At 63.6% G+C, this 115,343-nt stretch carries 107 protein-coding genes and 1 tRNA gene (2 of these 108 running past the window's edge); 38 read left to right on the top strand and 70 right to left on the bottom strand.

All coding sequences use genetic code 11. The annotated features are described in order from the left end of the window. The 5 genes from CFR80_RS01290 to CFR80_RS01270 form a co-directional block, all read left to right on the top strand. Positions 1-189, top strand: partial view of an L-dopachrome tautomerase-related protein gene (locus CFR80_RS01290; protein ID WP_110507029.1) — the 3' end only. It extends 963 nt beyond the left edge of the window; only the last 189 of its 1,152 coding nucleotides appear in the window; the start codon falls outside the window, past its left edge; its stop codon occupies positions 187-189. 77 nt (positions 190-266) lie between these two features. After that, entirely contained in the window at positions 267-1,670 is a 1,404-nt protein-coding gene (thrC, locus tag CFR80_RS01285; protein ID WP_010513774.1) for a threonine synthase, read from the top strand. Positions 1,671-1,753: 83 nt separating this feature from the next. Next, positions 1,754-3,019, top strand: a complete 1,266-nt coding sequence (locus CFR80_RS01280; protein WP_110507054.1) for a M16 family metallopeptidase — start codon at positions 1,754-1,756, stop codon at positions 3,017-3,019. Continuing rightward, entirely contained in the window at positions 3,016-4,356 is a 1,341-nt protein-coding gene (locus CFR80_RS01275; RefSeq protein ID WP_010513777.1) for a TldD/PmbA family protein, read from the top strand. The genes CFR80_RS01280 and CFR80_RS01275 overlap by 4 nt, the downstream gene beginning before the upstream one ends. 246 nt (positions 4,357-4,602) lie before the next feature. Continuing rightward, positions 4,603-5,574, top strand: a complete 972-nt coding sequence (locus CFR80_RS01270) for a Tim44 domain-containing protein (RefSeq protein WP_029329358.1) — start codon at positions 4,603-4,605, stop codon at positions 5,572-5,574. A gap of 670 nt (positions 5,575-6,244) precedes the next feature. On the opposite strand, the gene CFR80_RS19180 is transcribed toward CFR80_RS01270, so the two are convergent. The 14 genes from CFR80_RS19180 to CFR80_RS01205 all read right to left on the bottom strand — a co-directional run bounded on the left by CFR80_RS19180 (position 6,245) and on the right by CFR80_RS01205 (position 25,248). Beyond that, positions 6,245-6,391: a hypothetical protein gene (locus tag CFR80_RS19180; protein WP_010513779.1), complete on the bottom strand. Its 147-nt coding sequence runs from the start codon at positions 6,389-6,391 to the stop codon at positions 6,245-6,247. A gap of 34 nt (positions 6,392-6,425) precedes the next feature. Next, positions 6,426-7,385 carry a heme o synthase gene (gene cyoE / locus CFR80_RS01265; RefSeq protein ID WP_010513780.1) on the bottom strand — a complete coding sequence of 320 codons (960 nt, stop codon included), beginning with the start codon at positions 7,383-7,385 and terminating at the stop codon, positions 6,426-6,428. A gap of 3 nt (positions 7,386-7,388) precedes the next feature. Then, a complete protein-coding gene (locus tag CFR80_RS01260; protein WP_258367711.1) occupies positions 7,389-8,753 on the bottom strand; it encodes a cbb3-type cytochrome c oxidase subunit I in 1,365 nt (454 codons plus the stop codon). Positions 8,754-8,926: 173 nt separating this feature from the next. Continuing rightward, the gene (locus CFR80_RS01255) at positions 8,927-9,640 is read right to left on the bottom strand and encodes a class I SAM-dependent methyltransferase (RefSeq protein ID WP_010513782.1); all 714 of its coding nucleotides are present in this window, start codon (positions 9,638-9,640) and stop codon (positions 8,927-8,929) included. Then, positions 9,640-9,861: a hypothetical protein gene (locus CFR80_RS01250; protein ID WP_010513783.1), complete on the bottom strand. Its 222-nt coding sequence runs from the start codon at positions 9,859-9,861 to the stop codon at positions 9,640-9,642. The genes CFR80_RS01255 and CFR80_RS01250 overlap by 1 nt, the downstream gene beginning before the upstream one ends. Positions 9,862-9,865: 4 nt before the next feature. Beyond that, entirely contained in the window at positions 9,866-10,876 is a 1,011-nt protein-coding gene (gene gshB, locus CFR80_RS01245) for a glutathione synthase (RefSeq protein WP_010513784.1), read from the bottom strand. A 111-nt stretch (positions 10,877-10,987) separates the two neighbouring features. Beyond that, positions 10,988-11,524: a transcription elongation factor GreB gene (gene greB / locus CFR80_RS01240; RefSeq protein WP_010513785.1), complete on the bottom strand. Its 537-nt coding sequence runs from the start codon at positions 11,522-11,524 to the stop codon at positions 10,988-10,990. Continuing rightward, complete coding sequence (locus CFR80_RS01235) at positions 11,518-12,414, bottom strand: aldose 1-epimerase (RefSeq protein WP_010513786.1); 897 nt, start codon at positions 12,412-12,414, stop codon at positions 11,518-11,520. The genes greB and CFR80_RS01235 overlap by 7 nt, the downstream gene beginning before the upstream one ends. A gap of 46 nt (positions 12,415-12,460) precedes the next feature. Further along, entirely contained in the window at positions 12,461-14,707 is a 2,247-nt protein-coding gene (uvrB, locus tag CFR80_RS01230) for an excinuclease ABC subunit UvrB (RefSeq protein WP_010513787.1), read from the bottom strand. A gap of 70 nt (positions 14,708-14,777) precedes the next feature. After that, on the bottom strand, positions 14,778-16,169 hold the full coding sequence (locus CFR80_RS01225; RefSeq protein WP_029329359.1) for an ABC1 kinase family protein: 1,392 nt from the start codon (positions 16,167-16,169) through the stop codon (positions 14,778-14,780). Next, positions 16,150-18,003: a M3 family oligoendopeptidase gene (locus CFR80_RS01220; protein ID WP_110507028.1), complete on the bottom strand. Its 1,854-nt coding sequence runs from the start codon at positions 18,001-18,003 to the stop codon at positions 16,150-16,152. The genes CFR80_RS01225 and CFR80_RS01220 overlap by 20 nt, the downstream gene beginning before the upstream one ends. Before the next feature lie 196 nt (positions 18,004-18,199). Further along, complete coding sequence (gene gltB, locus CFR80_RS01215) at positions 18,200-22,729, bottom strand: glutamate synthase large subunit (protein ID WP_373636450.1); 4,530 nt, start codon at positions 22,727-22,729, stop codon at positions 18,200-18,202. 5 nt (positions 22,730-22,734) lie between these two features. Further along, positions 22,735-24,189, bottom strand: a complete 1,455-nt coding sequence (locus CFR80_RS01210; RefSeq protein ID WP_010513792.1) for an NAD(P)-dependent oxidoreductase — start codon at positions 24,187-24,189, stop codon at positions 22,735-22,737. 165 nt (positions 24,190-24,354) lie between these two features. Continuing rightward, on the bottom strand, positions 24,355-25,248 hold the full coding sequence (locus CFR80_RS01205) for a complex I NDUFA9 subunit family protein (protein ID WP_010513793.1): 894 nt from the start codon (positions 25,246-25,248) through the stop codon (positions 24,355-24,357). Between the two features lie 225 nt (positions 25,249-25,473). Between CFR80_RS01205 and CFR80_RS01200 the strand changes: the two genes are divergently transcribed. The 7 genes from CFR80_RS01200 to hpf all read left to right on the top strand — a co-directional run bounded on the left by CFR80_RS01200 (position 25,474) and on the right by hpf (position 31,277). Beyond that, positions 25,474-25,560: transfer RNA gene (locus CFR80_RS01200), tRNA-Leu, on the top strand. A 250-nt stretch (positions 25,561-25,810) separates the two neighbouring features. After that, entirely contained in the window at positions 25,811-26,458 is a 648-nt protein-coding gene (locus CFR80_RS01195; protein WP_010513795.1) for a ribonuclease D, read from the top strand. 52 nt (positions 26,459-26,510) lie between these two features. Continuing rightward, positions 26,511-27,563 carry a KpsF/GutQ family sugar-phosphate isomerase gene (locus CFR80_RS01190; RefSeq protein WP_010513796.1) on the top strand — a complete coding sequence of 351 codons (1,053 nt, stop codon included), beginning with the start codon at positions 26,511-26,513 and terminating at the stop codon, positions 27,561-27,563. After that, entirely contained in the window at positions 27,560-28,300 is a 741-nt protein-coding gene (gene lptC / locus CFR80_RS01185) for an LPS export ABC transporter periplasmic protein LptC (RefSeq protein WP_010513797.1), read from the top strand. Before CFR80_RS01190 ends, lptC begins: the two co-directional genes overlap by 4 nt. After that, positions 28,300-29,592: an LptA/OstA family protein gene (locus CFR80_RS01180; RefSeq protein WP_010513798.1), complete on the top strand. Its 1,293-nt coding sequence runs from the start codon at positions 28,300-28,302 to the stop codon at positions 29,590-29,592. Before lptC ends, CFR80_RS01180 begins: the two co-directional genes overlap by 1 nt. Then, on the top strand, positions 29,589-30,368 hold the full coding sequence (gene lptB, locus CFR80_RS01175) for an LPS export ABC transporter ATP-binding protein (protein WP_010513800.1): 780 nt from the start codon (positions 29,589-29,591) through the stop codon (positions 30,366-30,368). The genes CFR80_RS01180 and lptB overlap by 4 nt, the downstream gene beginning before the upstream one ends. A gap of 282 nt (positions 30,369-30,650) precedes the next feature. After that, the gene (hpf, locus tag CFR80_RS01170) at positions 30,651-31,277 is read left to right on the top strand and encodes a ribosome hibernation-promoting factor, HPF/YfiA family (RefSeq protein WP_010513801.1); all 627 of its coding nucleotides are present in this window, start codon (positions 30,651-30,653) and stop codon (positions 31,275-31,277) included. A 114-nt stretch (positions 31,278-31,391) separates the two neighbouring features. Here the strand turns inward: hpf and CFR80_RS01165 are convergent, their stop codons facing one another. Both CFR80_RS01165 and CFR80_RS01160 read right to left on the bottom strand, forming a co-directional pair. Continuing rightward, positions 31,392-31,646 (bottom strand): DUF1150 family protein, encoded by a 255-nt coding sequence (locus CFR80_RS01165; RefSeq protein ID WP_029329361.1) that lies wholly within the window; start codon positions 31,644-31,646, stop codon positions 31,392-31,394. A gap of 84 nt (positions 31,647-31,730) precedes the next feature. Next, positions 31,731-32,204, bottom strand: a complete 474-nt coding sequence (locus tag CFR80_RS01160) for an Hsp20 family protein (protein ID WP_010513805.1) — start codon at positions 32,202-32,204, stop codon at positions 31,731-31,733. Between the two features lie 215 nt (positions 32,205-32,419). Between CFR80_RS01160 and def the strand changes: the two genes are divergently transcribed. From def to truA, 3 genes are all read left to right on the top strand, one after another. Next, a complete protein-coding gene (gene def / locus CFR80_RS01155; protein WP_010513806.1) occupies positions 32,420-32,962 on the top strand; it encodes a peptide deformylase in 543 nt (180 codons plus the stop codon). A gap of 72 nt (positions 32,963-33,034) precedes the next feature. Next, positions 33,035-33,970, top strand: coding sequence for a methionyl-tRNA formyltransferase (gene fmt, locus CFR80_RS01150; RefSeq protein ID WP_010513807.1), 936 nt, complete (start codon positions 33,035-33,037; stop codon positions 33,968-33,970). A gap of 61 nt (positions 33,971-34,031) precedes the next feature. Then, complete coding sequence (gene truA, locus CFR80_RS01145) at positions 34,032-34,784, top strand: tRNA pseudouridine(38-40) synthase TruA (protein ID WP_181418151.1); 753 nt, start codon at positions 34,032-34,034, stop codon at positions 34,782-34,784. A 117-nt stretch (positions 34,785-34,901) separates the two neighbouring features. Here the strand turns inward: truA and CFR80_RS01140 are convergent, their stop codons facing one another. From CFR80_RS01140 to rpmH, 9 genes are all read right to left on the bottom strand, one after another. Further along, positions 34,902-35,549, bottom strand: a complete 648-nt coding sequence (locus CFR80_RS01140; protein WP_010513810.1) for a hypothetical protein — start codon at positions 35,547-35,549, stop codon at positions 34,902-34,904. Then, positions 35,549-36,706, bottom strand: coding sequence for a succinyl-diaminopimelate desuccinylase (dapE, locus tag CFR80_RS01135; RefSeq protein ID WP_010513811.1), 1,158 nt, complete (start codon positions 36,704-36,706; stop codon positions 35,549-35,551). The genes CFR80_RS01140 and dapE overlap by 1 nt, the downstream gene beginning before the upstream one ends. Before the next feature lie 23 nt (positions 36,707-36,729). Then, positions 36,730-37,578, bottom strand: a complete 849-nt coding sequence (dapD, locus tag CFR80_RS01130; RefSeq protein ID WP_010513812.1) for a 2,3,4,5-tetrahydropyridine-2,6-dicarboxylate N-succinyltransferase — start codon at positions 37,576-37,578, stop codon at positions 36,730-36,732. A 142-nt stretch (positions 37,579-37,720) separates the two neighbouring features. Continuing rightward, positions 37,721-38,626, bottom strand: coding sequence for an acetylglutamate kinase (argB, locus tag CFR80_RS01125; RefSeq protein WP_010513813.1), 906 nt, complete (start codon positions 38,624-38,626; stop codon positions 37,721-37,723). 69 nt (positions 38,627-38,695) lie between these two features. After that, the gene (gene yihA / locus CFR80_RS01120; RefSeq protein WP_010513814.1) at positions 38,696-39,364 is read right to left on the bottom strand and encodes a ribosome biogenesis GTP-binding protein YihA/YsxC; all 669 of its coding nucleotides are present in this window, start codon (positions 39,362-39,364) and stop codon (positions 38,696-38,698) included. 12 nt (positions 39,365-39,376) lie between these two features. Continuing rightward, complete coding sequence (yidC, locus tag CFR80_RS01115) at positions 39,377-41,134, bottom strand: membrane protein insertase YidC (protein WP_010513815.1); 1,758 nt, start codon at positions 41,132-41,134, stop codon at positions 39,377-39,379. After that, positions 41,134-41,430, bottom strand: a complete 297-nt coding sequence (yidD, locus tag CFR80_RS01110; RefSeq protein WP_010513816.1) for a membrane protein insertion efficiency factor YidD — start codon at positions 41,428-41,430, stop codon at positions 41,134-41,136. The genes yidC and yidD overlap by 1 nt, the downstream gene beginning before the upstream one ends. Then, positions 41,427-41,777 (bottom strand): ribonuclease P protein component, encoded by a 351-nt coding sequence (gene rnpA / locus CFR80_RS01105; protein ID WP_029329363.1) that lies wholly within the window; start codon positions 41,775-41,777, stop codon positions 41,427-41,429. The genes yidD and rnpA overlap by 4 nt, the downstream gene beginning before the upstream one ends. Positions 41,778-41,853: 76 nt before the next feature. Beyond that, complete coding sequence (rpmH, locus tag CFR80_RS01100) at positions 41,854-41,988, bottom strand: 50S ribosomal protein L34 (RefSeq protein WP_010507731.1); 135 nt, start codon at positions 41,986-41,988, stop codon at positions 41,854-41,856. A gap of 152 nt (positions 41,989-42,140) precedes the next feature. Between rpmH and CFR80_RS01095 the strand changes: the two genes are divergently transcribed. After that, entirely contained in the window at positions 42,141-42,368 is a 228-nt protein-coding gene (locus CFR80_RS01095) for a hypothetical protein (RefSeq protein ID WP_167513887.1), read from the top strand. Between the two features lie 19 nt (positions 42,369-42,387). On the opposite strand, the gene gloA is transcribed toward CFR80_RS01095, so the two are convergent. The 20 genes from gloA to folK form a co-directional block, all read right to left on the bottom strand. Continuing rightward, complete coding sequence (gloA, locus tag CFR80_RS01090) at positions 42,388-42,777, bottom strand: lactoylglutathione lyase (RefSeq protein ID WP_010513819.1); 390 nt, start codon at positions 42,775-42,777, stop codon at positions 42,388-42,390. A gap of 13 nt (positions 42,778-42,790) precedes the next feature. Next, entirely contained in the window at positions 42,791-43,657 is an 867-nt protein-coding gene (locus CFR80_RS01085) for an LpxI family protein (RefSeq protein WP_010513820.1), read from the bottom strand. Continuing rightward, positions 43,647-44,498: an acyl-ACP--UDP-N-acetylglucosamine O-acyltransferase gene (lpxA, locus tag CFR80_RS01080; protein WP_010513821.1), complete on the bottom strand. Its 852-nt coding sequence runs from the start codon at positions 44,496-44,498 to the stop codon at positions 43,647-43,649. Before lpxA ends, CFR80_RS01085 begins: the two co-directional genes overlap by 11 nt. Positions 44,499-44,631: 133 nt before the next feature. After that, positions 44,632-45,117 carry a 3-hydroxyacyl-ACP dehydratase FabZ gene (gene fabZ / locus CFR80_RS01075; RefSeq protein WP_029329365.1) on the bottom strand — a complete coding sequence of 162 codons (486 nt, stop codon included), beginning with the start codon at positions 45,115-45,117 and terminating at the stop codon, positions 44,632-44,634. Positions 45,118-45,207: 90 nt separating this feature from the next. Further along, the gene (lpxD, locus tag CFR80_RS01070; protein ID WP_110507026.1) at positions 45,208-46,344 is read right to left on the bottom strand and encodes a UDP-3-O-(3-hydroxymyristoyl)glucosamine N-acyltransferase; all 1,137 of its coding nucleotides are present in this window, start codon (positions 46,342-46,344) and stop codon (positions 45,208-45,210) included. Next, a complete protein-coding gene (locus tag CFR80_RS01065) occupies positions 46,304-47,146 on the bottom strand; it encodes an OmpH family outer membrane protein (protein ID WP_010513825.1) in 843 nt (280 codons plus the stop codon). Before CFR80_RS01065 ends, lpxD begins: the two co-directional genes overlap by 41 nt. A gap of 7 nt (positions 47,147-47,153) precedes the next feature. Next, the gene (bamA, locus tag CFR80_RS01060; protein WP_039732741.1) at positions 47,154-49,577 is read right to left on the bottom strand and encodes an outer membrane protein assembly factor BamA; all 2,424 of its coding nucleotides are present in this window, start codon (positions 49,575-49,577) and stop codon (positions 47,154-47,156) included. A gap of 192 nt (positions 49,578-49,769) precedes the next feature. Continuing rightward, complete coding sequence (rseP, locus tag CFR80_RS01055; RefSeq protein ID WP_110507025.1) at positions 49,770-50,879, bottom strand: RIP metalloprotease RseP; 1,110 nt, start codon at positions 50,877-50,879, stop codon at positions 49,770-49,772. Positions 50,880-50,927: 48 nt separating this feature from the next. Further along, entirely contained in the window at positions 50,928-52,085 is a 1,158-nt protein-coding gene (gene dxr / locus CFR80_RS01050) for a 1-deoxy-D-xylulose-5-phosphate reductoisomerase (RefSeq protein WP_010513829.1), read from the bottom strand. A gap of 44 nt (positions 52,086-52,129) precedes the next feature. Then, on the bottom strand, positions 52,130-53,002 hold the full coding sequence (locus tag CFR80_RS01045) for a phosphatidate cytidylyltransferase (protein WP_373636443.1): 873 nt from the start codon (positions 53,000-53,002) through the stop codon (positions 52,130-52,132). Next, a complete protein-coding gene (gene uppS, locus CFR80_RS01040; RefSeq protein ID WP_010513832.1) occupies positions 52,971-53,645 on the bottom strand; it encodes a polyprenyl diphosphate synthase in 675 nt (224 codons plus the stop codon). Before uppS ends, CFR80_RS01045 begins: the two co-directional genes overlap by 32 nt. Positions 53,646-53,771: 126 nt before the next feature. Then, the gene (frr, locus tag CFR80_RS01035; RefSeq protein WP_010513833.1) at positions 53,772-54,338 is read right to left on the bottom strand and encodes a ribosome recycling factor; all 567 of its coding nucleotides are present in this window, start codon (positions 54,336-54,338) and stop codon (positions 53,772-53,774) included. 76 nt (positions 54,339-54,414) lie between these two features. After that, positions 54,415-55,158, bottom strand: coding sequence for a UMP kinase (gene pyrH, locus CFR80_RS01030; RefSeq protein ID WP_010513834.1), 744 nt, complete (start codon positions 55,156-55,158; stop codon positions 54,415-54,417). Positions 55,159-55,274: 116 nt separating this feature from the next. Further along, complete coding sequence (gene era, locus CFR80_RS01025) at positions 55,275-56,189, bottom strand: GTPase Era (RefSeq protein ID WP_010513835.1); 915 nt, start codon at positions 56,187-56,189, stop codon at positions 55,275-55,277. Then, positions 56,186-56,956, bottom strand: a complete 771-nt coding sequence (gene rnc, locus CFR80_RS01020) for a ribonuclease III (protein WP_010513837.1) — start codon at positions 56,954-56,956, stop codon at positions 56,186-56,188. The genes era and rnc overlap by 4 nt, the downstream gene beginning before the upstream one ends. Before the next feature lie 2 nt (positions 56,957-56,958). Beyond that, a complete protein-coding gene (gene lepB, locus CFR80_RS01015; RefSeq protein WP_010513838.1) occupies positions 56,959-57,765 on the bottom strand; it encodes a signal peptidase I in 807 nt (268 codons plus the stop codon). A 126-nt stretch (positions 57,766-57,891) separates the two neighbouring features. Then, the gene (gene acpS / locus CFR80_RS01010) at positions 57,892-58,305 is read right to left on the bottom strand and encodes a holo-ACP synthase (RefSeq protein WP_010513839.1); all 414 of its coding nucleotides are present in this window, start codon (positions 58,303-58,305) and stop codon (positions 57,892-57,894) included. A gap of 3 nt (positions 58,306-58,308) precedes the next feature. Next, on the bottom strand, positions 58,309-60,594 hold the full coding sequence (locus CFR80_RS01005) for a RelA/SpoT family protein (protein WP_010513840.1): 2,286 nt from the start codon (positions 60,592-60,594) through the stop codon (positions 58,309-58,311). A 63-nt stretch (positions 60,595-60,657) separates the two neighbouring features. Beyond that, positions 60,658-61,053 (bottom strand): DNA-directed RNA polymerase subunit omega, encoded by a 396-nt coding sequence (gene rpoZ / locus CFR80_RS01000; RefSeq protein WP_010513841.1) that lies wholly within the window; start codon positions 61,051-61,053, stop codon positions 60,658-60,660. Positions 61,054-61,134: 81 nt separating this feature from the next. Continuing rightward, positions 61,135-61,671, bottom strand: coding sequence for a 2-amino-4-hydroxy-6-hydroxymethyldihydropteridine diphosphokinase (gene folK, locus CFR80_RS00995; RefSeq protein WP_010513843.1), 537 nt, complete (start codon positions 61,669-61,671; stop codon positions 61,135-61,137). Between the two features lie 194 nt (positions 61,672-61,865). Between folK and CFR80_RS00990 the strand changes: the two genes are divergently transcribed. After that, the gene (locus tag CFR80_RS00990; RefSeq protein WP_010513844.1) at positions 61,866-62,474 is read left to right on the top strand and encodes a LabA-like NYN domain-containing protein; all 609 of its coding nucleotides are present in this window, start codon (positions 61,866-61,868) and stop codon (positions 62,472-62,474) included. 54 nt (positions 62,475-62,528) lie between these two features. Here CFR80_RS00990 and CFR80_RS00985 read toward each other — a convergent pair whose 3' ends face one another. Together CFR80_RS00985 and CFR80_RS00975 are read right to left on the bottom strand one after the other, a co-directional pair. After that, positions 62,529-64,025 carry a malate:quinone oxidoreductase gene (locus tag CFR80_RS00985; RefSeq protein WP_010513845.1) on the bottom strand — a complete coding sequence of 499 codons (1,497 nt, stop codon included), beginning with the start codon at positions 64,023-64,025 and terminating at the stop codon, positions 62,529-62,531. Between the two features lie 364 nt (positions 64,026-64,389). Next, complete coding sequence (locus CFR80_RS00975; RefSeq protein ID WP_010513847.1) at positions 64,390-65,343, bottom strand: bifunctional enoyl-CoA hydratase/phosphate acetyltransferase; 954 nt, start codon at positions 65,341-65,343, stop codon at positions 64,390-64,392. A gap of 185 nt (positions 65,344-65,528) precedes the next feature. Between CFR80_RS00975 and CFR80_RS00970 the strand changes: the two genes are divergently transcribed. Continuing rightward, the gene (locus CFR80_RS00970; RefSeq protein ID WP_010513848.1) at positions 65,529-66,404 is read left to right on the top strand and encodes an NAD(P)-dependent oxidoreductase; all 876 of its coding nucleotides are present in this window, start codon (positions 65,529-65,531) and stop codon (positions 66,402-66,404) included. 93 nt (positions 66,405-66,497) lie between these two features. On the opposite strand, the gene CFR80_RS00965 is transcribed toward CFR80_RS00970, so the two are convergent. Beyond that, the gene (locus tag CFR80_RS00965) at positions 66,498-67,352 is read right to left on the bottom strand and encodes a squalene/phytoene synthase family protein (protein ID WP_010513849.1); all 855 of its coding nucleotides are present in this window, start codon (positions 67,350-67,352) and stop codon (positions 66,498-66,500) included. Between the two features lie 129 nt (positions 67,353-67,481). Between CFR80_RS00965 and CFR80_RS00960 the strand changes: the two genes are divergently transcribed. Further along, complete coding sequence (locus tag CFR80_RS00960) at positions 67,482-68,090, top strand: superoxide dismutase (RefSeq protein WP_010513850.1); 609 nt, start codon at positions 67,482-67,484, stop codon at positions 68,088-68,090. Between the two features lie 191 nt (positions 68,091-68,281). Here CFR80_RS00960 and CFR80_RS00955 read toward each other — a convergent pair whose 3' ends face one another. After that, positions 68,282-69,715: a sugar porter family MFS transporter gene (locus CFR80_RS00955; RefSeq protein ID WP_010513851.1), complete on the bottom strand. Its 1,434-nt coding sequence runs from the start codon at positions 69,713-69,715 to the stop codon at positions 68,282-68,284. Positions 69,716-69,807: 92 nt separating this feature from the next. Then, a complete protein-coding gene (gene yajC / locus CFR80_RS00950; RefSeq protein WP_010513852.1) occupies positions 69,808-70,191 on the bottom strand; it encodes a preprotein translocase subunit YajC in 384 nt (127 codons plus the stop codon). A 172-nt stretch (positions 70,192-70,363) separates the two neighbouring features. On the opposite strand from yajC, the gene CFR80_RS00945 reads away from it, so the two are divergent. The 3 genes from CFR80_RS00945 (at position 70,364) to mutT (ending at position 73,638) form a co-directional block, all read left to right on the top strand. Beyond that, on the top strand, positions 70,364-71,230 hold the full coding sequence (locus CFR80_RS00945) for an ATP-binding protein (protein WP_010513853.1): 867 nt from the start codon (positions 70,364-70,366) through the stop codon (positions 71,228-71,230). A gap of 285 nt (positions 71,231-71,515) precedes the next feature. Beyond that, complete coding sequence (locus CFR80_RS00940; protein WP_167513886.1) at positions 71,516-72,631, top strand: aromatic ring-hydroxylating oxygenase subunit alpha; 1,116 nt, start codon at positions 71,516-71,518, stop codon at positions 72,629-72,631. Continuing rightward, entirely contained in the window at positions 72,628-73,638 is a 1,011-nt protein-coding gene (gene mutT / locus CFR80_RS00935; protein ID WP_010513856.1) for an 8-oxo-dGTP diphosphatase MutT, read from the top strand. Before CFR80_RS00940 ends, mutT begins: the two co-directional genes overlap by 4 nt. Here mutT and CFR80_RS00930 read toward each other — a convergent pair. Continuing rightward, on the bottom strand, positions 73,635-74,561 hold the full coding sequence (locus CFR80_RS00930; RefSeq protein WP_010513858.1) for an SMP-30/gluconolactonase/LRE family protein: 927 nt from the start codon (positions 74,559-74,561) through the stop codon (positions 73,635-73,637). The genes mutT and CFR80_RS00930 overlap by 4 nt on opposite strands. Positions 74,562-74,642: 81 nt before the next feature. Between CFR80_RS00930 and CFR80_RS00925 the strand changes: the two genes are divergently transcribed. Beyond that, complete coding sequence (locus tag CFR80_RS00925) at positions 74,643-75,401, top strand: competence/damage-inducible protein A (protein WP_029329371.1); 759 nt, start codon at positions 74,643-74,645, stop codon at positions 75,399-75,401. Positions 75,402-75,529: 128 nt separating this feature from the next. On the opposite strand, the gene CFR80_RS00920 is transcribed toward CFR80_RS00925, so the two are convergent. The 3 genes from CFR80_RS00920 to CFR80_RS00910 form a co-directional block, all read right to left on the bottom strand. Then, positions 75,530-76,486: an acetyl-CoA carboxylase carboxyltransferase subunit alpha gene (locus tag CFR80_RS00920; protein WP_029329372.1), complete on the bottom strand. Its 957-nt coding sequence runs from the start codon at positions 76,484-76,486 to the stop codon at positions 75,530-75,532. Between the two features lie 71 nt (positions 76,487-76,557). Beyond that, on the bottom strand, positions 76,558-77,475 hold the full coding sequence (locus tag CFR80_RS00915) for a tyrosine recombinase (protein ID WP_048857064.1): 918 nt from the start codon (positions 77,473-77,475) through the stop codon (positions 76,558-76,560). Positions 77,476-77,487: 12 nt separating this feature from the next. Continuing rightward, on the bottom strand, positions 77,488-77,709 hold the full coding sequence (locus CFR80_RS00910) for a hypothetical protein (RefSeq protein WP_029329373.1): 222 nt from the start codon (positions 77,707-77,709) through the stop codon (positions 77,488-77,490). 130 nt (positions 77,710-77,839) lie between these two features. Between CFR80_RS00910 and aroB the strand changes: the two genes are divergently transcribed. The 8 genes from aroB (at position 77,840) to CFR80_RS00865 (ending at position 89,943) form a co-directional block, all read left to right on the top strand. Further along, entirely contained in the window at positions 77,840-79,573 is a 1,734-nt protein-coding gene (aroB, locus tag CFR80_RS00905) for a 3-dehydroquinate synthase (RefSeq protein ID WP_010513864.1), read from the top strand. A 277-nt stretch (positions 79,574-79,850) separates the two neighbouring features. Beyond that, positions 79,851-81,074 (top strand): OmpA family protein, encoded by a 1,224-nt coding sequence (locus CFR80_RS00900; protein WP_110507024.1) that lies wholly within the window; start codon positions 79,851-79,853, stop codon positions 81,072-81,074. A 408-nt stretch (positions 81,075-81,482) separates the two neighbouring features. After that, complete coding sequence (locus tag CFR80_RS00895) at positions 81,483-82,589, top strand: OmpA family protein (protein ID WP_010513866.1); 1,107 nt, start codon at positions 81,483-81,485, stop codon at positions 82,587-82,589. Positions 82,590-82,970: 381 nt separating this feature from the next. Next, the gene (locus CFR80_RS00890; RefSeq protein ID WP_110507023.1) at positions 82,971-84,065 is read left to right on the top strand and encodes an OmpA family protein; all 1,095 of its coding nucleotides are present in this window, start codon (positions 82,971-82,973) and stop codon (positions 84,063-84,065) included. A gap of 155 nt (positions 84,066-84,220) precedes the next feature. Next, on the top strand, positions 84,221-84,754 hold the full coding sequence (locus CFR80_RS00885) for a GtrA family protein (protein ID WP_110507022.1): 534 nt from the start codon (positions 84,221-84,223) through the stop codon (positions 84,752-84,754). Positions 84,755-85,404: 650 nt separating this feature from the next. After that, complete coding sequence (alaS, locus tag CFR80_RS00875) at positions 85,405-88,056, top strand: alanine--tRNA ligase (protein ID WP_010515632.1); 2,652 nt, start codon at positions 85,405-85,407, stop codon at positions 88,054-88,056. Positions 88,057-88,349: 293 nt separating this feature from the next. Beyond that, positions 88,350-89,042, top strand: coding sequence for a carbonic anhydrase (locus tag CFR80_RS00870; RefSeq protein WP_010515630.1), 693 nt, complete (start codon positions 88,350-88,352; stop codon positions 89,040-89,042). A gap of 52 nt (positions 89,043-89,094) precedes the next feature. Then, positions 89,095-89,943 (top strand): endonuclease/exonuclease/phosphatase family protein, encoded by an 849-nt coding sequence (locus CFR80_RS00865; protein ID WP_010515629.1) that lies wholly within the window; start codon positions 89,095-89,097, stop codon positions 89,941-89,943. 13 nt (positions 89,944-89,956) lie between these two features. On the opposite strand, the gene CFR80_RS00860 is transcribed toward CFR80_RS00865, so the two are convergent. Continuing rightward, positions 89,957-90,304 carry a hypothetical protein gene (locus tag CFR80_RS00860; protein ID WP_010515628.1) on the bottom strand — a complete coding sequence of 116 codons (348 nt, stop codon included), beginning with the start codon at positions 90,302-90,304 and terminating at the stop codon, positions 89,957-89,959. Positions 90,305-90,426: 122 nt separating this feature from the next. Here CFR80_RS00860 and CFR80_RS00855 point away from each other — a divergent pair, with 122 nt between their 5' ends. Further along, positions 90,427-91,200, top strand: coding sequence for an NADPH-dependent F420 reductase (locus CFR80_RS00855; RefSeq protein ID WP_010515627.1), 774 nt, complete (start codon positions 90,427-90,429; stop codon positions 91,198-91,200). On the opposite strand, the gene CFR80_RS00850 is transcribed toward CFR80_RS00855, so the two are convergent. Then, on the bottom strand, positions 91,179-91,727 hold the full coding sequence (locus CFR80_RS00850; RefSeq protein ID WP_110507020.1) for an HdeD family acid-resistance protein: 549 nt from the start codon (positions 91,725-91,727) through the stop codon (positions 91,179-91,181). The two genes, CFR80_RS00855 and CFR80_RS00850, sit on opposite strands and share 22 nt — an antisense overlap. A 315-nt stretch (positions 91,728-92,042) precedes the next feature. On the opposite strand from CFR80_RS00850, the gene rpsD reads away from it, so the two are divergent. From rpsD to CFR80_RS00830, 4 genes are all read left to right on the top strand, one after another. Next, positions 92,043-92,660 (top strand): 30S ribosomal protein S4, encoded by a 618-nt coding sequence (gene rpsD, locus CFR80_RS00845; RefSeq protein WP_010506989.1) that lies wholly within the window; start codon positions 92,043-92,045, stop codon positions 92,658-92,660. A gap of 118 nt (positions 92,661-92,778) precedes the next feature. Then, entirely contained in the window at positions 92,779-94,341 is a 1,563-nt protein-coding gene (gene prfC, locus CFR80_RS00840) for a peptide chain release factor 3 (protein ID WP_010515625.1), read from the top strand. A gap of 86 nt (positions 94,342-94,427) precedes the next feature. Further along, the gene (gene cysS / locus CFR80_RS00835; RefSeq protein WP_010515624.1) at positions 94,428-95,792 is read left to right on the top strand and encodes a cysteine--tRNA ligase; all 1,365 of its coding nucleotides are present in this window, start codon (positions 94,428-94,430) and stop codon (positions 95,790-95,792) included. Continuing rightward, positions 95,789-96,574 carry an RNA methyltransferase gene (locus CFR80_RS00830; RefSeq protein ID WP_029329642.1) on the top strand — a complete coding sequence of 262 codons (786 nt, stop codon included), beginning with the start codon at positions 95,789-95,791 and terminating at the stop codon, positions 96,572-96,574. Before cysS ends, CFR80_RS00830 begins: the two co-directional genes overlap by 4 nt. A 109-nt stretch (positions 96,575-96,683) precedes the next feature. On the opposite strand, the gene gltX is transcribed toward CFR80_RS00830, so the two are convergent. From gltX to CFR80_RS00810, 4 genes are all read right to left on the bottom strand, one after another. Continuing rightward, the gene (gene gltX, locus CFR80_RS00825) at positions 96,684-98,021 is read right to left on the bottom strand and encodes a glutamate--tRNA ligase (protein ID WP_010515622.1); all 1,338 of its coding nucleotides are present in this window, start codon (positions 98,019-98,021) and stop codon (positions 96,684-96,686) included. Between the two features lie 269 nt (positions 98,022-98,290). Beyond that, positions 98,291-98,659: a hypothetical protein gene (locus CFR80_RS00820; RefSeq protein WP_010515621.1), complete on the bottom strand. Its 369-nt coding sequence runs from the start codon at positions 98,657-98,659 to the stop codon at positions 98,291-98,293. 51 nt (positions 98,660-98,710) lie between these two features. Then, positions 98,711-99,877: a beta/alpha barrel domain-containing protein gene (locus CFR80_RS00815; RefSeq protein ID WP_010515620.1), complete on the bottom strand. Its 1,167-nt coding sequence runs from the start codon at positions 99,875-99,877 to the stop codon at positions 98,711-98,713. 31 nt (positions 99,878-99,908) lie between these two features. Further along, a complete protein-coding gene (locus CFR80_RS00810; RefSeq protein WP_010515619.1) occupies positions 99,909-101,312 on the bottom strand; it encodes a class II 3-deoxy-7-phosphoheptulonate synthase in 1,404 nt (467 codons plus the stop codon). 308 nt (positions 101,313-101,620) lie between these two features. Between CFR80_RS00810 and CFR80_RS00805 the strand changes: the two genes are divergently transcribed. Next, complete coding sequence (locus CFR80_RS00805; protein WP_010515617.1) at positions 101,621-101,965, top strand: hypothetical protein; 345 nt, start codon at positions 101,621-101,623, stop codon at positions 101,963-101,965. A 114-nt stretch (positions 101,966-102,079) separates the two neighbouring features. Here CFR80_RS00805 and gorA read toward each other — a convergent pair whose 3' ends face one another. Both gorA and CFR80_RS00795 read right to left on the bottom strand, forming a co-directional pair. After that, the gene (gene gorA / locus CFR80_RS00800; RefSeq protein ID WP_029329641.1) at positions 102,080-103,480 is read right to left on the bottom strand and encodes a glutathione-disulfide reductase; all 1,401 of its coding nucleotides are present in this window, start codon (positions 103,478-103,480) and stop codon (positions 102,080-102,082) included. Positions 103,481-103,615: 135 nt separating this feature from the next. After that, positions 103,616-104,494, bottom strand: coding sequence for a ferredoxin--NADP reductase (locus CFR80_RS00795; RefSeq protein ID WP_010515614.1), 879 nt, complete (start codon positions 104,492-104,494; stop codon positions 103,616-103,618). A gap of 298 nt (positions 104,495-104,792) precedes the next feature. Here CFR80_RS00795 and CFR80_RS00790 point away from each other — a divergent pair, with 298 nt between their 5' ends. Continuing rightward, a complete protein-coding gene (locus CFR80_RS00790) occupies positions 104,793-107,240 on the top strand; it encodes a helicase-related protein (protein WP_110507019.1) in 2,448 nt (815 codons plus the stop codon). A 256-nt stretch (positions 107,241-107,496) separates the two neighbouring features. On the opposite strand, the gene serS is transcribed toward CFR80_RS00790, so the two are convergent. The 8 genes from serS to CFR80_RS00750 all read right to left on the bottom strand — a co-directional run. Next, positions 107,497-108,768 (bottom strand): serine--tRNA ligase, encoded by a 1,272-nt coding sequence (serS, locus tag CFR80_RS00785; protein ID WP_010515610.1) that lies wholly within the window; start codon positions 108,766-108,768, stop codon positions 107,497-107,499. Continuing rightward, the gene (gene tatC / locus CFR80_RS00780) at positions 108,768-109,580 is read right to left on the bottom strand and encodes a twin-arginine translocase subunit TatC (protein WP_010515609.1); all 813 of its coding nucleotides are present in this window, start codon (positions 109,578-109,580) and stop codon (positions 108,768-108,770) included. The genes serS and tatC overlap by 1 nt, the downstream gene beginning before the upstream one ends. Before the next feature lie 7 nt (positions 109,581-109,587). Further along, entirely contained in the window at positions 109,588-110,160 is a 573-nt protein-coding gene (gene tatB / locus CFR80_RS00775) for a Sec-independent protein translocase protein TatB (protein WP_010515608.1), read from the bottom strand. A gap of 90 nt (positions 110,161-110,250) precedes the next feature. Next, positions 110,251-110,925, bottom strand: a complete 675-nt coding sequence (gene scpB, locus CFR80_RS00770; protein ID WP_010515607.1) for an SMC-Scp complex subunit ScpB — start codon at positions 110,923-110,925, stop codon at positions 110,251-110,253. Beyond that, on the bottom strand, positions 110,925-111,761 hold the full coding sequence (locus CFR80_RS00765) for a segregation and condensation protein A (protein WP_010515606.1): 837 nt from the start codon (positions 111,759-111,761) through the stop codon (positions 110,925-110,927). The genes scpB and CFR80_RS00765 overlap by 1 nt, the downstream gene beginning before the upstream one ends. A gap of 39 nt (positions 111,762-111,800) precedes the next feature. Next, complete coding sequence (locus CFR80_RS00760) at positions 111,801-112,778, bottom strand: SPOR domain-containing protein (RefSeq protein ID WP_010515605.1); 978 nt, start codon at positions 112,776-112,778, stop codon at positions 111,801-111,803. Next, positions 112,775-114,580 carry an arginine--tRNA ligase gene (gene argS / locus CFR80_RS00755; protein ID WP_010515604.1) on the bottom strand — a complete coding sequence of 602 codons (1,806 nt, stop codon included), beginning with the start codon at positions 114,578-114,580 and terminating at the stop codon, positions 112,775-112,777. Before argS ends, CFR80_RS00760 begins: the two co-directional genes overlap by 4 nt. Before the next feature lie 108 nt (positions 114,581-114,688). Further along, positions 114,689-115,343 carry the 3' portion of a deoxyguanosinetriphosphate triphosphohydrolase gene (locus CFR80_RS00750; protein ID WP_010515603.1) on the bottom strand. It continues 524 nt past the right edge of the window, so 655 of the gene's 1,179 nt are visible here — the last part of the coding sequence; its start codon lies beyond the right edge, outside the window — the gene reads right to left on this strand; the stop codon is at positions 114,689-114,691.

Here is a 115,343-nt window from a genome sequence, read left to right as displayed (position 1 = left end):
CAGAAAATCGTGACCGACCCCCGCCTGCACTGGCCCGGCGGATCGTTTGCGACAAAAGACGGGCAGCTTTATGTGCCGGCAGCCCAGCTTGACCGGACCGCGCCGCTGAATGGCGGGCACAACGCCATTGAATGGCCGGTGCATATCTACCGCATCAATATCGGCAGCCTGCCGCCACCGAAATTCTGACACACCACGCGCGGAATTGCGCCCTGCGCCGCATGCGCCCCCTTCGCGCGGGGGGCGGTTGGGATTATGGTGGCGCCATGCGCTATATTTCTACCCGGGGGAACGCCCCCGTCCGCGATTTTTCGTCCGTTCTGCTGGCGGGGCTGGCAGAGGACGGTGGCCTGTACCTGCCCGAAAGCTGGCCCGAACTGTCGGTGGCCCAGTGGCGTGACCTGCGGGGCCTGCCCTACCCCGAGCTTGCGGCCCGCATCATCGCCCCCTTTGCCGAAGGGTCGATCACGCATGATGTGCTGCTGACGCTGTGCCGCGATGCCTACAGCCGATTCGACCATCCGGCCATCGTGCCGCTGACGCAGGTGGAAGACGGGCTGTTCGTGCAGGAACTGTTCCACGGCCCGACGCTGGCGTTCAAGGACATGGCCATGCAGCTGCTTGGCCGCCTGTTCGACCATGTGCTGAACGAACGTGACGAGAAGGTCACAATCGTGGGCGCCACATCGGGGGATACCGGGTCGGCGGCGATCGAGGCATGCCGGGGCCGCAAGCGCCTGAACGTGGTGATCCTGCACCCCGAGGGGCGCACGTCGGAAGTGCAGCGCAGGCAGATGACAACCGTGCTGGAACCCAACGTGACCAACCTTGCGGTGCAGGGCACGTTTGACGACTGTCAGGATCTGGTCAAGGCGATGTTTGCCGACCAGCCCTTCCGTACCGACATGCACCTGTCGGCGGTCAATTCCATCAACTGGGCACGTATCGCCGCCCAGGTGCCGTATTATGTCTACGCCGCACTGGCGCTGGGCGCGCCGGACCGTGAGGTCTCGTTCGCCGTGCCCACGGGCAATTTCGGCAATGTGCTGGCGGCATGGGTCGCCCGCCGCATGGGCCTGCCCATCCGCGCACTGTGCGTGGGGTCCAACCGCAATGACATCCTCTCTCGCTTCCTGAACGAAAACGACATGAGCATCCACGGTGTGGTGCCCAGCCTGTCGCCGTCGATGGATATTCAGGTATCGTCCAACTTCGAACGCCTGCTGTTCGAACTGCTGGACCGCAACGCCGCCGAATGCGCGCGCATCATGACCGATTTCCGCAAGACCGGCGTGATGAAGGTGTCCACCCCGGTGTGGGACCGCGCCAATGCGCTGTTCCACGGCATTTCGCTGGATGATGCCGCGACGGAGGAGGAAATCCGTACGCTGAACACCCGCAGCCACTACCTTGCCGACCCGCATACCGCGATCGGGATTGCCGCTGGCCGCACATTCCGCGAGGCCGGTATCCCCATGGTGGCCATGGCCACCGCACACCCCGCCAAGTTCCCCGATGCAATGGCGCAGGCAACCGGCATCCGCCCCGCCCTGCCCGTGTCGCTGGCCGACCTGTATGACCGGCCGGAGCGGTACAGCGTGGTGCCAGCCGACCTGACCGTGATCGAGGACAGGGTGCGCGCGGCGGTCCTGTCCAACTCGGCAGCCTGATCGTCTTCCCTTCCCCTTTTCCATCTTACGCAAGCAAGGGGCGGCATGGGGCCATGATGCACCATGCCGCCCGCAGGACCAGCATGACCGACCTGATCAATGTGACCCGACTGGATTCCGGCCTGACCATCGTGACCGAACGGATGGACCGGGTGGAGACCGTGTCCCTCGGGGCGTATGTCGCCGCGGGCACCTGCAATGAGACCGCGCCCGAAAACGGGGTATCCCATTTCCTGGAGCACATGGCGTTCAAGGGCACCGGCACCCGCACCGCCGTGGGCATTGCCGAGGAAATCGAAAACGTGGGCGGCCATATCAACGCCTATACCGCGCGTGAACACACTGCGTATTACGTCAAGCTGCTGAAGGAAAACCTGTCGCTGGGTGCTGACATCATCGGTGACATCCTGACCCACAGCAGCCTTGCGCCGGATGAGCTGGAGCGTGAACGCGGCGTGATCCTGCAGGAAATCGGTCAGGCGAACGACACGCCCGATGACATCGTGTTCGACCATTTTCAGGAAACCGCCTTTCCCGACCAGCCGATGGGCCGCCCCACGCTGGGCACGGAATCCGGTATCCAGACCATGTCGCGCGCAACCCTGGTCAATTACATGGATACCCATTACCGGGCGGGCAATACCATCATCGCGGCGGCGGGCAACCTGGAACACGCCCGCGTGGTGGACCTTGTGCAGCAGCATTTTGCCGACCTGCCTACCGGCACCGTCCCGCCGCAGCCTGCCGTGAATTACGTAGGCGGCGCCTTCACGCGCGAACGCGACCTGGATCAGGCCCATATCGTGCTGGGCTTTCCGTCCATGCCCTATGGCGACCCGGACTATTACCCGGCCCTGCTGCTGTCCACGCTGCTGGGCGGGGGCATGTCGTCACGGCTGTTCCAGGAAATCCGTGAAAAGCGGGGGCTGGTCTATTCCGTCTATTCCTTCAACGCACCCTTCCGGCAGGGCGGGCTGTTCGGCATCTATGCCGGCACGGGTGAAGCACAGGTGGCTGACCTTGTTCCCGTAACGCTGGAAGAACTGCGCAAGGTGCGTCATACGGTGACGGACACGGAACTGGCGCGGGCACGGGCGCAGCTCAAATCCTCGCTGCTCATGTCTCTGGAAAGCACGGGCAGCCAGTGCGAGCAGCTGGCCCGGCAGCTTCAGGTCTTTGGTCGCCTGATCCCCACTGCCGAGACCGTGCGCCGGATCGACGCCGTCACCATTGCGGACGTGCAGCGCGTCGCGACCCGCATATTCAGCGGCAGGCCGACCCTCGCCTCCCTCGGGCCGGTCAGCCATATTCCTTCCCTCGACAGCATCACGGGGGCGCTGGCAGCATGAATACCGATCCGCTTGACCTGATCTCCACCCTCCTTACCCGTGCCCGTGCGGCAGGGGCGGATGCGGCGGATGCGATCTACGCCACCCGCGTCGCCCATGGCGCGCAGGTGCGTAATGGACAGACCGAGGACCTTGAACGCTCCGAAACCTGTGACCTCGGACTGCGGGTGTTCGTCGGGCAGCGTTCGGCCATTGTTTCGGCCACGGCGCTGGACCCCGAACGCTTCGACGCGCTGGCCGAACGTGCCGTCGCCATGGCGCGCGTCGTGCCCGAGGACCGCTTTGCCGGACTGTGCGCCGAGGCCGCGACCACCTTTACAGACGCGACGGGGCTGGACCTGTCCGACCCGACCGAAGTGACCACTACCGACCTTGTGGCCCGCGCGCGCGCGGCGGAAGACGCGGCACTTGCGGTAACGGGCATTACCAACAGCAATGGCGCATCGGCCAGTTTCGGCCTGTCGGACATCATTCTCATGACATCCGCCGGGTTTTCGGGGCGGTATGCCCGGACCAGCCATTCCGTGTCCGCCAGCGCAGTAGCAGGCAGCGGCACGAAGATGGAGCGTGATTACGACTATCACGCCGCCGTCCACCTGTCGGACCTTGAGGATGCGGGCCTGATCGGTCGTCGCGCGGGGGAACGCACGGTTGCGCGCCTGAACCCGGTGCGTCCGCGCACCGGGCGCATGCCGATCGTGCTGGACCCGCGCGTATCCACCAGCCTGCTGGGTCACCTGTCGGGGGCGATCAACGGCATTGCCATCGCACGCGGCACGTCCTTCCTCAAGGAAAAGATGGATTGCCGCATCATGCCCGCGGGCATCACCATCATTGACGACCCACGCCGCGTACGTGGTCCCGGCGCGCGTCCCTTCGATGGCGAGGGCATGCTGACATCCACCCGCACGCTGGTGGAAGATGGCGTGCTGAAGACATGGGCGCTCGACTCCCGCTCCGCCCGCCAGCTGGAGCTCAGGCCCAATGGCTGCGCCAGCCGGGGCACGTCGGGACCGCCTGCGCCCTCACTTGGCAACATGTTCATGCAGCCCGGTGATCTGACACCTGCGGCCCTGATGGCAGACATAAAGGAAGGGATTTACATTACCGAACTGATGGGGTCCGCCATCAACGGCATTACCGGCGATTACAGCCGGGGGGCGGCGGGCTTCATGATCCGCGACGGCGTACTGGCGGAACCGGTGTCCGAACTGACGGTCGCGGGCAACCTGAATGACATGTTCGCCCGTCTGGTGCCGGCCAGTGACCTGGTTTTCCGCCAGTCAACCAATGCGCCGACCATCCGTATCGACGATATGGTTATTGCGGGTTCGTAAGCTGAAAATTACCTGGACGCTTTTTGAAAAGAGCCTCACGAAAAACTTTCTTATGATTGCAGGGTGCTTTACGGGACTGACTGTCCCAGCAGTCTCCCACCCTTTCCGTGATTTCATGTGTCTGTAAGCCCGTTGCCCCTGTTACCGGGGCGCGGACTTACCTATATCTGTAACAAGTGGCCCGGAATAATGCAGGCCGCATGATAAAGATGGTTCCGACACAGGATTGCAGATACCCTGACCCAGATGAAAAAGAATTCTTCGCGCCAGATGCCGCGTAAAAGCATCGTCCTTGCTGCTAGCGCGGCCCTGACCATGCTGCCGCTGCTGGCCCATCCCGATGTGGCTGACGCCCGCGCGGGTGGTGGCTTCTCCATGGGGAGCAGGGGGTCACGTACCTACAGCGCACCCGCACCATCGCAGACCGCGCCCTTTGGCGCGACCCCTTTCCAGCGCACCATGACGCCACGCCCGCAGCCGACGCCCGGCTACGGCGCACGTGCGCCGTTTGGTGGGAGCGCGATGGCCATGGCCCAGCCGCGCCATCCGTTCATGAGCGGCTTCATGGGCGGCCTGATCGGTGCCGGCCTGTTCGGCATGATGTTCGGACATGGCATGTTCGGCTCCGGCATGGGGGGCAGCGGCTTTCTGGGCCTGCTGATCCAGCTGGCGCTGGTCTTCTTTATCGTGCGCTGGGCCATCCGCCGTTTTGCCGGAAGCCGCGCCAATGGTGGCAATGCCGTGCCTTTTGGCATGCAGGGACCGGCGGGCGGGTCCGTGCCGCAGGGTGGCCAGCAGCCGGTTGGCGTCGCCATTACCGCAGCTGATTACCAGGCCTTCCAGCAGGCGCTGATCAATATCCAGACGGCATGGAGCCAGCAGAATGTTGGGGCCATGCAGCACATGGCCACACCGGAAATGGTGTCCTACTTCAGCAGCCAGCTGAACGATCTGGCCAGCCGTGGCGCGCGCAACGTGGTATCGGATATCCGGTTTGAACGTGGCGACCTGGTGGAAAGCTGGCGCGAAAACAGGTTCGATTACGCCACTGTCGCCATGCAGTATTCCATGATCGACATCACCACTGACATGACAGGCCGCGTGATTGAGGGTGATCCCGCCAACCGCACCACCGTGACCGAGCTGTGGACCTTCGTCCGTTCAGCCGGGACCGGCACTTGGCTGCTGTCAGCCATCCAGCAGACACCGCGCCGCTGACCATCGGTTTCAATCTGGAACACGAAAGGCCCGCATCGCCTGATGCGGGCTTTTTTCATGATCGCGCCATGGGTACGCCCCCGCAATCGTCACTGATTGGCGTTCCATCCTCCTGCACGGTACCCATCCGGGCGTTTACGCTTATTCTATCGGCATCATTATCATCAGGAGCATGCCAGTAGCGTCGGCCCATCCGGCAATGATCGAGTGGCCGTTACGTATGGTCAGATGCCAGGTTTCGTTCCAGCGCCACTGCCATAATTCCCCACCACGACAGAACCATGGTGAAGGGCAAAGGCCCTGAAACGGATTTCCCATAATGCTCCATCGGATGGTTCCATTACAATGGAGCATCACTGGAGACGATCTGCCTGCCCCCGGAAATACGCAGGCGGCGCGGCCCATCGCGCAATGCGCCCATGCAGGCCAATACGGAGCCCCAAGGATACCAATCAGGCCCGCATGCTGTCGTCGGGTCTGTATCCGGCTTCACCCTGCCGCACGCAGCTTCTGTCCCAACATTACCGGCCGTCTGTACCGGAACGGAAAAGGCAGAGAGCAGGCCTATAAAGAGCCTGGGCGGGTATCCGCCTGGATGATGGAAAAACCGGAACCATGACCGGGCAGAACGCCCGATCGTTCTGCAGGTCCGGACCGGGGAATGTCCCGCCTAAATATGCGTAAGGCTGAGCGCGTACAGGATGACCGCCAGCGCCGAAAGCGTAATCGCCACGGCGCGGATGCGGCCCCTGTGTCGGCGCGCCGCCTCCTGCGCTTCCATCTGCGGTGTCACCTGAACTGTTATTGCCTGATCCATCTGCCCGAACTCCCTTATGGATGACACTGCCCGATCAGTGGGCAATAAAGGCATGGTCGGCCAGCAGACCAAGGAACAGGAAAAACAGGTAAGCCAGCGAATAGCGGAAGGACCGGCGTGCCGGACCGTCACCCGTCAGGCTGACACCACTGGCATCCTGCCGGTCACGCAGCACCCCGATGGCACAGTAAATGAACCCTGCTCCCAGAACAGTGGCCACCACGGTGTATAGCCAGCCCGCCAGATGCATGAAGGATGGCACCAGCGATACAGCGGTCAGGATGATCGTGTACCACAGTATCTGCCACCGCGTGTGCCGTGCCCCGCGCACCACCGGCAGCATGGGAATACCCGCCCGCCCGTAATCCTTGCACGCATACAGCGACAGCGACCAGAAATGCGGTGGTGTCCACAGGAAGATGATGCCGAACATCACCACCGGCATCACCGCCATGGACCCTGTTGCCGCCGCCCACCCGATCATGGGCGGGAACGCACCCGCCGCGCCGCCGATCACGATGTTCTGCGGTGTCGAACGCTTGAGCCACATGGTGTAGATGACGGCATAAAAGAAAATGGAAAACGCAAGAATGCCTGCCGCAAGGGCATTGGTGGCCAGCCACATCAGGATGACGGACGCAACCGACAGGCCAATGCCATACCCCAGCGCCGCATCCGGGCTGACACGCCCGTTGGGAATGGGCCGTGTTACCGTGCGCTTCATCACCGCGTCGATATCGCGGTCATACCACATGTTGATCGCACCCGCCGCACCAGATGCCATGCACACGCACAGGATGCTGACAGCCGCCACCAGCGGGTTCAGCGGCCCCGGCGCCATATACAGGCCAGCAGCCCCGGTGAACACCACCAGCGAAATGACGCGCGGCTTGAGCAGCAGCAGCCAGTCCCGCGCTTCCGTCCCGACGCGGGCGGCATCATAGGTAATGGGGGTAGGTTGCGCCGCGTCGGGCGTTGTGACTGCGCCGCTCATGCTTCATGCCTCTCCACGCGTGGGGGATGCAGACTGCCATTCAGGTGTCCGCGCCCCCGGTCCCCAGTAATTGGCAGGCAGCGACGTGCGGGGCTGCATGCCGACACGCACGACGATCCCGGCAAACACGACCAAGGACAGTCCCATCAGCACCGCGCCCATAACGCCCGGCAGGCCATGGAACGCCATAAGCGACAGGACCGTTCCCCCGACCGTCAGCCCGAAATGGACGCGGCTGGCGCCAACCGGGGCCACATGGCCCATCATCTTGCCAATCCAGTAATAGAAACCGGCAAACAGCGCGAACATGGCGGCATACAGCGTGGCCGCATGTACGTCGGCCATACCGCCGGGCAGCAGCGACATACCGGATCCCACCAGCAGCAGCGCCACGAACCCGGCCGCCCATTCCATGGGGACCGAGGCACGGACATGCCCCACCCGCACCGTACGCGCCCAGGCCACAAGAACCGCCAGCACCGGCAGGACGATCAGCCCGAGCTGGACAATGGCCGCAGGTGCCGCCATGCGGGCCAGACCGCCATGCAGCAGGTCATGTACCCACACTGAACCACCACCGATCGACATGACGACCAGCGCACCCAGCACCAGACGCGGCATCTGCAATGGCGCACCGGAAAATGTCTCGATAATCTGGGAAACGATCCCGATGGACGGCAGCAGCAGCAGCGCGATCTCGGGCCCGGCGAAAACATGCAGCAGACCATCGACCTGCCCGGACATGTCGTCCCCCGCCAGTATGATCCGCGTCAGGCCACCCGCCAGAACGGGCATGACCATGACAACCATCATGGCCGTCAGCGCCTGCGCCCAGACGAATACGGGCATGTCACGCAGGCGCTGGCCCATCGGCCCCATGTTCAGGACGGTGGCGACCATGTTGATGGCCTGCAGCAGCATGCCAAGGCTCCACCCCATCAGGGCGAACAGGGAAACCTGCGCGGGAACGGTGGGGGACAGCCCCACCAGCACGGCCACGAAACTGGCGGCAACCAGTCCCCACCCCATCAGCGCCATGCGCGGGAACGCCAGCGCGCGCGCGCGCAGCAGCAGCGGTACGAACCAGTTGCCAAATCCGCCAAACAGGGCAGGCAGAGCACAGAAGAACACCATCATCATGCCATGACGGCGGCCGATGCGTCCGGCGGCACCGGCGATGTCGCCCCCGGCCCATGCATCGGTCAGCGTCTGGGGCAGCAGGCCGACCTGAAGGCCCACGGCCAGCAGGCCACCAACCATTCCCGCCACAATCGCCATGACAAGGTACAGCATGCCGACCGTCCTGTAGCCACAGGCCCCATCAGCATTGCGCGCCTCACCTGCCCCGAACCGTGTGCCTGTGGGCATACGATGTACTCCCTGCTGCCATGCGCCGGTGTCTGGCATGGCCAATCGTTACCATGATTTCATCATATACCGCGCCTTATACACAAAAACGACCCTGTGGGCCGCTCCTGTGGTCGCGCAATCGTCATTTCAGCCCTGCCACAGGGACAGGGCTGGGCCACGTCCGCGCTGGCTTACGCCACCATGGGGCTGGCGGAACTGTCGGCCTCACGCGGCAGCGTAACCAGCGTGAACAGCCCGGCAGGGGGTACCGACTGCAGTGTCGCGCGCCGCAGGTCGGCAGGCGGCAGCAGGGATTCAATGGCGAAATCCGGGTGCCAGCCCAGCGAATGCGACGCCCGCGCCATACCGCGTTCAACCGCCAGCCGCACGCCACCCTGCGCCAGGAAGTGATTGACGAACAGGATATGCCCGCCCGGCCTGACCACGCGCTTGAGTTCCGCCAGCAGCGCACGCGGATGCGGCACAACGGAGGCAACGAACATCGCCACCGCTATGTCGAACGTGCCATCGTCAAACTTCGTTGCCTCGGCATCCATTTCCAGCAGGTCGTCCACATTGGACAGGTGCAGCCGCCTTACGCGCTGACGCGCGCGTTCCAGCATGTCGCCCGACAGGTCGATGCCGGTAATATGCTTGTCCTTGCGGTAATAAGGCAGCGCAAGGCCCGTGCCCACGCCCACTTCCAGCACCCGCGTGCCCGGCAGGCCGTTGACGGCTTCGACCGCCCGCTTGCGCCCGAAGGCGGAAATGCTGCCGAATACGGCGTCATACACGCTGGCCCAGCGGCGATACGCCGCCTTGACCGCCGCCGCATCCAGCGCGGATTTGGGAGAAGGTATTTCCACGACTTTTTCAGCGGCCTCATCGTGCAGAACGTCACTCATCAGGCTGCTCCCATGCCAAGGCCAAGGAAGACGGCGCATCCGGCCCGCTTCCGTGCTGCATCCGCCATGATCAAATCCGTCCCGTTCTGCTGCATTACAATTCCACCTGACCTGCCCACGCGCCATCCGGCCCGTGCAACCGTCTGCCATCCCTGTCCCATGCCATGCCACATGGCATGACAGCCACGACCATCGTGCCCGCCATGGACATCGTCTGCCAATTCCCTATGCGCCCGCGCCGCCTGTAGCCAGGCGGGACACGATCGCATCCCATATCAGGCCTGCGGTATTGATACCGTCAAAACGGTCGATTTCCTGCAGGCCGGTGGGGGACGTGACATTGATTTCGGTCAACCATTCACCAATCACGTCGATTCCCACGAAAATAAGTCCCTGTTCACGCAGCATCGGCCCGATCGTGTCACAGATCTCCCGGTCCCGCGCCGTCAGTTCCGCGCGGACCGGTCGGCCACCCACATGCATGTTGGACCGTGTCTCCCCTTCCGCCGGGATGCGGTCGATCGCTCCTACCGGCACGCCATCGACCAGGATGATGCGCTTGTCCCCCCTGCGCACGGCGGGTTCATAACGCTGGATCATCAGCGGTTCGCGCGAACGGGCGAAATGCATTTCCAGCAGGGCGTTCAGATTGGGATCATCCTCGCGGATGCGGAACACGCCCGCCCCCCCGTTGCCAAACAGCGGCTTGACGATGATGTCGCGCCATTTCGCGCGGAATTCCAGTATCGTCCTGATATCCCATGTCACCAGCGTGGGGGGCATGAGGTCGGGATAATGCGTGACCAGTATCTTTTCGGGCGCATTGCGTACTGCAGCGGGGTTGTTGACCACCAGTGCGCGGCCCGGGCCAACGCCATGAATATGTTCAAGAATATGGGTCGCGGTGATATAGGCCATGTCAAATGGCGGATCCTGGCGCATCAGCACCACATCCATGTCCGCAAGGTTGATGACCTGTTCCGGCCCGAACGTGGCGTGGTCACCCGCCTGGCGCCGCACCGTGACCGGACGGGCGCGGGCGGTTACGCGGTCGGTGCGCTGGCCGCCCTGTGGCGTGGTCCGTCCCTCGTTCAGGCTCAGGGCCTCGACCTGATAGACAAACAGTTCGTATCCCCGGGCCTGTGCCTCCAGCATCATGGCGAAGGTGGAATCACCATTGATGTCGATACCGCCAAGCGGGTCCATCTGGACAGCAACCTTCAGGGGGCGTGACATAGGCGGGCTTTCTCCACGCGGAACGGGACCGGTTCATGCCGGTGGCCATGGAACGGGGCCACCTGGGAACAAACGTCTTAATATGCCTTTGCGCCCACGGCCAGCCCCTTGTTACGGCGCGGATGGATAGGAAATGGCAAGGACCTCGATCATTTCCTCGCCACGCGGGGTCAGCAGACGCACCTCATCGCCCACGCCGGCGCGCATGAGCGCCCTTGCAACAGGGGAAACAAGGCTGATCTGCCCTGCCGCCATGTCCGCTTCATCCACGCCAAGGATGGTAACGGTCCGTTCCTCGTCGCGTTCATTTACATAGGTGACCGTCGCACCAAAAAATACCCGGTCGCGCTGCGGCTGGGCCGCCGGGTCGACAATGACCGCGTTATCAATACGTTTCGTCAGGAACCGGATGCGGCGATCAATTTCGCGCAGGCGGCGCTTGCCATACTGGTAATCGCCATTTTCCGAACGGTCGCCATTGCCGGCCGCCCATGACACGATTTCCACGATTTTCGGGCGTTCGTCACGCAGCAGGGCGGTCAGTTCGGTACGCATCGCCCCGATCCCGCCGGGTGTGATATAATGTGACAGCCCGCCCTTCACCGGCGTGCCGCCCCCTGTTGCGGCGTGCGGTCGGGCCTTCAGCATCGTGCCACCGTCATGCGGATATGTCCCTCCATCACCTGTCCCGGCGCAAGCACACGCACGCCACTATCGGCAATGGTGGTCCGGTTGAAGCCATCATTCATGTTACTGACCGGTTCAAGCCCGATATAGGGCTGTGCCGGGGGCGTAAACAGCACGAGGTGGGACAGGTCGGGGCTCCCCTCCATCGTCAGGGCATAACCCTCGCGCGGCCAGCGCAGGAAGGCGCTGCCCGACCATCCGGCGTAACAGTTGTCGATGGCGGCGTCCCCCGCGTCGCGCATACGGGCGAAGGACCACTCCCCCTCCGCCGGGATACGCAGCAGCGGCAGGTGGTCCGGACCGTTGGTCCATACGCTGCTGGCCACGAACCCCAGCTTCAGGCCCGAATGACGGGGGAAATAGGGGTGGAAACCCATGCCCACCGGCTGGTCGCGCGTATCGGTGTTTTCCAGCAGGATTCCGATCGACAGTCCCGCTTCATGCAGGTCATAGCGCAGCTGGGCACGATAGCTGAACGGCCATTGCCCGGCATGGGCCCCGGCCGGGGTGTGATCGAGGGCAAGCGTCGCGCTGCTATCGGACAGCAGCGCGATTCGCCACCGCCGCTGCCACCCGTTGCCATGAATGGCGCAGTCTTCCCCCGCAAAGCTGGGGGCAAGGTGATAGTCCACGCCTTCGAAACGGAAATGGTCACCCGCGATCCGGTTGGAAAACGGCACCAGCGGATACCCCGCCACCGCGCGCCCGTGCTGGGCCACAAGGTGCGGGTCACTGACGGGGCGGAGGAATTCCATGCCTGCCGCATTCCGCCAGAATGCGATACTGCCGCCAAGGTCGGGCAACAGGCCAAGGCTTGCGCCACCCGCACGCAGTTCCAGCGTGGCGGACATGCTCCGTTCCCGTTGTCCGGCGCAGGGCTGGGGCTGTCCGCCCGTCCTATCGTCCACGCCGCTTTCCCCTTCCCTTCACCTGATCGGGATCATAGCCGCCGCCACCCGGCCCCAGCGGCACCGGGCCACGGTTGCGCCGTGCAATGGCCTTCGGGCTGGTACCGGGGCGCCCCGCGCTTGATTGCGGCAGGGGCGGTGGCTCCATGCCCAGTTCCAGCGCTTCCAGCCTGCGGATTTCATCACGCAGGCGGGCCGCGGTCTCGAATTCCAGATCGGCCGAGGCCGCGCGCATCTTCTTTTCCAGATCGGCAATGGCGGCCTTGTAATCCTTGCCCACCATTTCCTGCACGCTGCCATCCGCGGTGGGGGTGACGGTAACGTAATCCTGCTCGAACACCGAGGATATGGCCTCCCCGATATGCTTGCGCACGGACTGCGGGGTAATGCCATGTTCCTCGTTCCACAGGCTCTGCTTTTCACGCCTGCGGGCGGTTTCCTCGATGGCGTAGCGCAGGCTGTCGGTCATCTTGTCGGCATACAGCAGCACGCGGCCATCCACGTTACGCGCGGCGCGGCCGATTGTCTGGATCAGCGACGTACGTGAACGCAGGAAGCCTTCCTTGTCCGCATCCAGAATGGCGACGAGCGAGCATTCGGGAATATCCAGCCCCTCACGCAGCAGGTTGATGCCGATCAGCACATCGAACGCACCCAGGCGCAGGTCGCGGATGATTTCGATACGTTCCAGCGTGTCCACGTCCGAATGCAGATAGCGCACGCGGATACCCGCCTCGTTCATGTATTCAGTCAGGTCTTCGGCCATGCGCTTGGTCAGCGTCGTGACCAGCACGCGTCCACCATCGGCAATGGTCTGGCGGCATTCAGCCAGCAGGTCATCCACCTGATGTTCGACGGGACGCACGATGGTGATGGGGTCGATCAGGCCGGTCGGGCGGATGACCTGTTCGGCGAACACGCCGTCCACACGCCGCATTTCCCACGGGCCGGGGGTTGCGCTGACAAATACCGTCTGCGGGCGGTAGGAATCCCATTCAGCAAAGGTCAGCGGACGGTTGTCGAGACAGGACGGCAGGCGGAAGCCGAATTCCGCCAGCACGGACTTCCGTGCATGGTCACCCCGCTCCATCCCGCCAATCTGCGGCACGGTCACGTGGCTTTCATCCACGATCAGCAGCGCATCCTCGGGCAGGTATTCAAACAGGGTTGGCGGCGGCTCGCCCGGCGCACGACCGGACAGGTAGCGCGAATAGTTCTCGATCCCCTTGCATACGCCCGTGGTCTCGATCATCTCCAGATCAAAGGTGGTGCGCTGCTGCAGGCGTTCGGCTTCCAGCAGCTTGCCTTCCTCGGTAAAGCGGGCCAGCGTTTCACGCAGTTCCTGCTTGATGCCGGTCATTGCCTGCGTCAGCGTCGGGCGCGGGGTGACATAATGGCTGTTGGCGTAAATGCTGATGGATTCAAGGTCGCCGGTCTTTTCACCCGTCAGGGGATCGAATTCCGTAATTTCGTCGATCTCGTCGCCAAACAGGCTGATCCGCCATGCACGGTCCTCGTTCTGAACGGGAAAGACGTCGATCGTCTCGCCACGCACGCGAAAGGTGCCGCGCTGGAACGCCGCGTCATTGCGGCGGTACTGCAGTTCCACCAATCCCCTGATCAGCCGGTCGCGGTCGATCTCGCCGCCGACCTCCAGCTTGACCACCATGCGCGAATAGGTCTCGACCGAACCGATACCGTAAATGCACGACACCGAGGCGACGATAATGACATCGTTGCGCTCCAGCAGCGCCTGTGTCGCGGCATGGCGCATGCGGTCAATCTGTTCGTTAATCTGGCTGTCTTTTTCGATATACGTATCCGACCGGGGCACGTAGGCCTCCGGCTGGTAGTAATCATAGTAGCTGACAAAATATTCGACCGCATTATCGGGAAAGAACTGCTTCATTTCCGCATAAAGCTGGGCGGCGAGTGTCTTGTTGGGGGCCAGCACCAAGGTGGGCTTCTGCGTCGCCTCGATGATCTTGGCCATGGTGAATGTCTTGCCCGACCCGGTCACACCCAGCAGGACCTGATCGCGCTCCCCCCCTTCCACGCCGCTGACCAGTTCGGCAATGGCCGTAGGCTGGTCACCTGCGGGTTCATAAGGGGAGTGGACCGTGAATTTATTGGTCTTGGGTTTTGCGGGCTGACGTTCGGGCTGGAACAGGACAGGCATGTCCGCCGGATCAATGTCAGTCGTCTTTTTCTTCTTGCTGCGCGATGCTGTTGCCATGGCTACAGACAGTGGGGACGCAACCGCCGTGGCGCAAGAGGCCGGTGCGGCCGGATCATCCCCATTTCCTTCAGTTCCGTGACCCGAGCGGCGCCGGCACCCGCGCGGCGCGCAGGGCTTCGGCCTGCCTGCGGGCCAGTGCGGCTTCGTTGAAGTCGCCCGCCAGTTCCTGAAACAGTTCGTGCCAGTTCACCCTGGCCTTCAGCCGCAGGAACACGCTGCCCAGCCCCACGGCGGAGCGGTCCACCAGCACGAATTCACGCGGGGGCTGCACGCCACCCGTGCGTTTCAGGCCGTTATAGACGCGTTCGGCCACGGCGCGGCCATATTGCGGGTCGTTGTCTTCCTGAATGAAGCGCTCACGGTCATCCAGCAGCGGACCATAGATGAAGCGCGCCCATTCGTTGAGCACCCGCATCGTATCGCGCGACAGGTTGGCGAAGCCCCATGCTTCATACGCATGCATCGCCAGATCCTCGTCATCCGTCTCGATCGCCTTATGCAGGTCGATGATGCCCTGCACGAAGCGCGAGGGGAAAATCCGGATGGCACCAAAATCCAGCAGGTTGATGCCGTAATCGTCGCGCACGGTGAAGTTGCCCATGTGCGGGTCGCCATGAATGACACCATACCGGTACAGCGGCGCGTACCACGCACGGAACAATGCGCGCGCCATGCTGTTTCGCTCCTCCTGCGTGGGATTGGCGTCCAGCACTTTCTGGATGCCCTGCCCATTGACCCATTCCATGGTCAGCAGGCGCTGGGTGCACAGCGCGTCTACCGGCCGGGGAATGGTGACATCCCCGAATTCCGCCAGCATCAGGTGGTACAGCCGCATGTTCGCGGCTTCCCGCAGGTAGTCCAGTTCCTCATACAGCCGGTCCTGCAGTTCTTCCAGCACGTCATCCTGACAGATGGTGCTGTCGAGTCTGTAGAACAGGTTGACCGCCATGCGGAACTGCTTGAGGTCGGATTCGACCGTCGATTTCATGTCCGGGTACTGCAGCTTGCACGCGACCTGCTGCCCGTCGGGCAGCACCGCGCGATGCACCTGCCCCAGACTTGCGGCCGCCGAGGCCTCGCGGCTGAAGGAGCGGAAATTGCGTTCCCAGTTCGGGCCAAGTTCGGCCGACATGCGGCGACGGACGAAGTTCCAGCCCATGGGGGGCGCATTGGCCTGAAGCTGCGCCAGTTCCTTGGCATATTCCTCGGGCAGAGCGCCGGGAATCGTGGACAGAAGCTGCGCGCCCTTCATGAGCGGCCCCTTCAGCCCGCCAAGGACGCTTTTCAGGTCCTCGGCATGGATGGTCTGGTTGGAGCGGAAGCCCATCTTGTGCCCGGCGATACGCGCGGCAATGCCGCCGACCGTGCCGGACGTGCGCACCATGCGGCGGAATTCACCAAACAGGCCGGTATTATCGATATTCCGTTCATCCGCCACGTCAGACACGCTCCAGTTCATCAATAAATCCGGCGATCACATCCAGCCCCTTCTGCCAGAAGCCGGGGTCCGCCGCATCCAGCCCGAAGGGGGCCAGCAGTTCACGATGCCGCAGGGTCCCGCCAGCCTTCAGCATGTCGAGGTACTTGTCCTGAAACCCCGGATGACCGGACCGGAACACCCCGTATAGCGCGTTTACCAGACAATCGCCAAAGGCATAGGCATACACGTAGAACGGTGAATGGATGAAATGGGGAATGTAGGTCCAGTACACATCATAATCTGGCGTGAAATTGAAGGCCGGCCCAAGGCTTTCGACCTGTGTCTGGCGCCAGATTTCCCCAATGCGCGCAGGCAGCAGTTCGCCCTTTCGACGTTCCTCATGCACCAGCATCTCGAAACGGTAGAAGGCGATCTGCCGCACGACCGTGTTGAGCATGTCCTCCACCTTTGCCGCCAGCATGAGCCTGCGACGCGCGGGGTCGCTCTGGGCATCCAGCAGGGCACGGAAGGTCAGCATTTCGCCAAACACGCTGGCAGTTTCCGCCAGTGTCAGCGGCGTGCTGGACATAAGGTAGCCCTGCTTTCCCGCCAGTACCTGGTGCACGCCATGGCCCAGTTCATGCGCCAGCGTCATCACGTCGCGCGTGCGCCCACGGTAATTGAGCAGCAGGTAAGGATGCACCGACGGCACGGTGGGATGTGCGAACGCCCCCGACGCCTTGCCCGGCACGGGGGGCGCATCAATCCATGCATGATCAAAAAACTGCTTCGCCACCGTGCCCATGCGCGGGTCGAAACCTTCATAGGCGGCCATGACCTGCTTCGTCGCCTCTGCCCACGGGATCAGCGGTTCATCCTGCGTGGTCAGCGGTGCGTTGCGGTCCCAGTATTCCAGTTTTTCCAGCCCCAGCCACCTGGCCTTCAGCGCATAATAGCGGTGGGACAGGCGGGGATAGGCCTCGGTCACGGCCTGCACCAGTGCGTCGACCACTTCATCCTCGACCATGTTGGCGCAGTTGCGCGCCGTCGTCGGACGCGGGTAATGGCGCAGACCGTCCACAATGGCCTTGTCCTTGGCCAGCGTGTTCGTGATCAGCGAAAACAGCTTCACGTTGCGACCCAGTTCATCACCAATGGCGTGGGCGGCATGTTCGCGCACCGTGCGATCGGGGCTGGACATGGTGTCCAGCGCGTTGCCCAGCGTGGTATCCGCACCGCCCACACGCACCCGCAGGCCGGCCATCGTCTCGTCAAACAGGCGGTTCCATGCAGCCGCCCCCGTGACGGACTTTTCATGCAGGACCGCCTCGACCTCATCGGACAGTTGATACGGACGGAACACCCGCAGGTCGCGCAGGAAAGGCGCCCAGTGCGCAAGGGCCGGGTCACTCATCTGCGCCGCCAGCGCATCATCGGAAATCCGGTTGAGCTCCAGCGTGAAGAACAGAAGATGCGTGGAAATGGCAGTCAGGCGTTCATTGATCGACTGCGCGAACCGCGCCACGTCGGAATCCGACGTATTGGCCGCGAACAGAAGCTGGGCATAGGAACCCGCGCGGCCCAGCACTTCATCAATCCGCTGGTATTCGGCAATAGCCTGCGCCAGTTCGCACCCCGGCACGGCCGCCAGCCGCCCCTGCCATATGCGTGAAAAGGCCTGCGCGTCCTCATCCGCCTGATCAAGGTCGGTTGCCAGCCGCACCGAATCCGGCCCGTCATACAGGTCCGACAGATCCCAGCGCGGCAGACCGGCCAGTGCGGGTGCGCCGCCTGAGGGCTGGCCTGCATCCCCATGCACGGGGGAAATGCCGGCAGCACCGGCCTGGGGGGCGGAAAAATACGCTTTGGACATAGATCGAGCACCAACCATCAGATCGGGCGAAGCCTGCGCACCTGCGCCTGCCCCGCGATTCCCAATGTGATGAATCTAGTGCGTCCCGACGCGCTGCGCGACCCCGCCCATCGATATTCTGCCCTGAATACAGATGGAGCCGGACAGTCCTGCCCGGCTCCATCACGCACATGCAATAGTGAAATCAGCCCTGCATTCAGGCACCACGCGCCATGGCCGGGGCTTCGAACCCGATCACGCGCGCATACTCCCTGGGCACGACATGCCAGAAGCGCGGCAGGGTCTTGTCCCAGTTATGCAGCAGCAGTTCGGCATAACGGCTGCCGGTTTCGCGGGCATGGGTTTCCACCTGTTCACGCAGCATGGCCTCCCATTTCGGGTCCTGCACCCGGCACCACATGACCGTATCGGGGTTGACCCGTTCGGCAAACGTGCCGCTGGCGTCATAGACAAAGGCCATGCCGCCGGTGAAGCCCGCGCCGAAATTGTCGCCAATTTCACCCAGGATCACCACCGTGCCGCCGGTCATGTATTCACACCCGTTCGAACCACAGCCCTCGACCACGGCCGTCGCCCCCGAATTGCGCACCGCGAAGCGTTCGCCCGCCTGCCCTGCCGCATACAGCGCGCCTGCGGTCGCACCATACAGGACGGTGTTGCCGACAATCGCATTCTCGTTCGATACAAGGCTGGAAGACGGCGAGGTACGGACCACGATGGTCGCTCCCGACAGCCCCTTGCCAACGTAGTCGTTCGCGTCACCCAGCACCTCAAGCTTGAGGCCCTGCACAGCGAATGCGCCCAGCGACTGCCCGGCCGATCCACGCAGCCGCACCGTCAGGTGGCCCGGCGCCAGCGTGGCCATGCCGAACTGCCGCACGATCAGCGAGGAAATGCGCGTGCCGATGGCACGATGCGTGTTCTGCACGTTGTACTGCAGCTGCATCTTCTCGCCATGGTCGAACAGCGGGCGCGCATCGGCGATCATCTGCGCATCCAGCGTCTCGGGCACCTCGTTGCGGCCCTCACGCGTGCAATAGCGGCCATAGGGGCCGGGATCGGCCTGCGCCAGCAGCGAGTTGAGGTCGAGGTCATCCAGATAATCCGCGCCACGCAGCACCTGATGCAGCAGGTCGGTGCGGCCGATGATCTCGTTCAGCGAGGTGAAGCCCAGCGAGGCCAGGATATTGCGCACGTCCTCGGCAATGAAGGAGAACAGGTTGATCACCTTCTCCGGCGTGCCTTCGAACTTGCGACGCAGTTCGTCATCCTGCGTGCACACGCCAACGGGGCAGGTGTTAGAATGGCACTGACGGACCATGATGCAGCCCATGGCGACAAGGCTGGCCGTGCCGATGCCGAACTCCTCCGCACCCAGCATGGCGGCAATCACCACGTCACGCCCGGTTTTCAGCCCGCCATCGGTGCGCAGCTTCACCCGGTGGCGCAGGCGGTTGAGCATCAGCACCTGATGCGCTTCCGCCAGCCCCAGCTCCCACGGCATGCCCGCGTATTTGACCGAGGACTGCGGGCTGGCACCCGTGCCGCCGGAATGGCCCGAAATCAGGATTGCATCGGCCTTGGCCTTCGCAACGCCTGCCGCGATCGTGCCGATGCCCGAACGCGCGACCAGCTTCACGGTCACGGTGGCTTCGGGGTTGATCTGCTTGAGATCGTAGATGAGCTGGGCCAGATCCTCGATCGAGTAGATGTCATGATGCGGCGGGGGCGAGATCAGGGTCACGCCTTCCGTCGCATGCCGCAGCTTCGCGATCAGGCCGGTGACCTTGAAGCCGGGAAGCTGCCCGCCCTCACCCGGTTTCGCACCCTGCGCCATCTTGATCTCGATCTCGCGGCAGTCATTAAGGTACTGCGCGGTCACGCCAAACCGGCCCGACGCGATCTGCTTGATGGCGGATGACGCGTTATCGCCATTGGGGCGCGGCTTCGCACGCGCCGGGTCTTCCCCACCCTCACCCGAATCGGACTTGGCACCGATGCGGTTCATGGCGATCGACAGTGTCTCGTGCGCTTCGGGGCTGAGCGCACCCAGCGAAATGCCGGGCGCGATCAGGCGTTTGCGCAGTTCGGTAATGCTTTCGACCGATTCCACGGGAATGGGCGTGCGCCCGCCACGGAAGTCCAGCAGATCACGCAGGGCAACCGGCGGCTGGCGGCGTACGGCGTCCGCATACCGCTGGTAGACCGAGAAGCTGCCGGTCGAGACCGCCGTCTGCAGCATATGGATCAGATTGCCGTCAAACGCATGCACCTCGCCACTGCGGCGCAGCTTGTAGCGGCCACCGACGGACAGGGTTTCAACGTGTTTGTTCCACGCCTTGTGGTGGAAGCTCAGTACATTGCGCGCGATGCCGGTCAGGCCGATGCCGGAAATGCGCGAGGGCATGCCGGGGAAGAATTCCGCCGTCAGCGCGCGCGACAGCCCGATGGCCTCGAAATTGTAGCCGCCACGATACGACGCCACGATGGAAATGCCCATCTTGGACATGATCTTCAGCAGGCCCTTGTTGACCGCCTTGCGGTACCGCTCCACCGCCTCGCTCAGCGTCAGCTTGCCGAACAGGCCACGACGGTGGCGGTCGGCAATGCTTTCCTGCGCAAGGTACGGGTTGACCGTGGTTGCCCCCACCCCGATCGTCACCGCGATCGCATGCACATCCAGCGCACCCGCCGAACGGACGTTCAGCGAGGTGAACGTGCGCAGCGACTGGCGCACAAGGTGCGTATGCACCGCCGCCGTCGCAAGGATCATGGGAATGTAGGCGCGGTCACCCGACTGGTGTTCATCCGTCAGGAACACATGGGTACAGCCTTGGCGTACGCGGTCCTCGGCTTCGGCGCGAATGCGCGCGATGGCGGCACGCAGGCCCGCTTCCCCATCCGCCGCAGGGAAGGTGCAGTCGATGGTGCAGGCATTCTTGCCACAGAAATCGGCCAGCGCCTGGAATTCACCCGTGGTCAGCACTGGGGAGGGAAGCTGCAGCAGGTCACACTGGCTTTCACTTTCCTCCAGGATGTTGCCAAGGTTACCAAGGCGCGTCACCAGGCTCATCACCCGCGTTTCGCGCAGGCTGTCGATGGGCGGGTTGGTCACCTGGCTGAAGGCCTGACGGAAGTAGTGCGCAAGCCCGCGATAACGGCTGGACAGCACGGCAAGCGGCGTATCATCGCCCATCGACCCGATGGCTTCGGACGCATTTTCCACCATCGGCTGCAGGATGGTTTCAAGGTCTTCCAGCGTCAGGCCAACAGCAAGCTGGCGGCGACGCAGGGTTTCGGCGTCATACAGCACGGGTTCGCTGCCATCGGGGCGGACAATGCTGGAGATTTCCTGCGTCCGCTTCACCCAGGCCGAGAAATCCTGCCGGCCCGACAGTTCATCAAGCAGTTCCTCGTTGCTGTAGAGCTTCGCGGTTTTCAGGTCGAGCGCCAGCGACTGCCCCGGCCCGAGGCGGCCACGGCTGACGATTTCGGCCTCGGGCACTTTCACCATGCCGGTTTCGGAACCCACGATCAGCAGGCCGCCATTCGTGATGGTGTAGCGCAGCGGACGCAGGCCACTGCGGTCGAGTCCTGCAACCATCCACCGCCCGTCGGTAGCGCACAGGGCGGCCGGGCCGTCCCACGGTTCCATCACGGCGTTGCAGTAGGAATACATGTCCTTGTGGCGCTGCGGCATGGCCGAATTGCCGCCGACACTGGCCGGAATCATAAGGCAGCGCGCCATGGGTGCGTCACGACCGGCGAAGGTCAGCAGTTCGAACACGTTGTCAAAGCACGCGGTGTCCGACCCCTGTGCCTGCACCACGGGCTTCAGGTCATCCATGTACGGGTCAAGGATGGGATCGGCCAGACGGGTCTCGTGGCTTTTCATCCAGTTGACGTTGCCCGAAATGGTGTTGATCTCACCATTATGGGCCAGCCTGCGGAACGGCTGGGCCAGCTTCCATGTCGGGAAGGTGTTGGTCGAGTACCGCTGGTGATAGATGGCGAAACGGCTGACGAAACGCGGGTCGAGCAGGTCGGGATAGAATTCCGTCAGGTGTTCGGCCAGGAACATGCCCTTGTAGATCAGCGACCGGCACGACAGCGAACACACATACAGGTCGACCTGATTGGCGATCGCGCTTTTTTCGATCCTGCGACGGATCACATACAGGTCGCGCTCGAATTCGTCTTCCGTGCTGCCGGGCAGGTTGCGGATCAGGATCTGCTCGATCTCGGGACGGGTGGCGTTGGCCTTTTCACCGATGCAGTCGGTGTTGATGGGCACCTGACGCCAGCCATAGATGCTGTAGCCGAAGGCGAGGATCTCGCTTTCAATGATCTGGCGGCAGCGTTCCTGTGCCGCGATATCGGTCTTGGGCAGGAAGATCATCCCCACCGCGATCTGGCTGTCCACGCCGCTTTCCGCACCACCGGCATGGATCGCATCGGCAAAGAAGTCCTGCGGGATCTCGACATGGATGCCCGCGCCATCGCCGGTCTTGCCATCGGCATCGACGGCGCCACGGTGCCACACGGCCTTGAGCGCCGCGATACCCGCTTCCACCACGTCGCGGCGCGGCTTGCCATCCAGTGCCGCAACCATGCCCACGCCGCAGGCGTCATGTTCATCGGCGGGGTTGTACAGACCGGAAATGGCCTGTGCGTTGTCTTCCCATTCCTGCACGAAATCGGTCGGCTGGTGTTCAAACTGGTCCATCATGCTTACTCCGCCACCTCGGCCCGTGCGGCCGTCATTTCCTCAAGCCACGCGTGCATCTGGGCTGCCGCGTCGCGCCCGTCGCGGATGGCCCACACCACCAGGCTGGCCCCGCGCACGATGTCACCTGCGGCGAAGACGCCAGGCAGGCTGGTCATGAACGTTTTCCGATCCACCATGAGCGTGCCCCAGCGCGAGACTTCCAGCTCCGGCTGGCCCCACAGCGTGGGCAGCGGTTCGGGATCGAAACCCAGCGCCTTGACCACCAGGTCAGCTTCCAGCGTGAACGCGCTGTTTTCCACCGGTTCGACCGACTGGCGGCCGCTGGCGTCGGGCAGGCCCAGCTTCATGCGGCTGGCGCGCACGCCGGTCACGCTGCCTTCGCCCTCGAACGCCTGGGGCGCGGCAAGCCAGACGAACTCGACACCTTCTTCCTCGGCGTTTTTCACCTCACGCACCGAGCCGGGCATGTTGGCACGGTCACGGCGGTACAGGCATTTAACCGACTTCGCACCCTGCCGGATGGCGGTGCGCACGCAGTCCATGGCCGTGTCGCCACCGCCGATGACCACGACCGAGCGCCCCGCCGCGTTCAGCTCACCACTGTCATATTCCGCAACCGTATCACCCAGCGAGACGCGGTTGGACGCCGTCAGGTAATCCAGCGCACGCACGATGCCACCCAGCCCCGCACCGGGACCGCCGATATCGCGTGACTTGTACACACCCGTTGCGATCAGCACGCCGTCATGGCGCGCGCGCAGGGTGGAAAACGCAATGCTGTCCGCGCCGTCCGTGTCGCCAATGCCCTTGCCCAGATGGAACTGGATGCCCGAGTCCACCAGCAGCCGGTGACGGCGCAGGACAATGTCCTTTTCCAGCTTGAAGCCGGGGATGCCATACATAAGCAGGCCGCCGATCCGGTCGTAACGGTCATAGACATGGACCTGATAGCCCTGCTCACGCAGCTGGACCGCGGCGGCAAGGCCACCGGGACCGGCACCGATGATGGCAACGCTCTCATCGCGCTCGACCACCGGCTTCACCGACTTCACCCAGCCATTATCGAAGGCGGTATCGGTAATGTAGCGTTCGACCGCGCCGATGGTGACGCTTTCGAATCCTTCCTCGATCACGCAGTTGCCTTCACACAGACGGTCCTGCGGGCAGATGCGGCCACAGATTTCGGGGAAGGTATTGGTGGCGGACGACAGTTCGTACGCCTCCTCCATCCGTCCCGCCGCCGTCATCATCAGCCAGTCGGGGATGTTGTTGCCCAGCGGGCAGTGCACCGAACAGAACGGCACCCCGCACTGTGAACAGCGCGAGGCCTGCGTTTCGGCCTTTGCAGGCACGAATTCGTCATAAATCTCGTTGAAGTCCTTGCGGCGCGCCTCGGCAGGCCGTTTGTCCGGCTGCTCCTGCGCCACAGAGACGAATTTCAGCATGCGCTCGGCCATCGGTCTGCCCCTGGTCTGCATAATGGAAGGACGCCATGGGCACGCGACACGTACCCGAAGCGAGGGACAGACCTACGCAACCCCCCGCACGAATAAAAGACAGCAGTACTGACCTTATTTAAAGAAAACGCCAGAAATTCCCGAAAATCCGAAGTTTCAGGACCATCATCCCATAACCAGCCCCATGGGAGATGGGGTAATGCCCAGCATATCCAGCGTGCGCGCGCCGGGGGCCACGATGTTGTCGATATACAGCAGCCGGACCTGGTCGCGCGTCAGCACGTGGCCGGGCAGGTGCTCCAGCACTGCCCCCTGAAGGGTGGCAAGCCAGCGCGGCACCGCGAATAGCGGGCGCGGGTGCCCGCCCCACCGCGCGGCCCACGCCACGATGTCGCGCATGGTCAGAACCTTCGGGCCACCAAATTCAAAAATGGCTCCCGCCATGTCCGCGCCTGTTGCAATGCGGGCCAGACCTTCGGCCACGTCCCCCACCCAGACCGGCTGGAACCGTGTCGCCGCCCCGAAGACCGGCACGATGGGCATGAACCGCGCCATGCGCGCGAACATGGCCGGAATGGGTCCGTCCACGCCAAAGATCAGCGATGGCCGCACGATCACGGCTTCGGGCATGGCGCGGCTGACCGCGCATTCCCCCTCCGCCTTGCTGCGGGCGTAGGCGGAGGCACTGCTGACCTGCGCCCCCAGCGCCGAGACATGGATCAGGCGCCTCACCCCTGATGCCGCAGCCAGTCGCGCCACACGCCCGGCTCCTTCCACATGGATAGCCTCGAACGTCTCGGCGCCATGGGGGGAGAGGATTCCCACAAGGTTGATGACCACCTCGCTTCCCTCGATCGCGGCGACGCAGGCCGCCTCGTCCATGATGGAGGCAACGACAGGCACCACCTGCCCCACATCACCCAGCATCCGCAGCGTCGCTGCCTTCGCCGCCGTGCGCCCGACCACGCGCACCACGTAGCCCGCACGCGCCAGACGTCCCACCACGGACCGCCCCACGAACCCGGCCCCGCCAAAAACCGTCGCCACCTTACGCGTCATAGCCTGCTCCCATCTGTGGCGCATGATTTGCGCTGCCTGCCATTTTCCCATTTTCCAGCCGCGCCAGACAGTCAATTCTTCCGCTGCTGCCAGGACATGCCGGGCGGGAAAAAGAAAAAAATGCGCCTGATTTCAAAAAAATGCATTTCCCCTGTTGACCGTACCGCCGGGCCGGACTAAACACCCCTCACACCACCCCGGCGGCCTCCGCTGGGGAGCCTCTGAGCCCAGATGGCGGAATTGGTAGACGCGCAGGTTTCAGGTACCTGTGGCCGCAAGGTCGTGGAAGTTCGAGTCTTCTTCTGGGCACCATCTCTCTGAAAAATAATGATACTCCCCTCCGGGGACGGACAGGACAGCCCATTCGGGACTGTCCCGTTATCTTTTTGTCTGTCTCCCCGCGCAAATTGGTGTAAACCGCCCACGACGACCTGACTTCACGGGCAGGCCCGCACCCCGCGGCCGGAACGGATGGGACTGCGACACAACGGATCGCCTTCCTTGCGGTTGCGTTCCAGACCTGCCACCGTGAAGCCGACCATCGTGACGGAGCATTTTTTATATGGCTGCAAGCCCGGCCCCCGACGCCATCCATTTCCATCGCGGCGACCTGCCGGCCGGGGTCACGTTTCCCGGCGCCGTGGCCGTTGATACGGAAACAATGGGCCTGAACCCGCACCGGGACCGGCTGTGCCTGGTGCAACTTTCCGCGGGGGACGGTCATGCCCACCTGGTACAGATGCCGCGCGGCGCCACGGCGGCAGACTGCCCCAACCTCGTGCGCGTGCTGACTGATCCCCAGCGGCCCAAGCTCATGCATTTCGCCCGTTTCGACGTTGCGATCCTGCAGCATACCCTTGGCATTACGGTTGCGCCGAACATCTGCACCAAGATCGCCTCCAAGCTGGTGCGGACCTATACCGACCGTCACGGACTGGCCCATCTGTGCCGCGAACTGCTGGGTGTGGAGCTGAGCAAGCAGCAGCAGACATCTGACTGGGGGGCACCTGACCTGACACCCGAACAGCTGGCCTATGCCGCGTCCGACGTGCTGTACCTGCATGCGCTGTGGGAAAAGCTTGAGGCCCTGCTGCACCGTGAAAACCGCCGTGAACTGGCGCAGGCCTGTTACGATTTCCTTCCAACCCGCGCGCGTCTGGATATCCTGGGATACGAAGAACCGGATATTTTCGCGCATCGCGCAGCCTGATAATGGTTCCCGCGTTTGACCGGGACCCATTTCACGACAATACAGACCCGGCATGAACAGCAGCCTTTCCCCCTCCCTCCCCGCCATTGCAGAAAGCATGTCGCAGGCCCATGCCCGCATGTTGAGCGAGGCATGCAGCGTGCTGCGCACCGAATCCGCCGGCCTGCAGGCCATGATCGCGGCGATGGAAGACTCCGGCCCCGATGGGCGGACGGGGCTGGGTACGGCTTTTGTCCAGGTGGTGGACCGCATCCTGGCGGACAACATGCGCGTGGTGGTGACGGGCATTGGCAAATCGGGGCATATCGGGCGCAAGATCCAGGCGACCCTTGCCTCCACCGGTACGCCCGCCATTTTCGTGCATCCGGCCGAAGCATCGCACGGGGACCTGGGCATGCTGCAGCGCGGGGATGCGGTGCTTGCCATTTCCAATTCCGGCGAAACGAAGGAAATGGCCGACATCATTTCCCATACCCGCCGGTTTGGCATGCTGCTGATCGCCATGACGTCGGTCCCGGGGTCCACGCTGGCGCGCACGGCCGATATCGTGCTGCCGCTGCCGCATACGCCTGAAGCCTGCCCCAACGGACTGGCCCCCACCACCAGTTCCACCATGCAGCTGGCGCTGGGCGATGCGCTGGCCATCGTACTGCTGCAGCGCCGCAGGTTCAGCGCCAGTGATTTCGGCATCTTCCACCCCGGCGGCCGGCTGGGGCCACAGCTGCGCCGGGTCAGCGAACTGATGCATACCGGCGACGCCATGCCGTTGGGCCCGGCTGGCATGCCGCTGCGGCAGGTCATCATGGAAATCACCCGCAAGGCCTTTGGCTGCATGGGGGTGGTGGACGCGAACAACCGCCTGACCGGCCTGATTACGGACCGCGACCTGCGTCTGGCGCTGGAACAGGACCTGGACCACACCTGTGCCGTCGACATCATGAATGCCAAGCCACAGACCATCGGCCCCGACGTGCTGGCGGCGGAGGCACTGCGCATCATGAACGACCGGCCCCGTCCCATCTCCAGCATTTTCGTGCTGGACGGCAACGACCATCCCGTTGGCATCCTCCACCTTCATGACCTGCTTCGTGCTGGCGTTGCATGACCGATCAGCCGGACGACAACAGGGACGACGGGACCGATCCCAACCAGATCCAGCGTGAGGACTACGCCCGCAGCGCGGCCGACATCGAACGCCAGCGCAGCATATTCGACCAGTCAACCCGCACGCGCCTGCTGCCCAATGCCGCCGACCTCGCACGGCGGCAGGCGATCATGCGGTCCGCCAAATGGATGCTGCCGCTTCTGGCGCTTATCCTGCTGGGGTCCATTGCTGCATGGCCTGCAGTGCAGCGCGCGGTCATCATGCATACCGGCACCATGGCACAGATGAGCCATGTGCGCGTGAAAAGCGGCAGCATGCTCAACCCCACCTATCGCGGGCTGGACGATCATGGCCGTCCCTACATGGTCACGGCGGACGAGGCGCGCCAGATTTCAGCCGAACGGATTGACCTGAGCAACCCCGCCGCCGATACATTGATGGATAATGGAAACTGGATGTATGTCACCGCGCGCGACGGCGTCTATATCCAGCATGCGCAGCTTCTGGACCTGACGCATGATGTCACGGTTTACCGCAATGACGGGACCCTCATGCTCAGCCCCTCGGCCGACGTGGACATGCGCCACAACATCATCGTCACCGATAGCTGGATCCATGGTGAAGGCCCGATTGGCGAAATTGACGTACAGGGCGGCATGCTGGACACACGCGGCGGCATCATGCTGTTTCGCGGGCCGGGCCGCATGATCCTCAACGCAGCGGAAAGATCGAACTGATGGCGCGCGTAACATTCCGCCTGTCGCTTGGCGGCGTCCTTGTGGGGCTGGTGGCGGCACATCCCGTCATGGCGCAGGGGCTGGACATGTCCCATGGGCAGCAGATCAATGTCACCGCCGCCGGTGGCTTCGACTGGGACCAGAACGCGCAGACCGTCACGGCCTATGACCGCGCGCAGGCCATCCGTGGCGACATGACCGTGCGTGCGGACCGGCTGATCGCCTTCTACCGCAAGAAGGCCGCGACCGCCCCGACCGGACAGGCCACACCCGCCACACCGCAGGCTACGGACGCCAGGCCACCGGGGGCCGATGCACCGCTGGCGGCCCATCTGGGTGTCGCCCCGCCGCCGGAAACCCGCCGCCCCCACATAACGGATGACGGATCGCAGGCCCCGGATGGCGCGACCGCGACAACCAGACCGCCTGCGCCACCAGCCACACCTGCCGCCCCTACCGGCGCTGACCCTGATGTGGATACCAGCCTGACCACCACATCCGACACGCTGCCACAGGACATGCCCACGCCGGACGCACCGGCACCCGCGGGCGCGCCCGGCGGGCCGGCGGCCACCGGAACGGGCACCGCCGCAGGTGGTGGGGATGGCAACGGCCCCGGTGGCGGCGCGAGCGAGGTCTACCGCCTGGAAGCCGTCGGCCATGTCCATGCCTTCAACATGAATGACCAGGCATGGGGTGACCATGCGGTGTATGACGTGGACCAGGCCATTCTGGTCATGACCGGCCAGCACCTGAAGATGACGACGCCACAGGACATCCTGACCGCGCGCGACGTACTGGAATACCATTCGCACGACCACATGTCGGTCGCCCGCGGCAACGCCACCATGACCACGAATGACGGACGCCAGCTGCGCGCGGACGTACTGGTCGGATATGACAGGCCAAAGGCGCAGCGCAGCCATCCGCGCCGCGAATGGGATGCAACCCATCCCGATGGAAAGAACCCGTCGGAAAACGCTGATGTTGATGACCGTCCCGCCCCCGGCGCGGGCACGATCGACCATGTCGATGCCTTCGGCCATATCGTGATCCGCACCCGCACCGAAACCATAACCGGCGACCGGGGCGTGTACGTGCCCGATACAGGCATTGCCCGGCTGGTTGGCAACGTGCATATCACCCGTGGGGAAAATCAGGTCAGCGGCACGTCCGCCATCGTGAACATGCACACCGATATCGCGACACTGACCGACAACCCCGGATCACGGGTGAGCGGCCTGGTCATTCCGAACCAGGCGGGCAAAGGTGACAAGGGATCTGCACGATGAACACGACATCCCCGGTGGAACAGTCCACCACCGAACAGCCGGTTGCCCCACCGGAAACGGGGCTGATCGCCAGTGGCATCGGCAAGAGCTACAAGAAACGACAGGTCGTGCGCGATGTCTCGCTGCAGGTGCAGCGTGGCGAAGCCGTGGCCCTGCTGGGCCCGAACGGCGCGGGCAAGACCACCAGCTTCTACATGATCGTGGGGCTGGTGCGCCCGGACATGGGCACCATCACGCTGGATGGCGCGGACATCACGCAGTTGCCGATGTACCGCCGCGCCCGGATGGGCATTGGCTACCTGCCGCAGGAATCAAGTATTTTCCGTGGCCTGAATGTTGAACAGAACATCATGGCCGCGCTGGAGATCGTTGAACCCGACCGTGACCGGCGGCAGACGATGCTCGATGGCCTGCTGGGGGAATTCGGCATTACGCGGCTGCGGCATTCCTCATCCCTCGCCCTGTCGGGGGGGGAGCGGCGGCGGCTGGAAATCGCCCGCGCGCTGGCCAGCCAGCCGCATTACATCCTGCTTGATGAACCGCTGGCCGGGATCGACCCCATCGCGGTGGGCGAAATCCGTGACCTTGTGGCACATCTGAAGGATCGTGGCATCGGCGTGCTGATTACCGACCATAACGTGCGTGAAACGCTGGAAGTGATCGACCGGGCCTACATCATGCACAGCGGGCAGGTGCTGACAGAAGGCCGGCCCGAGGAAATCGTGGCGAACGAGGACGTGCGCCGCGTCTATCTGGGTGAAAAATTCACGCTATAGACCCTTATGCGCCCACCCTGTGCGCCGGGGCGTGCATGCAAGGGGCCGATCATCGGAAAAGCTGTGGGCTTTCATGCAACGAAGGCATGGACAGCAGCACTGCAACCATGCCCAAATACACCCGTTCGGGATCATGTGCCCGACTGGTACAACGCAACCGCCACCAGCACGCAGCCCGCATGGGAGCAGGATCGTCCCCCAGGATTCATGACAACTGACTGAACGACGGTATCCCGTCTCCCGCATGCGACTGCGTTGTGATCATGTAAGGAGTTACCCCTTATGCACATCAGTGTTGCCGGAAAGCAGATCGACCTGTCCGATGCCCTGAAACACCGGGTAAGCGCCCATCTGGACCGCATTTCGGAAAAATATTTCGGGCAGGCCATGGAAGCCCGCGTTACCTTCAGCCGCGCGCGTTCGTTCTTTACCTGTGACATCAACCTGCATGCCACGCGTGGCCTGACCCTGCGCGGCGAAGGCGAGGCGGCAGACGCCCATTCCGCCTTCGACGACGCAGCCGAACACATTGCCCGCCGCCTGCGGCGCTATCACCGCAAGGCCACCAATCATGGCCACCTCAAGGTCCGCCAGCAGGTGCCCGAAATGGGCCGCGGTTACGTCCTGCGCCCCGGCATGGCCGAACCCCTTGCTGCAGACAGCGAAGACAGCGCCGCCGAAGATGAAGATGCATCGCTGCCGCCCGCAGGCCCCTACGCCACCATCATCGCCGAACACCCGACCGAAATCCCGGCCCTGAGCGTGAGCGAGGCCGTCATGCGCCTTGACCTTGCAGACAGCCAGATCCAGCTTTTCCGCAACACCAAGACCGATACCATCAACGTGCTGTACCGCCGCCCCGACGGCAATATCGGCTGGCTTGACCCCTCCATGCGTCAGGCGGGCTGACACGACAGGCCGGTTCGCGCCCCGCCGCGCGGACTGGCGACACCCGTCAACGCAAATGGCCCTGCCCCGCGAACCGGGACAGGGCCATTGCCTTATGGAATGTAATGAAAGGCGCTAGTGCAGGGGCACCGGCATCATTTCGTGCTGGAGGATGGCGTTGATGGCGGTTTCCCGGTCTTCCGTCACCGCCATGGGGGTTCCGTCGGCCGCGTGGATGGCGAATGCATCCTCGCCCTCGACCTCCACCTCACGGATGTAGGCTACCGATTCCATGCCCAGACCGCGCAGTTCCGACGTGCTGATGACAGGGGCCGCATTCACCGCATCATTCTGCAGCAGCACCCGACCATTCTGTGTTGTGACTCTCATCGCGTTATCTCCTGCATCATGAAGGGACGACCGTCCCTTTCCATCTGCATCGCAATACAGGCCGTTCCATTACGGCGTACGCTGTTATTCCTCGTCAATAACCCTCACCATACGTTGCTTGCGGCCGGCGGGTACGTCCACCACGGGCGCGACACGATCGCGCGATGGGGACGACGGTGCACGTCCGATCTCGATCTTGCGCACGCGCACTTCAGGCTGCGGGCGGGCCAGTTCGATATGCAGCAGGCCGTTATCCATCCACGCGCCGCCGACCTCGATTCCCTCGGCCAGGACAAACGCCTTCTGGAACTGGCGGGCGGCAATGCCACGGTGCAGGAAAATCCGTCCCTGACCGTCGTCACTCTGCCGACCGCGAATGACAAGCTGGTTGTCTTCCTGCGTAATGTGCAGGTCTTCCATGACAAACCCCGCCACCGCCAGCGTAATGCGCAGGGTCGTGGGGCTGACCTGTTCTATATTATAGGGCGGATACCCGTCCGACGCATTTTTCGATGCGCGTTCAAGCATCTGCTCCAGATGGTCAAACCCGAGGAACATGGGTGACCCGAAAACTCTTCCCGACAAATCGGCCTCCTCTGCTGCGAGCGAGACAAGAAACGGAAAAACGGACCCGAAACAGCATCCGCATCCCGTCCCTTCACGATATGGGAGAATAATAGCCATGCGCAAGGGGAGGACTTCGTGCCCGCGCCACGGCATTTTGGCCGCCTCCCCTCTGGCATCGCGTGTGGGGACACGCTAAATGGCAGTCTATGATTGATCATGATGTCATCGCTCAGGCGACCCCCATGCCGATCCTGGTCGCACCCCAGGCGGTCCTGCGCCAGAAAACCCGCCTTGTCCGCCCCGAGGACATGGACGAACTGCGCACCATCATTCCCCGCATGTTCGCCGCCATGTACCAGGCGCCCGGCATTGGCCTTGCCGCCCCTCAGGTAGGCCTTGGCATGCGGTTCGCCATTGTGGACGTGGCCGACAAGGATGAGGCGCGCAACCCGCTGGTACTGATCAACCCCGAAGTGATCGCCGAGACGGACAGCATGGCCGTGCGCGAGGAAGGCTGCCTGTCGCTGCCCAACCAGTATGCCGAGGTCATCCGCCCCGAAGCCGTGCGCGTGCGCTATCAGGACATGGACGGCAAGGCGCAGGAAATCGAAGCCGATGACCTGCTGGCCACCTGCCTGCAGCACGAGATCGACCATCTGGAAGGCATCCTGTTCGTCGATCATCTGTCCGCGCTCAAGCGCAACATGATCATGCGTCGCCTGGCGAAGGAACAGCGCCAGAAGCACTGATCGCCTGCCGCGATCACCCAGCCAGTCCCCGCGCCAGACGGGGGCCGGCCCAGCCTGAACGGACCCCCCGACATGCGACTGGCCTTCATGGGCACGCCCGATTTCGCGGTGCCCGCCCTGCGTGCCCTGCATCAGGCCGGGCATGACATCGTAACCGTCTACAGCCAGCCGCCCCGCCCTGCCGGACGCGGGAAGAAGCTGCGCCCTTCCCCCGTGCAGGTCGCGGCGGAAGAGCTGGGCATACCCGTGCGCACGCCCCGATCGCTGCGACGCGATACGGCGGAACACGCGTATTTCCGGGACCTGAAGCTGGATGTGGCCGTAGTGGCCGCCTACGGGCTGCTCCTGCCGGTGGCGATGCTTGACGCCCCCACCCGTGGCTGCCTGAATATCCATGCCAGCCTGCTGCCGCGCTGGCGGGGTGCCGCCCCCATACAGGCCGCCATCCTGGCCGGTGACAGGGAAAGTGGCGTCACCATCATGCAGATGGATGCGGGGCTGGATACCGGGCCCATGCTGCTGCGTGACCATGTGGCGCTGACCGATCATACCACCGCCACCACCCTGCATGACGACCTTGCCGCCATGGGCGGGCGGCTGATTGTCGATGTCCTGAACCGCCCTGCCTGTCCCGGCACACCGCAGCCTGATACCGGCGTGACCCATGTCCAGAGACTGAGCCGTGAAGACGGGCGTATCGACTGGACCCGCCCCGCCACCGACATTGACCGGCAGGTTCGCGCCCTGACACCTTGGCCAGGCACGTTCACCACACTGGAAGGACAGGTGATCAAGATCGGGGCCGTCAGCCCTGCGCCGGGCACGGTACACGCCGCAGCGGGCACGGTGGTTGATGACCACCTGCTGGTGGCCTGTGGCGGGGGCACGACACTGCGTATCACCCGCCTGCAGCGTCCCGGACGCGGCATGATGGACGCTGCCGATTTCCTGCGTGGGCAGGCCATAGCCCCCGGCACCCGCTTTGGGGTGGAGACGCCCGGTGACTGAAATCCCGCCCGCGCGTCCCGATGATGCTGCCCCGCCATCGGTCTGCCGGTGGGCGGTGCTGATGGAATATGACGGGCGCGGCTTTGTCGGCTGGCAGCGCCAGCAGGGGGATCACCTGATCTCGATACAGGGCCTGCTGGAAGATGCCGCAAGCAACCTGACAGCCGGGCGCACCGTTCGCAGCATCACCGCGGGCCGCACGGATGCGGGCGTGCATGCCAGTGGGCAGGTCGCACATCTGGATTTCCCCGCCGATGTCACGCTGTCCAGCGCCACGGTGCGGGATGGGCTGAATTTCTACATGAAGCCGCATCCGGTTGTCGTACTTATGGCGCGCCCGGTCCTGCCACACTGGAATGCGCGTTTTTCAGCCTGCTCACGCGCGTATCGCTACCGTATTCTCAACCGCCCGGCCCGTCCGGCGCTGGAAGAAGGCCATGTATGGCATGTCCGCACGCCGCTGGATGCGGATGTGATGCACAGTGCCGCCCAGTCATTGGTGGGACGGCATGACTTCACGTCCTTCCGTGCCTCGGCCTGTCAGGCCCGCAGTCCGGTGCGCTCGCTCGACCGTCTGGATGTCCGGCGCGAGGGCGCATATGTCGTGATCGAAGCCGAAGCCAGATCCTTCCTGCACCATCAGGTGCGCAACATGGCCGGGACACTGAAACTGGTCGGGGAAGGTCGCTGGGCACCCGAACGCGTCGAACAGGCCCTTGCGGCCCGCGACCGCCGCGCGGGCGGCCCGACCGCACCGCCTGAAGGGCTGTGCCTGACCGGCGTAGGCTATGGGGAAAATCCCTTCAGCCGCTGACCAGTGCAGTTGCCAGGGAAACAGCAATAAACGTTTCTGGTGCTGCCTTTTTCAGGAAGCTGCCGGGAGCGTCACCTTTTTATAAAAAAGGCAGCACCAGAAAACTTTTACATTTTATCAGTGGCCAGCGCCCTGTCCCTGCTGCATCAGAAGAGGATAGAGGAATTCATGCCACGCGCGCTGGTTGGGGGACAACACCCCGACCACTGCCGACAGCAGCCCAAGGCTGCCCAGCACGGCCAGTACCAGCACCACGGCCTGCCCCCGCCGCAGCAGCAGCCCGACGCGGGCGACATACCATGTCAGCCACAGGCTGTAACCGAACTCCACTCCGTTCAGGATCATTGCCCCCGTGCTGGATTCCAGCAGCTTGGGCGACGCCAGCGCCATAAGCAGCGCCACCACCAGCCCCACGAACAGTGTGACCCAGTCCGTCCACCATGCGGCCGTGATGTAGCGCAGCCACAACCCTTCGCGCTTCCACCGCCGCGCCAGCGCATGGGTAACAATGGCGGGCAGCAGGATCAGGCACAGCGCAAACAGTACCTTCACGCCGCTGATCGCCTGCGGCGCGGTGCCAATGGTCAGTCCGCCACCCACCAGCCACAGCGCAAGGCGGGGCGCCAGCGCCGACAGCACCGAATCACGCGTATTGCCAAAATAGGCAATACCTTCCGGGCGGCCCCGTCCCAGCAGCAGCATCCCCTTGAGGATCATGCCCAGTCCGGGTGCATTCGGCTCGGGCGATGTGCTGCGATCAGACATTAACGCATTACCTTTTCAAGAAAGCCGGTATAGATCGCCGTCAGCTGCTTCAGGTCAGACAGGCTGACATGCTCGTCCGTCTTGTGCATGCTTGCCCCCACCAGCCCGAATTCCGCCACCGGGCAGTACCGGCTGATGAAGCGGGCATCCGACGTGCCACCACCGGTATCCAGCCTGGGCACGTGCCCAGTCACCGCCCGCACGCTTGCACGCAGGGCTTCCACCGGAGCGCGGGGTTCGGTCAGGAAGGATTCGCCGCTGATGGATATGCCAATTTCAGCCTTGGGCGCATGTCGCACGGCCACGGTCCGTATCCAGCCGGCAAGGTCGGCACCGCTATGCAGGTCATTGAAGCGGATGTTCAGCCGGGCCGCGGCCTGTGCCGGTATGACATTGGTGGCCGTATTGCCCACGTCAAGACTGGTGACCTGCAGGCTTGATGCCTCGAACCATTCGCTACCGGCATCCAGCGGGGCTGCCGTCAGTTCGCCCAGCAGCGCCAGCAGGCGGTGGACCGGATTATCCGCCCGGTGGGGATAGGCCACATGTCCCTGCGTGCCATGCACGACAATGTGGGCGTTCAGGCTGCCACGACGGCCGATCTTGATGACTTCACCCATCTCACCGGGATTGGTGGGTTCACCCACAAGACAGAAGTCGGGAATCTGACCTTCGGCTTCCATCCATTCCAGCACGCGCACCGTTCCGTTGGTGGCGGGGCCTTCCTCATCGCCCGTAATCAGCAGGCTGATCGATCCCTGTGGATGCGGCGTCCTGTCCAGATACAGCCGGACGGCGGCGACAAAGGCGGCGATACCCCCCTTCATGTCGCACGCACCACGACCGAACAGGATGCCGTCATGGATATCCCCGCCAAAGGGATCATGCGCCCATGACGCCACATCCCCCACCGGCACGACGTCCGTATGCCCGGCAAAACACAGGTGCGGGCGCCCGGTGCCAAGGCGGGCAAACAGATTGGGGGTCCGCGCCGCCCCGTCACCAAACGGCAGCAGCTTTACGCTGAAACCGATCTGTTCCAGCACGCGGGCCAGCGCGGTAATGCCGCAGCCATCATCAGGTGTAACGGAAGGGCAGCGGATCAGGTCACGCGCAAGGGCGACAACGCCGCCGGGGTCCTGTTCCGTATCCGCCATTCCGCCATTCCCCATGATGCTGCTCAGCCGCGCAGCAGGTCGTTGATCGAAGTCTTGGAGCGCGTGCGTTCATCCACGCGCTTGACGATCACCGCGCAGTCCAGCGACGGCAGCGGCTTGCCATCGGTGCTGGTGGCCTGACGCGGCGGCAGCGTGCCGGGCACGACAACGGAATAGGCCGGAACGCGGCCCATGAAGACCTCACCCGTGTTGCGGTCGACAATCTTGGTGGATGCGCCAAGGAACACGCCCATGGACAGCACGCTGCCGCGTTCGACCACGACACCTTCGGCCACTTCCGAACGCGCGCCGATGAAGCAGCCGTCCTCGATGATGACAGGGGCCGCCTGCAGCGGCTCCAGCACACCACCAATGCCCACGCCGCCGCTGATGTGGCAGTTCTTGCCGATCTGCGCGCAGCTGCCGATCGTGACCCACGTATCGACCATCGTGCCGCTATCGACATACGCACCGGCATTGACGAAGCTGGGCATCAGCACGACACCCGGCGCGATGAACGCGGAACGGCGCACGATGGAACCCGGCACCGCGCGGAAGCCCGCGGCGGCGAACGCGGCCTGATCCCAGCCCGCGAATTTCAGCGGCACCTTGTCATAGCTGGACGCGCCCGCGCCGCCGCCTTCGACAATCCGGTTGTCATTGAGGCGAAAGGACAGAAGCACGGCCTTCTTCAGCCATTCATTGACAACCCAGCCACCCGCGCCCGGGGTCGCGACGCGCAGCTTGCCTGAATCCAGCGCCAGCAGCGCCGCCTCTACGGCATCACGATCCGCGCCGGTTGTCGCGGTGGACAGCGTCTCGCGACGCTCCCACAGGGCCTCGATCTGGCTCTGGAGGGATGTATCGGTCATATTTGCAAAATCCTGTCTTGGGCCGGCTGCCCCGGCGGGTCATGCCGGGGGCCTTCGGTATTGAATCGCCTGCGGACCATGCGGAGGATCAGGGGCAATGTCAACGCAACGCCCCTGCCCACATTACCCGATCCAGCGCGGTTTACCCACCCCGGATCAGTGTGCCCGGCCCGGCTTCCGTAAACAGTTCCAGCAGGCAGGAATGCCTCACGCGGCCATCAAGGATGACGGCGGCCTTCGCACCGGCGCGCACGGCCTCGAGGCAGGTTTCGACCTTGGGGATCATGCCGCCCGAAATCATGCCACTGGCAATACCGCGACGGGCATCTTCCGCCGTCAGTTCCGGGATCAGCCTGCCATCGCCATCCAGCACGCCGGGCACATCCGTCAGCATGAGCAGCCGGCTGGCATTGACCGCGCCCGCAATGGCGCCAGCCGCCGTATCGGCATTGATGTTGTAGGTTTCGCCCTGCTCGCCCGCGCCAATGGGGGCGATCACCGGGATCAGTCCCGAACCGGACAGCGCATAGATCACGCGCGGATCGATACGGGTGGGTTCCCCCACGAAACCAAGGTCCAGCAGGCGGTCGGTCTCGACACCGGCCTCACGCGCGCGGCGCTGGAGCCTGCGGGCGGAAATCAGGCCGCCATCCAGCCCCGAAATGCCGACCGCCAGCGCACCGGCCCGGTTGATCAGGCCCGCGACCTGCTTGTTCACCTTGCCACCCAGCACCATCTCGATCACGTCGATCATGGCGGCATCGGTGACGCGCAGGCCGTCGATGAAGGTCGACTCAATCTGCAGCCGCTTGAGCATCGCGCTGATCTGCGGACCGCCGCCATGCACCACGACCGGGTTGACGCCCACCTGCTTGAGCAGCGCGATATCATGGCCAAACGCAGTGGACAGCGATGTATCGACCATCGCGCTGCCGCCATATTTGACGACAACCGTATCCCCGGCATACCGGCGCAGGTAAGGCAGCGCCCTGGCCAGAACCTCGGCCCGTACCTGTGCTTCCTGGTCGCCCGATTGCGTTCCTGTCATCCGAACGTTCCCTTCGCTCCTGACTGCTGAATACCATGGCCCACGGGTGGGACCAGACGTATGGCCGCCTTATACCGGATTGGCCAGCCGTGCGAGTTCCGCTCGCAGGTCCTCGATCCCCATTCCGGTTTCACTGCTGGTTGCCAGTACGTGCGGATATGCCGCCGCATGCGTGGCCACGATGCCCGTGACTTCACGCAGCTTGGCCTCCAGCACGGCAGGCTTGGGCACGTCGCACTTGGTCAGTACGACCTGAAAGGTCACGGCAGCCCGGTCCAGCATCTTCATGATTTCCTGGTCGGTCGCCTTGACCTCTACCCGGCTATCCAGCAGCAGCACCACGCGGCGCAGCGTCGGCCTGCCGCGCAGGTAGGAAAACATCATGCCCTGCCAGTCTTCCTTGACCGCCTTGGCTGCCTTGGCAAAACCATAGCCGGGCATGTCCACCAGCGTCAGCCGATCAGCCAGTTCAAAGAAATTGAGCTGCTTGGTCCGTCCCGGCTCGGACGATGCCCGCGCCAGTGCCCGCCGCCCGGTCAGGGCGTTGATCAGGCTGGACTTGCCGACATTGGACCGCCCGGCGAATGCGATTTCCGGCAGCACGGGATCGGGTAGCTGACCAAGCTTCTGCGCGCCGAACACGAAATTGAATTCACCAGCGAACAGCACGCGACCGATTTCACGGTCGCGTTCCATTTCTTCCGGTGTCGGCGCGGAGGAGGCAAATTCCACCATCATGGTCCCCGTAAGTTATTTCTTCCCGGCCGGAAGCTTCGGCTTCGCGGGTGCCTTGGCGGCGGGCGTGCCCCTGTTCATCCGGCGCTGGATCAGCGTCTGCTGCGCCATGGTCAGCAGGTTGTTCCAGCAATAGTAGATCACCAGTCCCGATGGCTGGCGCGCCATGAAGAACGTGAAGATGATCGGCATGAACTGGAACATCTTCTGCTGCGCGGGATCAGCCGCCGGCGCCGGGTTCAGCCGCATCTGGGCAAACATGGTCAGTCCGAATGCGATCGGCCACAGGCCAAGCTGGAGCATGGGGGAGATGACCGACGGATTCCATGGGATCAGCCCGAACAGGGTGAACAGGTTTGTCGGGTCAAAGGACGACAGGTCATGGATCCAGCCGAAGAAAGGCGCGTGCCGCATCTCGATGGTGACATACAGATCCTTGTACAGGCACCAGAACACCGGGATCTGCAGCAGCATGGGCAGGCAGCCGCTGGCCGGATTCACGCCTTCCTGCTTGTACAGCGCGATCATCTGCTGGTTCAGCGCCATCTGGTCGTCTTTGTAACGCTCACGCAGGGCTTTGATCTTGGGCTGGAGCTGTCGCATCTTGCCCATGGAATGGAACTGCTTGGTCGCCAGCGGGAAGAACAGCGCCTTGACCAGCAGGGTGAACGCCATCAGGGCCAGACCAAAATTGCCCAGCATGGTGTTCAGCCAGTCCAGCACCGTAAAGATCGGACGGGTCAGGAAGGCAAACCAGCCGAAATCGACGGCTTTCCAGAAATCGGGGATATGCAGGCTGGATTCATATTTTTCCAGCAGTGGCACTTCCTTCGCCCCGGCAAAGACGTGGCTGGCGGTTGTCGCATCGCCCCCGGCCGCAACAACCAGCGGCGCGCGCGCGGTAAAGCCGACATCATAAATGCCCCTGTCCCCGCCCGTAGGCTGGTAGGCATAGGTGCCCGCTACATCGCTATCCTGCTGCGGAATGACGGCAGACAGCCAGTATTTGTCAGTAATACCGGCCCAGCCGCCCTGACCTGCCTTGGTCCAAGCAATATTGCCCGGCGGCACTGCGCCCTTGCGCAGGGATTTGTACGAACTTTCATCCAGTTTGTGGTCAATGACGGAAATCGGCCCTTCATGCACAAGGTAGCCGCCGGTCTCGACCGGGGTATAGGCCCGCTCCACACGGGAGAACGGATACAGCGAGACCGCTTCCCCCCCATGGTTGATCACCTTCTGCGTGACCGAGAACATGTAGTTCTGGTCAATCGCGATGCTGATCTGGAATACCTGCCCCTGTCCATTATCCCACGACAGGGTAACGGGCTGCGTCCGGGTCAGGGTATCGTGGTCGGCAGTCCAGACGGTGTTGGCATCCGGCACGCTGACATGGCCGCCACTGACATTGGTCCAGCCCACCTCGACCAGGTTGGGTTCCGCCTGCCCGCGCGGTTCCAGCACGCGCACCAGCGGGCTGCCGTCCTTTACGGTCTCATGATAGTTCTTGAGCACAAGGTCATCGAGGCGCGCACCACGCAGGTCAAGCGAACCATGCACGCGGTCGGCATCGATCGTGACGCGCGGGTCGGGCTGCCCCGTATCCACCGGGGCTGCCGCCGTGCCATCCCCCGCCGCTGAGGCGGGGGCCGGTGCGGGCGTGGGGGCCTGCTGCTCGACCGTTTTATGGTTCTGCTGTGGCAGGAAATACTCAAAACCAACCAGCACCACGGCAGACAGTGCTGTTGCCACCATAAAACGCTTGATATCCATCAGCGACCCGCCAGACTTTTCGTGTTTTTCATGGAGTCATGCATGTCACAGCCGCAGGCCGTGGCAGGAACGGGGTCATGGCCACCCGCATTCCAGGGGTTGCAGCGCAGGATGCGCCAACCCGCCAGCACACTGCCGCGCAGGGCCCCATGGTGGGCGATCGCGTCACGTGCGTAATGACTGCATGAAGGAGTGAAACGGCAATGCGCGCCCCATACGGGACGGACCACCAGCTGATACGCGCGAATGACCGCGCGCAGCATATGGGCAGGCAGGCTGATGGAAGACGTACTCACGATTCTTCCTTCACTCCCGCCTTGCGCAGGGCCTTGCGGTAATCGCCCATCAGGGCATCAAACCGCCGCCTGCATGTACCAGACCGGCCAATCACCACGATATCGACGCCCGTAAGCGCCTGTTCGCGGTCCAGCAGCCGGACCACCTCACGCAGGCGCCGCCGCGCCCTGTTGCGCACGACGGAATTGCCTACTTTCTTGGTTACGGTAAAACCGTACCGGGCAGCCTGCGTGTCACCGCGTTCAAGCGCCTGCAGCACCAGTCCCGGAACGGGGGCCTTGCGGCCCTTGGCCGCAACCCGCAGGAACTCAGCGCGTTTCTTAAGGCGCGTGGACTTATCGGCCACTTTCAGCCGCCCCTTGTGTAGAGACATTCATGGTTCCGGACACACAGGTACCCGGAACGTACAGACGTCACCTGCCTCAGGCAGAAAGACGCTTGCGGCCCTTGGTGCGACGGTTTGCAACAACCTTGCGGCCACCAACGGTTTCCATACGCGAACGGAAGCCGTGGCGACGCTTGCGGACCAGCTTCGAGGGTTGATACGTGCGCTTCACAACGGCACTCCCAGATTGACAATGACAGACAGGTTACGGAATAAATTCCAACAGGCCCCGTACGCTACGGAAACCCTGAGCCGCGCCTTATACTGATGCTTTCGGGCAACGTCAATGCTGCTCCCCTCCCGCACCATAACCGGATGATTTTCATGACCAGCCCTGCACGCGACTCTGCCGCCACGACCGATGAAATGCTGCGACAGCACATTCACGACATCCGTGGCCACCTGTCCCCCGCCATGCTACGGGCGGATTCGCTGGCCCTCAGCAAAGATGCGCATACGCGACAGGCGGCACAGGACATCCTGGCGGCGCTGGACGCGGCGACCAGGGAACTCAGCGCCATGCGCCGCCTGCTTTCCACGCGCACGCCATAGGGAGACGTCGCGCCCGGCCTTACGGTTTCTGGATCAGTTCGATCTTGTAGCCGTCCGGATCTTCGACAAAGGCGATGAAGGTGGTACCGAACTTGACCGGCCCCGGTTCGCGCGTGACCTTGCCGCCACCCGCGCGTACCTTTTCCACCAGGGCGGTCACATCGGGCACACCAAGGGCGAAGTGACCGAATCCGGTGCCGACATCATATCCATCATCCTGACCCCAGTTATAGGTCAGTTCGATTTCCGCCTGCCCTGCCGCATTATCGGCATACCCGATGAAGACAAGGGTGTATTTCCCTTCCGGCACGTCCCTGCGACGCAGTTCACGCATGCCCAGCAACTGGTAGAAATCAAGGCTGGCTTCCAGATTGCGCACGCGCACCATTGTATGCAGGTAGGTTCCCATCTGACATTTCCCTTCAGTCCGTTTTTTTATCTTCGCCACCAATCCCGGTCAGGAACAGCCCGGCCTCATCCGCCATGGCAATGCAGGCCGCGGGATCGGTTATCAGCGTCGCGCCCGCTTCAATCGCGATTCCACGCAGGCCCGCGGCCAGGGCGCCCGCAACCGTCCGCGGGCCGATTGTTGGCAGGTCAGCACGGCGTTCCTGTTCCGGCTTGGCCATTTTGACCAGAACGCCCCCGGGACGGTCGGGTTGCCGCAACCCACCCACGCGTTCCAGCATGCGGTCCGTGCCCTCAAGCGCCTCGACCGCCAGCACGAGCCCGCCCTGCACCACGCATCCCTGCCCGATATCCAGCCGGCCCAGTTCGCGCACCACGCGACGGCCGAGCACGATATCGGTCCGCGCCGCGTCATCCGGACCGACCGCCCCCATCACGCCCCGGCGCGCCAGCGAACCGGACAGGTATTCATGGGCGCCACGGATAGTGAAGCCCTCTTCGCCCAGTACGCGCACGATCGCGCCAAGCAGGCCGTCATCACCAGCAAACAGCGCCTTGCCGATACGGGCCAGAATCCGCGCGCCCGTCGCATCGGGCCGCAGGTTGACAAGGGAGGGCCGCCGCACCGGGCCAATCAGCACAAGGTCACGACAGTGATGTTCATGTAACGCGGACAGGATTTCACCCGCCGCCGCCAGCCGGATCATGCGGTGCGGCCAGTGGTCGATCACCTCGGGCTGGGCAAACCCCTGAAAGCCGACAATGAAGACCCGACCACCCGCCTGCTCCACCGCACGGGCTACCTGACCGGGCAGCGGGCCACCACCGGCAAGGATACCGACGCACGGCCCCTGCCGGTTGGGTGCCTGTTCAGGCGCCATCGCTCTCGATCATGTCCCCGCTCTGGACACGCACAAGGCCACGATGGCTGGGGGCAGCAATGAAATCGAGAATTTCAACCACCCGGGCATCATCGGCATAGGTCTGGCGCACATGTTCCAGCCGGTCCTGGAATACCGCGCTGGTCGCGTGGGCGGCCTTGGGGTACAGCGCACGGAACGCCTGACGCATGCGCCGGATCTCGTCTGGCTGCACGCCATTGCGGCGGAGCCAGATCCAGTGCAGCCCCACCAGCCGCGCCCGGTTACCCAGAACGCTGCCATACGGGATCACATCCGCTTCCACGCCACACACACCACCGACCAGTGCCGCATGGCCAATGCGCACGAACTGATGCAGCGCAGCCGCCCCCATAATGCGGGCATCATCGCCAATCACCACATGGCCACCCATGACCACGTTATTGACGATAATGACCCCACGTCCCAGCGTGCAGTCATGCGCCACATGTGAATTGGCCATGATCAGGCAGTCCGGACCGATACGGGTCACACCTGTCCCGGTGGCGGTGCCCCGGTGGATGGTCACGTTTTCACGGATAATGGTGCGGGCACCCACAATGCAGGAGGTGGGTTCACCCCTGTATTTCAGGTCCTGTGGCGCCATGCCGACAGTAGTGAATGGATAGCACACCACCCCTTCGCCCAGAGTGGTGCGTCCATCAACCACCACATGGGAAATCAGTTCGGCATTATCCCCGATTTCGACATCCGGTCCGATCGAACACCAGGGCCCGATACGCACGCCGCTCCCGATACGCGCACGGCTGGATACAATGGATGACGGATGGATTTCAGGCGCTTTTCCACGCCGTTCATCCATTTGGGTACCGTTAGATGAACTTCCTGCCAGAATAGCCTCCATCCCCGCAAGTAACTGTGGCCAAAAGACCCGGAAGCGGATGCCGGCCGTCCCACCGGAACAGGACCAGTGCCGCCACCCGTTTCCCGCGGGATTACCCCATTATCATGGCGCTGAACGTTGCTTCCGCAACGGAAACACCATCAACCCGCGCAATGCCCTTGAACTTCCAGACATTCGCACGGCTACGTTCTTTTTCGACATGAATGCGCAGCTGGTCACCGGGACCGACGGGACGGCGGAATTTCGCACCATCGATCGTCATGAAGTAAACCAGCTTGCCCTCGAATGCCGGGCCAAGCGTCATGACCACCAGGGTCGCGGCCGTCTGGGCCATCGCCTCGATGATCAGCACGCCGGGCATAACGGGGCGTGCAGGGAAATGCCCCTGGAAATGCGGCTCGTTGACCGTGACATTCTTGATGCCGACCGCCGACTGCCCCAGCACGATATCAACCATGCGATCAATCAGCAGGAAGGGATAGCGATGGGGAATCGCTTCCATGATCCGCATGATGTCTATCGATTCCAGCGTTGCGGGTGCCGCGTCTGCCGGGAGTGCCTCTACTTCTTTATCCACGTCGTCCAACCACTTGTTCGGCCCGGAAAGCCCCCGCACCAGACGGAACAGCGGCCTCCTGCCGGTTGAATATGCTATGGCACCGGGCGATCAGGCCTTATCCGCCTTTTCCCCGCCTCCATCCTGCGTCGTTTTTTTGGCCATCCGACGCAGAAAGGCCACGTTCCGGAAAAACTCCCGGAATGGCATGGCCGGACTGCCGATCACATCGGCCCCGGCCTCCACATCGGACATGACACCACACTGCGCGCCGATCCGGGCTTTGGTCCCGATCTTGATATGCCCGATCAGCCCTGCCTGGGCCGCAACCGTCACGAAATCACCAAGTTCGGTCGAACCCGAAATGCCAGCCTGCGAGACGACGATACAGCACCGTCCCAGCCGTGCATTATGGCCAATCTGCACCAGATTGTCGAGGCGTGAGCCAGCCCCGATCACCGTATCACGAATGGACCCGCGATCCACGGTGGAATTGGCCCCGATCTCCACCCCGTCTTCCAGAATGACCCGGCCAAGCTGGGGCACGCTTTCGAATCCTTCAGGTGTCACGGCAAAGCCGAACCCGTCCTGCCCGATGCGCGCGCCGGGCAGCAGCGTGACACGTTCGCCCAGCAGGGCATGGGAAATGGCGACATGCGCGCCAATCCGGCAGCGCGCGCCGATTTCCACCCCACTGCCGATACTGACATGGCTGCCGATATCGGCACCCGCGCCAATCCGCGCCCCGTCCCCCACCACGGTGAAGGCACCGATCGCGGCGCTCGGGTCGATTTCGCATCCGACCCCGATGATGGCGGACGGGTGAATGCCCGGAAGGACCGGCGGCGGTGGGTAGAACAGGGACGCAATGCGCGCCCATGCCTGATACGGTGCCTTGGATACCAGCACTGCCGCATGGGGGGGCACCTTGTCAGCGAAGGCCGGGGCGACGATCACGGCACCCGCGCCCGTTCCCTCAAGCAGGGGCAGGTAGCGCCGGTTATCCAGAAAGCTGACCTGATCGCGGGTTGCGGACTGCAACGGCGCGATGCCGGTGAACGCATGCCCGTCCCCCGCGCCATCGGCCGCGCCGCGCAGCTCGGCGCCACTGCACTGCGCCAGCTGGTCCAGCCCGAACGGCCCCTGCGTTACGAAAAACCGCGGGTCGCCCGGCACGTTATCCGGCGTCACTGTCATGAAACCGGCCTTAATGCTTGGCAGGCGGGGTGGACGCCGCGCGGTCGGCATCCGCCGTGGTCGGCATCGTGCCCGACTTGGCCAGTACTTCGGGGTCCACATCCGCCGCAGGGATAAAGACCGTCGGCAGCACGCCATTCAGCTGTGTCGCCACCTGCTGGGTGATATCAAGACCTTCCTGACTGAGGGCGACCTGTTCACGATGCAGCACCAGATTCATGCCGCGGCTGCTGGCAACCGCACGGATGATCTGGACCAGTTCGCGTTCGATCTGCCCCAGCGCCACCTGGGCGGCTTCCTGGATCACGCGGTTGCGGTTGCGGAAATTCTTCTGCGCCGCCAGCACGCGTTCCTGCAGCTTGCGCTCGCTGCTCTGGATCTGGTCGGATGACATGGTCTTGGCCTGCCCCTGCAGCTTCTGCTGCTCGTCACGCCAGCTGGCCTGTTCCTTCTGGGCATCGCGGGCCAGATCATCACGGCGCGCGCCCAGCACACGTTCGGCCTGCTGTGCCGCCGATGACATGCGCATGACATCCGGCACGCTGATCACGCCAATGACGGGAGCGGGCGGCGGTGCACTCTTGGGCACGTCCGGCGCCTTGGGCACGGGCGGCTGCGGCAGGATGGGCGGGGTCTGTGACTGCGCTTCCTCGCTGTCGGATGACGGCGCGGGCAGCTGCACGGGGGCGGGCGCCTCATGTTGTGCGGGACGGGCCGCAGGCTGGGCCGCCTTGGGCACAAACCAGCCCGCATTCCCGCCAGAGCCCTGCGCATGCGCGCCCGATACGGCCTGATATCCCCACCCGAGCAGAGCGGTTGCGGCAAGCAGACGAATGCCGGATTTACGCAACATTATCACCTCAGAATTGTTGGCCGAAGCCGAAGCGGAGCAGCTGGGTCCTGTCGTTTGTTCCCTTGTGCAGGGGAACACCCAGATCAATATTCACAAGCCCGAACGGACTCTTCCACGCAATACCCACACCCGTCGAGACAACGGGTGTCAGCGTATCATCATAGACCGGCGTATATTTGGGCCAGTCCTTCATGGAGGTATAGCGCCGGCGGACACGCAGCCCGTCCAGCCCGCCCATATCCACGAAATACCGTCCCTTGATCCCCATGGCCGATGCGAACGGAATGGGGAAATCCACCTGCGCGGAGGCCGTGTACATGAACCGGCCACCCAGGAAGTCCTGCTGCGAATGCATCGGGTTCCCGTCACGCGCGGGGATGGCGTAGCTTCGCGGACCGACGCCACCATCCATGAAGCCGCGTAGCGAATTACCACCAAGATAGAAGTTATCGATGATGTCGCTGCGCCCGCCACCCCAGTTCATGATGTCGCCCGCACCCGCGCGGAAGCTGACGGTCCAGTCATGGTTGCCCATGATACTGTCAAGCGGGATGTAATAGGCGGCATCCACCTTACCACGCAGGTAACGTTCATTCCCGCCGATACCGGCGAAGTCACCACCCACACGTACCACGAAACCTTTATGCGGCTGCTGCCTGCGATCACGTGTATCGTATGTCAGTGTGGTGCTCAGCTGCGACAGCAGCGACCAGCCGTTCTGATCCTGCACATAATAGGACGAATCGGACCACGTATCCCCGATCTGACGGTCGGTCAGCGTATAGCTCCACGACTGCGACAGATGGTTGTTGTACGAATACCCCATGCGCAGCGTGATGCCGTACCGCCCTTCCGAATAGCTCTGGTAGGTCATGTAGCGGTTCTGGATACCGAAAATGTCGATACCAGCCACCAGGTTGCGGTTCAGGAAATACGGGTCGGTCAGTGAAATGTCGGCCTGATCTTCGTAATACGCGGCCGTGCCGGTGAAGCCGGCGTCGATGCCGGTACCCAGCAGGTTATGCTGCTTCAGCCCGAGATTTCCCAGCACGCCGGCATCGGTCGAGTACCCGCCACCCAGCGAGAATTCGCCCGTCGGCTTTTCCACCACGTCGGCCGAAATGTTGACCTTGTCCGGCGCGGACCCCGGGGTCTGGTCGATCGAGACGGTCTTGAAGAAGCCAAGATCTTCCAGGATCAGCTTGGAATACTTGCGGTCCAGCGGCGTGTACGGGTCGCCTTCGGCCATGGGCAACTGCCGCCGGATGACCTTGTCCTCGGTAATGGTGTTGCCGTTGATGTCGATCCGCTCGACATACATCCGCGGGCCTTCGCTTATGTCAAACAGCAGGTTGACGGTGCGCTTTTCCGGGTTACGGGCAATTTCGGGATGGACCATGGCGAAGGGATAGCCCTTGCCCTGCAGCATTTCCTGCATATCCGTCGCGTTATGCTGGATGGCGCTGCCGTCATACCACTGTCCATGGAACAGCGAGATGTACTTGCGCATGGACTCCGCGCTGACATGACGCAGGGACGAGCGCACATCCATCTTGTTCAGGCGGTAACGCGGGCCTTCTTCCATCGTATAGGTGATGTAGAAGCTCTTGCGGTCAGCCGACAGTTCGCCCGTGGCGTTCTTGATCTGGAAATCGACAAAGCCGTTTTTCAGGTAAAAACGATGCAGCAGTTCGGCATCATACTTGATGCGTTCGGGATTATACTGGTCGCTGGAGGCAAAGAACCGGTACCAAGCCGTTTCCTTGGATGACACGACCCCGGCCAGCCGCGCGCTGCTGAAGGCACGGTTCCCTACGAACGTCACCTTCTTGATTAGCGTCTTCTGCGCTTCGTTGATATGGAAGATGACATCGACGCGATTATGCGCAAGACGGATGATCTGTGGCGTGACGGTGGCCGCGTAACGGGCCTTTTCCGCATAGACGCCAAGGATCTTCTGCCGGTCGGCGGAAATGCCCTGCGGGGAATAGACCGCGCGCGGACGAAGCGAGATGACCTTGGTCAGGTCCTCGTCCTTGGCCGAATGGTTACCTTCGAACACGATGCGGTTGACGATCGGGTTCTCGACCACGTGCACTTCCAGCACGTTGCCCACGCGCTTGAGCGTGACGTCATGGAACAGGCCCGTGGCGTACAGGGTCTTGAGCGAACGGTCGAGCAGATCCTGATTGAACCGGTCGCCGGGCTGGACAACCATGTATGACAGGATGGTGCTCGTCTCGATCCGGCTGTTGCCCTTGATGTCCACGGCTTCGATCGGATCTTCAAGCGGAGGGGGCTTGATCGCCTCCACCTGCGGTTCCTGGGGCTGCTGCTCCATGCCGCCTGCAGGTGCCATATCTCCGCCGAATGGCGTGTTCTGTGCTGCTTCATCCTGTGCATGCGCGCCCGCTGTCCAGAACAGCGGCATAACGCAGGCAGACGCAAGCAGCGCTGAACGTTTACTCGACAAAATCGCTATTCCTCACCATTCGGCATGCGGATCAGCCATGCATTATGACCGGATGGAGGGCCGGCTCCCTTCCTGTCATGTATCAGTCTTCGTGGCGGACCTATCCGATATACGCCACACTGTGCAAGCACTTGTGTCACCCGCTGCACCTTAGCCCTGTCCGGCGCGCGAGGCGAGCCATTGGAACAGGCCGAAATGTGACAGATCGTTAAAGGTTGAAAATAAAAATAGTCCGGCAATCAGTGCGAAGCCGGCCTGAAAGCTGACTTCCTGAACCCGGCGTGAAACCGGCCGCCCCAGAATAGCCTCAAATACGTAAAATACCAGCCGTCCCCCATCAAGAATCGGCACCGGAAACAGGTTGATCAGCCCGAGGTTGATCGACAGCAGCGCCATGAACGACACAAGGCTGGGCAACCCGTACTGCGCCACCTGTCCCGACATCTGGGCAATGCGCAGCGGACCGCCCAGGTCCTTGGTGCTGTGCCGGCCCGTAATCATCTGCCACAGCCCTTCCAGCGTCTGGACGGACACATGCCATGTTTCCCTGATGGCGGAAACAAACGCATGAGGCAGGGATTGCGGCTTGCCCATCTCGGCAGCGAAGGACACGCCGATCTGCCCGTGGCGGTCGCCACCCTGTTCCTGTGCCACGCCGATATGGACCGGCAGCGTCTGGTCTGCGCCATTGCGCCGGACGGTCAGCGTGGTCTGGGCATCCGCCTGACCGCTGACGAAGGATTGCAGGTCGGTCACGTCGCGCACCGTATGGTCGCCCACGCGCACGATCACGTCACCCTTTTCCACCCCGGCGCTGGCGGCAGCACTGCCGGGCATGACCTGGGCAACCTGATTGAGGATGTGCGGCTGCCCTGACGTTGCGAACAGGCCGGTAAACAGCACGATGGCCAGAAGGAAATTGAAGACCGGCCCGGCCATGATCACGATGGCCCGGGACAGGACCGGCTTGTCATGAAATGTCCGTCCGGGCTGCCAGGCGGCTTTCTGTTCCTCGGTCGCGTCTTCCGGTCCTTCGAATCCGTGGGGACGGACATATCCGCCCAACGGCACCGGGCACAGCCGCCATTCCGTGCCCACGCTGTCATGCCAGCGCAGGAGCGGACGGCCGAAACCGATCGAAAAGACCTCGACATGTACCCCGCGCCAGCGCGCGGCAAGGTAGTGACCAAGTTCGTGAATAAAAACCAGCACCCCCAGCACGAGGGAAAAAGCCAGAACAGTCCGGATCAGATCATGCATGAACGCTACGCTATCTCCCGATGGCCCGAAAGGCCATCCAGAATCATATCAGGCCGCGCGGGCAACCGTACGCTGGCGGGCCACACGTCGGGATTCATTATCCCAGTGCAGCACCTCTTCCAGCGTATCTGCGCGCTGCGGCCCGATTGATTGCATCACATCCTCGACGATCCGCGCAATATCCAGAAAACCGATTTCGCGCTTCAGGAACGCCTCGACCGCAATTTCATTCGCCCCGGACAGGATCGCAGGCATCGCGCCACCCACCCGCAGGGATTCGCGCGCAAGGCGCAGGGCGGGGAAGCGGACCTCATCCGGGGCCTCGAAATCAAGGCGCGCCAGGGCTGCAAGGTCCAGCCGGGGGGAATTGGTGGGCATGCGTGCAGGCCACGCCAGCGTATGGGCGATGGGAATGCGCATGTCAGCCGAACCAAGCTGCGCCACGATGGACCCATCGGTGTACTGCACCATACCATGCACCACTGACTGCGGATGCACGACCACGCCCAGCTTGTCCTCGGTCACGTTGAACAGGCGCGCCGCCTCGATCAGTTCCAGCCCCTTGTTGAACATGGTGGCGGAATCGATGGTGATCTTGGCCCCCATGGTCCATGTGGGGTGCTTCAGCGCGGCCTCCAGCGGGGCTTTTTCCATTTCCTCAAGGCTGGCACGACGGAACGGGCCGCCCGATGCGGTCAGGATGATCTGCTCGACCTCATCCGCCTGCTTGTCGGCCATGGACTGGAATACGGCATTATGCTCGGAATCGACCGGCAGCAGCGTCGCCCCGGCATCCGCCACGGCCCTGAGCATGACGTCACCAGCGCAGACCAGCGCTTCCTTGTTGGCCAGTGCCACGGACCTGCCGTTACGCACGGCCGCCAGCGTCGGCTCCAGCCCGGTTGCCCCCGTGATTGCCGCCATGGTCCAGTCCACCGGCAGGGCCGCCGCCTCGATCACCGCGGCGCGGCCACCAGCGGTTTCAACCCCGCTTCCGGCCAGCAGGCGTTCCAGTTCCGGCAGCAGGCTTTCATCGGCGATCACCGCGCGCCGCGCGCCCAGTGCACGGGCCTGTTCCGCCAGCCTGGCGACATTGCGGCCACCAACCAGCGCGCCGGTGCGGAACTGGTCAGGCGCCTGCAGCAGCAGGTCCACCGTGGAACAGCCGATGCTGCCCGTACTGCCCAGAACGGAAACTGTTTTCATTGTAACGTCATTCCCCAAAACTTTTCGTGGCCCCGGCCATCGCTTCAGTGCAGACCCACATACCAGAAAGCAATGCCGCCAGTAGCGCCCAGCGACAGCAGGGCCGCCATGGGGGCAGCAACCAGCAGGCCGTCAAAACGGTCCAGCAGCCCCCCGTGTCCGGGCAGGATCGTGCCCGAATCCTTAACATTACAGGCCCGCTTGAGGGCACTTTCCCCCAGATCCCCTATCTGGGCCGCAATCGCCACCAGGCCACCGAACAGCGCCCCGCGCCACACGGCCCCAGGCAGCGCACCGGGCAACATCACTGCAATCAGCATGCCACCCAGCACAGCACAGCACATTCCGCCGATGGAACCCGACCATGTCTTGGCCGGGGAAATGCGCGGAGCCAGCTTCGGACCGCCAAACACCCGTCCCGTCATGTAGGCCCCGGTATCGCTCAGCGCCACGCACGCAACCAGAAACAGGACAACCCCCGCCCCCGGCTCGCTCATGTACCGCAGCCACAGAAGCGACAGTCCGGCGCAGCCGATCGCCACCTGTCCTGCCCATAGCGCCGGTCCCAGCACGACAGCCGCCACCATGACCAGCAGTGCCCCGCCCCAGTGGCCGGCCAGCGCCGTGCCCCCGACACACGCCGCCCATGCCAGACAGAGCTGTCCACGCCGCGTCTCCAGCCCGGAACCGAACAGCCGCGCCCATTCCATGGCCATGCCCGCCATGGCCAGCACGATCAGCGCGCCATACAGCAGGCCACCCGCCCACACGCACAACGCCACGCACGGCACCAGCACGGCGGCTGACAGGACACGTGCACGCAGGTCTTTCCAGTTTCCTGATTTTTTCCCCGCCACGCCAGCGGGCGCCGCCCCCGGCGCAGCTTCAGGCCGGTCGCGCACCGAATCGCCTTTCACGCCGTGAATAGATATCCAGCACGGCATCGAAATGCGTGGCGTCAAAATCCGGCCACGGAATATCAAGAAAAACCAGTTCGGCATAAGCCGACTGCCATAAAAGGAAATTGGACAAGCGACACTCCCCGCTGGTCCGCACCACAAGGTCAGGGTCGGGCATGCCCGCCGTCAGCAGGGCGCTGGCAAAAAGGGTTTCGTCAATATCGCCGGGCTGCAGTTCCCCTCGCGCCACGGCCTGCGCCATGCGACTGGCGGCCTGCACGATATCCGCCCGCCCGCCGTAGGACAGCGCCAGCACCAGCACCAGACGGGTGTTGTCACGTGTCGTGTCCTCGGCACGGCGGGCTTCTTCCTGAATATCGACGGGAAAGCGGGCAAGGTCGCCAATCACCCGCAGCCGCACCCCTTCGCGCGACAGTTCGGCCACCTTGTGCCGCAGGTAATAGCGCAGCAGGCTGGTCAGGTCAGCCACCTCACCCGGGGCGCGACGCCAGTTTTCGGATGAAAAGGCATACAGGGTCAGCCACCGCACACCCCGTTTCGTGGCGGCGCGGACGGTCCGCTGCACGGCCTCCGCCCCTGCCCGGTGCCCTGCCAGCAGCGGCAGGTTGTGCATGCCGGCCCATCGACCGTTTCCATCCATGATGATGGCGACGTGTTCCGGCAGGCATGGTTGGGGCGAAGCTGGTTGATCTAACCCGGACAAGACCTGATTGCCCCTTCAGTCACGCACACGATGGAGCACAATGGTTACGGTGTTCACGGGCTATCAGACCTGCTTGATCTCGCGTTCTTTTTCAACCAGCAGTTCATCAATGCGCTTGACGTACTGATCGGTCAGCTTCTGGATCGCGTCCGACCATGTCTTGACATCGTCCTCGCTGATCTCGCTGCTTTTTTCCAGCTTCTTGGTCTGGTCCATGCCATCACGGCGCACGCCGCGCACGGCAATCTTGCCATTTTCGGCGTACTTGCCCGCGGCACGGGCCAGTTCGTTACGGCGTTCTTCGGTCAGCTGCGGAATGGGCACGCGCACGGTCTGCCCGTCGGCCGCCGGGTTCAGGCCAAGACCCGCATCCCGGATCCCGCGTTCAACCGCGCCCACCAGAGTACGGTCCCAGACCTGTACCGTCAGCATGCGCGCCTCGGGCACGGCGATGGAGCCAACCTGTGTCAGCGGCACTTCACCACCATAGGCTTCCACGCGCACGGGTTCCAGCAGCGCCGGGCTGGCGCGGCCCGAACGCAGGCCGGCAAAGTCACGACGCAGGCTTTCAATGGCGCCGTCCATACGGCGGGTCAGATCCGCCAGCAAGGTTTTCTGATCGACAGACACTGTGGCCCTCCTTTTTCAGTTCTTGATCCGTCAGGCATGGCCGTCCCCATATACGGGCGACGGGAATGCCCCGGTTTCAGTCAGCCGCCACGATGGTGGTGAAACGCCCCTCGCCCCGCATGACACGGGTAAAGGGGTCTTTTCCATGAATATTGAATACCACGATAGGCAACCGGTTTTCACGCGCAAGGCTGATTGCCGCTGCATCCATGACATTCAGGTCATTGGCCAGCACGTCACGGTAGGTCAGCGTGTCAAAGCGCTTCGCATCGGGCACCTTGCGTGGATCAGCGGAATAGACGCCGTCAACCTGCGTGCCCTTGAACAGGGCGTTGCATTCCATTTCCGCAGCACGCAGCGCGGCGCCCGTATCGGTCGTGAAAAAGGGGTTGCCGGTCCCCGCGGCAAAGATCACGACGCGCCCCTTTTCCATATGCCGCACGGCGCGGCGGCGGATATAGGGCTCGGCAATGGAGGACATGTGAATGGCGGTCATGACCCGCGTCGGCACGCCATGGCGTTCGAGCGAGTTCTGCATGAGCAGCGCATTGATGACGGTGGCCAGCATGCCTGCGTAGTCACCCTGCGCACGGTCCATGCCGCGGGCGGCAGCGGCCACGCCACGAAAAATGTTGCCACCACCGATAACCAGGCAGACTTCAATTCCGGTCCGGGCCACGGCTGCCACATCGGCTGCAATGGCATCGACGGTAGCGGGATCGACCCCGTATGATCCGCTGCCCATCAGGGCTTCCCCCGATACCTTCAGCAGGACACGCTTGTAGGAGGTGGGAGCTTGGGGTTTGTCGGACTGGGTCATTGGTCCTCGGCGCAGGTCAGGCAAACAGGGCTAGGGACGGGCAGGCCGCCCGGCCATGCCCTGTCATATAGAGGGATGCCCCCCCCCACAAGCCGATGTACCCCTCTTTTGAGGATTCAGGACGCATCATCCAGGCCGATAGCGCGCAGGCGCGCGCGCTCCTCATCCCATCCCGCGCGTTCCTTCACGTTCAGGAAAAGATGGCATTTACGCCCCAGAAGGCGGGTCAGTTCATGTCGCGCCTTTTCGCCGATGGTCCGAATCCGCCTGCCCCCTTCCCCGATCAGGATGGCCTTGTGCGAGGCCCGCGCCACGTAGATCGTCACCTCAATGCGCACCGACCCGTCGGGCCGTTCCTGGAATCCCTCCGTCTCTGCCGTCGCGGCATAGGGCACTTCCTCATGCGTCTGCAGGAATATCTGCTCGCGCACCAGTTCGGCGGCCAGCAGGCGGTCCGGCAGGTCGGTCAGGTCATCCTCGGGATAAAGATAGGGGCCTGCCGGCAGGTCGGCTGCCAGACGGTCCAGCAGGTCATCCACGCCTTCGCCCGAACGCGCGCTGACCATGAACACATGTTCGACCGGCAGGATGGACGACAGTTCCGCCGTCAGCGGCAGCAGCGCGTCACGTCGGACAAGGTCGGTCTTGTTCAGTACCAGCCACAGCCTGCGCTTCTGTTCCGCAAGCCGGGTCGCTATCGCGCGCAGGGCATCGGTCATGCCCGCGCGCGCATCAACGATCAGCAGCGTGATGTCGGCATCGTCCGATCCCGTCCATGCGGCGGCGACCATGGCGCGGTCCAGCTTGCGCCGTGGCTGGAAAATGCCCGGCGTGTCCACCAGCAGGATCTGCGTATGATTGCGCATGAGGATACCCAGCACCCGGAAACGCGTGGTCTGCGCCTTAGGGCTGACGATGGAAAGCTTGGTACCCGCCATGCGGTTCAGCAGCGTGGACTTGCCCGCATTGGGTGCACCCACAATGGCCACGAAGCCACAGCGTGTCGTGTTGTCGTGATCCTGCATGGTCATTGTCCCTTGCGGTCGGTAGAAGAAGCGGCCTGTCCATCCGCGCCAAGCTGGCGCAGCAGGTCCGATGCGGCATCACTTTCAGCCGCGCGCTTGCTGCCCGCGATCCCCTGCCCGGTCCTGCCCTGCGCATCCACTGCAATGACGAAACGCGGCGCGTGCGATGGCCCGTCAGAGGACACGACACGGTACTGTGGCAGCGGCAGGCCACGCCCCAGCACCCATTCCTGCAATGCGGTCTTGGGGTCCTTGGGCGGGCGGGCCTGGGCCACGATGGAGTCATTCCACATTCGCCGCACGAAGGCGCGGGCGGGGGCCAGACCACCATCCAGGTACATGGCCCCCAGTATGGCCTCGACCGCATCAGCCAGCACATTGGCCATCTGCCGCACGCCCGCGCGGGCTTCGTGTTCGGCCACATCCAGCGCCGACTGCAGCCCCATGGCATGGGCCACCTGCGCCAGCACCGTGCGGGAGACAAGGTGCGCATGACGCGGGCCAAGCGCACCTTCCTGCTCATCGGGGAAGCGTTCCAGCAGCCATTCGGCCATAAGCAGGCCAAGTACCCGGTCGCCAATGAACTCCAGCCGTTCGTTGGACCCGGCCCCGCGTTTTGCCGTGCTCTGCCGCGTGCGGCGTCCGCCATTGCGTTCATGCGCGGCCGAGCGGTGCGTGAGCGCGCGCAAAAGCAGGTCGGCCCGCGTGAAATGATAGTCCAGACACGCCTCCAGCCGGGCGATTTCCGCCGCAGGCACGCGTTCGGCGTCCATGATCAGTGAACCCCCATGAACAGACGGTTCCAGCGGATCTCGACCGGCCAGTACCAGACCTGCCAGAAAGGATGGGCGTTATCGACCGACATGAATATCCACTTGGCCTGCCCCACCAGGTTTTCCATCGGAACGAAGCCGAGGTCCTGCGGTTCGTCACCCATGAAGCGGCTGTCGGCGCTGTCATCGCGGTTGTCGCCCATGGCAAAGAAATAACCCGGCGGCACGACGTATTCCGGGGTGTCGTTCTTTCCCCCTTCATCCGTCAGCTTCAGGATATCGTGGGCGACCGGGCCGTGGCCACCGCTGCCGGGCAGGATCTCGCGGTAGCGGTCACCTTCCATGCGGGTGCGGTGTTCGTCTATCGCGGTGTATTCGCCTTCGGGCTCACGCGGGACTTCCTGCCCGTTCAGAATCAGCTTTCCCGCGCGCATCTGCACCGTATCGCCCGGCAGGCCAACGATCCTCTTGATGTAATCGATCGACGTGTCCTTGGTGAAACGGAACACAGCCACATCACCGCGGTGCGGGGTACTGTTGAAGATCCGTCCCTCGAACAGGTTGGGCGAACCGGGCAGCGCATAATGCGAATAGCCGTAGCTGTATTTTGCCACCCACACGTAATCCCCCACCTGCAGCGTCGGGATCATGGAACCGGACGGAATATTGAACGGTTCGAACAGCACCGTGCGCACAGTAACGGCCAGAACCCCGGCAATCACGACGGTACGCACCAGTTCCAGCAGCCCCCCGTCCCGACGCGCGGCATCAGGCCCCGATGGGGAGGAAATCGTCTTGTTATCGTCCATTGGCATAATTGTTCTTCAATCCGGATCTGGCATCGACCGGACACGGGGCGCCGGACGAATAACGTGCGGATCAAGCCCACGCACCCCCCGCCTGTCAAGCATTGCCCATGCGGGCACGACAGGTGGTCAGGCTGCGCTGGCCTTTTCCGCCATGATCATGACCTGCGCGAAGGCATAGGGGTGCTCATCGGTCATGGTCAGGAACACCTGCGCCACAAGCCCGTCGGGCACCAGTGCGTGCAGCCGCACCAGCGCCCCACCCGTCAGCCGCATGACCGGCTGGCCCGTCGGCAGGTTCTCGACCCCCATGTCACGATGGAACACGCCCCGCGAAAAGCCGGTTCCCAGCGCCTTGGCGCAGGCTTCTTTCGCCGCCCACCGCTTGGCAAAGGTTCCCAGCCGCGCAGGCCCGTACCTGCGGGCGGCGGCGGCGCGTTCGGACGCGGTGAAAACGCGTTCCTCGAACCGTGTGCCGTGCCGGGCGAGGACGGTTTCAATCCGCCGTGCGTCACACAGGTCGGAGCCAATGCCGATCAGCATGGCCTATCCCCTGGCCCGTTCAACCTGCACCACGCCACGCGCCGCGCGCAGCGCCACCATGATGGTTGTCAGGTGGCGCAGGTCCCGCACCTCGATATCCGCAAGGATTTCCATGAATTCAAGCTGTCGGTTGACGATGCGCAGGTTGACCAGCACACCTTCATGCTTGGCGGCGATATTGGTCAGCGTCGCCAGCATGGCCGGTTCATTGGCCGTCACCACGCTCAGCCGTCCGGTATAAAGGCCGGTGGCATTGCGCGCGATCAGGTCATAATCCCAGTCCAGATCCATGAACCGTTCGGGGGTGGCGGCAAAGGTCTCCAGCGTCTGGCACCCCAGCGTATGGACCGTGATCCCCTTGCCGGTGGACACGATGCCCACGATCCTGTCGCCGGGCAGCGGGTGGCAGCACCCGGCGAAATGCACCGCCATGCCGGCACCCACGCCCGCCAGCGCCATGCCCGCCGCAGGCTTGCGCCGCCCGGCCGCTCCGCCGGGGGACGCCGGGGGCGCGCGCATGGACAGGCCCGGCACCATGCGCGGCGCACGCGGCGCGCGACGCAGCTCGGGATAGGCCAGTTGCACGACTTCCCGCGCGGACTGGTTGCCATTGCCCACCGCGACATACAGGTCGGGCACCGATTGCAGGCGCAGGTCCTTGAGCAGGCTGTCCAGCACCTTTTCCGACCCGTCCACCCCTTCCTGCCGGAAGGCCTTGGCCAGCGCCACGCGGCCGCTTTCCAGATGGGCCTCGCGCTGCTGCAGCGCCACATGGCGGCGGATGCGCGCACGCGCCTTGCCAGTGACGACAAAACGTTCCCACGATGGCGAGGGCGTGCCCCCGCGCGCGGTCATGATCTCGACCTGATCGCCGTTCTGCAGTTCATGGCGCAGCGGCATGAGGCGGCCATTGATGCGCGCGCCAACACAGCTGTCGCCCACCTGGCTATGCACGGCATAGGCAAAATCAACCGGCGTCGCCCCACGCGGCAGCGAAATCAGCTGTCCCTTGGGCGTGAAGCAGAACACCTGATCCTGATAAAGTTCGAGCTTGGTATTCTCAAGGAACTCATCGGGCGCAGCCGAGTCCTCAAGAATATCCAGCAGGTCCTGCACCCAGCGCAGGCCGGACACGACGCCCTTTGCTTCCCTGCTGCCGGCGGCATCGGGCACCTGTTTATACAGCCAGTGCGACGCGACACCATTTTCGGCCACATCGTGCATTTCCGGCGTGCGGATCTGGACCTCGATCTTCTGGTTACGCGGGTGGCGCAGGGTCACGCCGGTATGCAGGCTCTGGTAACCATTGGCTTTAGGGGTGGAGATATAGTCCTTGAACCGCCCCGCAATCACCGGATAGGCGGCATGCACCGCGCCAAGCGCCACGTAACAGGCCTCACGCGTTGGCACCATGATGCGGAACGCCATGATATCGGACAGCTGTTCAAAGGCGACGTTGCGCCGCTGCATCTTTTCCCAGATGGAATAGGGCGTCTTTTCCCGCCCGGTGACCTCCACGCCTTCCAGCCCGGCTTCCGCGCACAGGACCTGAAGCTCGCGGCGGATTTCCTCAATCACGTCCGCGCCCTGCCCGCGCAGATAGTTCAGGCGCGCACGGATGGTCGCCATCGCTTCGGGCTCAAGCGCCGCGAACGACAGGTTCTGCAGTTCCACCTTCACCTTGTCCATGCCGATACGGCCGGCAAGGGGGGCGTAGATTTCCATGGTTTCGCGCGCGATGCGCTGCCTGCGGTCCAGGCGCTGCACATAATGCAGCGTGCGCATGTTATGCAGGCGGTCGGCCAGCTTGACCAGCAGCACGCGGATGTCGCGCGACATGGCCAGCACCAGCTTGCGGAAGTTTTCCGCCTGCTTGGTCCGGTCGGACTGCAGTTCCAGCCGCGTCAGCTTGGTAACGCCATCCACCAGTTCGGCAACGGTATTGCCGAATTCCGCGCGCAGCTGCTGCTGCGTTACACCCGTATCCTCGATCGTATCGTGCAGCAGGGCCGTAATGATCGAGGCGGAGTCCAGATGGAAACCCGCCAGTATGTTGGCGACGGCAAGCGGATGGGTAATGTACGGATCGCCGTTGTCGCGGGCCTGCCCCGCATGAGCGGCCTTCGCCACCTCAAAGGCGCGGCGGATCAGGTCCGTATCGGCGCCGGGATCATATGCCAGGATGCGACGGATCAGGCCGTCACATGAAACCACGCGTTCTCCTTCCCCCCGCGTGGCGGGAAGGGCGGCAGCGCCTGCCGTCACTCCACCCGTGACAGGCACGGGCATGGAGGAAGATGTCGTTTCCGATCTGACCGGGTCAGTCACCTTCCACCCTTTCGTCAGAAGATGTTACCGGCCCCGTCCACTCAGGGCCGCCTCAACCGAGGCCTCAAGTTCTTCAGCCGACATGCCGCCGCTGGAATTGCGTGCCTCTTCCTCGGCCGAGACATCCTGCAGGCCGAAGATGTTCTGTTCGGTCGGGATCAGGTCGACCACTTCCTCATCGGCGGGCTCCGGCTCCGGCGCGCGGGCCAGCGAGCGGACGAGGTCGCTGCGGATCTGGTCCAGACTTACGGTCTGGTCAGCGATCTCACGCAGGGCGACAACGGGGTTCTTGTCGTTGTCACGGTCAATCGTCATTTCCTCGCCACGGGACAGGGCGCGTGCGCGCTGCGCTGCCAGCAGCACCAGTTCAAAACGATTGGGAACCCGCTCAACGCAGTCCTCGACAGTGACGCGTGCCATCAGGCCTGAACTCCGGTTATTAATTGGTTGTGTTGATCAGAATTTACCTTACTACCCGTGCGCCTGTCCCGATGCAAGCATTCAGTCAGCCCGCGCGGGCATGGGCGTGATCTCCTGCCCCGCGACGGCGGGCAGAAACGCATCGATTCCCCGCCCCGTCACCGGGTCGCGCCAGTCGGGCATGACATCACGCAGCGGCAGCAGCACGAAGGCGCGTCCGGTCGCGCGCGGGTGCGGCAGAACGGGGTCGGGAGCAGCGCGCACAAGGTCGCCCATGGTGATGATGTCCAGGTCCAGCGGGCGGGCGGCGTTCACCACCGTGCGCCTGCGTCCGGCCTCGGCCTCGATATCATGCAGCCGCGCCAGCAGCCATGCCGGGTCCACCCGTCCCGACAGCCGCACGACTCCGTTTACATAGGGGGGCTGGCCCGAAGGGGGGACCGGCGCGCTTTCATACCAGCGCGATACCGCCACCACCGACAGGCCGGGCAGGCGCGCAAGCCGGTCAACCGCCCACAGACAGGTCTCGGCCGCAGTTTCACCACTTTCACGGGGTAGATTCGCACCCACCGCAATTGTTATATCATTCATGGCCGGCGCAGATTGCAGCATTGTCATGTGAAAACAGTGTTCCAGACGGTTACCGTCAGTTAGTAATCCCCGCGTAGGGAACTTTCAAAAAGGATGTGGCTTCATATACATGCAAGTGCCATTGCTGCCAGACAACTTTCACCGCGATGCAGAATACATGCAGCGCGAAATTTAACACGGCCGTGACGTATTCACTTTTCTTTTTCAGGGACTGACCATAAATGTTTTTTCAACCTCAGGAGCGGCTATGCCTGTTTATAGACGGCACCAGCCTGTATTCCGCATCCCGCAACCTTGGATTTGAAGTCGATTACCGCAAGTTACTGCATTTTTTCCGTTCCAAGTCGAATGTACTGCGCGCCTATTATTATTCCGCCGTCCTGGACACCGAGGAGTATTCCCCTCTCAAGCCGCTGACCGACTGGCTTGTCTACAACGGCTATACCCTTGTCACAAAAAACGCGCGGGAGTTCATCGACCATAATGGCCGCCGCCGCGTGCGCGGCAACATGGATGTGGAACTGGCGGTGGACATGATGGAAATGGCCCCGCATATCGACCATGCCGTGCTGTTCAGCGGGGATTCGGATTTCCGTCGCCTGCTGGAATCCATGCAGCGTCAGGGCGTGCGCACCACCGTGGTCGGATCGATCAAGACCTCGCCCCCCCTGATTGGCGATGAACTGCGCCGCCAGGCGGACCAGTTCATTGAACTGGCGGATATCGCAACCCATTTCATGCGCCGCCATATCGAAAACCGGCCGCCCCGCAACGCTACCCCGCCCGTACGCCACCCCGCCGACCAGATGAGCGAACACGACGAGGACTGACACACACCGCACCCCGCCCGCCACACAGTGGCCGGGCGGGGTTTTTCGTCGGGTTCAGCCGTCCAGCTGCAGTGCCGCGCGCGTGCGGTCACGCACCTGCGCGCACAGGGCCGCATCCTGCCCCAGCTTGACGCCGTAGGAGGGGATCATTTCGCGCAGGCGGGATTCCCATTGCGGCAGACGGCCGCCAAAGCAGCGCTGCAGCACCGTCAGCATGATCGGCGCCGCCGTGGACGCCCCGGGGGATGCCCCCAGCAGCCCGGCGATGGAGCCACCCGCACCCGTCACGACCTCGGTCCCGAACTGCAGCACGCCACCACGCTTTGCGTCCTTCTTGATCACCTGAACGCGCTGGCCCGCGGTAATCAGTTCCCAGTCTTCCTTGCGCGCAGTGGGGACAAAGTCACGCAGCGCCTTCAGCCGGTCCTCGCTGGACTGCATGACCTGCTGGATCAGGTATTTCGTCAGCGGCATGTTGTCGCGCGCCACCGCCAGCATCGCCCCGATATTGTCCATGCGGATGGAACGCGGCAGGTCCAGCCATGAACCCTGCTTGAGGAACTTGGTCGAGAACCCGGCATACGGCCCGAACAGCAGCCCGCGCTGCCCGTCAATCACGCGCGTGTCCAGATGCGGCACCGACATTGGCGGCGCCCCCACGGATGCCTTGCCATACACCTTGGCATGGTGCTGTTGCACCACCTCGGGGTTGGTGCAGCGCAGGAACTGGCCGCTGACGGGGAAACCGCCAATACCCCGGGCTTCGGGTATGCCGCTTTTCTGCAGCAGGTGCAGCGCGCCGCCGCCCGCGCCAATGAACACGAATTTGGCGCGCACCCGGCGTTCGCCCCCGCCATGCACGGCGCGGACGGACACATCCCATTCATTATTGCCCGCGGGCTTGAGGTCTTCCACCTCGTGCGCAAGGTTGAGGTCAAAACCCGGCTTGCCCTGCAGCAGGCTGATCAGGCGATGGGTCAGCGCGCCGAAGTTCACATCCGTGCCCGCCGGATGCCATGTGGCGGCCAGCGGCTGTCCCGGCTTGCGGTCCTGCATGACCAGCGGCATCCACTGGCGCAGCTGCCCTTCATCGGTGGACAGCGACATGCCCGCAAACAGTGGGTGTTCCTGCAGCGCCGCATGGCGGCGGCGCAGGAAGTCAACGTTTTCGGGGCCCCAGACGAAGCTCATGTGCGGAATGGGGTTCAGGAAATCGCGCGGCGAAGCGATCTGTCCCGTTTCCACCAGATAGGACCAGAACTGGCGTGAAACCTGAAAGGCCTCGTTGACGTTCACGGCCTTGGAAATATCCACCACCCCGTCGGGACGGAGCGGCGTGTAATTCAGTTCGCACAGGGCGGAATGGCCGGTGCCGGCATTGTTCCAGCCATTGGAACTTTCCAGCGCCACGTCATCCAGCCGCCCGAACAGGCCAATGGACAGGCTCGGTTCAAGCTGGCGCAGGAGCGCGCCCAGCGTTGCACTCATGATTCCGCCACCAATCAGGACCACGTCGTACGTGGAAGCGGCAGAGGAGGGATTCGAGGTCATGGCATTCTCCGGATCGGCATCGGAAACCCGCTGCGTGGCTGTTCATCGGCTGGACCGGGCAGCCACCCGGCGGCGCGGGGAACCCGGCCTGATTGCACGTTCATGTCAGTTACCGGCATGGTGACCGGCACCCGGCGCATGGGGGCATGACCCTCACACCACCGGACAGTCGTCAGCCCTTTCCTTGCCACCATGTTCGCCAGGGCGGGGCATCATCTCTGCGCGAGGACGGCAACCTGCCCCGCCGCGCAGGGGGCCGGACACCACGGTTCATACCGCGCCCGCCGCCCGGAAAACGTCCCCGCCCGCAAGGACAACATCGCGCGAGCGGGCCGCCCCTCCTTACACGCATCACGTATGACCGTCATCCGCATTGATCCATGCAGGCCGCGGGATTCCCGCCATATCCCTGCCGGATCATGACTGCCGCCACCATGCATGACAGCACGCGCACCGGCACGGGGTCCGCGCGGCTGGTCAGGATGACGGGCACGCGCATGCCCATGACGATGCCCGCCGCCCGCGCCTGACCGATAAAGGTCATCTGCTTGGCAAGGATGTTCCCCGCTTCAAGGTCGGGCACCACCAGTATGTCCGCCTGCCCCGCCACGGGGGAAACCACGCCCTTGCACCGCGCGGCCTCGGGGCTGACGGCGTTATCAAGCGCCAGCGGGCCATCCAGTACCGCGCCGGTAATCTGTCCGCGCTCGGCCATCTTGCACAGGATGGCCGCATCCAGCGTGGAAGGCAGGTCGGGATTGACCATTTCCACTGCCGACAGGACCGCCACCTTTGGCAGCCCGATACCCAGCATGTGACCAAGGTCGATGCTGTTCTGGACAATGTCGCGCCGGGCATCCAGGTCGGGGGCGATGTTCACCGCCCCGTCGGTCACCAGCAGCACGCGCGGGGCCTGCGGCGCATCCAGAACGTAGACGTGGCTCATGCGCCGGGTCGTGCGCAGGCCGCCGTCATGGTGGCCCAGTTCGTGCAGGAAAATGCGCGAATGCAGCGACCCCTTCATCAGGGCCGCAACCGTTCCCTCCCGCGCCATGCGCACACCCTCTCGCGCGGCGTCGCCATCGGTGGACACGTCAACGATACGGCAGCCCGACAGGGTAATGCCCGCGTCCTTCGCCATCTGGCCGATCCGGGCAGCGGGGCCGATCAGCACGGGCGTGGCCAGGGCCGCCTGCGCAATGTCGGATGCCGCCTGCAACGCCGGCACGCTGCAGGGATAGACCACGCCAAGCGCCATGGGCGGATGGCCGGAAAGGGTCCGTGCAAGATCGTCAAAAAAATGCAGGCTGCGCATCATGTCTCCTTCCCGTGACGGACCGAGTGCGGGCACCTGATTGCCACAATCCCCCCCGATCCCCCGGCATCATCTTTATGCGAGGCATACCCGCCGCGCGTCATCGGGGCGTGACGTCATGCCCGCTATTGCCCACATTCAGGCACTGGCCACCGGGCCATCACGCAACAGGTTTAAGGAGAACCCGCATGTCCACCGCTCCGCTGATCGGTTTTGTCGGATTTGGGGCCATGGCGTCCCGCATGGGGGCCAATCTGTCCAGGGCCGGCTACCGGATCGTGGCCTATACCCCGTCGGGCAAAGGCGGCGATGGCAGCACCCGGTTCGTGCCCACGCCGCGCGCGCTGGCACAGGAAGCCGATATTGTCCTGGCCTGCGTGCCGGATGATGAGGCACTGGACAAATCCATGAACGGCCCCGATGGCGTGCTGGCAGGCATGAAGTCGGGCGGCCTGCTGATCAACACCAGCACGGTGGCGCCCGAAACCTCCGTCGCGCTGGCGCAGTCGGGTCAGGCGCATGGCATCACCATCATCGACGCCCCCGTGGCCGGCAGCACGCCGGAAGCGGAATCGGGCAACCTGATCGTGCTGGCCGGTGGCGCGGCGGCCGACATCAGCCGTGCGCAGGGCGTGTTCGACGCCATCGGCCGCCTGACCATCCATGCCGGCCCGGTGGGCAGCGGATCGAAGCTGAAGCTGGTCATCAACGGCATCATGGGCGCAACCCTGGCGGTCGTGGCGGAAGGCGTCACCTACGGCCTCGCCTCCGGGCTGGATCGCGGCATGCTGTTTGACGCGCTGGATGAAGTGCCGGTGATTTCACCGCACCACAAGCGCAAGCTGAAGGCGGCGAAGGCGGGGGATTTCAGCCCGCAGTTCCCTGCCCGCCTCATGCAGAAGGACATGCGCCTGCTCATGACCGACGCGGCGCGCCAGACCGCGCCCCTGCCCGCCATGGCGGCAGCAACCCAGAGCCTGTCACTGACCCGCCGCCGCCACCCGGACGAGGATTATTCCGCCCTGTTCGCCGTTATGGAAAGCATGGTGGCCAACACGCCCTGAACCCCACCAGCCAGGAAATTTTCTGGTGAAGCTGCTAAGGGGGTGCCCGGAAACGTCCGTCATTTCCGCCAGCGAACTGTTGTGGAACAATCCCTAGACCCACCCGCGCAATAGCGCGCCCATGACCGCCAGCCTGTCGCCCACGCCACGGGGGGACGCACTCCCATCGCCATCCACCCGCCCGCGCATGTCCCGCAGGCCAAGGACGGCGGGCAGCCCCGTGGCAAGGGCGGCACGCGGCAGGCGTGGCCCTTCACGCACCATGTCCAGCCATTCGCGTCCCTGCTGGCGCAATCCATCGCGCAGGGTGGCGATCTGGGCGGATGTGGCCTGCCCGGTCCGCAGGCCGTCGCGCGTCAGGCCGACATGCGCCAGCGCATCTTCGGGTAACGGGCAGCGACCCGCGCGCAGTACGGCAGGCAGGTAGCGCACCAGCGCCCCCACGCCATAAATCCCGCCCATAAGACGTATGCGCGCCAGCAGCGTGGATTCGGCAAACCCCGCGGCCTGCGCCATGGCGACCTGCACGCCCCCCGCGCCATCCAGCATGGACGCCTGCCATGCTGCCCGGTCGGGCAGGCCATCGAGTTCACATTCGCGTGCCGTGATGATGCCCTCCAGCGTTTCACGCCGCACCACGCCACGACCCAGCAGGTCCAGCAGGGCCACCGCCGTGTCGTGGCGCTGTGCATTGCCGCTTTCCAGCACATCGCGCCACCACTGCAACCGGATCAGGCCCGCCATCGGCCCTGCCACCGCCCATGACGCAGGGGTCGCAACCGCCCGCGTGCATTCATGGTTGAAGGCGATCAGCACCATCGCCGCCAGACGGGCGGCCGGTGGTACGAACAGCGCGCAGAAGAAGCGGTCCGGGTCGGCACGACGCGCGTCATGCAGGAACGACGCCCCCCCTGCCACCGGCGGGCATGCATCCATCTGGCCCGTCATGGCGTTTGGTCCGGAAGGCGTGGCGCGGGGGTGTTCATACGTCCGTCACTTGACGCACCCGCTCCGCACCCATAGCAATCTTGGTATGGCGGCTTCATGCCGCTCCTTGCAATTCCCAGGAGAATGTTCATGGCTTTCGAATTGCCGTCCCTTCCCTTCGCCTACAATGCCCTTGCCAACCGTGGCATGTGCCAGGAAACGCTGGAACTGCATCATGACAAGCATCATCAGGCCTATGTGACGGCGCTGAACGGATTTGTCGAATCCAAGCCGGAACTGCAGGGCAAGTCGCTTGAGGAAATCATCCTCATGGTCAAGGGCAAGCCTGACCAGGCGCCCGTGTTCAACAATGCGGGACAGCACTGGAACCACATCCTGTTCTGGCAGAACCTTGCCCCCAAGGGCGGCGAGATCCCTCACGCCCTGTCCAAGAAGCTGGTCGAGGATTTCGGCAGCATCGAAAAGTTCAAGGCCGACTTCAAGGCAGCCGCCGCATCGCAGTTCGGCTCGGGCTGGGCATGGCTGGTTCTGGCTTCCGACGGCAAGCTGAAGGTGACCAAGACCGGCAACGGCTCCAACCCGCTGGCCGAAGGCCAGGGCAAGGTGCTGCTGGGTCTGGACGTGTGGGAACACTCCTACTACCTCGACTTCCGCAACCGTCGTCCCGACTACATCACCAACTACCTGGACAAGCTGGCCAACTACGAGTTCGCCGAAGCGCAGCTCCAGTCCGCCTGATTGCCTGTTTTCAGGTAACAGACCGAAAAACCCGGCCTTGCGCCGGGTTTTTTGCGTACAGGACTGTCTGGAACAGCCTGCCACGGACATATCGGGCGATCATAGGAGTGTTTCAGGACAGGCTGCCTTTTTGAAACAGGGCAGCGCCACACACCCCGGTTCTGATCAATGGGTCGTTGCGGGCGGTTTTCTCATACCCGCGAATGGGCCCGCGTGCCCAGCGCCCGCAGCGGGGTGCCGCGCATCAGTTCCACCTCGATCTGTTCCAGCGTCATGCCGCGCGTTTCAGGCACACGCAGCAGCACCATAACCATGAACACCGCATTCAGCCCGGCATATCCCCACAGCACCCGGTCCGCCCCCAGTATTTCCAGCCCGGTCAGGAACGTGGCGCTGACCAGCATGTTGGCCACCCAGTTGGCACAGGTGGAGCATGCCATACCGAACTCACGCCCGCGCAGCGGCAGGATCTCGGCACAGAGCAGCCAGGTCAGCGGTCCCGCCGCGAATGCGAACGCCGCGACGAACACCAGCATGAACACCCCCATAAGCAGCCGCATACCCGGCATGGGCGGCATGCCCCCCGCCACCATGGCCGCCTGCGCGCCCATGGCCAGCGCCATGACGGCAAACCCGCCGATCAGCATGGGCCTGCGCCCGATCCGGTCAACGCAGGTCGTGGCGATACAGGTGGACAGCAGGTTGATGATCCCGATTCCTACCGGTCCCCAGACCTGCACGTAATGGCCATACCCCGCCAGCCCGATGATGTAGGGTGCGTAGTACAGCACCGCATTGATGCCGGAAAACTGCTGCGCCACCTGCAGCCCCACCGCCAGCCACATGGCCCGGCGGCAGTTTGGGTCCTTCATGAAACTGCCGATCCCGTCGCGGCGGGCGGCCAGACGGGCCATGATGGCATTGCGTTCGGCCATGACCAGCCGGGGCAGGCCACGTAGTTCGATCAGCACGCGGCGCGCGTCGCGCTCACGCCCCTGCGCCAGCAGCCAGCGCGGGCTGGGCGGCAGGAACAGCACCCCCATCATGAACACAAGGCCAGGAAAACCCACCACGCCCAGCATCCACCGCCATCCGCCAAAATAGGAAAACAGCCCGTCGGATACGAATGCCGCCAGCAGCCCGCATGAAATCATGAGCTGGTAGCCCAGTATCATCGCGCCCCGACGCCCGGAATCAGCAATTTCGGCAATATAAAGTGGCGTGGCGAACGTGGTCGCCCCGGTCGCCAGCCCCAGCAGCAGCCGCGCCAGCATGAGCGAGCGGTACGACGTGGCTTCGGCGCATAACAGCGGCCCCACCACGAACAGGGCCGCTGTCAGCACCAGCGTGCGCTTGCGCCCGCAGCGATGCGACAGCCACGCCGCCCCCAGCACGCCCATTGCCGCCCCCAGCAGCATGACGCCAACCATGGATTCGCGCTGGAAATCCGACAGGACGAATTCCTGCGTGATCAGGTCCAGCGCACCGGACATGACCCCCGTATCAAGCCCGAACAGGATGCCGGACAATGCCGCCAGGCCACCAATCAACCCCGCGCGTCCGCGCAGGACCGGCCCATGCCGGATGGTGGGACCTGTCTCTGCATCGTCGCGCTGCCTGTGCATCCTGCCTGCTCCTGATGTTACAGGAAGCAACGGCAGAACACGGGTGAAGTTCACCCCTCATCCACGGTCGCGCGGGGATTAGGGGGCAGGACTTACTTCGCCGGCTTGTCAGGCGTGGAATCGTTGGCGGGCGTGGACGCGCTGGTAATGACCGAACCCAGGGTGTCGCGTATCACGGTCACCCGCACGCCCGGCGCGATTTCGACCTCGACCTCGTTCGATTCCGCCTGCACCTTCTGCACCACGCCGATGATGCCACCCGCCGTCAGCACCCGGTCGCCACGGCGCAGGGCGGCAATCTGGTTGCGTAGCTGCTTCTGCTTGACCTGCTGCGGGCGAATCAGCAGGAAATAGAAAATGGCGAACATGGCCACGTACGGCAGCACGGCCATGATGCCGTCACCACTGAGCAGCCCACCGCCAGCCGACTGGGCATGCGCGGGCGTTGTTAAAAAATCATTGATAATAGAAGGCATTACGATCTTTCCGGCATAATGAAGGATTGAACGGGTTGCGGGTTTGACATGCGGACCATAGTTTTCGCCTGTTTCCCGTCAAGGCGTTCGCCTGCCCTACCCGGCCAACGCGCTCCGGATCGCCTGGTGGCATGCGCCACCGCACTCAGTCATGCTGGAATCAGGAACGACGATGGACAGTACCGCCCTTCCCCTTCTCGAACGCATTGCCGCGGCCCTTGAACGGCTGTCCCCTCCCGCGCCCTCGCTTGCCGGGCTGGAGCAGGCGGACGCCTTCATCTGGCATCCCGGTCTTGGCCGCCTGACCGCCGTATCCCACGTCGCCCACGTGGACATGGGCCTGCTGCAGGGCATCAACCTGCAGCGCAAGATGCTGCTGGACAATACGCTGCATTTCGCCCGTGGCCTGCCCGCCAACAACGCCATGCTGTGGGGCGCGCGCGGCATGGGCAAGTCATCGCTGGTCAAGGCCGCCCACGCGCAGGCGAATCTGGTGGATGGCAAACCCGCCCCCCCGGGCAAGGGGCGGCTGGTGCTGGTTGAAATCCAGCGCGAGGACCTGTCCACGCTGCCCGACCTGCTGGCGCTGCTGCGTGAAAGCCCGCGCCGCTTCATCGTCTTCTGCGACGACCTGTCGTTCGAGCGCGAGGATGCGGATTACAAGGCCCTGAAATCGGTGCTGGACGGCGGCATCGCCGGGCGGCCGCAGAACGTGCTGTTCTACGCCACGTCCAACCGCCGCCACCTGATGCCGCGCGAGATGATCGAGAACGAAAGTTCGACCGCCATCAACACGTCCGAAGCGACGGAGGAAAAGGTCTCGCTGTCCGACCGCTTCGGCCTGTGGATCGGATTCCACAACTGCGCGCAGGACACGTTCATGGACATGGTGCGCGCCTATGCGAAGGAACGCAGCCTGCCGATCACGGATGCGGACCTGACCCGGCGCGCCAATGCGTGGTCGCTATCGCGCGGCGGCCGGTCAGGGCGTGTCGCGTTCCAGTTCATTGAAGACCTCAGCGCGGAACTTTCTGCGTGAACATGATCCATAACATGGATTGAACCCCGCCCTGCCTGTCATGCTGATGCCATTGCCCGCGCCCATGGCGGCAGCAGATGGAACAAGGAGGCAGCCGGGGAAATGGTCCAGCAATATATTACAAAACATTATGGCGCTGAACCATTTGCCCTGGGGGTAAAAAACATCCTTAATATCGCCATGGCGGCGCGATACGGTTGCACATGCCCTATCCCCGGCATGTGACCGGCATCCTGTCCCGTGGCGCATCCGGCTGCCATGCCCTGTTAACAGTCAAGAGAGACAATGGATCAGTCGTTATCGCCCGACAGCATGCAGTCCTCCGCCCCGGTTACCGGGCGGGATCTGCGCCGCATTCGTGCCAACCCCGATTTCTGGTACCCCGTCGCGTGGTCACGGGAACTGAAGCCGGGCAAGACCATAGGTACCCGCTATGCCGGGCAGCCCATTGCCCTGGTGCGCCCCAAGGAAGGCGGCAGCGTGTTTGCGCTGGAAGACCGCTGCGCCCACCGTCAGGTCCCGCTGAGCAAGGGCACCGTCAAGGGCGAGTCAGTCCAGTGCTGCTACCACGGCTGGGCCTATGGCCGGTCGGGCCGCTGCATTGACGTACCCTATCTGGGCAAGGGCAAGCTGCCCAACGGCGTGCGTACCTACCCCGTGCGGGAGGTTGACGGCCTGATCTTCGTTTTCCCCGGAGACCCGGCCGAGGCAGAGACAACACCCTTCCCCCGTCTGGCGGAAGTGGCCAACCCTGCCTACAAGACCCGCCGCTTCGGCCAGCTTGTGCACTGCCACTACAGCTTCATGCACGAGAACCTGATGGACATGAACCATCAGTTCATGCACATGAAGCAGATGGGGCAGATGAAGCCCCGTTTCCTGGGGCAGGAACGTGGCCCCGGGCTGGTGGAAGCCCGCTACAGCTTTGCCCGCACCAGCGGCAAGCAGCCGATTGGCGAGGCGCTGATCTTTGGCCAGAAGCGTGATAACAGCGAAAAGTTCGCCCATCGCGACGTCATGACCATCCGCACGGTCTATCCTTACCAGACGCTTCATATCCAGACGGGCGACAGCGCTCCGGTCATGGACCTGTGGATTGCATATGTGCCGCAGGACGAAGCGGAACTGACCAACCGGGTGTTCGGGCTGCTGTCGATCAAGCGGCCGGGCGTTCCGGGGCTGCTGGATCTGGCATGGCCGTTCCTGACCGCGTTTACCGAACGGATTTTCCGTGAAGACCGCGAGATCGTGGAACTGGAGCAGAACGCCTGGTACGAACAGGGGGGCGACCGCAACCAGGAAATCTTCCCGGTCATATGCAACCTGCGCGAACTGCTGGTGGAATGCGGACTGCCAGCCGGACAGGACGCGCCCGTCGCAAGGGGCGCCTCAAGCGCATGAGCGTGCAGGGAATACATGGTTCCGGCACCTTACTGGAGGCCGGTGAATACCGCCTGCGTGAAGTCCGCACATCTGATGCGGGCACCATGCACAGGCTGATAAATGACTGGAGCGTGGTGCGGATGCTCAGCCGCGTTCCATTCCCCTACTCGCTTGCGCTGACCGAGGAATGGATCGCCGCGACCATTGAACAGTCGCGGCGCGGGGAAGCCTATCATTTCGCCATTACGTGCCCTTCATCCGATGCGCCGGATTCGCTGATCGGGTGCATCGGGCTGCGCATCAATGCCACCGACCGGTCCTGCTCGCTGGGGTACTGGGTGGGGCGTGCGCACTGGAACCGCAAGGTCGCCACCACCACGGCGGGCCGTCTGGCGCGCTGGGCACTGGCCAACCTGCCGGTTGAACGCCTCACCGCATCCGCGGCACATGACAACCATGCCTCCATCGCCGTGCTGCGCCGGATCGGTTTCCGGGAAAATGGAACGGGGTCGCAGGAATTCGTCTCACGCGGGGGGGAATACCCCGTCCGCCTGTTCGAGGCGCGCCACGCCGACCTGTCGGGGGAAGCAATGGCCGAGGAAATGGCCCAGGTGGCGGACAGCACCCGCAAGGTCGTGCTGGTCGCGGCCGTGGCACTGGTGGATTCGGATGCCCGCGTGCTGCTGGCCCGACGGCCAGAAGGCAAGTCGATGGCGGGGCTGTGGGAATTCCCCGGCGGCAAGGTCGAAACGGGAGAAACGCCCGAACAGGCCCTGATCCGCGAACTAGATGAAGAACTGGGACTGGATGTCGCCCGTTCCTGCCTTGCGCCGTTTACGTTCGTTTCCCACGATTACGGGCATTTTCACCTGCTCATGCCCGTCTATGTCTGTCACCGGTGGAAAAACACCCCCACCCCGCGGGAGGGACAGACACTGGAATGGGTGGCGGCCGACAGGCTGCGCGATTACCCCATGCCCGATGCCGACCGTCCCCTGATCCCGCTGCTGCAGGACCTGCTTTAACCCAGCGGAATATCCCGCAGGGCTGCCAGTTCGGCAGCGGGGAACGGAACAGGCTGCTGTCCCGGCACGTCCACCTGAAAACTGAACAGGCTGCCCGCCTGCGGCATCTGCGCCAGACGGTCGGGCGGTGTATTCTTCCGCGCCGTCGTAATATACGCCGTGCGCAGATCCGGCCCGCCAAAGGCCACCTTGGTCACGTTCAGCGCCCCCGGCACGGGAATGGACGGCAGGGGCGTGCCATCGGGCCGGAAACGCACGATCCGTCCCCCGTTCCATACGCCAACCCAGAGATTGCCCTCGCTATCGACCACCACGCCGTCGGGATAGCCATCACTGATCCGCGCAAACACCTGCCGGTTCGACAGGCTGCCATCTTCGGCCAGATCGAACACGTAAATGATCCCGGCAGGGGAATGATTGTGGTACAGCCGCCGCCCGTCGGGGGAAACGCCGGGGCCATTGGTGACGATATATCCCTCATCATGGCGCAGGACATTCAGGCCCGTCCCCTCGCGGGTGACAGAATACAGGGCACCGCTGGGCGTGCTTTCACCATCGTCCATGGTGCCGAACCACAGCCGCCCCTTCGAATCGACACTTCCGTCATTGATGCGGTTGCCGGGCAGGTCGGGTTCTACCGCAACGTCCCTGCAAAACACGCCGGTTGCCGGGTCCAGACTGTACAGCCCATCTTTCAGCCCGCACATGAGCGTGCCGTCACTGACCGGCGCCACGAAACCGGGGCGTTGCGGCGCGGACCATGACGCGCGCGCACCACTGGCGGGATGAAAACGGTGGATGGCCAGACCTACGATATCGACAAAATAGAGCGCCTGTTCCCGCACGGACCATACGGGTCCTTCGCCCAGTTCCGCCCGGATGTCCCAGACACAGTGCGGTTGCGGCATTGCTGCGGTGTTCATAGCTTCTCCTTCCGGTAGGCTTGCTGTCGTTATAGGGTGGGGGGAAATGCTCCCGCCCGCAACCTAGTGGAAACATGCATCATGAACCCCACCGCCTGCCTGCTGGTCATAGGTAATGAAATCCTGTCCGGCCGCACACAGGACGTAAACGTGCAGTATATCGCCCGCCGCCTGTCTGAAACCGGCATTACGTTAAGCGAGGTCCGGATCATTCCGGACATCCGCGCCGTGATCGTACGCAACGTGACCGAAGCCCGCGCGGCGTATGACAATGTCTTTACCACGGGCGGCATCGGGCCGACGCATGACGACATCACCTCCGCCTGCGTCGCGGAATCGTTTGGCGTGCCATGGGTCCACCACCCCGAAACCTTCCGCCTGCTGGAAGCGCACTTCCCCCCGAACGAATTCAATCCCGCGCGCCAGCGCATGGCCACGATGCCGCAGGGGGCCGTGCCCATCCGCAATTCCGTTTCGGTCGCACCCGGCTTCACCATGGGCAACGTACATGTCATGGCGGGCGTGCCGCGCATCATGCGCGCGATGTTCGAGGAAGTCCTGCCCACCCTGCCCCATGGCACCCCGGTCATATCTCGGGCATGGCATGCCAATGGCCTGTATGAAGGCACGCTGGCCGCAGGGCTGGAAACAATACAGCAGCGCCATCCCGACATTGATATCGGATCCTACCCCTACCGCCTTGATGAAAGCTGCCGGGGTGTGTGCCTGTTATGCAAGGGAACGGATGTGGAGGGCGTGAAGGCCGCGTCCGACGCCGTGCGCGACCTGATCGAACGCCTGGGCTTCACGCCACAGGCGGGGGAACCGGTAAAAGGCTGAAGGGTCGCCTGAAACGCCTGCCCGGCAGGCAGCAGGAGACCATAAAAAGTTTGGGTGTCGCCTTTTTTGAAAAAGGCGACACCCGAAAACTTTTACCAGCGCGGCTCACAGCATCATAACGGCGCAGGTCAGGCGACGGCTTCACGCCCCATGGCGAGGAATTTTTCACGCCGCTGCGCCTTGAGCAGAACAGGGTCCTTGGCCTGCAGGCCCGGCAGTTCCGCCGCAATGGCGTCGCCCACCGCGCGAATCGCGGCGGCAGGTTCGCGCTGCGCGCCACCCAGCGGTTCGGGAATGATGCGGTCGATCAGGCGCAACTGCAGCAGGTCCTGCGCCGTCAGCTTGAGTGCATCCGCCGCCGTGGAAGCCTGCTTGGGATCACGCCACAGGATGGAAGCACAGGCCTCGGGCGAGATCACGGAATAGATGGCATGTTCCAGCATCATCACCCGGTCGCCCGCACCCAGCGCCACGGCACCGCCTGACCCACCTTCGCCAATGACGGTGGCAATCACCGGCACCGGCACGTTCAGGCAGGTTTCAATGGAGCGCGCGATGGCTTCCGCCTGCCCGCGCGCTTCCGCATCGATCCCCGGCCATGCGCCGGACGTGTCGATGAAGGTCAGGACCGGCAGGCCGAATCGCCCGGCCAGCTTCATCAGACGCTGCGCCTTGCGATAGCCTTCGGGCCGGGCCATGCCGAAATTATGCTTGAGCCGCGTTTCGATCTCGGCCCCGCGTTCGGTTCCGATCACCACTACCGGCGTACCCTTGAACCGGCCGATACCGCCAATGATGGCCTTGTCATCGCCAAACAGCCGGTCACCGGCCAGCGGGGCGAATTCGGTTATCAGCGCATTGATGTAATCAATCGTATGCGGGCGCTGGGCATGGCGGGCCACCTGCACCTTCTGCCACGGCGTCAGCTTGGCATAGGCCGCACGCAACTGCCGGTCGGCTTTTTCACTCAACCGGGTGATCTCTTCGGCGATGTTGATCCCGTCCGGACCGGACATCCTGCGAAGCTCGTCGATCTTGTTCTCAAGTTCGGCGACCGACTTTTCGAAATCTAGAAACTGGCGCATGCGCTGCCGATAGCACAGCCTGCACGCCAGCCAAACATTTTCACGCAGGGAATCCGCCCTGCCATGCATTTTTATCCACGCCCGTCCGCGCCGGACAGCGGATGATGCTGCGCCACCGCGTCGCGCAGGCGGTCAAGCATCACATGGGTATAGATCTGGGTGGTGGCGATGTCGGCATGGCCCAGCAGCACCTGCAGCGCCCGCAGGTCCGCCCCATGGGCCAGCAGGTGCGTGGCGAAGGAATGCCGCAGCACATGGGGCGACAGCCGCTGCGGGTCCAGCCCCGCCCGCAGCGCCACATCATGCAGGATCCGGTCAAAGCCCTGCCGCGTCATGGGCCGGGCGGGGCCGCGACCGGGAAACAGGTAGGGACTTTTCCGCGCGGAATCCATGTCCATCAACGCACGGGCGGCGGCGCGGGCGCGGGCGGACATGGGCACCATGCGTTCGCGCCCGCCCTTGCCGCGCACCAGCATCATGCCCGGCGCCGCATCCAGCGCGCGGCGCGGCAGCGACAGCAGTTCGGATATGCGCAGCCCCGATGCATACAGCATTTCCAGCGCGGCCCGCGCCACAAGCAGCCTGCGCCTGCGGGCGGGTGTCGCATCATTTTCAGGCTCACACGCCGCCAGAAGCGCCGTGACCTCCGCTTCCGACAGGAAACGCGGCAGGGTCATGTCCAGACGCGGGGCGTCCAGCAGGGCGGCGGGGTTGTCGGGCCGCAGTTCCTCACGGGCAAGGAACAGGAAATACTGCTTGATGCAGGACAGCCTGCGGGCCTGCGTGCGGGGGGCCAGCCCCTGCCGCGCCAGACCGGACAGGTAGTCACGCAGGTCCGCCTCCCCCGCATCCAGCGCGGAGACACCGCGCGCATGCAGCGCTCCGGTCATGTCCTCCAGGTCACGGGCGTAGGCCTGGATGGTATTCAGCGCCGCCCCGCGCTCGGCCGCCTGCATTTCCAGAAAGGCGTCAACCGCGTTCCCGACCATGGGGCCTGCCGCTTACTGCGCAGCGGTTGGGGCTGCGACCGGGGCCAGCGGTGCCACGGGCAGGGCCGCAGGCATGCCCAGCGGCGCGGGGGCCGGCGCCACGGGGGCGGCAAAGGCGATATCCTTGTGCACATCCTGCTGCACCAACGCAGGCGGAAAGGCACCCAGCGAGAAGAATCCCCCTACCCCACACACGACCAGAACGCCCATCACGGCAATAACAATACGGATCATCCAACCGCTTCCCATATCCTGCACACCCCGGCCATCCACAATCCGGACCGGATACACGCTTTTGCGCGCATGGCCGGGCGTTCGTGCGGACTCTACCGGTTCCGTCCTGCTGTATGTTAGGTTGCGCGCCATGTCACGCCAGATTCCCCCCGACCGGCCCGGTCCGGCCACGCCATCGCGCGCCATCCCGCTTGACCTCAATGCCGTCGGCCCCGCCAGGCCACGACAGGCGGGCAGCGGGCGCACCATCGTGCTGGTCGGGCTTATGGGCGCAGGGAAAACGACGATCGGCCGCATCCTCGCCGCGCGGCTGGGAGTGCCGTTTGTCGATTCGGATGAGGAAATCGAACGCGCCGCCGGCTGCACCATCGCTGACCTGTTCCACAAATACGGCGAACCCGAATTCCGCCGGGGGGAACGGCTGGTCATCCGCCGCCTGCTGTCCGGGCCGCCCGTGGTGCTGGCGACGGGCGGGGGCGCATTCATGGATTCCCGCACGCGGGCGAGCGTGCGCGAGCATGCCGTTTCCATCTGGCTGCGCTGCCCGCTGCCGGTGCTGGTGCAGCGCGTGGCGGACCGCACGCACCGCCCCCTGCTGAATGCCGCCCCGCCGCATGCGGTACTGGCGGACCTTATGCGCCTGCGCCATCCGGTCTATGCCGAGGCCGATATCATCGTGGATTGTGGAGACGATAACGTGGAACACAGCGCCGACCATGTCATTCAGGCCCTGAAGCATAACCGGCAGCCGCTGCGGGTGCCCGTACGGCTGGACCGCGCCAGCTATGAGGTCGTGATCGGTCCCGACGTGATCCGTCGCGCCGGCGCGCTGCTGGCCCCCGTCCTGCCGCAGAAACGCGTGATGATCCTGACGGACGAAACGGTTTCCCCCCTGCACCTGCCCCGGCTGCTGGAAGGGCTGGAGGAAACCGGAATCCGTGCGGAGGTCATCACCATTCCCCCCGGGGAAGGGTCAAAGACCATCGGCATGTACGAACGCGTGACCAACGCCCTGCTGGAAGCGCATGTCGAACGCGGCACCACGGTCGTGGCGCTGGGCGGTGGCGTGGTGGGGGACCTGGCCGGATTCTGTGCTGCCACCACGCTGCGTGGCCTGCCCTTCGTGCAGATCCCGACAACGCTGCTGTCGCAGGTGGATTCGTCCGTGGGGGGCAAGACCGGCATCAACACACCGTTTGGCAAGAACCTGCTGGGGGCATTCCACCAGCCCATCGCGGTGCTGGCCGATACATCGACCCTGGCCACCCTGCCGGTGCGCGAACTGCGCGCGGGCTATGCCGAAATCGTCAAGTCGGGGCTGCTGGGCGATGCCGCGCTGTTCGACTGGTGCGAACGCCACGGGGCAGCGGTGCTGGCGGGCGATCCGGCCATGCAGGCCGAAGCCATCCGCATGGCCTGCGCGTTCAAGGCGCGCGTGGTGGTTGCCGATGAGCGCGAGGAACGCAAGGCCGATGGCCGTGCGCTGCTCAACCTCGGCCATACCTTCGGCCACGCGCTGGAGGCGGAAATGGGCTATAATGGCAGCCTGCTGCATGGGGAGGCCGTGTCCATCGGGCTGCGGCTGGCGTTCATGCTGTCGGTCCGGCTGGGTTACTGCCCGGCGGAAGACCTTGAGCGCGTGACCCGTCACCTCGAACGCCTGTCCATGCCCGCACGGATCAGCGATACGGGTCGGAATTTCTCTGCCGCCCAGCTGGTTCGCAACATGCAGCGCGACAAGAAGATGCGCGATGGCCGTCTGTCTTTCGTACTGGTCCGCGGCATTGGCCGGGCCTTTACCTGCCGTGACGTGCCCGATGACGTCGTGCTGGAGATACTGCGCGCGGATGGCTGCACGCCCTGACCCCAACACGTCCGTGTGATATTTTTACAACGTCCCTGCCCTGCCATCCGGCGGCAAAGGGGCATTTAATATTATCTCAACCTTTGCCCCGCACAACGATCCAGCCATGGATCGGGTGCGGGCAGGTTGCCCGGCATTCCCGCTTCCGCACCCTTCCGCTGGCATTGCGACAACGGCCCATGGGCCAATTGTATCAACATGCATCAGGCCAGTGTGGAACATGCCCCCATCTCCACAAAAAAGAAGGCGTCTGATCAAGTATCTTAAGGACGGGAATATGCGTCTTCGCGCGGCATTACTGGCGACTACACTTGGCGCGGCACCCTTGGGCACCGCCATGGCCACAACGATAACAGGGCCGTATGTCGGCATTGGCGGCGGCTATGACCTGACCCAGACCCAGCATGCCCATGGCTTTGACCGTGACACGTATGAGAGCGAGAGCGGGAAGATCAGAAATGATCCGGCGGTGAATGCGCGGAACCTGTACGACGCCCATTCGCGCGAACGCATGCAGCATGGCGATGGCTGGACCGGGTTCGCCAACTTCGGCTGGGGATTCGGCAACGGCCTGCGTGCGGAAATCGAAGGGGTCTATAACTGGTCGGCGCTGACCGGGTACAGCGCGGCCTACGGCACCGGCAGCCACGTCAGCGGCCGGACCAACGGCAGCGACCGGTCATATGGCGGATTCGTCAACGTGCTGTATGACATCGACCTCAAGCGCCTGTTCGGCATCGATGTGCCCGTCACGCCGTTTGTCGGTGTCGGTGTCGGTGCCGGTTACCTGTGGCAGAACGTGAACGCCAGCACCGTCGTTCCCGGTGGCATCAGGCCCGGCGGCACGGCAACCGTCAGCCAGGACGGCACGAATGGCAGCTTCGCCTATCAGGGCATTGTTGGCGCAGCCTATGACATTCCCGGCGTGCAGGGCCTGCAGATGACCACCGAATACCGCATGATCGGGCAGGTGGAATCCTTCGCGATGGGCAATATCAACCAGCGCGTGAACGACCCCGCGTCCGACCATAACAACCTGCGCTATGACCACCGGTTCAACCACCAGTTCATTGTCGGCGTACGGTACGCGTTCAACCATGCCCCGCCGCCGCCGCCGCCCGCACCCACCGTCGTGCCGCCCGCGCCGACTGCGGCGCGCACCTATCTGGTGTTCTTTGACTGGGACGGTGCCGCCCTGACCGGTCGCTCGCGTGAGATCGTGGCGCAGGCAGCCCAGGCGTCCACCCACGTCCAGACAACCCGTATCGAGGTCAATGGCTACACCGACAATTCCGCCGCCCATCCCGGCCCCCGTGGCGAACAGTACAACATGGGCCTGTCCATGCGCCGCGCGGACAGCGTGAAGGCCGAACTGATCCGTGATGGTGTCCCGGCCAGCGGCATCGACATTCACGGCTATGGCGAAGCCCACCCGCTGGTGCCCACCGGGCCTGACACACGCGAACCCCAGAACCGCCGTGTCGAGATCATCCTGCACTGACGGCGTGTTCTGTAATAAATTGATAAATACGGACATTCACGAGGGGGAGCACACGGCTCCCCCTTTCCATATCGAATCGTTTTGGGACGCGTCAGGCGTAAAAACCAGCCCTTCGGTTTCCGGTACTGTCCTATGCAAAATAAATGGGTCTAATATCGGACTTCCAAAAAAACCTTATAAAATCGGGACTTTTCACGGAACTTGCCAAACAGCCCTGAAAGATATGTGTGTTTTTCGCCACACCTCATGGGCATGCGGCATTTTGCCCATTCTCAAGTCGGTCCAGACAGGCTAATCCCCGCATCATAGCTTGCGGGTAATCTCAGGCTGCCCTGTCTCGGGGCAAATCCATTGCCCGAACCACAAGATGGGGCTTTGCCCTGCAACAACAGAGTTAAGGACTGAAACATGCGTCTACGCGCAGCGTTACTGGCTACCAGCCTGCTGGCAGCGGCACCTTTCGCCGCCAAGGCAACCACCATCACCGGCCCGTATGTTGGCATCGGCGGTGGTTATGACCTGACCCAGACCCAGCATATGCATGATGCTGACATCAAGAATGGCCAGAACGGCAACGATGACGGTGGCGCACATGTCCGCCACGGCCATGGCTGGACCGGCTTCGCCAATGTTGGCTGGGGTTTCGGTAACGGCCTGCGCGCCGAAGTCGAAGGTGCCTACAGCTGGACCGCCATCAACAGCGTCGGTTCCGAGAAGACCAAGGGCCATGACCGTTCGTATGGCGGCTTCGTCAACGTGCTGTATGACATCGACCTGAAGCGTCTGTTCAACATCGACGTGCCTGTCACGCCGTTCGTCGGTGCCGGTGCCGGTTACCTGTGGGAAAACGCGAATGTCACGGGCATGTCCTCCGGCGCCCAGATGAAGGGCACGAACGGCAGCTTCGCCTATCAGGGTATCGTCGGTGCGGCCTACGACATCCCGGGCGTGTCTGGCCTGCAGATGACCACCGAATACCGCATGGTTGGTCAGGTTGAAGACTTCGGGATGGGCAACATCCACGCTTCCGGTGGTGGCTACACGAGCGCCGAGCGCTTCGATCACCGCTTCAACCACGAGTTCATCGTCGGTGTCCGCTACGCGTTCAACAACGCGCCGCCGCCGCCGCCGCCGGCCCCTGCCGTCGTGCCGCCCGCACCGACCGCAGCCCGCACCTATCTGGTGTTCTTCGACTGGGACGGCGCAGCCCTTACCGGCCGCTCGCGTGAGATCGTGGCAGAAGCTGCCCAGGCGTCCACCCACGTCCAGACGACCCGTATCGAGGTCAACGGCTACACCGACAACACCTCGGCCCACCCGGGTCCGCGCGGTGAGAAGTACAACCTTGGCCTGTCCATGCGTCGTGCTGACAGCGTGAAGGCTGAACTGATCCGTGATGGTGTGCCCGCCAACGCCATCGACGTCCATGGTTACGGTGAAGCCCACCCGCTGGTGCCGACCGGCCCCGACACGCGTGAGCCGCAGAACCGTCGCGTCGAGATCATCCTGCACTGATCCCGACCAACCGGTCTCAGAAGAAAGGGAGCACTTTGTGCTCCCTTTTTTTGTTGCCCGGGTTTTAAGGTCAGGACCAAGTCGCGACGCCCCGTGTTCCTTCTGCCACAAAATACTCTAAATCTTTTATTAATACTCTAAATCTTTTATTAGGGTATTGTTTCCAGTGGGACGCTCCCCACATACTTACTTGTTAATAAATAGAAAAAGTTTCTGTCCCGTTCGGTGCAGCACCGGTGTTACCTTTATGCTGCTGTGTGGCCATAAATTGGACGCAACCACAGGCAACACACTGTGTTTAAGGGGGATGGATTGATTGCTTACGCATCCCGCACATGATGTGCCCTATAAAGAAGTAATAATGTGAGGAAGGACGAACATATGCGTCTCCGCTCTGCCCTGCTGGCAACTAGCCTGCTGGCCGCGACACCGCTGGCCGCCAAGGCCACCACCATTACCGGCCCGTATGTTGATATCGGGGGCGGCTATAACCTGACACAGACCCAGCACGGTCACTTCGCCGATACGGAAGACGGCCCGGGACGTGAAAAGCTGGGCCACCGCCACGGCTGGACCGGTTTTGGCGCGGTTGGCTGGGGCTTCGGCAACGGCCTGCGAGCGGAAGTCGAAGGCGACTACAACTGGTCCGAGATCTACAGCGAGACCCGCGGTGACAAGGGCAGCGACCGGTCCTATGGCGGCTTTGTCAACGTGCTGTATGACATCGACCTGAAGCGCCTGTTCAACATTGACGTGCCTGTCACGCCGTTCGTCGGTGTTGGTGCGGGCTACCTGTGGCAGAACGCGCATGATGTCACGGTGGGCAACTCCCCCGGTCGCAGCATGAGCGGCACGAAGGGCGGCTTCGCCTATCAGGGCATTGTTGGTGCGGCCTATGACATTCCCGGCATTCCTGGCCTGCAGATGACCACCGAATACCGCATGATCGGCCAGCCCTCGTCCTTCACGATGGGCAATTACACCGCCAGCGGCCCGTATGATTCGGGACATGCCAGCTTCGATCACCGCTTCAACCACCAGTTCATCGTCGGTGTCCGCTACGCGTTCAACAGCGCGCCGCCGCCGCCGCCGCCGGCCCCTGCCGTCGTGCCGCCCGCACCGACCGCAGCCCGCACCTACCTGGTGTTCTTCGACTGGGACGGCGCAGCCCTTACCGGCCGCTCGCGTGAGATCGTGGCAGAAGCCGCCCAGGCGTCCACCCACGTCCAGACGACCCGCATCGAAGTCAATGGCTACACCGACAACACCTCGGCCCACCCGGGTCCGCGCGGTGAGAAGTACAACCTTGGCCTGTCCATGCGTCGTGCTGACAGCGTGAAGGCTGAACTGATCCGTGATGGTGTGCCCGCCAACGCCATCGACGTCCATGGTTACGGTGAAGCCCACCCACTGGTGCCGACCGGCCCCGACACGCGTGAGCCGCAGAACCGCCGCGTCGAGATCATCCTGCATTAATGTAAAGAAAAGAAAGGAGGCTTTGATCTGCCTCCTTTCCCCTTTCATCCGCCCCGCATTATACTGTATGACATATTCGCCATATGCAGTTTGCCCGCCACACGATGGCCTGCACATGTGCCCGTCGCCTTGCCTGTTGGCATAAGGATAATGTCTTGCCCAATCTTTCTTCCCAGAAAATCACACAATTCCTGAAGTTTGGAATTGTTGGACTGCTCGGGCTGTGTTGGGATACGGGGACGGTTTACAGCCTGCGTCCATTTGTGGGTCTGACGATTGCAACCATAGCCGCATATTTCATTGCGGCATCGATCAACTGGCTGATCAATCGCCTGTGGACCTTCCGCCACGTGGGCAATCAGCATCATTTTGTTGTCCAGTGGATGCGCTTTCTTGCAGGCAACTCGCTGGGATTCTTCCTTAACCGTGGATGCGTGTTCACGCTGTTTCACGTCTCCCCCGTGTTCAAGACCTATCCGGTCCTGGCGCTGGCGGCGGGTGCTGTTGCGGGAATGATGGCAAATTTTCATATCAGCCGCAAACTCGTATTCCATTCCGAATCCGCAAGGTCTGCCACGACCAATCGCCCGACGGCGGAAATTGTTCCCTTCCAGCCTGAACGCGCCGTCGTCAAGAACACGATTTCCAGCCATACGGTAGTTGCGAACTCCCGCAGCAAGGTCGGATAAGGCAATTCTGCCTCTCTCCGCCGGGTGACTTCCCTGCCAGGGGATGCCTTACATGCCCTGCGCAATCGACCGACTTTTTCCTTACAAAATGATCCATCATCCGTCCGGACTGCCTGACGTGGCATCCACTGGACTGGCACATCGACCTGCTCCGACAGGACGGTCGAGGCATGGCGTCAATATATCCGTATTCTACCATTCTGGGATGGTTATGTATAAAACGGACGCGGGAAAGTAATAAAAATACGCACCAAAAATGGTTGGCATCATTTCCCCGACATATCAAAAAAATACTCAATTAATCAAAAATAATAAAATTATCAGGCATCGCCTCCTTCCTGAAGGAGGCCGATTCCTGAAGCATTTCAAAGAAGCTTTACCAAAAAAATATTCTGGAAACGTACAGGCCGCCACATGACCGTGTCGCACCTGGTGCCTGACTGGCCGGGGCATCGTCAACCAGGTCCTGCGGGCCAACCGTTCCACGTTTGGTGCCCGACACTGCCTGCCCTGCCGTATCCCGTGCATCACGCCCTCGCCATGTGGACACAACACGCATGTTCATACTTCCGGTCCGGCGCTACGTGCGCTAGGTGAATGAAACCGGTTTTACATCCATACCTTCAATACAGGATCGTCCGTTTCCCGCCATGTTCACAACAAACGACATTCGCGCCACCTTCCTCGACTATTTTGCGGGGAACGGGCATCAGATCGTGCCGTCCTCGTCCCTGGTGCCGCACAACGATCCGACGCTGCTGTTTACCAATGCTGGTATGGTGCAGTTCAAGAACGTGTTCACCGGACAGGAAACGCGTCCGTATTCCCGCGCCACCACGGCGCAGAAGGTCGTGCGCGCAGGGGGCAAGCACAACGATCTGGACAACGTTGGCTATACCGCCCGCCACCACACTTTTTTCGAGATGATGGGCAATTTCTCGTTCGGGGATTATTTCAAGGCGGAAGCCATTGAACTGGCGTGGAATCTGGTTACCGGCACCTTTGGCCTGCCCAAGGAAAAGCTGCTGACCACCGTCTATGCCGATGATGAGGAAGCGGCCACCCTGTGGCGCAAGATCGCCGGACTGCCGGATGACCGGATCATCCGCATCCCCACCTCCGACAATTTCTGGCGCATGGGCGATACCGGCCCCTGTGGCCCGTGTTCCGAGATCTTCTACGATCACGGCCCAGAAGTGGCGGGCGGCCCGCCCGGCTCCCCCGATGAGGATGGCGACCGGTTTACCGAAATCTGGAACCTCGTGTTCATGCAGTATTTCGAAAACCCGCCCGGCACGCGCTCACCGCTGCCACGTCCGTCGATCGACACCGGACTGGGACTGGAACGTTTTGCCGCCATCCTGCAGGGCAAGCGTGACAATTATGATACGGATACCTTCCGCGCCCTGATCCTGGCCTCGGCCGAAGTCACGGGTCAGGACCCGGACGGTCCATTCAATGCCAGCCACCGCGTTGTGGCCGACCATCTGCGCTCCACCTCGTTCCTGATCGCCGACGGCGTGCTGCCGTCCAAGGACGGGCGCGGTTATGTCCTGCGCCGCATCATGCGCCGGGCCATGCGCCACCTGCACCTGATGGGCACGACGGAACCGACCTTCTACAAGCTCGTTCCCGCGCTGATCCGGCAGATGGGCGAAGCCTATCCCGAACTGATCCACGCCCGTGCCCTGATCGAAAGCACGATGAAGGGTGAGGAAGAACGCTTCAAGGCGATGCTGGACCGTGGGCTGTCGCTGCTGGCGGACGAGACGGAACACCTTGGCGATGGCGCGCCCCTGCCGGGCGCTGTTGCATTCAAGCTATATGATACCTTCGGCTTCCCGCTGGACCTGACGCAGGACGCCCTGCGTGGCACCAGCCATAGCGTGGACGTGGCAGGCTTCAACGAAGCCATGGACGTGCAGCGCAAGCGCGCCCGCGCGGCATGGAGCGGATCGGGTGACAGCGCAACCGAAACCGTATGGTTCGAGGCGCGTGATACGTTTGGCGCCACCGAATTCCTTGGCTACACCACCGAAACATCGGATGCCGAAGTCCAGACCGTGGTCGTGGACAATGCACAGGTGGACAGCGCCGGCCCCGGCACCAAAATCGCCCTGCTGCTGAACCAGACGCCGTTCTATGGCGAAAGCGGCGGACAGGTGGGCGATACCGGCACCATTACCGCCCCCGGCCTGCATATCGCCATTACCGATACGCAGAAGAAGCTGGGCGACCTGCTGGTGCATTACGGCACGGTCATTGAAGGCACGGTCAAACCCGGCATGGCGGTGACGGCACAGGTCGATCACGACCGCCGCAGCGCCATCCGCGCCCACCATTCCGCCACGCACCTGCTGCATGAAGCCCTGCGCCGCAGGCTGGGCGATCATGTCACGCAGAAGGGCAGCCTGAACGCACCCGACCGCCTGCGCTTTGACGTCAGCCAGCCGCGCCCGATCACGCCGGAGGAACTGGCCGATATCGAGGCCGAGGTGAATGCCCGCATCCGTGAAAACACGGAAGTCGCCACGCGCCACATGACGCCGGAAGAAGCCATAGAACAGGGTGCAATGGCCCTGTTTGGCGAAAAATATGGTGACGAGGTCCGCGTGGTCTCCATGGGCGGCCCCGAGGACGGGCGCGCGGGCTGGTCGATCGAACTGTGTGGTGGCACCCATGTGCGTCGCACCGGCGACATCGGCCTGTTCCGCATCACATCCGAAAGTGGCGTATCGTCGGGCGTGCGGCGTATCGAGGCCGTGACCGGGCTTGCCGCGCAGAATGCCACCGTCGCCACTGAAGAGCGCCTGAACCAGATGGCCGCCATGATGCGCGTGCCGCCCGCGGAAGCGCCCGAGCGCCTTGCCGTGCTGCTGGAGGAACGTAAGGCGATGGAACGCCAGATTTCCGACCTGCAGCGCAAGCTGGCATCGGGCAACCAGTCGGCGGCATCCATTGTGGAGGTCAATGGCATCAGGCTTGACGCCCGCAACGTGGGCGAACTGCCGCCCAAGGAACTCAAGCCACTGGCCGATTCCCTGCGCAAGGAAATCGGGTCGGGCGTGATCGCCTTGATTTCCACGGCGGATGGTAAGGGCAGCATTGTGGTCGCCGCAACGCCCGACCTTGCGGAAAAGGTGGATGCCGTAACCCTAGTACGCGCCGCCAGCGCCGCCATGGGTGGCAAGGGCGGTGGTGGCCGCCGCGACATGGCGCAGGCCGGTGGCCCGGATACCAGCAGGGCGGACGCAGCCCTCGATGCCGTGCGCACCGCCATGCAGGCTGGCAGCGCGGCCTGACCCATCGCCCTCACAGGACGGAACGGATATGCAACGGCGCACCCTGTGCGCCGTTGTGCTGTACGCCCGTGCCTTCACCCATCACCAATTCAATACAAAAAGTGAATGTTTCTTAATTATATTGTGGTTACATAGTATTTCCTCTGCCCCGCATGAAGAAACAATTGTGACATGCAGGTGTTTCCATGATACAGATAGCATGGGATACTACCCCAGCTACCGGACTGCGCAGCAATGCCCGTGCGGTGGGCGCATTTCCCTTTATCCGGACATTCAGGTGACAGGATTTTACAATGGCCGATACCCATACTGCCCGGGATACCCTTATCGATCTGCTGCATGGCGTGGAGCGCTTCAATACTGAAGTCTTTCCGCAAAACCGCGAACTGTTCGCCAGCCTGGCGGAAAGCCAGTCCCCCGATACGCTGTTCATCGCCTGCGCCGACAGCCGGGTAAATCCCAGCATGATCACGCAGACCCAGCCGGGCGACCTGTTCGTGCTGCGCAATATCGGCAATATCGTACCCGCCTATGGGGAAATGCTGGGCGGCGTGTCCTCCGCCATTGAATATGCGGTCAGCGCGCTGAAGGTGTCGCATATCATCGTATGCGGCCATTCCAACTGTGGGGCGATGAAGGCGCTGCTGGATCCCGACCCCACGAAACTGGCCCGGATGCCCACCGTCGCAAGCTGGCTGCGCAATGCCGAAGCTGCACGCGCCGTGCTGGAAGCGTCCGACGCCGGGCCTGCCACCGTTCGCAGCCTGTCCGAACAGAACGTGCAGTTGCAGATTGCCCACCTGCGCACCCATCCCGCCGTCGCGGCAGGGGTTGCCCGCGGCACCCTGACGTTGCAGGGATGGTTCTATGACATCGCCAGTGGGGAAGTTGTCGTGCTGGATGAAACGTCGCGCACGTTCATTCATGTGGACGAAGCCATTGCCAAGCTGCAGGCACAGAAGGCAGGCGACACCACCACGCCATAACCCGGCCCCATGGTCTGCGCAGGGGATACGGCGGGCGGGCTTCCGCCTGACCGTGGCCCTTGCGCTCATGGTCCTGCCCGTCGGGGCACAGGCTGGTGGCAGTCTCAAGCTGTCCACATGGAACCTTGACTGGCTGACCACGCGCCCACAGGGCGATCCCGACCTGCCGGAGGATGTCACACCGCGCACCACGGCAGAACTGGACCGGCTGGCATATTATGCCCGCCGTCTTGCCCCCGATATCGCGGCGCTGGAAGAAATCGACAGCGCGCAGCTTGCCGCAAGGCTGTTCCCCGCCCCACGCTACCGCATCCTCCTATCCGACGACACGGTCGTGCAGAAAGTCGCCCTTGCGGTCCGTGCGGACCTGCCGGTTATCCGGCATCCAGATGTCACGGCGCTGGATGTCTATCCCTCCACCGCGCCCCGTCACCTGCGGGCCGGGCTTGACCTGACGGTTGGCAGTGGCGCGGACAGCCTGCGCATTCTGGTGGTGCATCTGAAGGCGGGATGCCGCGATTCGTCAGCCACGACCCGGAACAGGCCCGTCTGCCGGACATTGCTGCGGCAGATCGCGATCGTGCAGGACTGGATCATGGAACGGCAGGATGAAGGGGAAGTCTTTGTCGTGATGGGTGATTTCAACCGCCTGCTCGCACCCGACGATCCTGCCTGGCGGTCGCTGACGGAAAACGGTCCGCTTACGCTGGCAACCGCAGGACACGCCAGCCCCTGTGCGCAGGGCAGTTATTTCATCGACCATATCATGGCGGGCGGCCCCGCGCGTGACTGGCTGCAGCCGGACAGCCTGCGGGTCATGCTGTACCGCGAAAACGGACGCGACGACACCATGCGCCTGTCCGATCACTGTCCCGTCTCGGTCCGGCTGTCGCCGCCCTGACGGGATCAGGCGATCATTCCGGCCAGATACCCGATGCATGCATGGCGTTCCACCCTACCGCCAGCACGACCAGCACGAACACGATCGCGCCCATAAGCTGGAACAGTTCCCTGTAGGGCATGAATTCGGGCGCCATGGCGGCCGTGGCGGCTGCCTGGCTGGTGGCCACGGCATCATGGTCGGTGGGTACGACCTGTGTCTGGGCCTCGGGCACCGGGCCGGGATCGGGAACGGTGGTTGCGGCAAGCGCCGCCTCGTCTTGCTGCACGGCCTCGTGCAGGGCTTCCACCGGATGTTCCACGCCAGCGGGGACAGCGGACTGCGCGACCACGTTCCGGTCCTGATCGGGGGTATCGGTCATTGACGCTGTAACTCCTGCTTCAGCCAAGTCTGTGTCATATATCGGACAGGTCGGCAAAGAACCAACCATGGATACGCCATCCCGTGCCATACTACCACATGCCGCCAGAACAGGAGAAATGCATGACCGCCCTGAAACTGACCCGCCGACAGAGCCTGTTCGCCGCATTGGGCGCGCTGGTCCCTGCCAGCCTGCCCGGGGTGGCCCATGCACGACGGCCCCTGCGTATCGGCATGATCGGATCGGGCCATGTCGGCAGCACGCTGGGGCATTTATGGTGCCGGGCGGGACACCAGGTCATGTTCTCCGACATTCATAAAAGTGCCGCGAAGAAACTGGCATCGGAACTCTACCCCCTTGCCCGCGAAGGCACACCACAGGAAGCGGCAAGGTTTGGCGATGCCGTTGTGCTGGCGGTCCCCTATGGCGCGCTGCCCCAGCTTCGGCACAGCATCGGGTCGATCGTGGGGACAAAGCCGCTGATCGACCCCTCCAACCCCTATGGCTGGCGGGATGGAAAGATCGGGCGGCTGGCACTGGCCAAGGGGGCGGGCGTAACCACGCAGGCGATGTTCCCGCAGGCCTCGGTCGTGCGGGCCTTCAATTCCGAGGACATGACCACGCTGGAGGCCGAAACCTTCCGCACGCCCCCCCGTCTGGCCCTGCCCATGGCGGGCGATGTGGTGCAGGCACTGTATGTGGCGGGCTGGCTGATCCACGACGCGGGATTCGACCCCGTCACCGTCGGACCGCTGTCGACGGCAAAGCTATTCCAGCCCGGCGGCCCCGGTTTCGAGGCACGGATGAACGCCACCGACCTGCGCAACCTGCTGGGGGTTACGGCCAACAATCCCATTGACCGCAACCTTGCCACTCAGTTTGCAGGCGGGATGTAGGCGGCCTGCCGCAGGGCGAGGCCAAACTGGATCCAGCCGATGCCCGCGGCAATCAGTTCAACGGCGACGAACGTGCCGATCAGCCACAGCCCCGACCACGGCAGCGTTGCATACAGGCACACCCCCACCAGCAGGCTGATCAGCCCACCAAGCAGGATCAGCCACCATCCCTGCAGGCCACGGTGCTGGAACGCCATGATGATGCGCCCGATGCCCGATACGACCAGGCAGGCGGAAATGAAGATGGTGATGACCATCGAACCCGTTGTCGGTTCCTCCATCATCATCGTGCCCGCAAGGATATACAGCGCGCCGCCCAGAATGGACATGAAACGCCCGCTCCAGTCGCGCACGACAAAGGCATGCACAAGCTGTACCGCGCCCGCGACGAACAGCAGCACGCCAAGCAGGATGGTACTGGCCAGCGACACCGCCAGCGCATCCACCCATGCCACGATGCCCAGCCCGAACGATATGGCGCCAAGGCCGACAAACAGCCCCCAGCGCTGTGTAAATGGCGTATCCATGCGCAAAACCCCCTTGTTTCCGTCATGTCTTCTTCCGGTGTCCGTTTCATAACAGGCCGGCAGCACTGTGCGATACAGGCTTTTGCCGTGGGGCGGCATGCATGATGATTGACAGGACGGGCACGGTACTTCTATACGCGCCCGACTGCCGGGAACGTGGACGATACGGCTGGTGCCCATGGGTGATTGCTCCCCGGTGCCGGTAATACGTGGCGCGCCCGTCCTGTTCATGCGGAACAGGACCTACCGGTGCAACGACATGGTCATGCGGTTTCCGCCGTGTGCCATGCAGATGAATGAAGAGAGAGCGCGCAGATGAGCAAGCGCCTTGAGAGCAAGTACAAAATCAATCGCCGCCTTGGCGTAAACCTGTGGGGCCGTGCAAAGTCCCCGGTCAACAAGCGCGAATATGGTCCCGGCCAGCATGGTCAGCGCCGCAAGCAGAAGCCGTCCGACTTCTCCGTGCAGCTGATGGCCAAGCAGAAGCTGAAGGGCTACTACGGCAACATCGGTGAAAAGCAGTTCCGCAAGTATTATGACGAGGCCGTCCGCCGCAAGGGCGATACCTCCGAAAACCTGATCGACCTGCTGGAACGCCGGCTGGACGCGGTCGTGTACCGCCTGAAGTTCGCGATCACCCCGTTCGCGGCGCGTCAGTTCATCAGCCACGGCCACATCACGGTCAACGGCCGCAAGGTCAACATCCCGTCCTATCTGGTGCGTGATGGTGACGTGATCGAAGTCCGTGAAAAGTCCAAGCAGCTGGCCATCGTGCTGGATGCAGCGCAGAGCGGCGAACGCGACGTGCCGGAATACATGGAAGTGGACCACCGCCAGATGAAGGGCTCCTTCCTGCGCAGCCCCAAGCTGTCGGACGTTCCGTATCCGGTCCAGATGGAACCGAACCTGGTCATCGAATTCTACTCTCGCTGATCAAGTCCCGGAACCGGGCAGGCGTGACGCCGGGCGTGGGGTTTTGTCCCCGCGTCCGGCGTCCGCGTTTCTGGCCCCTGCCCGCTTCCGCATCCCTTCCGCCGGGCCAGCCGCAGGAATGGACAAGACCGTGACCGCCACCGCCGCCGATACCCCGCTTGCCGCCGAAATCACCCGGCGGCGCACATTCGCCATCATCTCCCACCCTGATGCGGGCAAGACCACGCTGACCGAACGCATCCTGCGCGCCGGTGGCGCGATCCAGATGGCGGGCAACGTGCGGGCCAAGGGGGAACGGCGACGCACGCGTTCGGACTGGATGGGGATCGAACGCGACCGTGGCATTTCCGTCGTGACATCGGTCATGACGTTTGAATATGGCGGCTGCATCTTCAACCTGCTCGACACGCCGGGCCATGAAGACTTCTCGGAAGATACCTACCGCACGCTGACGGCGGTGGACGCCGCCGTGATGGTGATCGACGCCGCCAAGGGGATCGAGGCCCGGACCCGCAAGCTGTTCGAAATCTGCCGCCTGCGCGATATTCCCATCGTCACCTTTATCAACAAGATGGACCGCGAATCGCAGGACCCGTTTGCCCTGCTGGATGAAATCTCGTCCTCGCTGGCGCTCGACACCTCGCCCGCCACGTGGCCGGTGGGCCGTGCTGCCAAATTTGTCGGCACCTATGACATCCGCCACCGCGAACTGCACGTAACCGAGCCGCTGGACCAGACGGACCCGCGCATGGTGCAACTGGGCGAGGAACTGGAACTTGTTGAGGCGGCGCTGCCGGAATTCGACCTTGAAAGCTTCAATGCCGGTCACCTGACACCGGTGTTCTTCGGCAGCGCGATGAAGGAAATCGGGGTGACCGACCTGCTGGATGCGCTGGCCGCCTTCGGTCCACCGCCGCGTGACCAGGCGACCGAAACCCGCAACGTCCGCGCGGATGAACCGGCGCTGACCGCGCTGGTGTTCAAGATCCAGGCCAACATGGACCCCAACCATCGCGACCGCATGGCGTTTGCCCGCATCTGCTCGGGCAAGCTGCAGCGCGGCATGCGGCTCAAGCATGTGCGGATCGGCAAGCAGTTCGCACTGCATACGCCACAGTTCTTCTTTGCCCGGGACCGCCAGCTGGCCGAGGAAGCCTTCGCGGGCGACGTGGTGGGCATTCCCAACCATGGCACGCTGCGCATTGGCGATACCCTGACCGAAGGCGAGGACCTGCGCTTTACCGGCGTGCCCTACTTCGCGCCCGAAATCCTGCGCCGTGTGCGGCTGGATGATGCGATGAAGGCCAAGAAGCTGCGGCAGGCCCTGACCGAACTGGCGGAAGAAGGCGTGGTCCAGCTGTTCCGCCCGCAGGATGGCGCGCCGCCAATCGTGGGCGTGGTCGGCACGCTGCAGCTGGACGTGCTGCAATCGCGGCTGAAGGGCGAATACGGGGTTGCGATCGGCTTCGAATCGACACCCTACAACCTTGCCCGCTGGGTCACCGGCCCGCGTGAGAAACTGGATGCCTTCTGCATGGCCAACCGCACGGCCATGGCGGATGACATTGATGGGGATCCGGTGTTCCTTGCCTCGTCCGCGTTCATGATGCGGCGCACGGCGGAAGGCAACCCGGACCTGACGTTCCATGACATCAAGCAGATCGGGCAGGAAATCGGCTGACCGGACGGGCCGGCCCGGCTGGCCCACCGCAAAGGCACAGATGAGGTCTTGCCTAATCCCGCCTGTCTGTCGCATCTAGGCGCATCATGTCCGACACACAGCCCCGCCTGCACCTGCACGACAGCAGGACGCGCAGCACCGTTCCCTTCGTCCCGCTGGCACCCGATAACGTGCGGGTCTATTACTGCGGCCCCACGGTCTATGATCTGGCGCATATCGGCAACCTGCGCGCCATGCTGACGGCGGATGTGCTGGTGCGCCTGCTGCGCCACCTGTACCCCCGCGTGACGTACGTGCGCAACATCACGGACGTGGATGACAAGATCAACGCCCGCGCCCATGCCAATGGCGAATCCATTGCGGACCTGACGGCACGCACCATCCACGATTTTCATGAGGACCTGGCCGCCGTCTCCATCCTGCCACCGGATGTGGAACCACGCGCGACCCACCATATCGGTGAAATGCAGGACATGATCCGCCGCCTGATCGAAAGCGGCCATGCCTACGAAGCCGAAGGGCATGTCCTGTTCGCAGTGAACACTTACCCCTCCTACGGCGCGCTGTCGGGCCGCACGCCAGATGACCTGATCGCGGGCGCGCGGGTGGAAGTGGCACCCTACAAGCGTGATCCGGGTGACTTCGTGCTATGGAAGCCGTCCGACGACCAGACGCCGGGATGGGACAGCCCATGGGGCCGGGGCCGTCCGGGCTGGCATATCGAATGTTCGGCCATGTCACAGCGTTACCTGGGCGAAAGCTTCGACATTCATGGCGGCGGGTCGGACCTTCTGTTCCCCCACCATGAAAATGAACGCGCGCAGAGCATGTGCTGCCACCCGCATGGGCGCTTTGCCAATCACTGGGTACATAACGCCATGCTGCTGGTGAACGGGGAGAAGATGTCGAAATCCCTCGGCAACTTCCTGACCGTGCGCGACGTGCTGCGTGATACCCCGGCGGAGGCGCTGCGCCTGCTGCTGCTGCGCGCGCAGTACCGCTCGGTGCTGAATTTTACCCGCGAAGGGCTGAATGAAGCCCGCCAGATGCTCGATCGCTTCTACCGCGCACTGGAAAACCTTGATCCCATGCAATATCCCGTGCCCGCACCCGACAGCGTGGTGCAGGTTCTGTGTGATGACCTGAATACCCCCCGCGCCCTGGCGGAAATGCACGCACTGGCCGATACGGCCATGACGGGTGACAGTCTGGCTGCGGCACGCCTGAAGGCGGCGGGCAACCTGCTGGGCCTGCTGCAGGACACGCCGGAGGCATGGTTCCGCGGGGGGGCGAAGGTTGATCCCACCCATATCGAACACCTGATTGCAGAACGGCTGGCCGCACGCAAGGCGCGTGACTTCGCCCGTGCCGATGAAATCCGCAACGACCTTGCGGCACAGGGAATTGTGCTGGAAGACGGCCCGCAGGGCACGACATGGAGGCAGGCATGACCGGCCGCGACGGCGGGGCGGATATCGGCCCCATTGGCAACAGCCCGGTCGTGATCCTTGTCCGGCCCCAGATGGCCGAAAACATCGGCACCACCGCCCGCGCCATGGCCAATGGCGGCCTGTTCCACATGCGTATTGTTGCACCCCGTGACGGCTGGCCACAGGAACGTGCGTGGCGCAGTGCCTCGGGCGCTGACCGTATCCTCGAATCCGCGCAGGTCTTTGATACGGTCGATGACGCGGTGGCCGACCTGCATCATGTCTTTGCCACCTGCCCGCGCCCGCGCCATATCGTAAAGCCGGTGCTGACCGCACGCGGCGGCGCTGCCGAACTGCGGGAAATGACGGATCGCGGGTTGAAAGTCGGGTTGATGTTCGGCCCTGAACGCGCCGGGCTGGATAATGAGGACATGGCCCGTGCCGATGCGCTGATCCGCTATCCACTCAATCCCGCGTTCATGTCACTAAATCTGGCGCAGGCAGTCATGATCATGGCGTATGAGTGGTGGATGGCAGCGGATGATACGCCGCCACGCACGCTCATGACCAACGAGACGCATGTGGCCACCCGGGGCGAACTGGACAACTTCATGCGCCACCTGATCGCTGATCTGGATGAATGCGGCTTCCTGCGCAATGAACAGAAGCGGCCTGGCATGGTGCGCAACCTGCGTCACTTCTTCCTGCGTGGCGAGGTGACGGAACAGGAATTGCGCACGCTGCATGGCGTGGTGACCGAACTGTCCCGTGGGCGCAAGGCCAGGCAGGGCGGCGATAAGTAAAAGCTTCAAAGAACACCGCCTTTTTGAAAAAAGGCAGTCCCCAAGAACTTTTATTATTTCCAATCCTTCTCCATTAAAAAAGCCCGGTGCGAAACCGGGCTTTTTTGTATCAGCGTGCCGCAATCTGCAACCGGTCGGCCACCCGCGCCCGGCCCATAAGCGGCAGCAGGTCACGCATTTCCGGCCCGCTGTCTTCCCCCGTCAGCGCCAGGCGCAGCGGGTGGAACAGGGCACGTCCCGTGCGGCCCGTGGCATCCTTCACAGCCGTGGTCCATGTCTTCCATGTGGTTTCGTCCCACGGTTCGACAGGAAGCGACTCGAGCGCCTGCAACAGGAAGGGACGGTCTGCATCCTCGATCACCGGAGGAATGATCTCCCCGGCCACGACATCCCACCAGTGGCGCAGTTCGCCCGCCATATCCACATTGCCCCGCACCGCCAGCCAGAAGGCTTCCGTCGCCCCTTCGGGCAGGCGGGCACGGATTTCGTCAAACGGCATGGCATGCATGATGCGGCGGTTCAGGCCCAGCAGCTGTCGCATGTCGAACCGCGCGGCCGAGCGCGAGACACGCCCCAGGTCATACGTTTTGGCCAGTTCATCAAACGACAGCGGCGCCGGATCATCCGCACTGCCCAGGCGGGCAAGGTAGGACACGATGGCCGAGGGCTCGACCCCGTCCTGCCTCAGCGCGCGAATCGACAGCCCATCGAACCGCTTGGACAGCTTGCCACCGCCTTCATCCAGCAAAAGCGGCAGGTGCGCGAAGGTGAACTGGGTGCGCTTTGCCCCCAGCGCCTCGGCAATGTCGATCTGCACGCCGGTATTGGTCACATGGTCCTCACCGCGGATGATGTGGGTAATGCCCAGTTCCATGTCATCCACGACGGATGCCAGCGTGTACAGCACCGTCCCGTCCGCCCGTACCAGAACGGGATCGGAAATGGCGGGCAGCTTCACGCGCGATGGCCCCATGACCAGATCGTTCCATTCCACCGTGCGATGATCCGACAGCCTGAAGCGCCAGTACGGCACCTTGCCATTGGCTTCGGCCTGCGCGCGCTGCTGCGGGGTCATGCGCAGCATGGCGCGGTCATAGACCGGCGGCTTGCGCATGCGGATACGGGCCTCGCGCTTGGAGGCCAGTTCCTGCTCGCTTTCAAAACATGGATACAGCCGCCCGCTGGCCTTCAGCTTTTCAATGGCCAGCGCATAGCGGTCCAGCCGGTCCGACTGGCGCACGAATTCATCCCAGCCAATGCCAAGCCAGCGCAGGTCGTCCTGCAGGGCCTGCACGTATTCCTCTTTCGAGCGACCGCGATCGGTATCGTCAATGCGCAGCAGAAAGCGTGCATTGTGGCGGCGGGCGAACAGGGCATTGGCAATGGCCTGACGCGCATTGCCGACATGGATCAGCCCGGTCGGGCTGGGCGCAAAACGGAGTTTCATGCCCCTTATATGCGGCGATTACGTCCCGAATGCCAGAGAACACATGCGCAATCCGATGTGGAATACGCCTGCCCATAAGCCCGCCCCCGACACATGCCAGTACGGGGGCTGGCCCCGCCCGATCTGGCAGAAGGGTCTCGGGAAAAACTGCTGGTTCAATACGCAGGGTATTGGAAAATTTTTTTTAGACCGGCCTCAGCGAACGCCGCCGTTCTTCAAAAAAGCGGCGCCCAAAAACTTTTATATTTTTACAGTTTCAGGGGACGTTCTTACGCCTCGTCTTCCTCATCACCGCCACGACGGGGGTCAAACGCGCGCCAGTCGCGCTCCATCGGGCTTGCGGCGTGGGCTGCAAAATCATCCAGTTCATTGGCCGAACGCCAGCCCTGATCGCCCGCTTCCAGCACTTCCGCGTCCTCGCCAAAGGAGAACCATGCCTTGAGGATGTCAGCTGCCGACAGGCCGGGCATGCGGCAGCGTTCGATGCTGTCGCGCACATAGGCCCGCGCAAAGGCATTGGCCTGGATCAGGTCGGGGAAGCCGCCGACTTCCTCGACAATATTATCCTCGGCACCGCCTGACAGATCCAGAATCCGCACGCGCCACCCCCCTTCGGGGGCAAAAATGGTTTCTGACAAGATGAAGCCTTTCGTTATGCGTCCCTTCGGGGACGTAAGCCCATGACCGACCTAGCGGTTGCGCATATGACGCAGCAGGAATTCACGCCCCGCCTTGACCCGGGGCACATCGTCATAGGCCACGATATCCGCCGTGGCATAGGTTTCGGACCAGCGATCGGGGATGAACGACCCCGTGCCAATCACATCGACCGGCGCATGGGCGTCGGCCATGCTGAGGCATTTTTCCACGCTGAAACCCGACGACGCGATGATGCGCACATGCGCGAACCCGGCCTCGTCCAGTGCTTCACGCATGCGCCAGATGGCAGCGGCGGACACCCCCGTGCCCACAAGGTAGCGCAGTTCCTTGTCCGACCGGTACCGCCGTATACTGCCCGGCGTGTGCCGCTCCAGCACGTCATAGGACGATTGCGGGTCCAGCCCCTCCAGAAAGCGGCCACCATGCGTATCCAGCCGCACGGCCAGTCGCCCGGCTGCCGCAAGATCAGGGAAATGGCGGCAGACTTCCAGCGCGTCCGTCACCTCACGCCCGAAATAATCCACCAGCACCACAAGGTCCATGTCGGGATAGACCTCATGGAACATTTCTGCCGCCCTCAGGGTGGACCCGGCATACCCCACCAGCGCGTGCGGCATGGTGCCCAGCCCCTTTTTGGTGCCGAAGTAATGCGCTGTCGCGTCATTGGCGCTGCCGATGAAGCCCAGCGCACCCTCCTTCTGTGCAGCATGGCTGCCGACGGAAGCGGCATACGCCATCTGTTCCTGCATGCCAAAGCCCGCACAGTGCCGTGCTTCCATCGCCATGAAGCGCACATGCGGCAGTGCCATGGACATCTGGTAGGCATTGTGCGCGGCCACGCAGGCCGGGCCAAGACGCTGGAGCACCAGTGTCTCCAGCACCGCAAGCTGCGCGAACGATCCGGTTACGTAGGCAAGCGGCTCACCCGCGCCCACCCATGTCCCTTCGGGGAACATGACGTCACATTCGATCTCGATCCCGCGCTCGGCGGCGACGGCATGCAGCCAGTCCACCATAAGCCGGGGCGCGGACACGACGGGGCGGCGCAGGAAGATGGCGTATGTCACCTTCCTGTCCCCAAAGTGTTCGACAATGGCACGTGTGCGGTTGAAATACGCATCCGTGCGGGCGGCGATCACATCCTGTTCCACCGCGCCGGCACCCCTGTCGTGCCTTGTCCTGTCACCGTGGGTCATATGCCCCTCCAATCCCCCCATCCGGGCGGGACTAGCGTGCCCCGCCATTCATGCGATGCATCCGCGTCTTCAGCTCTTCGGCCAGACGGAACGCCATCTCCAGCGACTGTTCCGCATTTAGGCGCGGGTCGCAGAAGGTTTCATAGCGTTCACCCAGATCGTCTTCCGTCAAGCGGTGCGCACCACCGATACACTCGGTCACGTTCTGGCCGGTCATCTCGAAATGCACGCCGCCGGGGTGGGCGCCTGCTGCCTCGAACACGTCAAAAAAGCCGTGAATCTCGGACAGGATGGCATCGAAGGAGCGCGTCTTGACGCCCGTCGAGGTCGAGCTTGTGTTGCCGTGCATGGGATCACACAACCATGTGACCGTCCGCCCCGTAGCCATCACTTTCTCGAGCAGCGGCGGCAGATGCTCACGCACCTTGCCCGCCCCCATACGGGAGATGAGCGAAATGCGCCCCGCTTCATCGGTCGGGTTGAGGATGTCGAGCAGTTGCTCAAGATCCTCGATGGTCGTCGTCGGACCGACCTTGATGCCGATGGGGTTGCGCACCCCGCGCAGGAACTCGACATGCGCGCCATCGGGCTGGCGGGTCCGGTCCCCGATCCACACGAAATGGGCCGAGCAGTCATACCATTCGCCCGATGTCGAATCGATGCGGGTCAGCGCCTGCTCGTACGGCAGCAGCAGGGCCTCGTGCGAGGTATAGAACTCGGTCTCGTCAATCTGGGGCGTGGTCGCCGCCGTCAGGCCGCACGCGGCCATGAAGTCCAGCGTCTCGCCAATGCGTTCGGCCAGCTGCCCGTAGCGCTGCGCCAGCGGCGAACGCTCGACAAAGCCGAGGTTCCAGCGATGGACTTCATGCAGGTTGGCATAACCGCCGCCGGCAAACGCACGCAGCAGGTTCATGGTGCCGACGGACTGGAAATAGCCGGTTTCCATGCGCTTCGGATCAGGAATGCGCGCGGCTTCCGTGAAATCGGAGCCATTGATGATGTCACCACGGTAGGACGGCAGGGTCACGCCGTCCTTCGTCTCGGTATCGGACGAGCGCGGTTTGGCATACTGCCCGGCCATGCGCCCGATCTTGATGACCGGCACCTTCGCGCCGAATGTCAGCACCACGGCCATCTGCAGCAGCACGCGGAAGGTGTCGCGCACGATGTCGGCGGTGAATTCGCTGAAGCTTTCGGCGCACGCGCCACCCTGTAGCACAAAGGCCTGCCCCGTGGCGGCCTTGGCCAGATGGGTGCGCAGGCGCCGGGCTTCCCCCGCGAAAACCAGCGGCGGATAGCGGCGCAGGCGCGCTTCCACGCCCTGCAGGGCGGCTTCGTCGGGATATCGCGGCATCTGCCGCGCCGGAAACGACCGCCAGCTCTCCGGCGTCCAGGCCTGCCGGGAAGAACTGTTGTGGCTGTGCGTCGCACTCATGGGTCGGATCCTAATTCCTCTTGATACAAGACAGTCCCCACCGCCCGTGGCGGAAGGGCAGCCTTTATGTCGAAAAAAGCCCGGCATGGCAAAGCCTGTTCTGGGCCTGCCCCCCATGGCCATGCCGCCAGCGGGGGATCAATGTTGCATTGACGCCACAAACCGGCCCGATCCATCCAGTTAAAGGTCGCATTACACCCATGCTTCCCCCATATGTAAAAGCAGCATGGTTGGCCTGCCACACCACGGCTTCCCCTGACGGGGCATGGTTTGGCATGGTGCCCCCTCAGGTAAAAGGATTACGGATCATGGCCACCACACGTGGGAAATTCATAACCGCCCTGGCAGCAGGGCTGTGCCTGTTCAGCGTGACGGCCATGGCCGCGCCCGACAGCAGCGACGACAGCAGTAGCCAGAACGAAGACAAGATGACCGTTCATGGCCAGCGCAACCACCTGCCGCCCGGCTATGAGGAAGCGCCGTCCATGGAACTGAACCACGGTCCCGACCCGGACCATCTGGAACACGTGCATCGTGATTCGGTCACGGGCACGGACCTGTCGCGTTTCGGCAGTTCGTACCAGAGCAGCGGAATCAATGGCGATGGCCAGCTTGGCGATTCGACCGGCAATGGCTGGGTCGCGCCCCGCTAACATACTGAAAAATATAAAAGATTCAGAATGTCGCTTTTTTAAAAAGGCGACGTTCCCTTGAAGCTTTTTGAAAAAACCGTTGCCGGAACACTGACCGGCAACGGTTTTTTTGTATCAGACCGGATGATGGGGCGTGACCCGCGTGCGGGTGCGCATGGTCACGAATTCCTCCGCCGAGGAGGGATGGATCCCGATGGTCCGGTCCCACTCCCCCTTCTTCAGGCCCGCCGTCACGGCAATGGCCAGCCCCTGCATGATTTCCGGCGCGTCATCACCCAGCATGTGCGCGCCCACCACGACCTGGCTGGCCTGATCCACCACCAGCTTCATGAACGTGCGTTGCTGACGGCCGCTCAGCGTATTGCGCATGGGGCGGAAGCGGCTGACATAGACATCCACATCGCCCTTATGCGCCGCCTCGGCTTCCGTCAGGCCGACACTGGCCAGCGCCGCGGTGAAGAACACCGCCTTGGGCGTGGTGGCATAGGACCACTGCCGCGCGGGTGCCGTGCCAAACAGGCGGTCGGCCAGGTTATGCCCTTCCGCAATGGCCACGGGGGTCAGGTTCAGCCGGTTGGTCACGTCACCTATGGCGTAAATGCCGGGCACCGTCGTCTGGCTGTCGTCGCCCACGATGATGCGCCCGTTTTCCTCCATCGCGACACCAAGCTGCGTCAGGCCAAGACCAGTGATCTTGGGGTGACGTCCGGTGGCGAAGAAAACGCAGTCGGTTTCAATCTGGCTGCCGTTATCGAGGGTGACGGCAAGGCTGCCATCCCTGCGCTTTTCAATTCCGGTGGGGGACGCGCTGGCATGCTGGCGGATGCCGCGCAGATCGATGGCGTCGTGCAGGGCATGGCGCAGGTCGCCATCAAACCCCCGCAGCGGCTGCTGCTGGCGATAGACCAGGTCGACCTCTGACCCGAACCCACGGAAAATACCCGCGAACTCCACGCCAATATATCCACCACCCACCATGCAGACCCGCTGCGGGCGGTGCTTCAGGTAAAAAGCCTGGTCGGACGAAATGGCGTATTCCGCACCGGGTATTTTCGGGGCCGTCGGCGTGGACCCCACGGCAATGACGATCCGGGCCGCGGTCACGCGGCGGGGGGCCTCGTCGGGGGCCAGCGGCGATGGGTCGATACGCAGGGTATGCGCGTCCTCAATGGTGGCATGGCCGGTAAACAGGGCGACCCCCGCCTTTTCCAGCATCGAGACATACAGCCCGTTCAGGCGCGTGATCTCGCGGTCCTTGGCGTCAATCAGCGCGGTCCAGTCGTGCTGCCCGCGCTTCGTGTTCCAGCCAAAGCCGTGGCTGTCATCCACCCAGTCGCCATATTCGCTGGCCTGGACCATCAGTTTCTTGGGCACGCAGCCAAGGTTGACGCAGGTGCCACCCCAATGGCGGCTTTCCGCCACGGCCACGCGCGCCCCATGGCTGGAGGCGATGCGCGCGCACCGTACGCCACCCGAACCCGCGCCGATTACAAACAGATCGAAATCATAACTCATGCCGGTTGTGCATCCTGCTTCCAGCCGGAAGGACGGCGACAGCATGCGTCATTCCGGCGTTCCACCGCCCGGACGCGGGGCGGGGCCAACAAAAAAGCCCCGGCCTGGGGGTCCATGGCCGGGGCTGGGGCGGGATCAGCGTTCAGCGAACGCCTTTTCCACCACATAGGCGCCGGGGTTGGAATTATTCCCCTCGTCAAAGCCACGGTCCTGCAGCAGCTTTTCCGTATCGGCCAGCATTTCCGGCGAACCGCAGATCATGACGCGGTCATGTTCGGGGTCGAGTTCGGGGATATTAAGATCCCTGAAGATCTTGCCTGTCTCGATCAGTTTGGTGATGCGGTCGGTAACGGCGAATTCCTCACGGGTCACGGCCGGGTAATACAGCAGCTTGCCCTTCACGTCCTCGCCCAGGAATTCATGTTCGGGCAGTTCGTGGCGGATGTGGTTGGAATAGGCCAGTTCGCCCGAGATACGGACCGTGTGGCTCAGGATCACATGGTCGTAGCGTTCATAGCATTCCGGGTCCTTGATCAGGCTCATGAAGGGCGCAAGCCCCGTGCCCGTGGACAGGAAATACAGGTTGCGGCCTGGACGCAGGTTGTCCAGCAGCAGCGTGCCGACGGGCTTGCGACCGATCAGCACCTTGTCGCCCACCTTTACATGGCGCAGGCGCGAGGTCAGCGGGCCATCAGGCACGGCGATCGACAGGAATTCGAGGTGGTCCTCGTAATTCGCGCTGGCGATGCTGTAGGCACGCAGCAGCGGCTTGCCCTCGACCTCGATGCCGATCATCGTGAACTGACCGTTCTCGAAGCGCAGCGCCGGGTCGCGCGTGGTGGTGAAGCTGAACAGCCGGTCCGTCCAGTGATGGACCGACAGGACGGTTTCAGCATTCAGGTGGCTGTATTCCTTGGTCGGTTCGGCCAGGTGGAACACGCCTTCCTGACCGGCTACCGGGGCAAGGCCCGTCAGCATGGTTTCGGAAGTAGGCACAATCAACGTATCGGACATCTGGTTATCATTCTCCCGGCTGGGTATGACGCAGACACAGGATATCCTGAAACATGCGCCCGCCCACAGCTACATAAGCTTGAGTGCGGGCATGTTTAGGCCATCCACAGCGTGGAATTCCAGCACAAAACAAACATATCACGCGCTACAGGGAACAGATCTGCCGCATAATGTCCGTTCCGGTGCGCGCATGTCACGCCACACGCGTACGATGCGGGCCTCTATTCGATGATTTCGGGACCGGATGCAAGTAGGGAGTCCATTGTCGTCCGCGCACGGATGACGCACATAGTCAGGTATGACTTCTGAATTCCCCGACCGGGCCGCCCCTGCCCTGCTGGCGCTGGATGCGGCGATCGCCGCAACCGGGCTGCATGTTGAAACCCGCGAGCGCCCGAAGCTGGAGCGCGTGATCGCCCGCATGCTGCAACCCGGCGCGACACAGATAGATGACGCCGCGTTCCGTAGCGCGCTGTGCACCGTCCGGCGCAAGCCATGGGGGTCGCGCCTCATGGACCTGACGCGCCGCGCGGGACAGGTATGGGTCACGCGCGCGGATACCGAAGCCGCCGCCGTGAGCGTGGACGACCCCGAACCCGATGATGCCCGCCTGCTGTCGGCCCTTGCCCCCGTGCTGCGCGAAAAACTGCGCGCGCAGGGCGAAACGCCCCGCGCCGCAGTGGAAAACATCCGCGCCGACCTGTTTGACGGCACCGGCCGCACGCTGGCGCCTGCGGAACTGCGCACCCTGGCCGTGGCGGTGGCCGACGCCTTTGCCCTGCCGGATGCGGATGCCTTCGCCGCCGGACTGGAACGCGAGGATGCAAGCCGCAAGGACCGCGACACCCGGATCGAGGATACGGCACGTGCGCGCCGGCGTGAGGAAGTGCTGCGCCTGCGCGAATGGGAAAAAAGCCTTGTCCCCTTCAGCGACGTGCCCGGCCTGCTGCGCTGTCCGCACCGCGAGGCCCTGCGCTGGATCGCGGAAAACCGGCTGCCGGTCGCCCGTCGCGTGCCACAGGCGGATGGGCAGGAACGGTGGGAATTCGACCCCACCGAACTCATGGCCCTGCGCCAGCAGTTGCCCCAGTGGCGCAGGGAGGGACAGGACACCCCGTCGCGCACGCCGCTGGCCCCCGACCTTGGCAATCGCCGCGTGGGCAATGCCGTCATCGCGCAGGTCGCCGCCCTTGACCGCTATGCCGCCCATTTCCGCACCGCGCGCGCGCTCAACCGCCGCATCACGCTGGTGACGGGGCCGACCAACAGCGGCAAGTCGCATACCGCGCTTGATGCGCTGGCCCGCGCCGAAAGCGGCCTGGCGCTGGCACCCCTGCGTCTGCTGGCCCATGAATTCCGCGAGTCGCTGACCGCGCGCGGTGTGCCGACATCACTTGCCACCGGCGAAGAACGCATCGACGTGCCCGGCAGCCGCCATCTGGCCGCAACCGTGGAAATGTGCCCGCTGAACAATCCGGTTGACGTCGCCATCATTGATGAAGCCCAGATGCTGACCGACCCCGACCGGGGGGCGGCATGGACGGCGGCCATCATGGGTGCGCCTGCGCGGCACCTGTTCATTCTGGGCGCGCCCGACTGCATTCCCATGGTCCGGCGCATTGCCGAACTGTGTGGTGACCCGGTGGATGAAATCCGGCTGGAACGCAAAAGCCCGCTGGTCGCGGCTGAACGCTCGGTCAGCCTGCATGAACTGCAGAAGCATGACGCGCTGATCGCCTTTTCCCGGCGCGAGGTGCTGGACCTGCGCGCACTGCTGCTGGCGCAGGGCAAGCGGGTAGCGGTGGTGTATGGCGCGCTCAGCCCCGAAGTCCGCCGGGCGGAGGCCCAGCGTTTCAATGATGGCGACGCCGATATCCTGATCGCAACCGACGCCATCGGCATGGGGCTGAACCTGACCATCCGCCGCGTCGTCTTCGCAGCCCTGCGCAAATATGACGGCAACCAGACGCGCGACCTCAACCCGCAGGAAGTCAAGCAGATCGGCGGCCGCGCCGGGCGTTATGGCAAGCATGAACAGGGTGTCGTGGCCGTGCTGGAAGGGGTGGGCAGCCCGTCCTTCATCCACGCCATGCTGGCTGCCCCCCCGCAGCCGATCGAGGACATGCGCCCGCAGGTCCAGCCGGATGCCGACATCGTACAGGCCGTGGCGGCCGAAATCGGATCGGACAGCCTGTTTGGCGTGCTGGTGCGTATCCGCCGCGCGGTGTTGCGCCGTGATGACCCCAATTACCGTCTGGCCAATATGGAACAGGCCTTCGCCATTGCCACCGCGCTGGAAGGGGTTGCGGACCTGACGCTGGCGCAGCGCTGGGTTTACGCCATGTGCCCGGTGGATGACCGTGACAATGGCATCCAGCGCCTTGTCCACTGGGCGGCGGACCATGCGGCGGGCAATGCCGTGCCACCGCCGGGCACGGGCCGCCTGCCGCCCCCCGAACGGGCCGAACGCACGGAACTGGAACGGGCCGAAAAGCGCCACAAGCGACTGGTGGCCTGGCGGTGGCTGGCGCTGCGCTTTCCCGAAGCCTACATCAATCGCGAGGAGGCCGAGGCCACGACCGCACGCCTGAATGACTGGATCGAGGACGTGCTGCGCCAGCAGAGCATCCGCGCCCGCACGCCACGTACAACCCCCTTCAGCCCCGACAACCGCGCCAATCCGCCGGGACGCCGCAACCGTGAGGCACCGCCCAAAGGCAAGCGCCCGCACCGCAAGCGGCGGTAAGGGAGAGGCAGGAAGACAAACGTTTATGGATGCCGCCTTTTTCCAAAAAGGCGGTGTTCTTCGAAGCTTCTTGAAAAAAGCTTCACCAAAAACTTCAATTTGCAGGATGTCCTGTGGGCCGGTTATCTGCCCCAGGGCCATCCTGCGCATTGGCAGCCTGACAGCCGGCCGGTCAGGCAGGACAGTGATCCAGCATCGTGCCGATCGCATGCAGCCCGACAGGACGGGCGTGACCTGCACGCCCGCCCCATGGGGATCAGGCCGCGCGGATGACCTCGACACCACCCATATATGGACGCAGCACGTCGGGCACGGTGATGCTGCCATCCGCGTTCTGGTAATTTTCCATCACTGCGATCAGCGTGCGGCCTACAGCCAGGCCAGACCCGTTCAGGGTATGGACAAAGGCGGGCTTGCCTTCCGCCAGACGGTAGCGTGCGTTCATACGACGGGCCTGAAAATCGCGCGTGGTGGAACATGACGAGATTTCGCGCCATGCCTTCTGCCCCGGCAGCCAGGCCTCAAGGTCAAAGGTCTTTGCCGCGCCAAAACCGGTATCGCCCGCGCACAGCAGCATGCGGCGGTAAGGAATGCCCAGCTTTTCCAGCACCATTTCCGCACAGCGGGTCATGCGCTCATGCTCGGCGTCACTCTCCTCCGGTGTGGTGATGGAAACCATCTCCACCTTCTGGAACTGGTGCTGGCGCAGCATGCCGCGCGTGTCGCGGCCCGCGGCCCCGGCCTCGCTGCGGAAGCATGATGACAGGGCGACAAGACGGCGCGGCAGCACGGCACCCGGCAGGATCTGGCCCGCGACACTGGCTGTCAGCGGCACTTCAGCCGTGGGGATCAGCCAGCGGCCATCTTCGGTGCGGAAGGACTGGTCGGCGAATTTGGGCAGCTTGTCGGTGCCGTACATCGCATCGTTATTGACCAGGACGGGCACGGCGGTTTCCTCGTAGCCGTTTTCGCTGGTGTGCAGGTCCAGCATGAACTGGCCCAGCGCACGCTCCAGCCGCGCAAGCTGACCACGCAGCACCACGAACCGCGCGCCCGACAGGCGGGACGCAGTCTCGAAATCCATCATGCCCAGCGCTTCGCCCAGTTCGAAATGCTCACGCGGGGCAAAGGGGAATTCACGTGGCGTGCCGTTCTGGTGCACCTCCACGTTCGCGCTTTCATCGGCCCCTTCGGGCACGCCGGCGTCCAGGCGGTTGGGCAGGCGTTCCAGCGTGCCACGGATCTGGCTGTCCAGATCATCGGCGCGGGTCTGCAGTTCCTCCATCCGGGCCTTGGCACCAGCCACTTCCGCTTCCAGCGCGGAAGTGTCCGCGCCGGATTTGCGCATCATGCCGATTTCCTTGGAAATCTGCTTCCGTCGCGCCTGCAGTTCCTGCAATGCGGTTTCAGCCGCGCGGCGGTCATGATCCAGCAGCAGCAGCGCCTGCGCCACGGCAGGCTCGCCCCGCCGCTTCAGGTCGGCGTCAAAACCGTCGGGATCGGCGCGAAGCGCGCGCAGGTCGTGCATCAGGTAGTCTCCTCGGTGTCGTCTTCAGGCGGGTTGCGCGGCTCGACAAGGCGGGCGCAGAAAATGGAAACCTCGTACAGCCCGATCAGCGGCACGGCCAGACCGGTCTGGGTAATCACGTCGGGCGGCGTCAGGATGGCGGCGGCCACGAACGCGCCGACATAGGCATAGCGCCGCACCTTTGCCAGCCCCTTCGATGTCACCAGCCCCACCCGCGCCATGAGCGTCAGCACCACGGGCAGTTCAAACGCCATGCCGAACGCCAGGATCAGCTTCATGACCAGTGTCAGGTATTCCGACACCTTGGCCTGCAGTTCGATCTGCAGCCCGTCCTGCCCGTCCGCCGTCTGGAACGACAGGAAGAACTTCCACGCAGCGGGAAAGATGAAATAGTACGCCAGCGCCGCCCCCATGGCGAACATGATGGGCGTCGCGACCAGGAAGGGCGCGAATGCGCGTTTTTCGCTGCGGTACAGCCCGGGCGCTATGAATATCCACGCCTGCACCGCCACCATGGGAAACGACAGGCAGGCCGCACCGAAAAAGGCGACCTTCATATAGGTGAAGAAGGCTTCATACAGCGCGGTATAGATCAGGTGCGGCTGTTCCCCCTTCTGGCGCATGATGTCGCCCAGAGGCTTGGCCAGGAAGAAATAGATCTGTTCCGAATAATAGTAACAGACGGCAAAACACACCATGAACGTCACGATGGACCACAGCAGCCTGCGCCGCAGTTCCACCAGATGTTCGAGCAGCGGCATGGGCTGGTCGTTGATCGAATCCTGATTCAGGGTGTCGTCTCCTGCATCCATCGCGTTCTTATTCCCGCCCGTCGGCTGTGACGGAGACACGCTGCCCCCGGTGAATGACCCTGACCGGCGGCAGGAAGGCCGGCGGGGTCAGGTCTGGCAGTTCGGCCGCGATACGGCGCGCGACACGGGGCGGAAGAAAATCGGGCGCGCTGGCCAGCACCGCCGCATCCGCTTCCTTCGGCGCGGCAGTGGATAGCGGGGGAATGTAATGGCGCGAGGGAATCTTCTGTTCCGGCAGCACGTTCTCCATGGCGGGCGTGGCTGGAGGAGGGACGGGCGCCGTCCCCGTCAGCGTGGCGGGATCAAGCGAACGCCGCAGCGTGCCATCCCCGTCAATCGCCTTCATCAGCTTGTCGCGCACGTTCAGCCGCTTGAGCTGGCCAAGCTGGTCACGCGCTTCCGTCAGGTCTGCCTCACGCACCATTTCATCCACATGGGACTGGAATTCGGTGGCGAGGCCGCGCGCCTTCTTGATCAGGCCGGTCACCGTACGGATGGCGACAGGCATGTCCTTGGGCCCGATCAGCAGCAGGCCCACCACCCCGATCAGGGCAAATTCAGACCACGCGAAATCGAACATGACCACTTTCCTCCACCACCACGCACGCGCGGCACACCCGCACGCTACCGCCCGGCATCACGTCTCGCCCGTGCATGTCCTGCACACCTATCACGACGCGGACGGGTCAGGAACCTCGTCCGGCGCATCAGGGAGCGCATCGGGGGACACGGCGGTATCGGGCACATCCACCAGCAGTTCCTCGCGCCGTGGCAGATCGCCCAGGTCCTTCAGCCCGAAATGACGCAGGAAGCCCGATGATGTCCCCCACAGGATGGGCCGTCCCGGAACTTCCTTACGGCCCAGCGGCATGATCAGTTCCGCCTCCAGCAGGGTGTCCAGTACCTGCTGGCTCAGGCTGACGCCACGGATTTCCTCGATCTCGGCACGGGTGCAGGGCTGGTGATAGGCAATGATGGCCAGCGTTTCCATGGTCGATCGCGCAAGCCTGCGCGGGCGCGGCATGACGCGGGTCAGGCGCGGGGCAAGGTCGGGGGCGGTACGGAACTGCCATCCCCCCGCCACTTCCACCAGCACGACGCCACGCCCCGCATACTGCGCCGCCAGCGCCGCCAGCGTGGCGGCGACATAGGCATCCCGGTCGGCGGTATCATGCGGTATGCCCCCCTGCGCGCCCAGCACTTCGGCAATGGCCCGGGTGCTGAGCGGATCGGCACGGGCGAAGATCAGCGCCTCCACCAGCCGGAGCGAGAATTCCCGCACCTCGACCAGTGTCTCGACCGCTTCCCCTTCCGGCAGCAGCCCGGGCTGTCGCGTCTCGTTCATCAGGCCATGTCCCCTTCCGGTTCTGTTCCAGCGTCATGCGGCAGCCCCGCCCGTTCGCGTAGCCAGATACGGCCAAACTGTTCCGCCTGCTGGAGTTCGATCATCCCGCTGCGCGCCATTTCAAGGCCGGCCAGCAACGTGCCCGCCACGGCAGCGCGGCGGCCCGTCTGCACCATTGTTTCCGTCATGTCGGCCTGTAGCGGAATGTCGGGCACGAACCCGTCCAGTCCGCACCAGTCCGTCTTCAGGTCGGGCGTGCCCAGCATGCGCCGCAACCGCGCCAGCGCGTCCTGCACGGTCCAGAACCGCAGCACGCGCGGCTGATAGACGGATTTGCGCGCCCGCCTGCGCATGGCCGCCATATAGCCCCGCATAAGCTGCGGCACGTCAACCGCAAGACCCGAGCGGTCAATTTCCACCAGCGTTTCCGACTGCCCGCGTTCAAACACTTCCAACCCCAGCTGCGGACGTGCCGCCAGCCAGCGGCCAAGCTGGACCATCCGCTCCAGTTCCAGCAGGCGTTCATGCAGGAGGCTGGCTGCCTCCTCCGCGTCGGTTGCTTCCTCATCATCCTCGGGCAGCAGCAGGCGGGACTTGAGCCACGCCAGCCACGCCGCCATGACCAGCCAGTCCGCTGCCTGCTCCAGCCGGATGTCCCGCGCGGCGCGCACGACGGCCAGGTACTGCTCCACCAGTTGCAGGATGGAAATGCGCCACAGATCCACCTTCTGCGCCCGCGCCAGTTCCAGCAGCAGGTCCATCGGCCCGTCGAACCCTTCCAGATGCACGATCGGGGCGGTGGTGGGGGAAGCGGGCGGGGCGTTATCCCCGCTCACCCTCCCCTCCGCGGAACGGGAACGCAGGCCATGGCGGGATCAGGAATGGACCAGTTCGCACGCCAGGCTCTTTGCCCTGGCCTTTGCGCACAGACTGACCGCCTGCGCCTTCGCCAGCCCCTTGACGCGCAGGCGGTAGAAGGTCTTGCCGTTGCGTTCTGCCTTCACCACGGCAGGCTGGTACGGCCCGAACACATCGGGATAGCGGCTGGACAGCCGGGTCCAGCTTTTCAGTGCCGCTTCCTGCGTATCAAGGGCGGCAAGCTGCACGCCATACGTCCCTGTTCCCGTACTGGCCGCACGGGGCACCGGCGGCGGCAGGGCCGCGGGCTGAACGGGTTCGGCCTGCGGTTCCGGCGTCTCCGCCCGCTGCGGGGCGGCAGGCGGCGGCGCGGGCGTGACGGCCGGCGTCTCAGCCGCTGGTGGCGTGGCGGGGGGGGCAGACGGGGTTGCCTGCGCCGGGGCGGACGTGGGTTCCCCTTCACCGGTTACCTGTCCGTACTGGCGGGCCATGGCGTCGGGCTGCGGCTGTTCCGGCGGCGGGGACAGGCGCATTACGCCGCCATCCGCAGGCATACCGTCGCCTGCGCCCAGTATCTGCATCCCGCCCGGATCGGCGGGCTTGACGCGTACGGGGCCGGGGGGCGGCCCCAGGACGGGAATCCCGCCCTGGTGGTGACCGAACAGCGACCATCCGCCAATCGCCACGACCAGCACGCCACCCAGCCCCGCCGCGCCATAGACCAGCTTGCGCGTCAGCGGATCATCACCCAGCAGGCTGCTGCCCGCCACGCGCGACAGCAGGGCCCTGAAATCGAAACCACCACGACCCGCGCGGCGGGCGGGACGCGTATGCACGTCATCCGCCGGTTCCATGGGGGCGCCGGCCTTCAGGTCGGGATTGGAATCGGCCCCCATGCGCTCCCGCCCCCTGGGTGCGGCATAGGGATCGGGTGCGGGCGGGTTGTCGCCCCTGTTGTCAGGGGGGACGTTGGGGGGCGTGGTGTCAGGGCTCATCGCATCTCCTCGACCGGCTGTACGCCGAGCACTTTCATACCCGATCGCAGCACGGTTGCCGTGGCCTCGACAAGGGCAAGCTTCATGCGGGTGGCGGCGATATCATCTTCCTGCAGGAAACGCAGGGTCGTATCATCGCGCCCACGGTTCCACAGGGCATGGAAATCGGACGCCAGTTCATTGAGGTAGAACGCGATACGGTGCGGTTCGTGCGCGCTGGCCGCCGATTCGACCATGCGCGGCCACTGCGCCATGCGCTGCAGCAGCGCCAGTTCCGCATCCGACGTCAGGCCCGACAGGTCCACATCCGCCAGTTCCGCAGGCGCGATGCCCCCCGGAATCTTTCCTTCATTGACCATGGCCGCCGCCGACCGCAGGACGGAACAGCACCGCGCATGGGCGTACTGCACGTAGAAGACCGGGTTATCGCGGCTCTGCGCCACGACCTGATCCAGATCGAATTCCATCTGCGCGTCCGCCTTGCGGGTCAGCATGGTAAAGCGTACGGCGTCGCGCCCGACTTCATCAATCAGATCGCGCAGGGTGACGAAGGTGCCCGCACGCTTGGACATGCGCACCGGCTGCCCGTCGCGCACGATACGCACGATCTGGCACAGCAGCACATCCAGCACCGGCCGCCCGTCCGTCGCCAGCGCCGAAACCGCCGCCTTCATGCGGGTGACGTAGCCGCCGTGGTCCGCCCCCCATACATCCACCAGCACATCGGCGCCGCGGCGGATCTTATCGGCATGATAACCGATATCGTTGGCGAAATAGGTGTTCGACCCATCGGACTTGCGCAGCGGACGGTCCACGTCATCCCCGAACTCGGTGGAGCGGAACAGCGTCTGCGGCCGCGCTTCCCAGTCATCGGGCAGCTTGCCCTTGGGCGGTTCCAGAACGCCTTCGTAGATCAGGCCCTTCTTTTCCAGCTCCGCTATGGCGCGGTCGGTTTCCCCGTCGGCAAGGATCTTCGCCTCGCTGGTGAAGACATCATGATGCACGCCAAGGGCCGCCAGATCCTCGCGGATCATGGCCATCATGGTATCGACCGCCTCGCGCTTCACCGTCTCCAGCCATACGGCAGGATCGGCGGGCTTCAGGCCGGGGGCGGCCAGACGGTCGCCATGTTCGCGGGCCAGCGCCTCGCCCACCGGCACAAGATAGTCGCCGCCATACTGGATCGCGCCACCGGGCACGACAGCGGCGAATTCGTCCTCGGTCACGGTCGTGCCCAGCGCCTGCAGGTACCGCCAGTAGGTCGCCCATGCCAGGGCGATGACCTGCGCCCCGGCGTCGTTGATGTAATATTCCTTCGTGACGTCGTAGCCCGCCTTGATCAGCAGGTTGGCCAGCACGTCCCCCACCACGGCCCCACGGCAGTGGCCCACATGCATCGGCCCGGTGGGGTTGGCGGACACGTATTCCACATTCACCTTCACGCCACGTCCCGCGGTGCTGGTGCCGTAATCCTCACCCACCTTCAGGACGTTGCGCGCCACGTCCTGCCACACGGCGGGCGCCAGACGCATGTTGACGAAACCGGGGCCCGCCACTTCCGCATGTGCGATGCCGGGCACATCCGCCAGCGCCGCCACCAGTTCACCCGCGATCTCCGCCGGGCGGCGCCGTGCCGCCTTGGACACGACCAGCGCCGCATTGGTCGCCAGGTCGCCATGGGCCGGGTCACGGGTGGGGGTGACCTCCACCCGGTCCAGCAGCGCAGGCGGCAGGTCGGGCACGATCCGGCCCAGTGCTGCGCGCACATGCGTAAGGTAACGGACGAACAGACTGTCTGACATGCGGCACGGTTTCCCAACAAAAACAGTAAACGGACCCTCAGGCCCGGCAGGACGGGCCTGCCGTGATACCAGAACGGCAGGCAATCGGATAAATGCGATGGGCGTGTTTCACCCCGGCGAGGACAGGTCCGTCAACCGTCGATATTCTTCCATCGCACAGCGATCGGTCATCCCGGCAATATAATCCGCCACCACGCGGCATGCACCTGCCCTGTCACCACCATCGCGCGCGGCAAGTGCCGGCTCCCGCGTACCATCGGGCAGCAGGGTCATGTTTTCCGACAGGATGGCGAAAATCGATTCGACCGTCAGCCGCGCCTTGCGCGTCATGCGGTTGACCCGCCAGTGCCGGTACAGCCGCGCATACAGGAATTTGCGGATTTCCAGATTGGCGGCGGCAATTTCCGGGCTGTATGCCACCACGGGACGGGCGGCGTGGCGGATGTCATCGGAACAGGTCGGGGTCAGGCATTCAAGGTTGCGCTGGGTCTGGCCGATCAGGTCCATGGCCAGCGTGTTGATCACGCGCCGGATGGTTTCATGCCGCAGGCGGGGATCGTTATTGCCGGCATGGCAGCCAGCCTGCTGCTGTGCTGCGCGCGCATCCGCCAGCGCCTCACGCACGACGGGCAGGGTTTCCAGATCCTCGATATGCAGCAGGCCCGCGCGCAGGCCGTCATCAAGGTCGTGGGCGTGGTAGGCGATATCATCGGACAGGGCCGCGACCTGTGCCTCCGCCGAGGCATAGCTGCCCAGTTCCAGA

The sequence above is a fragment of the Komagataeibacter oboediens genome, from assembly GCF_003207815.1.
Taxonomy (GTDB): Bacteria; Pseudomonadota; Alphaproteobacteria; order Acetobacterales; family Acetobacteraceae; genus Komagataeibacter; species Komagataeibacter oboediens.
Note: the sequence above shows the minus strand (reverse complement) of the source record. Positions and strands in the feature narration are given on the sequence as shown.

Bases quoted from the DNA above. Each gene is read 5' to 3' on its own strand.
- thrC (WP_010513774.1), top strand. From the start codon at position 267: ATGCGCTATATTTCTACCCGGGGGAACGCCCCCGTCCGCGATTTTTCG.
- CFR80_RS01280 (WP_110507054.1), top strand. From the start codon at position 1,754: ATGACCGACCTGATCAATGTGACCCGACTGGATTCCGGCCTGACCATC.
- CFR80_RS01275 (WP_010513777.1), top strand. From the start codon at position 3,016: ATGAATACCGATCCGCTTGACCTGATCTCCACCCTCCTTACCCGTGCC.
- CFR80_RS01270 (WP_029329358.1), top strand. From the start codon at position 4,603: ATGAAAAAGAATTCTTCGCGCCAGATGCCGCGTAAAAGCATCGTCCTT.
- CFR80_RS19180 (WP_010513779.1), bottom strand. From the start codon at position 6,391: ATGGATCAGGCAATAACAGTTCAGGTGACACCGCAGATGGAAGCGCAG.
- cyoE (WP_010513780.1), bottom strand. From the start codon at position 7,385: ATGAGCGGCGCAGTCACAACGCCCGACGCGGCGCAACCTACCCCCATT.
- CFR80_RS01260 (WP_258367711.1), bottom strand. From the start codon at position 8,753: ATGCCCACAGGCACACGGTTCGGGGCAGGTGAGGCGCGCAATGCTGAT.
- CFR80_RS01255 (WP_010513782.1), bottom strand. From the start codon at position 9,640: ATGAGTGACGTTCTGCACGATGAGGCCGCTGAAAAAGTCGTGGAAATA.
- gshB (WP_010513784.1), bottom strand. From the start codon at position 10,876: ATGTCACGCCCCCTGAAGGTTGCTGTCCAGATGGACCCGCTTGGCGGT.
- greB (WP_010513785.1), bottom strand. From the start codon at position 11,524: ATGCTGAAGGCCCGACCGCACGCCGCAACAGGGGGCGGCACGCCGGTG.
- CFR80_RS01235 (WP_010513786.1), bottom strand. From the start codon at position 12,414: ATGTCCGCCACGCTGGAACTGCGTGCGGGTGGCGCAAGCCTTGGCCTG.
- uvrB (WP_010513787.1), bottom strand. From the start codon at position 14,707: ATGGCAACAGCATCGCGCAGCAAGAAGAAAAAGACGACTGACATTGAT.
- CFR80_RS01225 (WP_029329359.1), bottom strand. From the start codon at position 16,169: ATGAACTGGAGCGTGTCTGACGTGGCGGATGAACGGAATATCGATAAT.
- CFR80_RS01220 (WP_110507028.1), bottom strand. From the start codon at position 18,003: ATGTCCAAAGCGTATTTTTCCGCCCCCCAGGCCGGTGCTGCCGGCATT.
- gltB (WP_373636450.1), bottom strand. From the start codon at position 22,729: ATGGACCAGTTTGAACACCAGCCGACCGATTTCGTGCAGGAATGGGAA.
- CFR80_RS01210 (WP_010513792.1), bottom strand. From the start codon at position 24,189: ATGGCCGAGCGCATGCTGAAATTCGTCTCTGTGGCGCAGGAGCAGCCG.
- CFR80_RS01205 (WP_010513793.1), bottom strand. From the start codon at position 25,248: ATGACGCGTAAGGTGGCGACGGTTTTTGGCGGGGCCGGGTTCGTGGGG.
- CFR80_RS01195 (WP_010513795.1), top strand. From the start codon at position 25,811: ATGGCTGCAAGCCCGGCCCCCGACGCCATCCATTTCCATCGCGGCGAC.
- CFR80_RS01190 (WP_010513796.1), top strand. From the start codon at position 26,511: ATGAACAGCAGCCTTTCCCCCTCCCTCCCCGCCATTGCAGAAAGCATG.
- lptC (WP_010513797.1), top strand. From the start codon at position 27,560: ATGACCGATCAGCCGGACGACAACAGGGACGACGGGACCGATCCCAAC.
- CFR80_RS01180 (WP_010513798.1), top strand. From the start codon at position 28,300: ATGGCGCGCGTAACATTCCGCCTGTCGCTTGGCGGCGTCCTTGTGGGG.
- lptB (WP_010513800.1), top strand. From the start codon at position 29,589: ATGAACACGACATCCCCGGTGGAACAGTCCACCACCGAACAGCCGGTT.
- hpf (WP_010513801.1), top strand. From the start codon at position 30,651: ATGCACATCAGTGTTGCCGGAAAGCAGATCGACCTGTCCGATGCCCTG.
- CFR80_RS01165 (WP_029329361.1), bottom strand. From the start codon at position 31,646: ATGAGAGTCACAACACAGAATGGTCGGGTGCTGCTGCAGAATGATGCG.
- CFR80_RS01160 (WP_010513805.1), bottom strand. From the start codon at position 32,204: ATGTTCCTCGGGTTTGACCATCTGGAGCAGATGCTTGAACGCGCATCG.
- def (WP_010513806.1), top strand. From the start codon at position 32,420: ATGATTGATCATGATGTCATCGCTCAGGCGACCCCCATGCCGATCCTG.
- fmt (WP_010513807.1), top strand. From the start codon at position 33,035: ATGCGACTGGCCTTCATGGGCACGCCCGATTTCGCGGTGCCCGCCCTG.
- truA (WP_181418151.1), top strand. From the start codon at position 34,032: ATGGAATATGACGGGCGCGGCTTTGTCGGCTGGCAGCGCCAGCAGGGG.
- CFR80_RS01140 (WP_010513810.1), bottom strand. From the start codon at position 35,549: ATGTCTGATCGCAGCACATCGCCCGAGCCGAATGCACCCGGACTGGGC.
- dapE (WP_010513811.1), bottom strand. From the start codon at position 36,706: ATGGCGGATACGGAACAGGACCCCGGCGGCGTTGTCGCCCTTGCGCGT.
- dapD (WP_010513812.1), bottom strand. From the start codon at position 37,578: ATGACCGATACATCCCTCCAGAGCCAGATCGAGGCCCTGTGGGAGCGT.
- argB (WP_010513813.1), bottom strand. From the start codon at position 38,626: ATGACAGGAACGCAATCGGGCGACCAGGAAGCACAGGTACGGGCCGAG.
- yihA (WP_010513814.1), bottom strand. From the start codon at position 39,364: ATGATGGTGGAATTTGCCTCCTCCGCGCCGACACCGGAAGAAATGGAA.
- yidC (WP_010513815.1), bottom strand. From the start codon at position 41,134: ATGGATATCAAGCGTTTTATGGTGGCAACAGCACTGTCTGCCGTGGTG.
- CFR80_RS01095 (WP_167513887.1), top strand. From the start codon at position 42,141: ATGACCAGCCCTGCACGCGACTCTGCCGCCACGACCGATGAAATGCTG.
- gloA (WP_010513819.1), bottom strand. From the start codon at position 42,777: ATGGGAACCTACCTGCATACAATGGTGCGCGTGCGCAATCTGGAAGCC.
- CFR80_RS01085 (WP_010513820.1), bottom strand. From the start codon at position 43,657: ATGGCGCCTGAACAGGCACCCAACCGGCAGGGGCCGTGCGTCGGTATC.
- lpxA (WP_010513821.1), bottom strand. From the start codon at position 44,498: ATGGATGAACGGCGTGGAAAAGCGCCTGAAATCCATCCGTCATCCATT.
- lpxD (WP_110507026.1), bottom strand. From the start codon at position 46,344: ATGCCGACCGCGCGGCGTCCACCCCGCCTGCCAAGCATTAAGGCCGGT.
- CFR80_RS01065 (WP_010513825.1), bottom strand. From the start codon at position 47,146: ATGTTGCGTAAATCCGGCATTCGTCTGCTTGCCGCAACCGCTCTGCTC.
- bamA (WP_039732741.1), bottom strand. From the start codon at position 49,577: ATGCCGCTGTTCTGGACAGCGGGCGCGCATGCACAGGATGAAGCAGCA.
- rseP (WP_110507025.1), bottom strand. From the start codon at position 50,879: ATGCATGATCTGATCCGGACTGTTCTGGCTTTTTCCCTCGTGCTGGGG.
- dxr (WP_010513829.1), bottom strand. From the start codon at position 52,085: ATGAAAACAGTTTCCGTTCTGGGCAGTACGGGCAGCATCGGCTGTTCC.
- uppS (WP_010513832.1), bottom strand. From the start codon at position 53,645: ATGGATGGAAACGGTCGATGGGCCGGCATGCACAACCTGCCGCTGCTG.
- pyrH (WP_010513834.1), bottom strand. From the start codon at position 55,158: ATGACCCAGTCCGACAAACCCCAAGCTCCCACCTCCTACAAGCGTGTC.
- era (WP_010513835.1), bottom strand. From the start codon at position 56,189: ATGACCATGCAGGATCACGACAACACGACACGCTGTGGCTTCGTGGCC.
- rnc (WP_010513837.1), bottom strand. From the start codon at position 56,956: ATGGACGCCGAACGCGTGCCTGCGGCGGAAATCGCCCGGCTGGAGGCG.
- lepB (WP_010513838.1), bottom strand. From the start codon at position 57,765: ATGGACGATAACAAGACGATTTCCTCCCCATCGGGGCCTGATGCCGCG.
- acpS (WP_010513839.1), bottom strand. From the start codon at position 58,305: ATGCTGATCGGCATTGGCTCCGACCTGTGTGACGCACGGCGGATTGAA.
- CFR80_RS01005 (WP_010513840.1), bottom strand. From the start codon at position 60,594: ATGCCCGTGCCTGTCACGGGTGGAGTGACGGCAGGCGCTGCCGCCCTT.
- rpoZ (WP_010513841.1), bottom strand. From the start codon at position 61,053: ATGGCACGCGTCACTGTCGAGGACTGCGTTGAGCGGGTTCCCAATCGT.
- folK (WP_010513843.1), bottom strand. From the start codon at position 61,671: ATGACAATGCTGCAATCTGCGCCGGCCATGAATGATATAACAATTGCG.
- CFR80_RS00990 (WP_010513844.1), top strand. From the start codon at position 61,866: ATGTTTTTTCAACCTCAGGAGCGGCTATGCCTGTTTATAGACGGCACC.
- CFR80_RS00985 (WP_010513845.1), bottom strand. From the start codon at position 64,025: ATGACCTCGAATCCCTCCTCTGCCGCTTCCACGTACGACGTGGTCCTG.
- CFR80_RS00975 (WP_010513847.1), bottom strand. From the start codon at position 65,343: ATGATGCGCAGCCTGCATTTTTTTGACGATCTTGCACGGACCCTTTCC.
- CFR80_RS00970 (WP_010513848.1), top strand. From the start codon at position 65,529: ATGTCCACCGCTCCGCTGATCGGTTTTGTCGGATTTGGGGCCATGGCG.
- CFR80_RS00965 (WP_010513849.1), bottom strand. From the start codon at position 67,352: ATGACGGGCCAGATGGATGCATGCCCGCCGGTGGCAGGGGGGGCGTCG.
- CFR80_RS00960 (WP_010513850.1), top strand. From the start codon at position 67,482: ATGGCTTTCGAATTGCCGTCCCTTCCCTTCGCCTACAATGCCCTTGCC.
- CFR80_RS00955 (WP_010513851.1), bottom strand. From the start codon at position 69,715: ATGCACAGGCAGCGCGACGATGCAGAGACAGGTCCCACCATCCGGCAT.
- yajC (WP_010513852.1), bottom strand. From the start codon at position 70,191: ATGCCTTCTATTATCAATGATTTTTTAACAACGCCCGCGCATGCCCAG.
- CFR80_RS00945 (WP_010513853.1), top strand. From the start codon at position 70,364: ATGGACAGTACCGCCCTTCCCCTTCTCGAACGCATTGCCGCGGCCCTT.
- CFR80_RS00940 (WP_167513886.1), top strand. From the start codon at position 71,516: ATGGATCAGTCGTTATCGCCCGACAGCATGCAGTCCTCCGCCCCGGTT.
- mutT (WP_010513856.1), top strand. From the start codon at position 72,628: ATGAGCGTGCAGGGAATACATGGTTCCGGCACCTTACTGGAGGCCGGT.
- CFR80_RS00930 (WP_010513858.1), bottom strand. From the start codon at position 74,561: ATGAACACCGCAGCAATGCCGCAACCGCACTGTGTCTGGGACATCCGG.
- CFR80_RS00925 (WP_029329371.1), top strand. From the start codon at position 74,643: ATGAACCCCACCGCCTGCCTGCTGGTCATAGGTAATGAAATCCTGTCC.
- CFR80_RS00920 (WP_029329372.1), bottom strand. From the start codon at position 76,486: ATGCGCCAGTTTCTAGATTTCGAAAAGTCGGTCGCCGAACTTGAGAAC.
- CFR80_RS00915 (WP_048857064.1), bottom strand. From the start codon at position 77,475: ATGGTCGGGAACGCGGTTGACGCCTTTCTGGAAATGCAGGCGGCCGAG.
- CFR80_RS00910 (WP_029329373.1), bottom strand. From the start codon at position 77,709: ATGATCCGTATTGTTATTGCCGTGATGGGCGTTCTGGTCGTGTGTGGG.
- aroB (WP_010513864.1), top strand. From the start codon at position 77,840: ATGTCACGCCAGATTCCCCCCGACCGGCCCGGTCCGGCCACGCCATCG.
- CFR80_RS00900 (WP_110507024.1), top strand. From the start codon at position 79,851: ATGCGTCTTCGCGCGGCATTACTGGCGACTACACTTGGCGCGGCACCC.
- CFR80_RS00895 (WP_010513866.1), top strand. From the start codon at position 81,483: ATGCGTCTACGCGCAGCGTTACTGGCTACCAGCCTGCTGGCAGCGGCA.
- CFR80_RS00890 (WP_110507023.1), top strand. From the start codon at position 82,971: ATGCGTCTCCGCTCTGCCCTGCTGGCAACTAGCCTGCTGGCCGCGACA.
- alaS (WP_010515632.1), top strand. From the start codon at position 85,405: ATGTTCACAACAAACGACATTCGCGCCACCTTCCTCGACTATTTTGCG.
- CFR80_RS00870 (WP_010515630.1), top strand. From the start codon at position 88,350: ATGGCCGATACCCATACTGCCCGGGATACCCTTATCGATCTGCTGCAT.
- CFR80_RS00860 (WP_010515628.1), bottom strand. From the start codon at position 90,304: ATGACCGATACCCCCGATCAGGACCGGAACGTGGTCGCGCAGTCCGCT.
- CFR80_RS00855 (WP_010515627.1), top strand. From the start codon at position 90,427: ATGACCGCCCTGAAACTGACCCGCCGACAGAGCCTGTTCGCCGCATTG.
- CFR80_RS00850 (WP_110507020.1), bottom strand. From the start codon at position 91,727: ATGGATACGCCATTTACACAGCGCTGGGGGCTGTTTGTCGGCCTTGGC.
- rpsD (WP_010506989.1), top strand. From the start codon at position 92,043: ATGAGCAAGCGCCTTGAGAGCAAGTACAAAATCAATCGCCGCCTTGGC.
- prfC (WP_010515625.1), top strand. From the start codon at position 92,779: ATGGACAAGACCGTGACCGCCACCGCCGCCGATACCCCGCTTGCCGCC.
- cysS (WP_010515624.1), top strand. From the start codon at position 94,428: ATGTCCGACACACAGCCCCGCCTGCACCTGCACGACAGCAGGACGCGC.
- CFR80_RS00830 (WP_029329642.1), top strand. From the start codon at position 95,789: ATGACCGGCCGCGACGGCGGGGCGGATATCGGCCCCATTGGCAACAGC.
- gltX (WP_010515622.1), bottom strand. From the start codon at position 98,021: ATGAAACTCCGTTTTGCGCCCAGCCCGACCGGGCTGATCCATGTCGGC.
- CFR80_RS00815 (WP_010515620.1), bottom strand. From the start codon at position 99,877: ATGACCCACGGTGACAGGACAAGGCACGACAGGGGTGCCGGCGCGGTG.
- CFR80_RS00810 (WP_010515619.1), bottom strand. From the start codon at position 101,312: ATGAGTGCGACGCACAGCCACAACAGTTCTTCCCGGCAGGCCTGGACG.
- CFR80_RS00805 (WP_010515617.1), top strand. From the start codon at position 101,621: ATGGCCACCACACGTGGGAAATTCATAACCGCCCTGGCAGCAGGGCTG.
- gorA (WP_029329641.1), bottom strand. From the start codon at position 103,480: ATGAGTTATGATTTCGATCTGTTTGTAATCGGCGCGGGTTCGGGTGGC.
- CFR80_RS00795 (WP_010515614.1), bottom strand. From the start codon at position 104,494: ATGTCCGATACGTTGATTGTGCCTACTTCCGAAACCATGCTGACGGGC.
- CFR80_RS00790 (WP_110507019.1), top strand. From the start codon at position 104,793: ATGACTTCTGAATTCCCCGACCGGGCCGCCCCTGCCCTGCTGGCGCTG.
- serS (WP_010515610.1), bottom strand. From the start codon at position 108,768: ATGCACGACCTGCGCGCGCTTCGCGCCGATCCCGACGGTTTTGACGCC.
- tatC (WP_010515609.1), bottom strand. From the start codon at position 109,580: ATGGATGCAGGAGACGACACCCTGAATCAGGATTCGATCAACGACCAG.
- tatB (WP_010515608.1), bottom strand. From the start codon at position 110,160: ATGTTCGATTTCGCGTGGTCTGAATTTGCCCTGATCGGGGTGGTGGGC.
- scpB (WP_010515607.1), bottom strand. From the start codon at position 110,925: ATGAACGAGACGCGACAGCCCGGGCTGCTGCCGGAAGGGGAAGCGGTC.
- CFR80_RS00760 (WP_010515605.1), bottom strand. From the start codon at position 112,778: ATGAGCCCTGACACCACGCCCCCCAACGTCCCCCCTGACAACAGGGGC.
- argS (WP_010515604.1), bottom strand. From the start codon at position 114,580: ATGTCAGACAGTCTGTTCGTCCGTTACCTTACGCATGTGCGCGCAGCA.